At 68.4% G+C, this 111,716-nt stretch carries 104 protein-coding genes, 1 tRNA gene and 1 pseudogene (1 of these 106 running past the window's edge); 70 read left to right on the top strand and 36 right to left on the bottom strand.

The window, feature by feature from the left end:
* Positions 1–32 carry the end of an NAD(P)/FAD-dependent oxidoreductase gene (locus tag AC3WOE_RS11120; protein ID WP_492690464.1) on the top strand. It extends 1,117 nt beyond the left edge of the window, so the window shows 32 of its 1,149 coding nt (coding positions 1,118–1,149); its start codon lies off the left edge, out of view; it ends in the stop codon at positions 30–32.
* Here the strand turns inward: AC3WOE_RS11120 and AC3WOE_RS11115 are convergent.
* The gene (locus AC3WOE_RS11115) at positions 16–723 is read right to left on the bottom strand and encodes a Crp/Fnr family transcriptional regulator (protein WP_492690463.1); all 708 of its coding nucleotides are present in this window, start codon (positions 721–723) and stop codon (positions 16–18) included. The genes AC3WOE_RS11120 and AC3WOE_RS11115 overlap by 17 nt on opposite strands.
* A 123-nt stretch (positions 724–846) precedes the next feature.
* Between AC3WOE_RS11115 and AC3WOE_RS11110 the strand changes: the two genes are divergently transcribed.
* From AC3WOE_RS11110 to AC3WOE_RS11070, 9 genes are all read left to right on the top strand, one after another.
* Positions 847–2,793 (top strand): AMP-dependent synthetase/ligase, encoded by a 1,947-nt coding sequence (locus tag AC3WOE_RS11110; RefSeq protein WP_492690462.1) that lies wholly within the window; start codon positions 847–849, stop codon positions 2,791–2,793.
* On the top strand, positions 2,790–3,575 hold the full coding sequence (locus AC3WOE_RS11105; protein ID WP_492690461.1) for an ABC transporter ATP-binding protein: 786 nt from the start codon (positions 2,790–2,792) through the stop codon (positions 3,573–3,575). Before AC3WOE_RS11110 ends, AC3WOE_RS11105 begins: the two co-directional genes overlap by 4 nt.
* Before the next feature lie 114 nt (positions 3,576–3,689).
* Positions 3,690–4,619, top strand: a complete 930-nt coding sequence (locus AC3WOE_RS11100; protein ID WP_492690460.1) for a branched-chain amino acid ABC transporter permease — start codon at positions 3,690–3,692, stop codon at positions 4,617–4,619.
* 3 nt (positions 4,620–4,622) lie between these two features.
* Positions 4,623–5,687 carry a branched-chain amino acid ABC transporter permease gene (locus AC3WOE_RS11095; RefSeq protein WP_492690459.1) on the top strand — a complete coding sequence of 355 codons (1,065 nt, stop codon included), beginning with the start codon at positions 4,623–4,625 and terminating at the stop codon, positions 5,685–5,687.
* 29 nt (positions 5,688–5,716) lie between these two features.
* Positions 5,717–7,033 (top strand): ABC transporter substrate-binding protein, encoded by a 1,317-nt coding sequence (locus tag AC3WOE_RS11090; RefSeq protein ID WP_492690458.1) that lies wholly within the window; start codon positions 5,717–5,719, stop codon positions 7,031–7,033.
* 90 nt (positions 7,034–7,123) lie between these two features.
* Positions 7,124–7,930 (top strand): ABC transporter ATP-binding protein, encoded by an 807-nt coding sequence (locus AC3WOE_RS11085; RefSeq protein WP_492690457.1) that lies wholly within the window; start codon positions 7,124–7,126, stop codon positions 7,928–7,930.
* Positions 7,927–8,226, top strand: coding sequence for a hypothetical protein (locus AC3WOE_RS11080; protein WP_492690456.1), 300 nt, complete (start codon positions 7,927–7,929; stop codon positions 8,224–8,226). The genes AC3WOE_RS11085 and AC3WOE_RS11080 overlap by 4 nt, the downstream gene beginning before the upstream one ends.
* A complete protein-coding gene (locus tag AC3WOE_RS11075) occupies positions 8,223–9,458 on the top strand; it encodes a phenylacetate--CoA ligase family protein (RefSeq protein ID WP_492690455.1) in 1,236 nt (411 codons plus the stop codon). Before AC3WOE_RS11080 ends, AC3WOE_RS11075 begins: the two co-directional genes overlap by 4 nt.
* 139 nt (positions 9,459–9,597) lie before the next feature.
* Positions 9,598–12,003 (top strand): CehA/McbA family metallohydrolase, encoded by a 2,406-nt coding sequence (locus AC3WOE_RS11070; protein WP_492690454.1) that lies wholly within the window; start codon positions 9,598–9,600, stop codon positions 12,001–12,003.
* 55 nt (positions 12,004–12,058) lie between these two features.
* Here AC3WOE_RS11070 and AC3WOE_RS11065 read toward each other — a convergent pair whose 3' ends face one another.
* Together AC3WOE_RS11065 and AC3WOE_RS11060 are read right to left on the bottom strand one after the other, a co-directional pair.
* Positions 12,059–12,262, bottom strand: a complete 204-nt coding sequence (locus AC3WOE_RS11065) for a DUF1737 domain-containing protein (protein WP_492690453.1) — start codon at positions 12,260–12,262, stop codon at positions 12,059–12,061.
* Positions 12,259–12,657: a hypothetical protein gene (locus AC3WOE_RS11060; RefSeq protein ID WP_492690452.1), complete on the bottom strand. Its 399-nt coding sequence runs from the start codon at positions 12,655–12,657 to the stop codon at positions 12,259–12,261. The genes AC3WOE_RS11065 and AC3WOE_RS11060 overlap by 4 nt, the downstream gene beginning before the upstream one ends.
* A 204-nt stretch (positions 12,658–12,861) precedes the next feature.
* Here AC3WOE_RS11060 and AC3WOE_RS11055 point away from each other — a divergent pair, with 204 nt between their 5' ends.
* The 12 genes from AC3WOE_RS11055 to AC3WOE_RS11000 all read left to right on the top strand — a co-directional run bounded on the left by AC3WOE_RS11055 (position 12,862) and on the right by AC3WOE_RS11000 (position 34,400).
* The gene (locus AC3WOE_RS11055; protein ID WP_492690451.1) at positions 12,862–14,214 is read left to right on the top strand and encodes a GH1 family beta-glucosidase; all 1,353 of its coding nucleotides are present in this window, start codon (positions 12,862–12,864) and stop codon (positions 14,212–14,214) included.
* On the top strand, positions 14,211–15,221 hold the full coding sequence (locus AC3WOE_RS11050; protein WP_492690450.1) for a LacI family DNA-binding transcriptional regulator: 1,011 nt from the start codon (positions 14,211–14,213) through the stop codon (positions 15,219–15,221). The genes AC3WOE_RS11055 and AC3WOE_RS11050 overlap by 4 nt, the downstream gene beginning before the upstream one ends.
* A 43-nt stretch (positions 15,222–15,264) precedes the next feature.
* Positions 15,265–18,198 carry a TonB-dependent receptor gene (locus AC3WOE_RS11045; RefSeq protein ID WP_492690449.1) on the top strand — a complete coding sequence of 978 codons (2,934 nt, stop codon included), beginning with the start codon at positions 15,265–15,267 and terminating at the stop codon, positions 18,196–18,198.
* Between the two features lie 55 nt (positions 18,199–18,253).
* Positions 18,254–19,687: a glucoamylase family protein gene (locus AC3WOE_RS11040; RefSeq protein WP_492690448.1), complete on the top strand. Its 1,434-nt coding sequence runs from the start codon at positions 18,254–18,256 to the stop codon at positions 19,685–19,687.
* A gap of 109 nt (positions 19,688–19,796) precedes the next feature.
* Positions 19,797–21,065: a sugar ABC transporter substrate-binding protein gene (locus AC3WOE_RS11035; protein WP_492690447.1), complete on the top strand. Its 1,269-nt coding sequence runs from the start codon at positions 19,797–19,799 to the stop codon at positions 21,063–21,065.
* Entirely contained in the window at positions 21,062–21,958 is an 897-nt protein-coding gene (locus tag AC3WOE_RS11030) for a carbohydrate ABC transporter permease (protein ID WP_492690446.1), read from the top strand. Before AC3WOE_RS11035 ends, AC3WOE_RS11030 begins: the two co-directional genes overlap by 4 nt.
* Positions 21,955–22,767 carry a carbohydrate ABC transporter permease gene (locus AC3WOE_RS11025; RefSeq protein ID WP_492690445.1) on the top strand — a complete coding sequence of 271 codons (813 nt, stop codon included), beginning with the start codon at positions 21,955–21,957 and terminating at the stop codon, positions 22,765–22,767. The genes AC3WOE_RS11030 and AC3WOE_RS11025 overlap by 4 nt, the downstream gene beginning before the upstream one ends.
* Positions 22,764–25,718, top strand: a complete 2,955-nt coding sequence (locus AC3WOE_RS11020) for a glucosidase family protein (RefSeq protein WP_492690444.1) — start codon at positions 22,764–22,766, stop codon at positions 25,716–25,718. The genes AC3WOE_RS11025 and AC3WOE_RS11020 overlap by 4 nt, the downstream gene beginning before the upstream one ends.
* Entirely contained in the window at positions 25,715–26,449 is a 735-nt protein-coding gene (locus tag AC3WOE_RS11015; RefSeq protein ID WP_492690443.1) for a carboxylesterase family protein, read from the top strand. Before AC3WOE_RS11020 ends, AC3WOE_RS11015 begins: the two co-directional genes overlap by 4 nt.
* Positions 26,450–26,451: 2 nt before the next feature.
* Entirely contained in the window at positions 26,452–29,748 is a 3,297-nt protein-coding gene (locus AC3WOE_RS11010; RefSeq protein WP_492690442.1) for a hypothetical protein, read from the top strand.
* A 123-nt stretch (positions 29,749–29,871) separates the two neighbouring features.
* On the top strand, positions 29,872–32,088 hold the full coding sequence (locus tag AC3WOE_RS11005; protein ID WP_492690441.1) for a KAP family P-loop NTPase fold protein: 2,217 nt from the start codon (positions 29,872–29,874) through the stop codon (positions 32,086–32,088).
* Positions 32,085–34,400 (top strand): hypothetical protein, encoded by a 2,316-nt coding sequence (locus AC3WOE_RS11000; protein ID WP_492690440.1) that lies wholly within the window; start codon positions 32,085–32,087, stop codon positions 34,398–34,400. Before AC3WOE_RS11005 ends, AC3WOE_RS11000 begins: the two co-directional genes overlap by 4 nt.
* 200 nt (positions 34,401–34,600) lie before the next feature.
* Here the strand turns inward: AC3WOE_RS11000 and AC3WOE_RS10995 are convergent.
* From AC3WOE_RS10995 to AC3WOE_RS10985, 3 genes and pseudogenes are all read right to left on the bottom strand, one after another.
* Positions 34,601–34,660 (bottom strand): annotated as a pseudogene (locus AC3WOE_RS10995) (hypothetical protein); the annotation flags it as partial.
* 128 nt (positions 34,661–34,788) lie between these two features.
* Positions 34,789–35,229, bottom strand: a complete 441-nt coding sequence (gene dtd / locus AC3WOE_RS10990; RefSeq protein WP_492690439.1) for a D-aminoacyl-tRNA deacylase — start codon at positions 35,227–35,229, stop codon at positions 34,789–34,791.
* Positions 35,230–35,276: 47 nt separating this feature from the next.
* Positions 35,277–35,924 (bottom strand): PEP-CTERM sorting domain-containing protein, encoded by a 648-nt coding sequence (locus AC3WOE_RS10985; protein ID WP_492690438.1) that lies wholly within the window; start codon positions 35,922–35,924, stop codon positions 35,277–35,279.
* Positions 35,925–36,140: 216 nt separating this feature from the next.
* On the opposite strand from AC3WOE_RS10985, the gene AC3WOE_RS10980 reads away from it, so the two are divergent.
* Entirely contained in the window at positions 36,141–37,955 is a 1,815-nt protein-coding gene (locus AC3WOE_RS10980; RefSeq protein ID WP_492690437.1) for an ATP-binding response regulator, read from the top strand.
* A gap of 1 nt (position 37,956) precedes the next feature.
* Here the strand turns inward: AC3WOE_RS10980 and AC3WOE_RS10975 are convergent, their stop codons facing one another.
* Both AC3WOE_RS10975 and AC3WOE_RS10970 read right to left on the bottom strand, forming a co-directional pair.
* Entirely contained in the window at positions 37,957–38,592 is a 636-nt protein-coding gene (locus AC3WOE_RS10975; protein WP_492690436.1) for a response regulator, read from the bottom strand.
* 87 nt (positions 38,593–38,679) lie between these two features.
* Positions 38,680–39,573 carry a cation diffusion facilitator family transporter gene (locus AC3WOE_RS10970; protein WP_492690435.1) on the bottom strand — a complete coding sequence of 298 codons (894 nt, stop codon included), beginning with the start codon at positions 39,571–39,573 and terminating at the stop codon, positions 38,680–38,682.
* A gap of 55 nt (positions 39,574–39,628) precedes the next feature.
* On the opposite strand from AC3WOE_RS10970, the gene argB reads away from it, so the two are divergent.
* The 12 genes from argB to tatC all read left to right on the top strand — a co-directional run bounded on the left by argB (position 39,629) and on the right by tatC (position 46,858).
* Positions 39,629–40,534: an acetylglutamate kinase gene (argB, locus tag AC3WOE_RS10965; RefSeq protein ID WP_492690434.1), complete on the top strand. Its 906-nt coding sequence runs from the start codon at positions 39,629–39,631 to the stop codon at positions 40,532–40,534.
* A gap of 148 nt (positions 40,535–40,682) precedes the next feature.
* A complete protein-coding gene (locus AC3WOE_RS10960; protein ID WP_492690433.1) occupies positions 40,683–41,363 on the top strand; it encodes a pyrimidine 5'-nucleotidase in 681 nt (226 codons plus the stop codon).
* Positions 41,364–41,442: 79 nt separating this feature from the next.
* A complete protein-coding gene (locus tag AC3WOE_RS10955; RefSeq protein WP_477933534.1) occupies positions 41,443–42,129 on the top strand; it encodes a response regulator in 687 nt (228 codons plus the stop codon).
* Between the two features lie 10 nt (positions 42,130–42,139).
* Complete coding sequence (gene slmA, locus AC3WOE_RS10950) at positions 42,140–42,769, top strand: nucleoid occlusion factor SlmA (RefSeq protein ID WP_492690432.1); 630 nt, start codon at positions 42,140–42,142, stop codon at positions 42,767–42,769.
* Between the two features lie 13 nt (positions 42,770–42,782).
* Positions 42,783–43,649, top strand: a complete 867-nt coding sequence (locus AC3WOE_RS10945) for an ATP-binding protein (protein WP_492690431.1) — start codon at positions 42,783–42,785, stop codon at positions 43,647–43,649.
* Complete coding sequence (locus tag AC3WOE_RS10940; protein ID WP_492690430.1) at positions 43,646–44,074, top strand: NUDIX domain-containing protein; 429 nt, start codon at positions 43,646–43,648, stop codon at positions 44,072–44,074. The genes AC3WOE_RS10945 and AC3WOE_RS10940 overlap by 4 nt, the downstream gene beginning before the upstream one ends.
* A 4-nt stretch (positions 44,075–44,078) precedes the next feature.
* The gene (gene hisI / locus AC3WOE_RS10935; RefSeq protein ID WP_492690429.1) at positions 44,079–44,471 is read left to right on the top strand and encodes a phosphoribosyl-AMP cyclohydrolase; all 393 of its coding nucleotides are present in this window, start codon (positions 44,079–44,081) and stop codon (positions 44,469–44,471) included.
* Entirely contained in the window at positions 44,464–44,793 is a 330-nt protein-coding gene (locus tag AC3WOE_RS10930) for a phosphoribosyl-ATP diphosphatase (RefSeq protein WP_492690428.1), read from the top strand. Before hisI ends, AC3WOE_RS10930 begins: the two co-directional genes overlap by 8 nt.
* Entirely contained in the window at positions 44,790–45,149 is a 360-nt protein-coding gene (locus AC3WOE_RS10925; protein WP_492690427.1) for a histidine triad nucleotide-binding protein, read from the top strand. The genes AC3WOE_RS10930 and AC3WOE_RS10925 overlap by 4 nt, the downstream gene beginning before the upstream one ends.
* Before the next feature lie 195 nt (positions 45,150–45,344).
* Positions 45,345–45,578 (top strand): Sec-independent protein translocase subunit TatA, encoded by a 234-nt coding sequence (tatA, locus tag AC3WOE_RS10920; RefSeq protein ID WP_492690426.1) that lies wholly within the window; start codon positions 45,345–45,347, stop codon positions 45,576–45,578.
* The gene (gene tatB, locus AC3WOE_RS10915; RefSeq protein WP_492690425.1) at positions 45,579–46,055 is read left to right on the top strand and encodes a Sec-independent protein translocase protein TatB; all 477 of its coding nucleotides are present in this window, start codon (positions 45,579–45,581) and stop codon (positions 46,053–46,055) included.
* The gene (tatC, locus tag AC3WOE_RS10910) at positions 46,055–46,858 is read left to right on the top strand and encodes a twin-arginine translocase subunit TatC (protein ID WP_492690424.1); all 804 of its coding nucleotides are present in this window, start codon (positions 46,055–46,057) and stop codon (positions 46,856–46,858) included. The genes tatB and tatC overlap by 1 nt, the downstream gene beginning before the upstream one ends.
* Here tatC and AC3WOE_RS10905 read toward each other — a convergent pair.
* The gene (locus tag AC3WOE_RS10905) at positions 46,834–48,012 is read right to left on the bottom strand and encodes a S1C family serine protease (protein ID WP_492690423.1); all 1,179 of its coding nucleotides are present in this window, start codon (positions 48,010–48,012) and stop codon (positions 46,834–46,836) included. The genes tatC and AC3WOE_RS10905 overlap by 25 nt on opposite strands.
* A gap of 21 nt (positions 48,013–48,033) precedes the next feature.
* Between AC3WOE_RS10905 and AC3WOE_RS10900 the strand changes: the two genes are divergently transcribed.
* A complete protein-coding gene (locus AC3WOE_RS10900; protein WP_492690422.1) occupies positions 48,034–48,780 on the top strand; it encodes a Nif3-like dinuclear metal center hexameric protein in 747 nt (248 codons plus the stop codon).
* On the opposite strand, the gene AC3WOE_RS10895 is transcribed toward AC3WOE_RS10900, so the two are convergent.
* Both AC3WOE_RS10895 and AC3WOE_RS10890 read right to left on the bottom strand, forming a co-directional pair.
* Positions 48,777–49,694, bottom strand: a complete 918-nt coding sequence (locus AC3WOE_RS10895) for a M14 family metallopeptidase (protein WP_492690421.1) — start codon at positions 49,692–49,694, stop codon at positions 48,777–48,779. The two genes, AC3WOE_RS10900 and AC3WOE_RS10895, sit on opposite strands and share 4 nt — an antisense overlap.
* Entirely contained in the window at positions 49,691–51,502 is a 1,812-nt protein-coding gene (locus AC3WOE_RS10890) for a DUF885 domain-containing protein (protein ID WP_492690420.1), read from the bottom strand. The genes AC3WOE_RS10895 and AC3WOE_RS10890 overlap by 4 nt, the downstream gene beginning before the upstream one ends.
* Positions 51,503–51,576: 74 nt before the next feature.
* Here AC3WOE_RS10890 and pdxA point away from each other — a divergent pair, with 74 nt between their 5' ends.
* Positions 51,577–52,599, top strand: a complete 1,023-nt coding sequence (gene pdxA, locus AC3WOE_RS10885) for a 4-hydroxythreonine-4-phosphate dehydrogenase PdxA (RefSeq protein WP_492690419.1) — start codon at positions 51,577–51,579, stop codon at positions 52,597–52,599.
* Positions 52,600–52,621: 22 nt separating this feature from the next.
* Positions 52,622–53,299, top strand: a complete 678-nt coding sequence (locus AC3WOE_RS10880) for an energy transducer TonB (RefSeq protein WP_492690418.1) — start codon at positions 52,622–52,624, stop codon at positions 53,297–53,299.
* Between the two features lie 12 nt (positions 53,300–53,311).
* Here AC3WOE_RS10880 and AC3WOE_RS10875 read toward each other — a convergent pair whose 3' ends face one another.
* Positions 53,312–55,717, bottom strand: a complete 2,406-nt coding sequence (locus tag AC3WOE_RS10875; RefSeq protein ID WP_492690416.1) for a DUF1631 family protein — start codon at positions 55,715–55,717, stop codon at positions 53,312–53,314.
* 130 nt (positions 55,718–55,847) lie between these two features.
* On the bottom strand, positions 55,848–56,270 hold the full coding sequence (mscL, locus tag AC3WOE_RS10870) for a large conductance mechanosensitive channel protein MscL (protein ID WP_492690415.1): 423 nt from the start codon (positions 56,268–56,270) through the stop codon (positions 55,848–55,850).
* Positions 56,271–56,434: 164 nt separating this feature from the next.
* On the opposite strand from mscL, the gene petA reads away from it, so the two are divergent.
* The 6 genes from petA to AC3WOE_RS10840 all read left to right on the top strand — a co-directional run bounded on the left by petA (position 56,435) and on the right by AC3WOE_RS10840 (position 60,610).
* Complete coding sequence (petA, locus tag AC3WOE_RS10865; RefSeq protein WP_492690414.1) at positions 56,435–57,031, top strand: ubiquinol-cytochrome c reductase iron-sulfur subunit; 597 nt, start codon at positions 56,435–56,437, stop codon at positions 57,029–57,031.
* A 21-nt stretch (positions 57,032–57,052) separates the two neighbouring features.
* A complete protein-coding gene (locus AC3WOE_RS10860; protein WP_492690413.1) occupies positions 57,053–58,459 on the top strand; it encodes a cytochrome b in 1,407 nt (468 codons plus the stop codon).
* Positions 58,460–58,478: 19 nt separating this feature from the next.
* Positions 58,479–59,252: a cytochrome c1 gene (locus tag AC3WOE_RS10855; protein ID WP_492690412.1), complete on the top strand. Its 774-nt coding sequence runs from the start codon at positions 58,479–58,481 to the stop codon at positions 59,250–59,252.
* A 137-nt stretch (positions 59,253–59,389) separates the two neighbouring features.
* The gene (locus AC3WOE_RS10850; protein WP_056192820.1) at positions 59,390–60,007 is read left to right on the top strand and encodes a glutathione S-transferase N-terminal domain-containing protein; all 618 of its coding nucleotides are present in this window, start codon (positions 59,390–59,392) and stop codon (positions 60,005–60,007) included.
* Positions 60,007–60,513 carry a ClpXP protease specificity-enhancing factor gene (locus tag AC3WOE_RS10845; RefSeq protein ID WP_492690410.1) on the top strand — a complete coding sequence of 169 codons (507 nt, stop codon included), beginning with the start codon at positions 60,007–60,009 and terminating at the stop codon, positions 60,511–60,513. The genes AC3WOE_RS10850 and AC3WOE_RS10845 overlap by 1 nt, the downstream gene beginning before the upstream one ends.
* Before the next feature lie 21 nt (positions 60,514–60,534).
* Positions 60,535–60,610: transfer RNA gene (locus AC3WOE_RS10840), tRNA-Thr, on the top strand.
* A gap of 34 nt (positions 60,611–60,644) precedes the next feature.
* Here the strand turns inward: AC3WOE_RS10840 and AC3WOE_RS10835 are convergent.
* Entirely contained in the window at positions 60,645–60,983 is a 339-nt protein-coding gene (locus AC3WOE_RS10835) for a hypothetical protein (RefSeq protein WP_492690408.1), read from the bottom strand.
* Positions 60,984–61,141: 158 nt separating this feature from the next.
* Between AC3WOE_RS10835 and secA the strand changes: the two genes are divergently transcribed.
* From secA to AC3WOE_RS10805, 6 genes are all read left to right on the top strand, one after another.
* A complete protein-coding gene (gene secA, locus AC3WOE_RS10830) occupies positions 61,142–63,886 on the top strand; it encodes a preprotein translocase subunit SecA (protein WP_492690407.1) in 2,745 nt (914 codons plus the stop codon).
* A 247-nt stretch (positions 63,887–64,133) separates the two neighbouring features.
* A complete protein-coding gene (locus tag AC3WOE_RS10825; RefSeq protein ID WP_492690405.1) occupies positions 64,134–64,652 on the top strand; it encodes an FxDxF family PEP-CTERM protein in 519 nt (172 codons plus the stop codon).
* 31 nt (positions 64,653–64,683) lie between these two features.
* The gene (locus AC3WOE_RS10820; RefSeq protein ID WP_492690404.1) at positions 64,684–65,352 is read left to right on the top strand and encodes a PEP-CTERM sorting domain-containing protein; all 669 of its coding nucleotides are present in this window, start codon (positions 64,684–64,686) and stop codon (positions 65,350–65,352) included.
* Between the two features lie 90 nt (positions 65,353–65,442).
* Positions 65,443–66,672 (top strand): bifunctional glutamate N-acetyltransferase/amino-acid acetyltransferase ArgJ, encoded by a 1,230-nt coding sequence (gene argJ / locus AC3WOE_RS10815; protein ID WP_492690402.1) that lies wholly within the window; start codon positions 65,443–65,445, stop codon positions 66,670–66,672.
* A gap of 178 nt (positions 66,673–66,850) precedes the next feature.
* Positions 66,851–68,983, top strand: a complete 2,133-nt coding sequence (locus AC3WOE_RS10810) for a prolyl oligopeptidase family serine peptidase (RefSeq protein WP_492690400.1) — start codon at positions 66,851–66,853, stop codon at positions 68,981–68,983.
* 503 nt (positions 68,984–69,486) lie between these two features.
* On the top strand, positions 69,487–70,170 hold the full coding sequence (locus AC3WOE_RS10805) for a PEP-CTERM sorting domain-containing protein (protein ID WP_492690398.1): 684 nt from the start codon (positions 69,487–69,489) through the stop codon (positions 70,168–70,170).
* 336 nt (positions 70,171–70,506) lie between these two features.
* On the opposite strand, the gene AC3WOE_RS10800 is transcribed toward AC3WOE_RS10805, so the two are convergent.
* Genes AC3WOE_RS10800 through AC3WOE_RS10790 form a run of 3 tightly spaced genes read right to left on the bottom strand, consistent with a single transcriptional unit; the run spans position 70,507 to position 72,875 of the window.
* Positions 70,507–71,715 carry a hypothetical protein gene (locus AC3WOE_RS10800; protein ID WP_492690396.1) on the bottom strand — a complete coding sequence of 403 codons (1,209 nt, stop codon included), beginning with the start codon at positions 71,713–71,715 and terminating at the stop codon, positions 70,507–70,509.
* Between the two features lie 58 nt (positions 71,716–71,773).
* Entirely contained in the window at positions 71,774–72,433 is a 660-nt protein-coding gene (locus AC3WOE_RS10795) for an alpha/beta hydrolase (RefSeq protein WP_492690394.1), read from the bottom strand.
* On the bottom strand, positions 72,426–72,875 hold the full coding sequence (locus tag AC3WOE_RS10790; protein WP_492690392.1) for a GNAT family N-acetyltransferase: 450 nt from the start codon (positions 72,873–72,875) through the stop codon (positions 72,426–72,428). Before AC3WOE_RS10790 ends, AC3WOE_RS10795 begins: the two co-directional genes overlap by 8 nt.
* A gap of 52 nt (positions 72,876–72,927) precedes the next feature.
* Here AC3WOE_RS10790 and AC3WOE_RS10785 point away from each other — a divergent pair, with 52 nt between their 5' ends.
* From AC3WOE_RS10785 to AC3WOE_RS10775, 3 genes are read left to right on the top strand one after another with little or no spacing between them, the layout of a single operon-like run.
* Positions 72,928–73,599 carry a histidine phosphatase family protein gene (locus AC3WOE_RS10785; RefSeq protein WP_492690390.1) on the top strand — a complete coding sequence of 224 codons (672 nt, stop codon included), beginning with the start codon at positions 72,928–72,930 and terminating at the stop codon, positions 73,597–73,599.
* Positions 73,600–73,651: 52 nt separating this feature from the next.
* Entirely contained in the window at positions 73,652–74,047 is a 396-nt protein-coding gene (locus AC3WOE_RS10780) for a hypothetical protein (protein ID WP_492690389.1), read from the top strand.
* A 45-nt stretch (positions 74,048–74,092) separates the two neighbouring features.
* Positions 74,093–75,331, top strand: coding sequence for a class I SAM-dependent methyltransferase (locus AC3WOE_RS10775; RefSeq protein ID WP_492690388.1), 1,239 nt, complete (start codon positions 74,093–74,095; stop codon positions 75,329–75,331).
* A 6-nt stretch (positions 75,332–75,337) separates the two neighbouring features.
* Here the strand turns inward: AC3WOE_RS10775 and AC3WOE_RS10770 are convergent, their stop codons facing one another.
* From AC3WOE_RS10770 to puuE, 14 genes are all read right to left on the bottom strand, one after another.
* Entirely contained in the window at positions 75,338–75,586 is a 249-nt protein-coding gene (locus AC3WOE_RS10770) for a hypothetical protein (RefSeq protein WP_492690387.1), read from the bottom strand.
* A gap of 44 nt (positions 75,587–75,630) precedes the next feature.
* The gene (locus AC3WOE_RS10765; RefSeq protein WP_492690385.1) at positions 75,631–77,202 is read right to left on the bottom strand and encodes a cation:proton antiporter; all 1,572 of its coding nucleotides are present in this window, start codon (positions 77,200–77,202) and stop codon (positions 75,631–75,633) included.
* 58 nt (positions 77,203–77,260) lie between these two features.
* Entirely contained in the window at positions 77,261–77,836 is a 576-nt protein-coding gene (locus AC3WOE_RS10760) for a DVUA0089 family protein (protein WP_492690384.1), read from the bottom strand.
* 20 nt (positions 77,837–77,856) lie between these two features.
* Positions 77,857–79,536: an alkaline phosphatase D family protein gene (locus AC3WOE_RS10755; RefSeq protein WP_492690383.1), complete on the bottom strand. Its 1,680-nt coding sequence runs from the start codon at positions 79,534–79,536 to the stop codon at positions 77,857–77,859.
* A 104-nt stretch (positions 79,537–79,640) separates the two neighbouring features.
* A complete protein-coding gene (locus tag AC3WOE_RS10750; protein ID WP_492690382.1) occupies positions 79,641–80,489 on the bottom strand; it encodes a PEP-CTERM sorting domain-containing protein in 849 nt (282 codons plus the stop codon).
* Positions 80,490–80,902: 413 nt separating this feature from the next.
* Positions 80,903–81,439, bottom strand: a complete 537-nt coding sequence (locus AC3WOE_RS10745) for a YcnI family copper-binding membrane protein (protein WP_492690380.1) — start codon at positions 81,437–81,439, stop codon at positions 80,903–80,905.
* A complete protein-coding gene (locus AC3WOE_RS10740; RefSeq protein ID WP_492690379.1) occupies positions 81,436–83,814 on the bottom strand; it encodes a TonB-dependent receptor in 2,379 nt (792 codons plus the stop codon). The genes AC3WOE_RS10745 and AC3WOE_RS10740 overlap by 4 nt, the downstream gene beginning before the upstream one ends.
* Before the next feature lie 82 nt (positions 83,815–83,896).
* The gene (locus AC3WOE_RS10735) at positions 83,897–84,295 is read right to left on the bottom strand and encodes a DUF2946 family protein (RefSeq protein ID WP_492690378.1); all 399 of its coding nucleotides are present in this window, start codon (positions 84,293–84,295) and stop codon (positions 83,897–83,899) included.
* Entirely contained in the window at positions 84,292–85,014 is a 723-nt protein-coding gene (locus tag AC3WOE_RS10730; protein ID WP_492690376.1) for an RNA polymerase sigma factor, read from the bottom strand. Before AC3WOE_RS10730 ends, AC3WOE_RS10735 begins: the two co-directional genes overlap by 4 nt.
* Before the next feature lie 9 nt (positions 85,015–85,023).
* A complete protein-coding gene (locus tag AC3WOE_RS10725; RefSeq protein WP_492690374.1) occupies positions 85,024–85,320 on the bottom strand; it encodes a plastocyanin/azurin family copper-binding protein in 297 nt (98 codons plus the stop codon).
* Between the two features lies 1 nt (position 85,321).
* Positions 85,322–85,852, bottom strand: coding sequence for a DUF4142 domain-containing protein (locus AC3WOE_RS10720; protein ID WP_492690372.1), 531 nt, complete (start codon positions 85,850–85,852; stop codon positions 85,322–85,324).
* A 104-nt stretch (positions 85,853–85,956) separates the two neighbouring features.
* Positions 85,957–87,183: an ArgE/DapE family deacylase gene (locus AC3WOE_RS10715; protein WP_492690370.1), complete on the bottom strand. Its 1,227-nt coding sequence runs from the start codon at positions 87,181–87,183 to the stop codon at positions 85,957–85,959.
* The gene (gene uraD, locus AC3WOE_RS10710; RefSeq protein WP_492690369.1) at positions 87,180–88,931 is read right to left on the bottom strand and encodes a 2-oxo-4-hydroxy-4-carboxy-5-ureidoimidazoline decarboxylase; all 1,752 of its coding nucleotides are present in this window, start codon (positions 88,929–88,931) and stop codon (positions 87,180–87,182) included. The genes AC3WOE_RS10715 and uraD overlap by 4 nt, the downstream gene beginning before the upstream one ends.
* Complete coding sequence (gene puuE, locus AC3WOE_RS10705; RefSeq protein ID WP_492690367.1) at positions 88,928–89,884, bottom strand: allantoinase PuuE; 957 nt, start codon at positions 89,882–89,884, stop codon at positions 88,928–88,930. Before puuE ends, uraD begins: the two co-directional genes overlap by 4 nt.
* 32 nt (positions 89,885–89,916) lie before the next feature.
* Here puuE and uraH point away from each other — a divergent pair, with 32 nt between their 5' ends.
* The 3 genes from uraH to xdhC are packed head-to-tail and all read left to right on the top strand — an operon-like array spanning position 89,917 to position 91,256.
* A complete protein-coding gene (uraH, locus tag AC3WOE_RS10700; protein ID WP_439466898.1) occupies positions 89,917–90,270 on the top strand; it encodes a hydroxyisourate hydrolase in 354 nt (117 codons plus the stop codon).
* Complete coding sequence (locus AC3WOE_RS10695) at positions 90,260–90,487, top strand: hypothetical protein (protein ID WP_492690366.1); 228 nt, start codon at positions 90,260–90,262, stop codon at positions 90,485–90,487. The genes uraH and AC3WOE_RS10695 overlap by 11 nt, the downstream gene beginning before the upstream one ends.
* A complete protein-coding gene (gene xdhC, locus AC3WOE_RS10690; RefSeq protein WP_492690364.1) occupies positions 90,477–91,256 on the top strand; it encodes a xanthine dehydrogenase accessory protein XdhC in 780 nt (259 codons plus the stop codon). The genes AC3WOE_RS10695 and xdhC overlap by 11 nt, the downstream gene beginning before the upstream one ends.
* On the opposite strand, the gene AC3WOE_RS10685 is transcribed toward xdhC, so the two are convergent.
* Positions 91,201–92,025, bottom strand: coding sequence for a substrate-binding periplasmic protein (locus AC3WOE_RS10685; protein ID WP_492690362.1), 825 nt, complete (start codon positions 92,023–92,025; stop codon positions 91,201–91,203). The two genes, xdhC and AC3WOE_RS10685, sit on opposite strands and share 56 nt — an antisense overlap.
* 181 nt (positions 92,026–92,206) lie before the next feature.
* Here AC3WOE_RS10685 and AC3WOE_RS10680 point away from each other — a divergent pair, with 181 nt between their 5' ends.
* The 4 genes from AC3WOE_RS10680 (at position 92,207) to AC3WOE_RS10665 (ending at position 98,455) form a co-directional block, all read left to right on the top strand.
* Positions 92,207–93,391, top strand: coding sequence for a urate hydroxylase PuuD (locus tag AC3WOE_RS10680; RefSeq protein WP_492690361.1), 1,185 nt, complete (start codon positions 92,207–92,209; stop codon positions 93,389–93,391).
* A complete protein-coding gene (locus AC3WOE_RS10675; RefSeq protein ID WP_492690359.1) occupies positions 93,388–94,674 on the top strand; it encodes a glycerate kinase type-2 family protein in 1,287 nt (428 codons plus the stop codon). The genes AC3WOE_RS10680 and AC3WOE_RS10675 overlap by 4 nt, the downstream gene beginning before the upstream one ends.
* A gap of 75 nt (positions 94,675–94,749) precedes the next feature.
* Positions 94,750–95,589 (top strand): HDOD domain-containing protein, encoded by an 840-nt coding sequence (locus AC3WOE_RS10670; protein WP_492690358.1) that lies wholly within the window; start codon positions 94,750–94,752, stop codon positions 95,587–95,589.
* Between the two features lie 52 nt (positions 95,590–95,641).
* Positions 95,642–98,455, top strand: coding sequence for a DUF3857 domain-containing protein (locus tag AC3WOE_RS10665; RefSeq protein ID WP_492690357.1), 2,814 nt, complete (start codon positions 95,642–95,644; stop codon positions 98,453–98,455).
* Here the strand turns inward: AC3WOE_RS10665 and AC3WOE_RS10660 are convergent.
* Positions 98,452–98,988: a phosphoglycerate mutase family protein gene (locus AC3WOE_RS10660; protein ID WP_492690355.1), complete on the bottom strand. Its 537-nt coding sequence runs from the start codon at positions 98,986–98,988 to the stop codon at positions 98,452–98,454. The genes AC3WOE_RS10665 and AC3WOE_RS10660 overlap by 4 nt on opposite strands.
* 89 nt (positions 98,989–99,077) lie before the next feature.
* Between AC3WOE_RS10660 and AC3WOE_RS10655 the strand changes: the two genes are divergently transcribed.
* Genes AC3WOE_RS10655 through AC3WOE_RS10640 form a run of 4 tightly spaced genes read left to right on the top strand, consistent with a single transcriptional unit; the run spans position 99,078 to position 102,683 of the window.
* The gene (locus AC3WOE_RS10655) at positions 99,078–100,334 is read left to right on the top strand and encodes a lipoprotein-releasing ABC transporter permease subunit (protein WP_492690354.1); all 1,257 of its coding nucleotides are present in this window, start codon (positions 99,078–99,080) and stop codon (positions 100,332–100,334) included.
* A complete protein-coding gene (gene lolD / locus AC3WOE_RS10650) occupies positions 100,327–101,007 on the top strand; it encodes a lipoprotein-releasing ABC transporter ATP-binding protein LolD (RefSeq protein ID WP_492690352.1) in 681 nt (226 codons plus the stop codon). The genes AC3WOE_RS10655 and lolD overlap by 8 nt, the downstream gene beginning before the upstream one ends.
* Positions 101,004–101,858: a formyltetrahydrofolate deformylase gene (purU, locus tag AC3WOE_RS10645; protein ID WP_492690351.1), complete on the top strand. Its 855-nt coding sequence runs from the start codon at positions 101,004–101,006 to the stop codon at positions 101,856–101,858. The genes lolD and purU overlap by 4 nt, the downstream gene beginning before the upstream one ends.
* Positions 101,859–101,873: 15 nt before the next feature.
* The gene (locus AC3WOE_RS10640) at positions 101,874–102,683 is read left to right on the top strand and encodes a TatD family hydrolase (protein WP_492690350.1); all 810 of its coding nucleotides are present in this window, start codon (positions 101,874–101,876) and stop codon (positions 102,681–102,683) included.
* On the opposite strand, the gene AC3WOE_RS10635 is transcribed toward AC3WOE_RS10640, so the two are convergent.
* Positions 102,684–103,505, bottom strand: coding sequence for an MOSC domain-containing protein (locus tag AC3WOE_RS10635; protein WP_492690349.1), 822 nt, complete (start codon positions 103,503–103,505; stop codon positions 102,684–102,686).
* Between the two features lie 9 nt (positions 103,506–103,514).
* Positions 103,515–104,324 carry a mechanosensitive ion channel family protein gene (locus tag AC3WOE_RS10630; RefSeq protein WP_492690840.1) on the bottom strand — a complete coding sequence of 270 codons (810 nt, stop codon included), beginning with the start codon at positions 104,322–104,324 and terminating at the stop codon, positions 103,515–103,517.
* Between the two features lie 18 nt (positions 104,325–104,342).
* Here AC3WOE_RS10630 and AC3WOE_RS10625 point away from each other — a divergent pair, with 18 nt between their 5' ends.
* The 6 genes from AC3WOE_RS10625 to AC3WOE_RS10600 all read left to right on the top strand — a co-directional run bounded on the left by AC3WOE_RS10625 (position 104,343) and on the right by AC3WOE_RS10600 (position 111,077).
* A complete protein-coding gene (locus AC3WOE_RS10625; RefSeq protein ID WP_492690348.1) occupies positions 104,343–104,903 on the top strand; it encodes a DNA-deoxyinosine glycosylase in 561 nt (186 codons plus the stop codon).
* Between the two features lie 9 nt (positions 104,904–104,912).
* Positions 104,913–106,340 (top strand): amidohydrolase family protein, encoded by a 1,428-nt coding sequence (locus AC3WOE_RS10620; RefSeq protein ID WP_492690346.1) that lies wholly within the window; start codon positions 104,913–104,915, stop codon positions 106,338–106,340.
* Positions 106,337–107,110, top strand: a complete 774-nt coding sequence (locus AC3WOE_RS10615; protein ID WP_492690344.1) for a spermine/spermidine synthase domain-containing protein — start codon at positions 106,337–106,339, stop codon at positions 107,108–107,110. The genes AC3WOE_RS10620 and AC3WOE_RS10615 overlap by 4 nt, the downstream gene beginning before the upstream one ends.
* Before the next feature lie 15 nt (positions 107,111–107,125).
* Positions 107,126–108,907, top strand: coding sequence for a type IV pilus assembly ATPase TfpB (tfpB, locus tag AC3WOE_RS10610; RefSeq protein WP_492690342.1), 1,782 nt, complete (start codon positions 107,126–107,128; stop codon positions 108,905–108,907).
* Positions 108,908–109,093: 186 nt separating this feature from the next.
* A complete protein-coding gene (locus tag AC3WOE_RS10605) occupies positions 109,094–109,558 on the top strand; it encodes a tripartite tricarboxylate transporter TctB family protein (RefSeq protein ID WP_492690340.1) in 465 nt (154 codons plus the stop codon).
* A 7-nt stretch (positions 109,559–109,565) separates the two neighbouring features.
* On the top strand, positions 109,566–111,077 hold the full coding sequence (locus tag AC3WOE_RS10600; protein ID WP_492690338.1) for a tripartite tricarboxylate transporter permease: 1,512 nt from the start codon (positions 109,566–109,568) through the stop codon (positions 111,075–111,077).
* A gap of 147 nt (positions 111,078–111,224) precedes the next feature.
* Here the strand turns inward: AC3WOE_RS10600 and AC3WOE_RS10595 are convergent.
* A partial coding sequence (locus AC3WOE_RS10595; RefSeq protein WP_492690336.1) for a hypothetical protein occupies positions 111,225–111,716 on the bottom strand: 492 nt, incomplete at its 5' end.

Genomic DNA, 111,716 nt, shown 5'->3' with positions numbered 1-111,716 from the left:
TGTCGCCGCAGCGCTTCAGGAAAAGCGCCTGAGTCCCTGCAAGTCCAGCACCCTCAAGCCCCCGTACTCGATGCGGATCAGCCCCGCGCCGCCGAGGCGGTTGAGCGCCTGGTTCACGCGCTGGCGCGACAGGCCCACCAGATAGCCCAGTTCCTGCTGCGTGATGCGCAGCCAGTTGCCGACGCCCGGATAGAGGGTCGGGTGGAAGAGGGCGGCCAGGTTGCGGGCCACGCGCACGTCGGGGTCATGGATGCGGTCGGTCTCGCGCGCGGCGATGAACTGCCCCAACCGCTCGTTCAACTGATCCAGCACGAAGCGGTTGAAGGCGATGCTGCCGTCCAGCAGTGCATGGAAGCTGTCGATGGGCAGGCCGGCGACCACGCTGGGCCGCAGGGCCTGGATGTTGTAGCGGTAGACCTCGCGCTTGAGCAGGGTGCCCTCGCCGAACCAGCCACCAGGCGGGATGCCGGTGAAGGTGACGGCCTGGCCCAGCGAGTCGTCGTTGTTCATCTTCAAGAGGCCGTCGACGACGCCGAACCACAGCGTGGCGGGGCGGCCGATGCGGCACAGGCGCTCGCCGGGTTCGGCGTCGCCGACCTCGAGGGTGGAGATGGCGCGTTCTCGCAGCGGGCCGGCCAGCAACTTCAACCAGGGGATGGCATCCAGCTCCGCCGACGTGGGGCGGCGGGCGCGTTGTCGCAGCGGCAGGGGCGTGTCGACCATGTGCGGGAAAGTCTGGGCCGTGAAAGCCCCTAAATTGTCGTCGTACCGACAGATGGGCGTCAAAGTCATGACCAGAATGCGCTCACAGACGGGGGCCTGAGCCGCCGCAACGGAGACAGTTCGGTGGACACCTTCCCTCGGCTCCTGCTAGACCACGCCGCTCGCCGGCCGGATGCGCCGGCGCTGCGCGAGAAGGCCTTTGGCGTCTGGCAGACGCTGAGCTGGAGCCAGCTTGCGGCCCTGGTGCAAGACCTGGCCCTGGGCCTGGCGGCGGCCGGCCTGCGCCGCGGCGACCACCTCGTCGTCGTCGGCGAGAACCGGCCGCGCCTCTACGCCACCATGCTGGCCGCCCAGTCCCTCGGCGCCGTGCCAGTGCCGCTGTATCAGGACGCCGTGGCCGCCGAATTCGTCTTCCCGCTGAACAACGCCGAGATCGCCTTCGCCGTCGTGGAGGACCAGGAGCAGGTCGACAAGCTGCTGGAGCTGCGCGAGCAATGCACCCAGCTCAAGCGCATCTGGTTCGACGACCCGCGCGGCCTGCGCAACTACGACGAGCCGGGCCTGGCCTCACTGGACGAGCTGATAGCGCAAGGCCATGCCGCGAGTGCCCAGCGGCCGGATTTCTTCGCTGCCGAGGTGGCCGCGGGCCAGCCGGGCGATGTGGCGGCGCTCTTCTTCACCTCCGGCACGACGGGCAATCCCAAGGGCGTCATCCACACGCATGCGACGCTGATCGACCGCGCCTCGGCCGGCCAGCGCTTCGACAAGCTGACGCCCGACGAGGAGGTGCTGGCCTATCTGCCGCCGGCCTGGATCGGCCAGAACATCTTCAGCTTCTCGCAGTGGCTGGCGGTGGGCTATGTCGTCAACTGCCCGGAGTCGGCCTCGACGGTGAGCATCGACCTGAAGGAGATAGGTCCCACCTACTATTTCGCGCCGCCGCGCGTCTTCGAAGGCCTGCTGACGACGGTGATGATCCGCATGGAGGACGCGTCGGCGGTCAAGCGCTGGCTGTTCGACCGCTGCATGAAGCTGGCCCGCCGCGTCGGTCCGCGGCTGATGGACAAGCAGCCCGTGGGTGCGATGGACCGCTTGGCCTATGCCCTGGGCGATGTGCTGATCTACGGCCCGCTGCGCAACACGCTGGGTTTCTCGCGTGTGCGTGTCGCCTACACGGCCGGCGAGGCCATCGGGCCGGACCTGTTCAGCTTCTACCGTGCCATCGGCATCAATCTGAAGCAGCTCTACGGCTCGACCGAGACGGCCGTCTTCGTCTGCCTGCAGCCCGACCACGAGGCGCGCTCCGACACGGTGGGCGTACCCATCGATGGCGTGGAAATCAAGCTGACCGACAGCGGCGAACTGCTGGTGCGTTCACCCGGCTTGCTCAAGGGCTATTACAAGAACGACGCCGCGACGGCCGAGGCACTGACGGCCGATGGCTGGTTCCACACCGGCGACGCCGGCTTCCTGACGCCGGGCGGTCACCTGAAGATCATCGACCGCGCCAAGGACGTGGGCCGGCTGATGGGCGGCGCCTTCGACGGCGCGATGTTTGCGCCCAAATACGTCGAGAACAAGCTGAAGTTCTTCCCCCACATCAAGGAGGCGGTCTGCTTCGGCGACAAGCGCGAGAAGGTCTGCGCCTTCATCAACATCGACTTCGAAGCCGTCGGCAACTGGGCCGAGCGCCGCAACCTGGCCTATGCCGGCTACACCGACCTGGCCGGCCGCGCCGAGGTGTACGAGTTGATCCTCGACTGCGTGGAGAAGGTCAACGCCGACCTGGCCCAGGACGAGTTGCTGGCCGGCAGCCAGATCAGCCGCTTCCTGGTGCTGCACAAGGAGCTCGACGCTGACGACGGCGAGCTGACCCGCACGCGCAAGGTGCGCCGCGGCGCCATCGCCGAGAAGTACGGTGTGCTGATTGATGCGCTCTACGAAGGCAAGGTCTCGCAGTTCATCGAGACGCAGGTCAAGTTCGAGGACGGCCGCACGTCGATGATCTCGGCCGACCTGCGCATCGTCGAAGCCAAGACCTTCCCAGCGGTGAAAGGGCAGGCCGCATGACCGGGAAAAAGATCGGCGACGTCATCCTCGAGGTGAAGAACATCTCGCTGGCCTTCGGCGGCGTGAAGGCGTTGACCGACATCAGCTTCGACGTCCGCGAGCACGAGATCCGCGCCATCATCGGCCCCAACGGTGCCGGCAAGAGTTCGATGCTGAACTGCATCAACGGCGTCTACCAGCCCCAGCAGGGTGCGGTGACGCTGCGCGGCAAGACCTACCGCGGCATGAGCCCGCGCCAGGTGGCCGAGATGGGCGTGGCCCGCACCTTCCAGAACCTGGCCCTGTTCAAGGGCATGAGCGTGCTGGACAACATCATGACCGGCCGCAATCTGCGCATGAAGCGCGGCCTGTTCTGGCAGGCGCTTCACCTCGGCCCCGCGCGGCGCGAGGAGACCGAGCAGCGTGAGGCGGTCGAACGCATCATCGACTTCCTCGAGATCCAGGCGCACCGCAAGACGCCGGTGGGCCGTCTGCCCTACGGCCTGCAAAAGCGCGTCGACCTCGGCCGTGCCCTGGCCATGGAGCCCAGCCTCTTGCTGCTGGACGAACCCATGGCCGGCATGAATGTGGAAGAGAAGCAGGACATGTGCCGCTTCATCCTCGACGTCAACGACGAGTTCGGCACCACCATCGTGCTGATCGAGCACGACATGGGCGTTGTCATGGACATCTCCGACCGCGTCGTCGTGCTGGACTACGGCAAGAAGATCGGCGACGGCGCGCCGGATGAAGTCCGCGGGAACGAAGACGTGATTCGTGCTTATCTCGGAGCAGGGCACTGAAATGAAATTCAAACAAAGCCACAGAGGCACAGAGGCACAGAGGCAGTGGGATGAAGGTCTCTCCGTGTCTCTGTGCCTCTGTGGCTGTGTTACTTGCGTCGAGGCAGGCTGACGATGGGACCGTTTCTCGAAACCCTGATCGGCGGCCTGATGGCCGGCATGCTGTATTCGCTGATTGCGCTGGGCTTCGTGCTGATCTTCAAGGCCAGCGGCGTCTTCAACTTCGCCCAGGGCGCCATGGTGCTGTTCGCGGCGCTCGCGATGGCGCGCTTTGCCGAGTGGATCCAGAAGTTCACGGGCCTGGATGGCAAGATCGTCGTCAACCTGCTGGCCTTTGGCGGCGCGCTCGCGGTGATGGTCGTGGTCGCCTGGCTGGTGGAGCGGTTGGCCCTGTCCAAGCTGGTCAACCAGGAAGGCATCACGCTGCTGATGGCCACGCTGGGCATTGCCTATCTGCTCGAAGGCGCCGGTCAGATGCTGTTCGGCAACGACATCTACAAGATCGACATCGGCCTGCCCAAGGACCCGATGTTTTTGTTCGAGCAGACCTTCGAGGGCGGCATCCTCGTCAGCAAGGAAGACCTCTATGCCGCCCTGATCGCCGCGGCTTTGGTCGCCGGCCTGTCGCTGTTCTTCCAGAAGACCGCCACGGGCCGCGCCCTGCGCGCCGTCGCCGACGACCACCAGGCCGCGCAGAGCATCGGCATCCCGCTGTCGCGTATCTGGGTCATCGTCTGGAGCGTGGCCGGCTTTGTCGCCCTGGTCGCCGGGATGATCTGGGGCAGCAAGCTGGGGGTGCAGTTCTCGCTGTCGCTGGTGGCACTGAAGGCGCTGCCGGTGGTGATCCTGGGTGGGCTGACCAGCGTGCCGGGCGCCATCGTCGGAGGGCTGTTGATCGGCGTGGGGGAGAAGCTGTCGGAGGCCTATCTGGGGCCGATGCTGGGTGGTGGCATCGAATACTGGTTTGGGTATGTGCTTGTGCTTGTCGTCTTGCTGGTGAGGCCCCAGGGGCTGTTCGGCGAGAAGATCATTGATCGGGTTTGAACCATGCTGTACAGAGAGAACGGCCAGTTCAAGACGTCCTACGCGGCAGACAGCCAGATCCTGCCCATCCGGCAAGATCGCATCGCGATGGCGCTGATGCTGGCCGTGGCTTTTGTCGTCATCCCCATGGTCTCCAGCGAATACCTGCTGCGCGCCATCTTCATTCCCTTCCTGATCCTGTCGCTGGCTGCACTTGGGCTGAACGTCCTCGTCGGCTATTGCGGCCAGATCTCGCTGGGCTCCGGCGCCTTCATGGCCGTCGGGGCCTACGTCGCCTACAACTGCCAGGCAAGGGTCGAAGGCATGTCGCTGGTCGTGTCCCTGCTGGCCGGCGGCCTGGGGGCGACGGTGCTGGGCGTGGCCTTCGGCCTGCCGTCGCTACGCATCAAGGGCCTCTACCTCGCCGTCGCGACGCTGGCGGCGCAGTTCTTCGTCGACTGGGCCTGCCTGCGGCTGAAGTGGGTCACCAACGACTCGACCTCGGGATCGGTCAGCGTCGCCAATCTGAACCTCTTCGGCTTCAGCGTCGAGTCGCCGCAGGCGCGCTATCTGCTGTGCCTCGCCTTCGTCGTCGTTTTTGCGCTGGCGACCAAGAACATCGTGCGTGGCCATGTCGGCCGCTCGTGGATGGCCATGCGCGACATGGACGTGGCGGCGGCCGTCATCGGCATCCGGCCCATGCAGGCCAAGCTCAGCGCCTTTGCCGTCAGCAGCTTCATCATCGGCGTGGCCGGCGCGCTGTGGGGCTTCGTGCACCTGGGTTCCTGGGAGCCGGCGGCCTTCGGCATCAATCGTTCCTTCGACCTGCTCTTCATGGTCATCATCGGCGGCCTGGGCTCCATCTCCGGCGCCTTCTTCGGCGCGGCCTTCATCGTCGTGCTGCCGCTGCTGCTGGACAAGCTGCCCTACTGGACCGGCCTGCCCATGGACACGGCCACGGCCTCGCATCTGGCGCTGATGATCTTCGGCGCCCTCATCGTGTTCTTCCTCATCAAGGAACCGCACGGCCTGGCACGGCTCTGGGCTACGACTAAGGAAAAGCTCAGACTCTGGCCCTTCCCTCACTGACTCACATAACGACAGGAGACATCGGCATCATGAAGACTCTCATCACCTGCGCGGCCCTGGCCGCACTGCAGCTCTTCGCAGCGCCCGCCGCGGTCGCCCAGGCCAAGGAGCAGTTCTTCCCGCTGCTGGTCTACCGCACCGGTCCCTATTCGCCCAACGGCACGCCCTGGGCCAATGGCAAGCAGGACTACATCAAGCTCATCAATGCGCGTGACGGCGGCGTCAACGGCGTCAAGCTGACCTTCGAGGAATGCGAGACGGGCTACGCCACCGACAAGGGCGTGGAGTGCTACGAGCGCCTGAAAGGCAAGAACGCGACGCTGTTCGACCCGCAGGCCACCGGCATCACCTTCGCGCTGACCGACAAGGTGCCGCACGACAAGATCCCGCTGATCACCCTGGGCTATGGCCTGTCGGCCTCGGCCGATGGAGGCGTGTTCGCCTGGAACTTCCCGCTGATGGGCAGCTACTGGACGGCCGCCGACGCGCTGATCCAGCACCTGGGCAAGAAGGAAGGCGGCCTGGACAAGCTCAAGGGCAAGAAGATCGCCCTGGTCTATCACGACAGCCCCTTCGGCAAGGAGCCCATCCCCATGCTGGAGGAGCGCCAGAAGATGCATGGCTTCGAGCTCATCAAGATCCCGGTGACGGCGCCGGGCGTCGAGCAGAAGTCGGCCTGGCTGCAGGTTCGCCAGGCGCGGCCCGACTATGTGCTGCTGTGGGGCTGGGGTGTCATGAACTCCACCGCACTGAAGGAGGCACAGGCCACCGGCTACCCGCGCGAGAAGATGTACGGCGTCTGGTGGTCGGGTGCCGAGCCGGACGTGAAGGACGTGGGCGACGGCGCCAAGGGCTACAACGCGCTCAACCTGAACACCTCCGGCACGTCACCCAAGGTCATCCAGGACATCCTCAAGCTCGTGCACGACAAGGGCCAGGGCACCGGCCCGAAGGACGAGGTGGGATCGGTGCTCTACACCCGCGGCCTTGTCATTCAGGCGCTGGCCGTCGAAGGCGTGCGGCGCGCGCAGGAGCGCTTCGGCAAGGGCAAGGTCATGACCGGCGAGCAGGTGCGCTGGGGCCTGGAGAACCTGGCCCTGGACGACAAGAAGCTGGCGGCCCTGGGCCTGACCGGCGTCATCCGTCCCATCAGCACCAGCTGCTTCGACCACCAGGGCTCCACCTCGGTGCGCGTGCACACCTGGGACGGTGCCAAGTGGAACTTCAGCAGCGACTGGTACCAGGCCGACGAGCAGATCATCAAGCCCATGGTCAAGGCCGCTGCCGACAAGTACGCCGGAGAGAAGAAGCTGACCCGCCGCACTTCGCAAGACTGCCAAAGCTGACCCGCTGCGCGTGTCAGCCCTGGCCTTGCCAAGCCTATTGAGCACCCACCCCTTCCCCTCCCGCCAGGCGGGAGGGGTTCGAAGACCGACATGACAGACCTTCTACTCAACGTCAACGGCATCGAGGTCATCTACAACCACGTGATCCTGGTCCTGAAGGGCGTGTCCCTTCAGGTGAAGGAAGGCAGCGTCGTGGCCCTGCTCGGCGGCAATGGCGCCGGCAAGACGACGACGCTGCGTGCCGTGTCCAATCTGCTGGAGGGCGAGCGCGGCGAAGTCACCAAGGGCAGCATCGAGCTGCGCGGCGAGCGCATCGAGAAGCTGTCGACGGCCGCCATGGTGGAGCGGGGCGTGGTGCAGGTCATGGAAGGCCGGCACTGCTTCGCCCACCTGACCATCGAAGAGAACCTGATGACCGGTGCCTACACGCGCAAGGACGGCCGCGCCGCCGTGGCGGCCACGCTGGACAAGGTCTACAACTATTTCCCGCGCCTGAAGACGCGCCGCGGCAGCCAGGCGGCCTATACCTCGGGCGGCGAGCAGCAGATGTGCGCCATCGGCCGCGCGCTGATGGCGAATCCGAAGATGGTGCTGCTGGACGAGCCGTCGATGGGCCTGGCGCCGCAGATCGTCGAGGAGGTGTTCGAGATCGTTCGCGACTTGAACACCAAGGAGGGTACGACCTTTCTGCTCGCCGAGCAGAACACCAGCATGGCCCTGCGCTATGCCGACTACGGTTACATCCTCGAGAACGGCCGCGTCGTCATGGACGGCGCCGCCGCCGAGCTGCGCGAGAACGAGGACGTCAAGGAGTTCTATCTCGGCGTCGGCGGGGAAGGGCGGCGCAGCTTCAAGGACGTCAAGTCCTACAAGCGCAGAAAGAGATGGCTCGCATGAGTGACGACAGCTGGGATATCGCCCCCCCGCCGTTCAACGCGGACTCGGCCCTGCAGACCCTGAAGCGCTGGCTGCGCGACCAGCGTGTGCTGGCCGAGCGCAGCGAGGGCTGGCTGATGGGGGCGGACCTGGTGATGAAGATGGCCCTCGACGGCGCGACGGTCAAGGTCCAGCTCGCCAAGCGCCCGGCGCGCACGCCCGAGTGGGACAGCTTCACGCTGAAGGCGGCCACCGATTCGCGCAAGCTGCAGGACGAGATCAAGCGACGCCTCACGCGCTGGAAGGATGACGAGTGAGCGATTTCTTTGACGCGCTGGAGACCCGCGATCCCGCGCGGCGCGAAGCGGCGCTGATGGCGGCGTTGCCGGCGCAGATTGAGCATGCCCAATCCAGCAGCCCGGCCTATACCGAGCTGCTGGCCGGCATCGAGGCGGCCGGCATCACGTCGCGCACGGCGCTTGCCCAACTGCCGCTGACGCGCAAAAGCAGCCTCGCCGCCGCCCAGGCCGCGCGTCGCGCATTGCGTCTCGGTGGCTATGCGGCCGGCATGCCGCGCCGCATCTTCCAGTCGCCCGGGCCGCTCTATGAACCCGAGCCCGATGCCGATGGCATCGACCCCTGGCGCTCCGCCCGCGCATTGCACGCCGCCGGCATCCGCGCCGGCCAACTGGCGCATGTGAGCTTCAGCTACCACCTGACGCCAGCGGGGGCCATGATGGAAGCCGGCCTGCGCGCCCTGGGTGCCGTCAGCTTCCCCGGCGGCGTCGGCAATACCGAGCTGCAGCTTCAGGCCTTGCTGGACCTGCAACCCGAGGCCTATGCCGGCACGCCCAGCTTTCTGCGCATCCTGCTGGAGAAGGCCGCCGAGGGCGGGCATGCCTTGCCCTATCTGCAGCGCGCCCTGGTCAGCGGCGAGGCCTGCCCGCCGGCCCTGGTCGCCTGGTTCGCCGAGCGCGGCGTCGAGGCCTACCAGTGCTATGCCACGGCCGATCTCGGCCTGATCGCCTACCAGACCTCGGCCCGCGAGGGGCTGATTGTCGACGAGGGCGTCATCGTCGAGATCGTGCGCCCGGGCACGGGCGATCCGCTGCCGGAAGGCGAAGTGGGCGAGGTCGTCGTGACGACGCTCAGCCCCGCCTATCCGCTGATCCGCTTCGCCACCGGCGACCTGTCCGCCGTGCTGCCGGGGGTGAGCCCTTGCGGCCGCAGCAACCAGCGCCTGCGCGGCTGGCTGGGCCGGGCCGACCAGTCGGCCAAGGTGCGCGGCATGTTCGTGCACGCCGGCCAGGTGGCCGAGGTGCTGGCCCGCTGTGGCCAGCGGGGGCGGGCGCGCCTGGTCGTCGATGGCGAACTGGCCAATGACCGCATGTGTCTGCAGCTCGAGGTCGAAGGCCGGCCGGTCGGCCTCGTCGAGCAATTGCAGGCGGCGCTGCGCGACATCACCAAGCTGCGCGGCGAGGTCGAGCTCTGCGCGCCGGGCGGCCTGCCCAATGACGGCCGCGTCATCGAGGACCGTCGAGCGGTATGACGGGCTTTTGAAAAATCGGGGCTGACCTGAACCTGAATCGGTGACAGGAAGCCCCGCATGGACCGCGCGGCGGGCCGCCACCACAGTCCGCCCCTTCGCCAGCCCGCCGGTTACCGCCGGCACCGCCGAAGGACGCGCCATGAACCTCGCCCGCCATCTTCCGCCCGCCCTGCTGTTGTCGCTGCTCGCCGCCTGCGGTGGCGGCAACAACGGCAATGATCCCCTGGTCACCCCTCAGGCGGAGGCCGACATGGCCAAGGCCGCGGCTGCCCGCCCGCGGGCCAAGGACCCCGACCACCACGAGTTCTCGGCCACCTTGTCCGCGCCCTTCGCGGTCACCGCCGCCAGCGGCGAGCGCGTGTTCACGGTGCAGATGGACCACCCCGGCATCGTCGACGGCCAGGTCTTCGCCTGGACGCTGAGCCTGGTCGACACCCAGGGCCAGGTGCTGCAGCGCTGGAGCGGCGAGTCCCGCTACGCCGGCGCGCCGGTGACGGCCAGCGTGCGCTGGGCCGGGCGCGGCACTGGCGGCGCGGCCCTCGCCGACGGCCTCTACCAGCTCAAGCTCGAGGCCGCGAGCCTGGACGCCGCCACGGCCCTGAAGCAGGGCGCCACGACCGGCCGCGCCGAGCGCCTGCTGGCCGCGGCCGCGCCGCTCGACCATGCCGAGCAGCGCTGGCCCGTCGCTCTCGGCCAGCCGGCCAGCATCGAGCTGCCGCCCTTTGCGCCGATGGCGACGGCGGCCGGCCGTGGTCTGGTCAAGGCGCAGTCGGCGCCGGCCATCAACAGCCTGCCCTACACCGTCTACTACGCCAATCTGCACAGCCAGACCAACGACTCCGACGGCGGCGGCGCCATCGGCAGCTGCTCCTCGTCGCAGCCCGCGCAGACGGGTGCCTACGGCCCGGCCGATGCCTTCGCCTATGGCAAGACCGCCGGCCTGGACATCCTGATGTCCTCCGAGCACAACCACTACTTCGACGGTTCCTCCAGCACCAACGCCAGCGGCAGTGCCGCCACGGCCAAGAGCCGCTACCAGGCCGGCCTGTCGGCCGCCACCGCCGCGACGACCGCCAGCTACCTCGCCCTCTACGGCATGGAGTGGGGGGTCATCAGCAATGGTGGCCACATGAACATCTTCAACAGCAACGAGCTGTTCTCCTGGGAATACAACAGCAGCAACCAGCTCTTCGGCGACCGCTTCACGGCCAAGAGCGACTACGCAGCCCTGTACGCCACCATGCGTCAGCTCGGTCTCATCGGCCAGTTCAACCATCCGGACCCGACGGGCCAGTTCCTCGTCGGCGGCACCGACCTCGGCTACAGCGCCGACGGTGACGAGGTCATGGTGCTGAGCGAGATTCTGAACAGCTCGGCCTTCTCGTCCAACACGACGGAGACCGAGACGGGCCTGTCCAACTTCGAGGACGCCTTCAACAAGCTGCTGGAGCGCGGCTATCACGTGGCCCCCGCCAGCAACCAGGACAACCACTGCGCCAACTGGGGCAAGTCCTATACCAACCGCACCGGCGTCCTCATCCCCAACGGCACGGCGCTGAGCAAGACCAGCTTCCTCGATGCCATCAAGGCGCGCCGCGTCTTCGCGACCATGGACAAGACGGCCCAGATCGCGCTGACCGCCAACGGCCACGTGATGGGCGAGCGCTTTGCCAACAGCGGCGCGCTCAACTTCAGCGTGGGTTACGCCAGCAGCAGCGGCAAGACGGCCAGCAGCGTGCAGATCTACGAGGGCGTGCCCCAGCGCAACGGCAGCGTCACGCTGCTCGCCAGCAGCGGCACGGCCAGCACGACGCCGGCCCTCGGCGAGCATTTCTACTACGCCAAGATCACGCAGAACGACGGCAAGATGCTGTGGAGCGCGCCGGTCTGGGTCACGCAGTCCAACAGCCAGGTCGACACGACGCCGCCCACCGCGACGGCCAGCGAGACCGGCACGGCCGGCACCATCACGCTGGCGGCCACGGCCAGCGACAACGTCGGCGTGGCGCGCGTGGACTTCGTCGTCGACGGTGTCATGAAGGGCAGCGACACGACCTCGCCCTATTCGGTGACGCTGGACTCGACGCTGCTTGCCAATGGCAGCCACAGCCTGGTGGCCCGCGCCTACGACGCGGCCGGCAACTCCGGCGCCTCGACGGCCGTCAACTTCAGCATCAACAACGCCAGCGCGACGTTGAACGAGACCGAGTCCAACGGCACCATCGCCACGGCCAACGTCGTCACCACCGAGACGACCATCAGCGGCACCATGGCCACGACGACCGACAAGGACTACTTCAAGGTCACGCTGGCCGCCGGCAAGACGCTGCGTGTCGACATGAGCTGCCCGGCCGCCTTCGACTACGACCTCTATCTGCACAACAGCAGCGGCACGACGCTGACCTCGTCGGAGAGCGCCACCTGCACCGAGTCGCTGAGCTACAAGAACACCGGCAGCTCGGCCCTGGCCGTCTACATCCGCGTGGGGGCCTATTCGGGCAGCAGCAGCACCCAGCGCTACACGCTGACGCTGAGCTACCCGTGACGCAAAGGCCTGCCCGTCCGGGCGCGCGTGCCAGCCACGTCGCGACCGCTGTGGGTCAGGGCCTGGGCACGGCGATGTCGACCGAGGGCCAGACCAGGGCCTGGGCAACGATGACCCGCTCGCCGTTGAAGGTCGCGGCGGGCGAGCCGTAGAGGCGGTAGCCCAGGGCCAGGGCCTCGCTGACGCGATGGCAGAAGCTGGCGTCGTCGGGGCCGGTCAGCAGGCGGTAGGCCGGCAGCCCGTCGGGCGGCGTGCTCATGCGGCGGTCGGCGTGCTCGCCAGCTCGCGCAGGCGCATCATGCCCTTGGCGATGAAGAAGCCGGCCAGCACATGAAAGCCCACGGGCATCCAGTCCTCGAAGCGGGCGTAGATCAGCGCGTCCACGGCGTAGACCGCCAGGCCCGCATAGAAGGCCCACGACTTGCCGCGCTGGGCCTGCAGGCCCATGAAGAAGTAGAAGCCGACGGTGATGGCGATGAGGGTCACCGCGACGGGCAGCTGGTCCGCGAAGGCCGCGCCGGCGAAGGTGGTCATGGCCAGGCCGATGACGAAATTGGTGTTGCTGCCGGACAGCAGCAACACCGCATTGAGCAGCGACATGCCGGCGATCCACCAGAACCAGCGCGCACCCGAACGAACGATGGGGTCTTCCATGTTTTCAATCCTCCCTTGTTGGCGGGCGCGACGATAGCAGCGCGGTACGGCGCCCGAACTGCGTGATTGCGAGCACCCCGACGCTGCGGCCGGCCCAGGGGTAAACGCGCTGTTGACTCGGAAGGCCGGTTTGGAAAGAATGCATGTAAACGTTTACATGACAAATCAACAAACCGGCCCGCGCAAGCGGCGCAGGTGCCACGGATGAGACAACCGTTCCCGCCCGGCTTCCTCTGGGGCTGCGCGACTTCCGCCTATCAGATCGAAGGCTCGCCGCTGGCCGATGGCGCCGGCGTCAGCAACTGGCATCGCTTCGTGCGCACGCCCGGTCGGGTGCATGGCGGCGAGACGGGTGATGTCGCCTGCGACCACTACCGCCGCATGGAGGACGACGTCGCGCTGATGCGCGAGCTCGGCCTGACGACCTACCGCTTCAGCATCGCCTGGAACCGCGTGCTGCCCGAAGGACGGGGCCGTGTGAACGCCGCCGGCCTGGGCTTCTACGAGCGGCTGGTCGACCGGCTGCTGGCCGCCGGCATCCAGCCCATGGTCACCCTGCATCACTGGGACCTGCCGGCCGCCCTGGACGACCGCGGCGGCTGGCTCAACCCCGACATGCCGGACTGGTTTGCCGACTACGCGCAAGTCTGCTTCAAGGCCCTGGACGACCGCGTGACCATGTGGGTCACGCTGAACGAGCCCTGGGTGGTGGCCGACGGCGGCTTCATGCATGGCACGCTGGCGCCCGGGCACAAGAGCGCCTTCGAGGCGGCCATCGCGGCGCATCGGCTGATGCAGTCCCACGCCAAGGCCGTGCAGGCCTATCGCGCGGTGGGCAGGAACCGCATCGGCCTGGTGGTCAACATCGAGCCCAAGCATCTGCCCACCGATGCCACCGACGCCGATCGCCACGCGGCCCGCCTGGCCGACGCCTACATGAACCGGCAGTACCTCGACCCGGCCTTGCTCGGCCGCTACCCCGAGGAGCTGCGTGAGGTCTTCGGCGAAGCCTGGCCCGACTGGCCAGCGGCGGAGGTCGAGGCGCTGAAGCAGCCCGTCGATTTCCTGGGCCTGAACTACTACACCCGCGCCGTCGTCCGCCACGATGCGAAGGCCTGGCCGGTACCCGCCACGCCACAGCGCCAGCCCGGCGCCATCCATACCGAGATGGGCTGGGAGCTGCATCCGCAGAGCCTCGCCGACACCCTGGTCTGGATGCACGAACGCTACGGCGGCCTGCCGCTCTACGTGACCGAGAACGGCGCGGCCTTCTACGACCCGCCGTCCGCCATCGAAGGCCGCATCGACGATCCGCTGCGGGTGCACTATCTGCGCAACCATATTGCGGCGGTGCAGGACGCGATCGCCCGCGGCGCCGACGTGCGCGGCTACTGCGCCTGGTCGCTGTTCGACAACCTCGAGTGGGCCCTGGGCTTCGCCAAGCGTTTCGGCCTGGTGCATGTGGACTTTCAGACACAGACCCGCACGCCCAAAGCGAGCGCGCGCTTCTATGCTGAGGTCATCGCCTCCCACGGCGCCAATCTGGAGCCGCGATGACCGTCACCCCCGCCACGATCAAGGATGTCGCCCGCGTCGCAGGCGTCTCGGTGGCCACCGTGTCCCGTGCGCTGAATGGCGCCGAGAACGTGCTGCCCCACACCCGCCAGCGCATCGTGGAAGTCGCGCGGGAGCTGCGCTATTCGCCCTCGGGCGCCGCGCGCAGCCTCATCACGCGGCGCACCGACACCGTCGGCGCCCTGCTGCCCGACCTGCACGGCGAGTTTTTCTCCGAACTCATCCGCGGCATCGATCAGGCGGCGCGCTCGCGCGGCCTGCACCTGCTGCTGTCCAGCTCGCATGACGACGCCAACGAGGCGGCGGCCGCGCTGCGCGCCATGAACGGCCGCGTCGACGGCCTGCTCGTCATGTCGCCCCATGCCGACGACGACTTCCTGTCGCAGAACCTGCCACTCAACCTGCCAGCCGTGCTGCTGAATTCCGGCGTGCGTTCGCCGACCCAGCCCGTCTTCGCCGTCGACAACTTCGGCGGCGCCAGGGCCATGACCGAGCACCTCGTCGGCATCGGCCGCCGGCGCATCGCCTTTCTCGGCGGCCCGGCCGCCAACTTCGAGGCCCGCGAGCGCGAACGCGGCTACCGCGCCGGCCTGCCCCCGTCCATGCAGCCCTGGCTGCTGGAAGGCGACTTCTCCGAAGGCGGCGGCCAGCGCGCCGGCGCGGCCCTGCTGGCCCTGCCGGCCAACGAGCGCCCCGACGCCGTCTTCGCCGCCAACGACATCATGGCCATCGGCCTGCTCGGCACGCTGCTGGCCGGCGGCGTGCGCATTCCCGAGGACATCGCCTTGGCCGGCTTCGACGACATTCCCATCGCGCGCTACGTGGCGCCCGCGCTGACCACCATGCACGTTCCCATCGCGGCCCTCGGTAGCCAGGCACTCGACGCACTGGCCGATGCCGTCGACACGCCGCGCAGCGGTGCCGCCGAAGCCACCGTCATGCCCGTGGAACTCATCGTGCGCCGCTCCTGCGGCGGCACGCCCACCTGATCCCGTCCGAACCACAGCACACACAACAGGAGACAAGGACATCATGAGCAACGCATCCACCCGCAAGCCCTGGCGCCGCCACGCACTGGCCACGGCCGTCTGCTTCGCGCTGGCCGGCGCCGCCTCGGCACAGAGTTCCAACGCCACCGTGCGCGGCACCATCAGCGCGGCGGGCGCCGCGGCGCCCGCGGGCACCGACGTCATCGCCATCAACAAGGCCAACGGCAACATCTACCGCACCAAGACGCTGGCCGACGGCAGCTATGTGTTGCTCGGCCTCGCTCCCGGCAGCTACGAGATCCGCGTTGGCGGCGCCTCCAGTGGCAGCGAGGTCACTCTGTCGGTCGGCCAGAGCGCCACGCTGGACCTCGGCAGCACGGACGCCAAGCTCGGCACCGTCGTCATCCAGGGCAGCGCTCAGCGCCAGGGCGTCATCGACTCCCAGGTCGGCACCACCGTCTCCAACAAGATGATCGAGGCCATTCCGCAGGCAACGCGCAATTTCCTGTCGGCCGCCGACTTCGCGCCGGGCGTGCGCTTCGACACCGACCCGAGCGGCAATACGCGTCTGCGCGGGGGCTCGCAAAACATTGACGCTGTAAACGTTTTCATCGACGGCGTCGGCCACAAGAACAACATCCTGCGCGGCGGCCTGACCGGCCAGGACACCAGCCAGGGCAACCCCTTCCCGCAGACGGCCATCGCCGAGTACCGCGTGCTGACGCAGAACTACAAGGCCGAGTTCGACCAGGTCTCCAGCGTCGCCATCACAGCCGTCACCAAGTCTGGCGGCAACGAGACGCATGGCAACGTCTACGTGAACCGCACGGGCAGCAACTGGACCTCGCTGAGCCCCGTGCAGAAGCAGGACGAGGCCAACGGTGTGCCGGCGCCGTCCAACCGCCAGATCGAGGGCGGCTTCAGCATCGGCGGCGCCATCAAGCCCGACGCGCTGCACTACTTCGTCGCCTACGACGGCAAGTCCATCGACAAGCCGCGCCAGCTGACGGCGACCAACCTGGACAAATACCCGAGCAACCCCGGCGTCGTGCCGGCCATCGCCGGCCAGCAGGGTGCGTTCAAGGGCCAGTTCAAGGAGCATCTGCTGTTCGGCAAGCTGTCTGCCGAGATCGACGACCGCCAGCGCCTGGACCTGTCCACGACGCTGCGCAAGGAGACCAGCTATGCCGTCGACGGCGACCGCTTCGCGCCGAGCACGGCCATCAACAACAACAACAACGAGTACCGCGTCGACCTGACGCATGAGTACACCGGCGACCGCTGGCTCAACGAAGCCCGCATCGGCTGGGAAAGCTCCAAGTGGAACCCGGAGTCCGACTCCACCGATCCGCAGGTCCGCTACAAGTACTCGCCCACCAACAAGATCGACAACGTCCAGGACATCTTCTTCGTCGGCGGTTCGCCCAATTCCCAGGACCGCCGCCAGAAGGGCATCTACCTGAAGGACGACCTCAGCTACACGGGCCTGGCCGGCCACGTCATCAAGGGCGGCGTGCAGTTCAAGGCCATGAAGTACGAGCTCAGCGGCACGGCCTTCCGCGTGCCGACCATCGATACGGTGCTGAACACGACAACCGGCCAGGGCTACTTCAACGGACTGACCTGCACCGGCACCAACGTCAGCAGCAGCGGCCTGTCCAGCGATCAGTGCAACATCCGCCTGGCCATCCCGAGCGCATCGGCCAACTTCAAGAACAATCAGTACGGCATCTATCTGCAGGACGACTGGAAGGTCACGAAGCAGCTCGAGCTGAACCTCGGCGCGCGCTGGGACTATGAAGACAACATGCTGAACAACAGCTATGTGACGCCGGCCGACCGCATCGCCGCGCTGAACGCGCTGGACGGCCGCACCGTCGACGGCATCACCGCGCCCGCCGGCCAGACCTATGCCCAGTCCCTGGCCAAGGGCGGCATCAACATCTCCGACTACATCTCCACCGGTGATTCGCGCAAGCCCTTCAAGGGCGCCTTCGCGCCGCGCCTGGGTGCGTCCTACGACGTCTTCAGCAACAAGGAAACGGTTGTCTACGGCGGCTGGGGCCGCAGTTACGACCGCCGCATGGCCAACAACGCGCTGGACGAGCTGCAGAAGAATGCCGCGCCCAACGGTGAGATCTGGTTGATCCGCAACAAGTTCAAGATGCCCTTCGCCGACCAGATGAGCCTGGGCCTGCGCCAGGCCTTGGGGCAATGGAACATGGACGTCGCCGTGTCCAACATACATGCCAAGAACCAGTTCTTCTGGTCCAACGGCAACCGTGACCCCAATGGCGGCTTCGGCAACTCCAACAATGTCGACCCGCTGTGGGGCGGCGCGCCGCGCAACTACGGCACCATCGTGCTGGGCGACTTCTCGGGCGAGAACAAGGCCACCAGCATCTTCCTGTCGCTGGAGAAGCCCTATACCCAGGCCAGCGGCTGGAGCATGACGGTGGCCTACACCCACACCGACGCCAAGACCACCAACAACGAGTGGTCGGACGACATCTTCGACTGGACCTATGGCAAGGCCAACCACGGCTTCCACCCGAGCAAGGACGCCGAGAAAAACCGCCTCGTCGTCGGCGGTTTCTACGACAGGATGCCCTGGGGCATGCAGTTGTCCGGCAAGCTGACCGTGGGTGACGGCCAGCCTCGCCGTGTGGTGGACTGCCACACCGGCTTCAGCGGTCCCACCGGCTGCACGGCCGTCGCGCGCGGCTCCGACAGCTTCAAGCAGCTGGACATGGCCCTGGCCAAGAGCTTCAAGGTCTATGGCGGCGACCTGCAGATCCGCGCCGACGTGCTCAACCTCTTGAACACCGCCAACTGGGGCTATTACGACGACTGGGTCGGCGGTCCCTCCACGCCGCCGCAAAACGTGCTGGGCGGCGACAACGGCCATTTCGACACCAAGACCGGCGTGCGCGGCACCATGCGCCAATTCAAGCTGGGCGTGAGCTATACGTTCTGATCCTGGCCTTGAGAAAGGGGAGCCGGTGACCGCCGGCTCCCACAATCACACCATCATGGAATCACTGACCCGACGCGCCCTGCTCGCCGGAAGTGCGAAGCTGGGTGCCGGCCTCGCGCTGGCCACCTCCCTGCCGGCCTGGGCCCTCAAGCCCAGGCTCGAGGCCGACGCCTTCCTCGCCGACCTCGAACGTCGCACCTTCGACTTCTTCTGGGAGACGACCGACGCCAAGACGGGCCTGGCGCCCGACCGCTGGCCGACGCCGTCCTTTGCCAGCATCGCCGCCATCGGCTTCGCGCTCAGCGCCTATCCCATCGGCGCCGAGCGCGGCTACGTCACGCGCAACCAGGCGCGCGACCGCGCGCTGACGACGCTGCGCTTCCTGGCCCAACTGCCGCAAGGCCCCGGCAAGACCGGCGTGGCCGGCCACAAGGGCTTTTTCTATCACTTCCTCGACATGAAGGAGGGGCTGCGCTTCGCGCAGTGCGAGCTCTCCACCGTCGACACGGCCCTGCTGCTGATGGGCGCCCTGCATGCCCAGAGCTATTTCGACGGCGAGCAGCCCGAGGAAGCCAGCATCCGCAGCCTCGTGGACGAGCTCTACGGCCGCGTCGACTGGGCATGGGCCCAGGTGCGGCCCCCCTCCATCAGCCACGGCTGGACGCCCGAGCATGGCTTCATCCCGAGCGACTGGAAGGGCTACAACGAGGCCATGATGGTCTATCTGCTGGCCCTGGGTTCGCCCACGCGGCCGGTCAAACCCGAGGCCTATGACGCCTGGATCAGCACCTACGACCAGCACAGCTGGGGCGAGAGCTACGGCCAGACCTTCCTGCGCTTCCCGCCACTGTTCGGTCACCAGTTCACCCATTGCTGGGTGGACTTTCGCGGCATTCGCGACGTCTACATGCAGCAGCGCGGCCTTGACTATTTCGAGAACTCGCGCCGCGCCACCTATGTGCAGCAGGCCTACGCCAAGGCCAACCCGCTGGGGTGGCAGGGCTACGGCTCGGAGGTCTGGGGTGTCAGCGCCAGCGACGGCCCGGCCGACATCACGCTGGCCTACGCGACGACCACCGGCAAGACCGAGAAGCGCCGCTTCATCAGCTACGCCGGCCGTGGCATGGGCCAGTACGACGACGGCACGCTGGCGCCCTATGCGGCGGGCGCGTCCATTGCCTTCGCGCCCGAGATCGTCGTGCCGGCGCTGATGGCCATCAAGGAGCGCTACCCGCACACCTGGGGCCGCTACGGTTTCTGGGATGCCTTCAACCCCAGCTTCAACTACCCCGACGTCAGGCTCACGCATGGCCGCGTCGAGCCCGGCAAGGGCTGGGTCGACACCGACATGCTGGGCATCGACCAGGGCCCGCTGCTGGCCATGATGGGCAACCATCGCGGCGAGCTGATCTGGAGCCTCATGCGCAAGAACCCGCATCTGGTGCGCGGCTTGAAGCGCGCCGGCTTTACAGGCGGCTGGCTGGGTTGACGATGAAATTCAAACAAAGCCACAGAGGCACAGAGGCACAGAGGTCGACGGTTGAAGCCCTCTCTGTGTCTCTGTGCCTCTGTGGCTGTGTTGCATGGGTCGAATGATCATGAAGCGCCGCGACTTGCTCGCCGCTTCGACGTTGGCGATAACCGGCTGTGCGCGTGACAACGGGACAACCACGTTGCGCTTCTGGGCCATGGGCCGCGAGAGCGAGGTCGTGGCCGAGCTGATGCCGGGCTTCGAGCGCGAGCACCCCGGCGTGCGCGTCAAGGTCGAGCAACTGCCCTGGACGGCCGCGCACGAGAAGCTGCTGACCGCCTTCGCCGGCGACGCCACGCCCGACCTGGCCCAGGTCGGCAACACCTGGCTGCCCGAAATGCAGGCCCTGGGCGCGCTCGAACCGCTGGAGCCCTGGCTGGCGCGCACGCCGGCCCTGGCCCCGGGCGACTACTTCGACGGCATCTGGGCCACCAATGCACCCGGTGGCCAGCGCGTGGGCCTGCCCTGGTATGTCGACACGCGGCTGCTGTTCGTGCGCCAAGACCTGCTCGCGCGCGCCGGCATCCGGTCCATGCCGGTGAGTTGGGACGACTGGCGTGCGACGCTGGCCCGGCTGCGGCAGAACGGCATGGACAAACCCATCCTGCTGCCCACCAACGAGTCGGCGCCGCTGCTGGCCCTGGCCCTGCAGCAGCCGGACGAGGTGCTGCGCGAGGGCGGCCGCTATGGCAACTTCTCGGGCCCGGGCTTTCGCAAGGCGCTGTCCTTCTACCTGGAGCGCTTCCAGCGCGGCGAGGCGCCCGGCGTCAGCGAGGTGCAGATCGGCAACCTCTGGCAGGAGTTCGGCCGCGGCAGCTTCGCCTTCTACCTGTCGGGCCCCTGGGACATCGGCGAGTTCAAGCGCCGTCTGCCGCCCGAACTGGCCCAGGCCTGGATCACCGCCGAGCTCCCGGGTCCGAGCGGCCTCGGTGCGTCCCTGGCCGGCGGCGCCAGCGTGGCCATGTTCAAGCGCTCGCGCCACAAACCCGAGGCCTGGGCCTTGATCAGCTATCTGAGCCGGCCCGACGTGCAGCTCGAGTTCTACCGCCTGACCGGCGACCTGCCGGCGCGGCGCAGCGCCTGGGCCTTGCCGTTGAATGGCGCGACCCTGGCCGAGGACCGCCACGCCGCCGCCTTCCACCGCCAGCTGCAGCGTGTGCGCGCCGCGCCAGCCGTGCCCGAGTGGGAGCGCATCGAGAAGGAGATGCAGCTCGCCGCCACGCGCGCCGTGCACGGCGTGACCGACCTGGATGCGACGGTGCGCGGCTTGGATGCCCTCGTCGACGGCATCCTGGAAAAGCGCCGCTGGATGCTGGACCGGAAGGCCGGCGCATGAAGCACAGCGGTCGCGAATCCCTCGCCGCCTGGGCCTTTGCCGCCCCGGCGCTGATCGTCATCGCGCTCTTCTTCGGCGTGCCCGTCTTCGCCGGCCTGGTGCTGAGCCTGACCGATTTCGACATCTACGCCCTGGCCGATTGGCGCAATCTGCGCTGGCAGGGCCTGGACAACTATCTGCACGTGCTGAGCCTGCCACTGTTCTGGAAGGCTCTGGGCAACACCCTCTACTTCGTCGTGCTCGGCGTGCCGCTGTCGATTGGTGTGTCGCTGGCTGCGGCCGTGTTGCTGCAGTCCAAGCTGGTTCGCTTCAAGCCGTTGCTGCGCACGGCCCTGTTCGCGCCGGTGGTGACCACGCTGGTGGCGGTGGCCGTCATCTGGCGCTATCTCTTCCACGTCAAGTACGGTCTGGTGAACTACACCCTGCAGTCGCTGGGCCTGGATCCCGTCGACTGGCTGGGCGACCCGCACTGGTCCATGCCCACCATCATCCTGTTCGCCGCCTGGAAGAACTTCGGCGGCAACATGATCATCTTCATCGCCGCCCTGCAGGCCGTGCCTCACGACCTGTACGAAGCCGCGCGCCTGGACGGTGCGCGCAGCTGGGCGCAGTTCCGCTACATCACGCTGGCCAGCATCGCGCCGACGCTGCTGATGGTCACCATCCTGACGACGGCCGGCTATTTCCAGCTCTTTGCCGAGCCCTATGTGATGACCCAGGGCGGGCCGCTGCAGAGCACCGTCAGCGTGCTCTATCTGATGTACGAAGAAGGCTTCAAGTGGTGGAACCTGGGTCTGGCCTCGGCCGTGGCCTTCGTGCTCTTCGTCATCATCGTGGCGGTCAGCAAGGGCCTGATCGCGCTGCAGCGCCGGCTGACGGGGGAGGGCGCGTGAAGCTCAAGCCCTTTGTCGTCAACGGGCTGCTGTGGGCCTTCGCCGCGCTGGCGGTGTTCCCGCTGCTGTGGATGGTCAGCGTGTCGCTGATGCCGGCGGGCAGCGCCCTGTCCATGCCGCCGCCGCTGATCCCTCAGCATCCGACGCTCTCGCACTACCAACAACTGCTGGGTGACGGCGGCCTCAAGCGCGCCTTCGTCAACAGCCTGGGGCTGGCCGTGGTCAGCACGCTGATCTCGGTGAGCTTCAACACGCTGGCCGGCTATTCCTTTGCCAAGCTGCGCTTCCGTCACCGGGAGCGCGTCTTCGGCCTGCTGATCGCGGCCCTGGTCATCCCGGGCCAGGTGGCCATGCTGCCCCTCTTCCTGATGCTCAAGGGCATGGGCCTGGTGAACACCTGGATGGGTGTGCTCATCCCCAGCATGGCCGGCATCTTCGGCATCTTCCTCGTGCGCCAGTACACGCGCGGCGTGCCGGACGAGCTGCTGGAAGCCGCGCGGCTGGACGGTGCCAGCGAGTGGCGCATCTTCTGGAGCGTCGTGCTGCCGACGCTCAAGCCCGTGCTGGTCACCCTGGCCGTGTTCGCCTTCCTCGGCAGCTGGAACGATTTCATGTGGCCGCTGATCGTGCTGACCGACGGCGAGATGCACACCCTGCCCGTCGCGCTGGCGGCGCTGTCGCGGGAGCATGTGAACGACAGCGAGCTGATGATGGCCGGCGCCGTCATCACGGTGCTGCCGGTGCTGGCCCTGTTCGTCGCCCTGCAGCGCTACTACATGCAGGGTTTGCTGATGGGGAGTGTGAAGTGATCCGGAGCCTTGCCGCCATCCTGCTGCTGTTGGTCCAGGCGGCGAATGCCGCTGTGCTCGACGACATGAAGGACGCCGCGCTCTGGAAGGCCACGGCCTCCGACCAGGTCAAGGCCCGCCTGCGCCGCGACGCCCAGGACGACAGCCTCTGCCTGGATTACGACTTCGCCGGCGTTTCCGGCTACGCCGTCATGCGCCGCGAACTGCCGCTGGACTGGCCGGCCGACTTCGCGCTGACCGCCCAGCTCAAGGGCAAGGGCGGCCGCAACGACGTGCAGATCAAGCTTGTCGACGCGAGCGGCGACAACGTCTGGTGGATCAACCGCCCGGCGCTGGCCCTGCCCGAAACGCTGACCGAGATGCGCTTCAAGCGCCGCCACGTCGCCTTCGCCTGGGGGCCGACCGAGGACCGCGTGCTCCACCGCAGCCAGTTCGTCGAGTTCGTCGTCGTCGCCGGCCAGCAGGATGGCGGCGGGACAGGGAGCCTGTGCGTTGGCGCCCTGAGCCGCGAACCGCGCGAGCCCGCGCCCAAGGCCTGGCCCGAGCCGCGGCGCAAGCCGGGGGCCGGCGAGGTGACGCTGGACTTCCAGCAGCTGCGCGAATTCAACGGCCTGTGGTTCGCCAGCGGCGTGCCGCTGCGTGTCGAGGTGTCCGACGACAACCGGCGCTGGAAGCTGCTGTCGGCCCGCCCGGGCCGGGCTCTCTTTGTCGGCGAGCAGGAATGGCGCTGGGTGCGGGTTCGCTACGACGGCAAGAAGCCGCCCGAGGTCGAGCTGCGCGATGCCGCCCAATGGCCGGACCGCAATGCGGCGATCGCCGAACTGGCCCAGGCCCTGCCGCGGGGCGACCTGCCGCGCGCCTTCCTCTGCGAGCAGAACTACTGGACCGTCGTCGGCGTGGACGGCGGCGCGCAGCGCTCGGGCCTGGTCAGCGAGGATGGCGCCATCGAGCTGACGCGTGGCGGCCCCAGCATCGAGCCGGCCGTGCGCCTGGAAGACGGCCGCCTCGTCACCTGGGCCCAGGTGCGCAGCGAGCAAAGCCTGGTTGAACACGCGATGCCCGTCGTGCAGTGGCGGCATGCCGACGTGGAGTTGCGTGTCGAAGCCGCTGCCGATGGTCCGGCCAAGACGCCCACGCTGTTGGCCCGCTACACGCTGCGCAACCCGACAGCCAAGCCCCAGCACTACTCGCTGCTGCTGGCGCTTCGGCCCTGGCAGGTCAATCCGCCGCAGCAGTTCCTGTCGACGCAGGGCGGCGTCAGCCCGCTGGCTTCGCTGGCCTGGGCCGATGGCCAGCTGACTGCAGCGGGCCTGAGCATCAAGCCGCGCGAGACACCTGCCGAGGTTCGCGCCGCGCCCTGGGGCGGCGGGTCTGCCCTGGCGACGCTGCTGCAGGCGCCTGTGCTGACCCAGCTCACCGATGCCGACAGCCTGGCCTCGGCGCTGATGCGCTTCGATGTCCAGCTCGCTCCCGGCGAAGCGCACAGCTTCGCTTGGGTCACGGGCGGCGATGTCGCGACCGTCGACACCCGCATGGCTGTCGCGGCCGCTCAATGGCGCGACAGACTCGGCGTGCTGGAACTCAATCTGCCGCCGCTGGCCGAGCCGGTGGCCGACACCCTGCGCAGCGCGCTGGCGCAGATCCTGATGTCGCGCGACGGCCCGGCCCTGCGGCCCGGCACGCGCTCCTACGCCCGCTCCTGGGTGCGCGACGGCGCCATGATGGTGGCCGGCCTGGTGCGCATGGGCGAGACCCGGGCGGCGCGGGAGTTCGTCGACTGGTTTGGCGGCTACATCTTCGAATCCGGCAAGGTGCCCTGCTGCGTGGACCAGCGCGGCGCCGATCCCGTCGTCGAGAACGACAGCCACGGCCAATACCTGTTTGCCGTCGCCGAGCTGTGGCGCCACACCCAGGACCGCGCCCTGCTCGAGCGCCACTGGCCCAAGGTGCAGCGTGTCGTCGCCTGGATGGAAGGTCTGCGCCAGAGCGAGCGCAAGCCCGGTGCCGACCCGCGCTTCAAGGGATTGATGCCGCCTTCCATCAGCCACGAGGGCTATTCCGACAAGCCGGCCTACTCGTACTGGGACGACTTCTGGGTCCTGCGCGGCTACAAGGATGCGGTGCAGATCGCCCAGGCCCTGGGCGACACGGGGCAGGCGGTGCGCTGGGCCGTGTCGCGCGACGAGTTCGCGGCCGACCTCGCCGCCTCCATCGCCGCGACCGCGAAGCACTACAACATAGCCCACATCGCCGGCGCCGCCGACCGCGGCGATTTCGATGCGACGTCCACCACCATGGCGCTGAACCCGGCCCAGGCCGGCAACCTCGTGCCCGAGCTGCTGCGTGCCACGTTTGAGCGCTACTGGGCCGAGGCCCTGGCCCGCATCGAGGGCCGCAAGGCCTGGGCTGACTACACACCTTACGAACTGCGCAATATCAGCGCCCTGGTGAGGCTGGGTCGCGTCGACGAGGCCCACCGGCTGCTGGCCTGGTTCTTCAGCCACCAGCGCCCGGCGGGGTGGCACCAGTGGGCCGAGGTGGTGAGGCCGGACGCACGCAAGCCCGGCTTCCTCGGCGACATGCCCCATGCCTGGGTCTCGTCCGACTATCTGCGCTCGGCCCTGGACCTTTTCGCCTACGAGACCGAGGCCGGCCTGGTGCTGGGTGCCGGTCTGCCCGCCAGCTGGCGCGAGGCGGGCGACATCGGCGTGGCAGGCCTGTCCACGGCGTGGGGCCGGCTGGACTACCGGCTGGTGCGCCGGGCCGAAGGCGGCTGGACGCTCTACATCGACCGTCGTCCCGAGCGGCTGAGCGGTGAATTGCGGCTGGCCTGGCCGGGTACGGAGCGGTTACCTCGCGCTAACGTCGAGAGTCAGGGGCTGGCCTGGCAGGGCCGCGAACTGCCCCTGCCCGCCAACGCCACCATCATCCAACTGGAGCCCACGCCATGACGATCTCCCGCCGCCAGCTGTTGTTGACGACGCCAGCCTTCTCGTCGTTGTTCTTGTCCGCCTGCGCCGCCGTGCCCCCCACGCCGCCGGCCGGCCTGGCCGCCGGCGAGCAGCGATCCTGGGAGCTGGAAGGCCAGCGCTTCTGGATCTGGCTGCCGCGCGAGTACAGCCAGCGCACCGAGGCCTGGCCGCTGATCGTCTTCCTGCACGGCTCCGGCGAGCGCGGCACCGACCTGGAGAAGGTCAAGGTCCATGGACCGCCCAAGCTGGTGGCTGCCGGCGCCACCTGGCCCGCCATCCTCGTCAGCCCGCAGCTGGAGGAGAACCAGCGCTGGGACCCCGAGCGCCTGCACCGGTTGCTCGGTGCCCTGAAGTCCAAACTCAACATCGACCCGCAACGCTGCGTCGGCACCGGCCTGTCCATGGGCGGCTTCGGCATGTGGCAGTGGGCGACGGCCTACCCGCGCGACCTCGCCGCCATTGCCCCCGTCTGCGGCTTCGGCGACCCCGTCAAGGTGGCGTCCATGCGCAATGTGCCGGTGCGTGCCTATCACGGCGACCTGGACCCCGTCGTGCCGCTGGCGCCCCACGTCGCCTGCGTCGAAGCCCTGCGCGCCGCCGGTGGCAAGGCGACGCTGACCATCTACCCCGGCGTCGGCCACGACTCGTGGACGCCGGCCTACAACGACCCCGACTTGCTTCCCTGGCTGCTGTCTCAACGCCAGACCTGACGATGAATGCGCACCTGATCCGCAACCGCGCCGGCCTCGAGGCCGAACTGCTGTCCCATGGTGGCCTGCGCCGCCTGATGTTCGGCCCGGCGCTGATGGTCAACCTCTTCCCCGGCAACGAGCTGGAAGGCGGCCCGGCCAATGTCTGGCTGCGCCGGCGCGATGCGGGTGGACCGTGGCGCGCGGCGCCGCTGCTCGGCCCGCTGTCGCCGCTGAGCCTGCATGCGGAAGAAGGTGCCTTCGAGATGCGCGGGGCCTGGGAAGGCCTGGCCCTGCGCCTGCAACTGCGGCTGGCGGACGGCGAGCCCACCCTGTTCTGGCATCTGCAGGTGCGCAACGACTCGAGCACCGCCTGCGAGGTCGCGCCCGTGATCGTGCACGACGTCGGCCTGGCCGACTACGGCGCGGTGCGCACCAACGAGTTCTACGTCAGCCACTACATCGACCTGCAGCCTCTGCGCGATGCCGACCGCGGCGTGCTGCTGGCGGCGCGCCAGAACCAGGCCCAGGGCGGCAAGCACCCCTGGCTGCTGGCGGGCTCGCTGCGCCGGGCCGAGTCCTTCGCTACCGATGCGTTCCAGGTCTGGGGCCATGCGGCGCGCGAAGGTGGCATGCCGCCGGCGCTGCTCGCCGGCCTGCCAGGTACGCGCCTGCAGCAGGAGCATTCGGTCGTCGCCCTGCAGGACGAGAGCGCCACGCTGGCGGCCGGTGAGTCGTTGCAAGCCGGCTTCTTCCTGAGCCTTCAGGCTCATCATCCCGAGGCGAGCGGCGCCGCCGATCTCGCACGCCTGCCTGCATTGCTCGCGTTGCCGCAAGCCCGGCCTTCAGAACCGCTGGACGAACCCGGCCGTGCCCCCGCGCCCAGCCTGTTCGCCACGGCGCCGCCACTGGCCAGCCTGGACCTCGGCGCCGAAGCCCGCCGCCAGCTCTTCGGTGCCGACCGTCGCCACGAGGAATGGCAGGACGGCCAGTTGCTGAGCTTCTTCGCCAACGATGCCACCCACGTCGTGCTGCGCGCCAAGGAGCTGATCGTGCAGCGCCCGCACGGCCACATCCTGCGCAGCGGCGCCCACCTGGTGCCCGACGAGACGGCGCTGACATCCACCTGCTGGATGGGCGGCGTCTTCCATTCCATGCTGACCCAGGGGCACGTCAGCATCAACCGCCTGCTGTCGACACAACGCAGCCTGCTCGGCCTCTTCAACACGGCCGGGCTGAGACTCTTCGTACAGACGGAAGAAGAGGGCGTGAACTGGCAGCTGCTCGGGCTGCCGTCCGCTTTCGAGATGCAGCCCCAGCGCTGCCGCTGGCTCTATGCCCATGCCGGCGGCCTCATCGAGGTCATCGCCCTCGCCGGCGCGGCGCCCGATGTGATGGACCTGGCCGTGCAGGTGTTGGAAGGCGGCCCGCTGCGCGTGCGCGCCAGCCTCAACCTCGCCCTGGGCGGCGATGACGGCGCAGACGAGTTGCGCCCGCAATGGACCCACAGCGGCGACCGCATCGTCATCATGCCGCCCGCCGGCAGCGGCCTGGCCGAACGTTTCCCTGGCGGCGAGTTCAGATTGATCGCGCCGGGCCTGGCCATCGTCGGCGATGACGGACGCCTTTTCGACGATGGCGTCAGCCGCGGCGAGCCCTTGCTTTGCCTGGACTTCGCGCCGGCCACGTCCATCACCTTGAGCTTGAGCGTCGCCCTGGTGCAGGCCGTGCCGCCGGCGCCGCAGGCCGTGGCATTGCCGCAGTGGCAGCTGGCTCACCCCGCGCTGGCCCAGCTGCGCGACATCCTGCCCTGGTATGCCCACAACGCCCTGGTGCACTACCTGTCGCCGCGCGGCCTGGAGCAGTACTCGGGTGGCGGCTGGGGCACGCGCGACGTCTGCCAGGGGCCGCTGGAAATGCTGCTGGCCCTCGGGCAGACAGCGCCCGTGCGCGACCTGCTGCTGCGCGTCTTCGCGGCCCAGAACATCGACGGCGACTGGCCGCAGTGGTTCATGTTCTTCGAGCGCGAGGCCCATATCCGCGCCGGCGATTCGCATGGCGACATCGTCTTCTGGCCGCTGCTGGGCCTGGCCCAGTACCTGATCGCCTCGGGCGACGCCGGCCTGCTCGACGAGGTGCTGCCCTTCCATGGCGGCGCGGCGGTGACGCTGGCGGCCCATGTCGAACAGGCGCTGAAGCTGATCCGCCACCGCGTCGTGCCCGGCACGGGCCTGGCGGCCTACTGGCATGGCGACTGGAACGACTCGCTCCAGCCGGCCGACCCGGCCCTGCGCGAGCGCCTGTGCAGCGCCTGGACGGTGACCCTGCACCACCAGATGCTGCACACGCTGGCGGCGGCCTATGCGCGCATCGGTCGCGTCGACGAAGCGGCCCGCCTCGTCGCCGAAGCCGCCGGCGTGAAGGCTGAGTTTCAGCGCCTGCTGGTGCAGGACGATGTCGTCGCCGGCTATGCCCTGTTCCCGGAGCAGGGCGGCGAGCGCGAGCTGTGGATCCACCCGCGCGACACCCGCACCGGCCTGCGCTACAGCCTGCTGCCGATGATGCACGCCGTCATCGACGAGCTCTTCACGCCCGAGCAGGCGGCAAAGCAGGCGGCGCTGATCGAGCAGCATCTGAAGGGCCCCGACGGTGCGCGCCTCTTCGACGCGCCTCTGCCTTATCGCGGCGGCCCATCGCGCCTGTTCCAGCGCGCCGAGACCAGCACCTTCTTCGGCCGCGAGATCGGCATCATGTATATGCATGCCCATCTGCGCTATGCCCAGATGCTGGCCCATCTCGGCCACGCCGAGGCCTTCCTGCAGGCGCTGACCCTGGCCCACCCGATCGCGCTGACCGACCGCGTGCCCAGCGCCAGCCGGCGCCAGGCCAATTGCTATTACTCCAGCTCCGACGCCGCCTTCCCCGACCGCTACGAGGCCCAGACCCACTACGGCCGCGCCCTGTCCGGCGAGGTGGCCCTGGACGGCGGCTGGCGCATCTACTCCAGCGGCCCGGGGATTGCGCTGGGGCTGGTCATCAACTCGCTGCTGGGCCTGCGCCTGGAGCACGACGCCCTGGTCGTCGACCCCGTCATGCCGCAGCTGCTGGACGGCTTGACGGTGCAACTGGTGCTGGCCGACCTGCGCTTCGAGCTGAGCTATCGCGTCGGCCCGCGCGGCCATGGCGTCGAACGCGTGCGGGACGAGGCCGGCCGGGAGATCGTGGCGCAGCGTCGCCCGCACGCCTACCGCCTGGGCGCGCTGGCCCTGCCGCGGCCGCAGCCAGGCTCGGTCCATCGCTGGACCCTCGAGCTGGGCTGATCCGGCGGGGCGGCTTGCCCCGCAACGCAGGGGAGGCCCGCATCCGCAATCTGGGGGGCGAGACGGGTGACGGGCTGGCCCCTGCTGCCGCTATGCTCGGCGCGCGAAACGGAGGATGGCTGCATGTCCGAAGCCCCGAGCGCGAGCCCAGTCCCCGGCGGCGGTGCAGCCCCCTTGGCGCAGCCGCCCTACGGCATTGCGCCCTATGTCGACCGTGCGGTCAACCGCATCGAGCGCTATTTCCGTGAAGGCTCGGACGGCGAGGCCTTTGTCGTCGGCGTGTTCGGCGAATGGGGCAGCGGCAAGTCGACCGTGCTGCGTGCCATCGGTGAGCGCTTCAACCCGCCTGCCCCGCCACCACCACCGCCCGCGCCTCCCAACCCCGCGGACCTGGTCGACAAGGGCAAGGGCTGGCTGTCGTGGGTGTTCACCGGCCAGACGCACGAACCGCCACCGCCGGCGCCGCCGGTCGAAGCGTCGCTGACGCTGCGGGTCGAGTTCAACGCCTGGCGCTACGAGCGCGAGGAGCATCTGCTGGTGCCGCTGCTCAAGACCATCCAGCGCGTGCTGGACGCGCGCGTGGCGGTCCTCGACGGTCCGGCGGGCCCGGTGCGGGACTGGCGCTGGCTGGCCGACCGCGCCCAGTTGCTGGGCGCCTGCGCCATCGCGCTGACGCGGGTCGTCAAGGTCAAGGCCGGACTGCCTGGCTTCGGCGAGGTCGAACTCAACCCCGCCGAGGCGCTGAAGGCCGCGCAGGAGCAGATCGACCGTGTCGACAAGCTGAATGCGGCCGCGGCCACGCCGAAGGCGGCCAGCTCGCGGCCGCTGGAATCCCTCTACTACGACTTGAATGCCGAGCTGCTGCGCATCACGCGCGGCAGCGGGGCGCCCGACCAGCCCGCGCTGAACCTGGTGATCCTCGTCGACGACCTCGACCGCTGCCTGCCCGAGAAGGCCGTCGAGATGCTGGAGGCGATCAAGCTCTTCCTCGACGTGCAGGGTTGTGCCTTCGTGCTGGCGCTGGACGACGAGGTGATCGAGCGCGGTGTCGCCTACCGTTATCGCGACTACCTCAAGGCCCCCACGGGCGACGCCACGGCGCAGCCGGTGCCGCCGATCACCGGGCACGAATACCTCGAGAAGATCGTCCAGCTGCCGTTTCGCCTGCCGCGCTGGAGCAAGCGCGAGGTGCGCGACTTCCTGCAGACCCGCCACGCGCAAAGGCTGGCGTTGTGGGCGGGCCTGCCGTCCGACACGCTGGACCAGGCCGCCATGCCCACGTCGGCGCCCAACGCCTGGCTCGTCGACCTGCTGGTCGATGGCGTGCCGCCGGTGCCGCGCAATCTGGTGCGCTCGCTGGAGCTGCTGGACTTCATCCGCGAGGTGGCGCTCAAGCGCAATCTGGGCCAACGCCTGCAGGCCTACCCGGTGGCTCAGCTGGTGCTGCTGCAGCTCTTCGCGCCACAGGCCTTCCGCTTCCTGCGCCGCGGCCATGCCGAGGGCTGGAAGACCTTCGAGCGGCGGCTGCGCGACGAGCGGCAGGAGTTCCTGCCCGGCCAGTCGGCCGACGTGGACCAGCAGCTGGCCGACCGGCCCGATCGTTTTGCCGAGGAGTTCTTCGACTGGTGGATCGAGCTCAGCAAGCGGCGCATTGCCCACGAGAAACCGTCCAATCCCTATTTGAGCCGCACCGAGCTGCCGCTGGCCCGGCAGCTGGATGAGGCTTGCAACAACCGCAACGGTTTCGACCCGCGCAATCTGTTCCTGCTGGGGCGGGACGAGGTGCAGGTCGATGCGCAGCTGGACCCGTATTTCTCGCTGTTCGAGGAGGTGCCGGCGGGCATGGCCCCGCTCGCCGCCGCCGTGCCGCCGCCGGCCGTGGTGCCGATGCCGACGCCCTTGGCCCCGACCCCGGTCGTCGACCTGACAGCGGTCGCCGACCCGGTGGCGCCGCAAAGCGCCGTGCCCGCTGCGGTGGTCGAGCCGCCCGCCTCCGCACCGGTCAGCAGCGCGCCGGCCACGCCGGCCGTGCCTGCGCGCGTGGCGCCGCGTGACCGCCAGGCCTTTGTGCGGCAGCTGTTGAGCCGCTCGGCCGACGCCTGGCGCAATGCGATCTCGCGTGAAGAGCAGCTGAAGGGGCAGCGCCTGGACGAACGCAGCTTCGAACTGCTGCTGCAGGAGGTCGGCGAGTCGCCACGCGAAGCGGCTTGGCTGGAAGTCGTGTTGCCGCTGCTCGACGACGCCCAGGTGCGCCAACTCGTGCGGCGCACCGGCAGCCTGGCGCGGCTGGCCCGGCAAGCAGGCCTGCTCGAAGAACCCGACCACGGAGACCGCGCATGAACCCCGAGAGCATCGAGTTCGCCCGCGCGCTGGAAGCCGTCTGCCGGCAGCTCAACCCGCCGCATTTGCCGCTGCCCCCTGCGGTGGCGCTGGCCGAGTTGGGCTTGGAGAGCCTGAAGCTTGCTGCTGACGACCCGCTGCTGGCCTATCGCTATCTGCGCGGGCTGGACCTGCCGGGGGCGGCCACGGCAGCGTCGGCCACCACGCGGCTGTGGGCGATGGAGCCCGGCCTGGTCGGCAAGCCGCAGGTGCTGGCCGAGCTGGCGCCGGGCGTGCTGGTCGTGGGCGATCAGGCAGGCTTCCTGCGCCTGTTCTCGCGCCGCGGGCGGGGCCGCTGGGAGGCGGCCGAGGTGCTGGCGGCGCACAGCCGTGGCGTCAGCGCGCTGCTGGTCCTGTCGCCCACGGAACTGATCAGTGCGGGCGAGGATGGAAACCTGATCTGCTGGAGCCGCGACCGCAAGGGCCGCTGGCAGATGGCGGATCTCAACCATCCGCAACGTCGGGGGAATGTGAGGTTGCTGTGCCGGCTGCACAGCGGCGATGTGGTCGCGGTCGCTGAAGACATGAGCCAGCTGCAGCGACAGCCGTCCGGTGAGTGGGTGCTCGGGCTGCCGCTCGCATTGCCTCAGCGCGTCGAAGCGATGGCCGCCTATGGGCCGGATGGGTTGCTGGCCGCAAATGCCCACGAACTGCGCTATTGGCGCTTTGGCGGCCTGGGTGGCGCAAGCGGGAGTGAAGTGGCTCCCTGGCCCTTGCCGAGCCGCGTCGGGTGTCTGCTGGCCTGGCCCGACGGCAGCGTGTTGATGGGCGGCGTCAATGGCGAGCTGACGCGGGCGCCGCCCCTGAAGTCACTGGCCGCCGGTCAGGCACTGCCCGACGCCGACCTTCATCAGCAGTTGACGGCCTCGCCGCTCCGGGCGCTGCTGCGCTTCGGCGACGACGGCCTGATGAGCTGGAACGAGGGTGGCCAGCTGCGGCTGTGGCAATGGCGCGACCGGAAGTTCGAGCGCCTGACCGAGCTCGACGTCGAGGCCGGGCCAGAAGGCCCGTGCGTGGCGGCGATGTGCGACGGCCGGATCGCGCTGGCCGAGCGCCGGACGCTGGTCGTTGCGGCGCCCGACAGCAGCGGTGTCTGGCACACCCAAGAAGCCATTGCCGCCATGGAGCCCGGCGTCAGCGCCGTGGCCGCCTTGCGCCCGGACCGCATCGCCTATGTCGACGGCGGCAACCGCCTGATCGTGCTGCGGATCATGGCCGAGGACGTCGAAGTCCTGACCACGCGCAACGAGTCGGCGCCGATCACGGCCCTGGTGGCCGTCAATGCACGTACCGTCGTGTACCAGCGCAGCGACGGCATGCTGCAGACCCTGGTTGAAGCCGACGAGGACAAGGGCTGGCAGCGCGAGGTCTTGCGCGACGCCCGCTCCGGGCCGCTTCCCCTGCTGGCGGGCGACGGCGGGCGGCTGCTGATCGCGGGACCGGGGCCCGAACTGGAGATCCATGACCGCGTCGACGGCGGCTGGGTCTTGCTGCCGCCGATGGCCGGCCAGCCCTCGGATCTCAACGGCGTGGCTGCCGCAGCCGTTTCGCCGACGCAGCGTCGTGTCGCGATGGCCATCGGCAGCCAGCTCTACGTCAGCGACAGCGGGCAGAAGTCCTGGGCCGCTGCGACGACCGCCTCCGTCGGGCAGACCATGGCTGGGCTGGTGTGGGAGGACGAATCGCATCTGCTGGCCATCGGTCTGTCGGGCAAGGTGGCGCGGATCCGGGTCGAGCCCTGGACCGAGATGCCCCAGCCCACCGTCGAACGGTCACTCGACGCGGCGCTGCCCTTCGCGCGGGTGAACGGCCATGGCCTGCTGATCGGTGTGGAGGGGGGGCTGGCCCGGCCGGACTCACCCTACGGTCTGATGGGCTGCTATCGCTCGCGATTGCGCCAGCTCAGCGCGGCCGGCGGCAGCGTGTTCGCGGCCGGGGAGGCGCTGTATCTGTTCGACCTGCCGCCCGGCGGCGCGCTGGAGCAGGCGACGCTGCGCCGCATCGTCGTCACGCCCGACGTGGCCCTGATGGCCTGGCTCGATCCGCTGCCCGGCCTCATGCCCGGCCGGATCACCCGGCTGGTGCTGCGGCGTCGCGGCAATTTCGCCTGGAATGTCAGCGGTCGGGGCGGCAATCTGCTGCCCGAAGACCCGTTGCTGCAATCCTGCCTCGGCCTGCTGGCCGTCGACGGCACCTTGACCGAGCTTGCCGACGGGGCCGACTTCGACTTCAACGACAGGCGCACCATCCTGCGCGCCCGCGACCCGGGCTGAGCAAGCTCGGCTGCCAGCCCCTGGCCGGGCTCAGGCCGCGACGTCGACGAAGACGAAGTGCTTGCGCACCGCCTCCAGCACTTCGAACTCGCCCTCGAAGCCCGGCGGGATGACGCCCCCTGGCCGGGACCGATGTCGACGGCGCCGTCGGGCCCGTGCAGGCGCACCCGGCCCTCGAGCACATGGAAATACTCCTGCCGATGGGCCGGGAAGAGGATGCGCCAGCGGCCCACCTCGCAGGCCCAGACGCCGGCGCTCATGGGCCCGGCTTCGTGCAGAGTCCAGGTCTGGCGCTGCGGCGCGCCTTGCACGCGGCGGTCCTCGCGCGGCTGATCGTGGACGGGCTCGAGGCCGTCGGTCGAATCGATGAGGGTGATCTTCATCATCATCAGCCCATCCGCATCGGAATGGTGACGGGTCCGTCGTTGATCAGATGGACCTGCATGTCGGCACCGAACTCGCCGCTGGCGACAACGGGGTGCTGGCTGCGCGCGAACGCCAGCGTGTGCTCGTAGAGCCTGCGGCCCAGCTCGGCCGGCGCCGCGCCCGAGAAGCTCGGCCGGTTGCCGCCGTTCGTGTCGGCCGCCAGCGTGAACTGGCTGACGATGAGCAGGCCGCCGCCGACGTCCTGCAGGCTGCGGTTCATCTTGCCGGCTTCGTCGCTGAAGACGCGCAGCTTCAGCACCTTGGCGACGAGTTTCTCCGCGGTGGCCTCGCTGTCCGTCGGCTCGGCGCAGACCAGCATCAGCAGGCCGGCGCCGATCTCGCCGGTGAGGCGGCCGCCCACCTCCACGCGCGCCTGGCGGACGCGCTGCAGCAGAGCTATCAATGGAATCTCCCAGGCCGTGATGTCGGCCGGGATTGCAGCACAAACGGTCAGCGCTGCTGGCGGCGGCGCGCCACGCCCAGGCCCGCCAGGGCGACGCCGGCGAGGGCCAGGCTGGCCGGCTCGGGCAGGCTGACGCTGACGTTGTCGATGGTGGGCGAGGCCTCGCTGCCGGCGTAGGTGTATTCGCTGAATTTCAGCATCGCGGTGCTGCCCTTGGCCGTGAAGAGCACGTGTTCCATGGTGCCTGCGCTGCTGCCGTTCGGGCCTTCCACGTGGCCTTCGGCGAACACCAGGTCGGTGTCGATCCAGGCGTACAGGCCGTATTTCTGGCCGGGCCGGTTGTCGCCGGAGAACAGGAAGTCCAGTGCGTAGGTCCGGCCGGCGATCAGGCCGGTGAGGATGTGCGAGGCGCTGTTGTCGGCCCCGCCGGTCTCGTTCAAGGTGATGGAACCATTGGGGCTGTGAGCGTCTCGAGCGTAGTACACGTCGCCGTGGAAGTCCCAGCCGTTGGTGCCCTGGGTGGCGCTCGACAAGTCGGTGTTGATCCAGCGTTCGCTGGTGTTGTGCGAGACCTTGCCGTGGCCGAAGGTCGTGCTGTCGAAGTTCTCGCTGAAGACGACGTCGGCGTGTGCGACGCCGGTGGCGAGCGCGACGATGGCCGCGATGGCGGTCAGGCGGGGTAGGGCGTTGGTCATGGTGATCCTCACTGATGGTTGGTCTGGTGGTGGTCCCGCAGCAAGCGCGCTGTCAGAACGGGGTCGACTATTTCGGCTGCGGCAGCACTGCACAATCGGACCAAGGACCTGGGCCCGGGTCTCGGGCCTGGTCTCATGCCGCCGGTTCGGGCTTGTGCGGCCCACCCCTCCATTCCCCTCCATTCCCCTCTGTTCAGGGCTGCCATGACCTTGTCGATGCCTTTGCAGACGCCTTTGCGCCGGCACGACGATCCGGCCATGGCCGGCACAGCGCCCCCCGACCTGGGGGGGCGCGTGGTGGCCGATCTCGCGGGTCAACTCAAGCGCGGCGCGCCGTGGCGGCTGCTGGGCAACGCCGTGGTGGCCGTGGTGGTGTTGGCGCTCGGGCGGGACGGCGGTCCCGCGCCCTGGCTGCTGTTGTGGTTGGCCGTGATGCTGTCCCACCTGGCGCTGGGCGCGTGGGGCCCCTGGGGCTGGTGGTCGAAGGGGGGCGCCACTCTCGGCGCGACCCGCCGACTGCAGTGGGTGACGCTCACCGAGACGCTGACCGGCCTGCTGTGGGCGGCCGCCGAACTGTTGATGCTGCCCGCAGCCGACTACACGCACCGGGCCCTGCTGATGGTGCTGTTGAGCGGGCTGGCTGCCGGCGTGGTGCAGTCGCTCAGCGCCCACCTGCCGGCGCTGTACGGCTATGTCGTCCCGGCCGTGCTGGGCTTCTTCCTGGCCGGCTTGCTGAGCCACGGTCCCTATATCTGGGTCGCGTTGCCGCTTCTGCTGGTGTGGCTGGCGATCAATCTCAACATTGCCCGCCTCATGAACCGCGCCTTGGTCGAGGCGTCGCGCAACCGGCACCTGGCGGCCGTGCTGGCCGCCGACATGGCCCTGCAGCGCGACCGCGCGGTGGAACTCGGCCATTCGCGCAGCCGCTTTCTGGCCGCGGCCAGCCATGACCTGCGCCAGCCGGTGCATGCCCTGTCCATGCTGGTGGCGGCCCTGCAGCAGGGCCTGCCGCCGGCCCAGTCGCGCGTCATCCTCGGCCATGTCGACAGCGCCGTGGCGGCCATGGGGGGCATGTTCAATGCGCTGCTCGACCTGTCCCGGCTGGACGCCAGCCTGGTGCAGCCCCAGTGGCAGCTGACCGACCTGCAGGCCTTGCTGGAGCGGCTGGCCGCGGGCCAGGCCGGTGTGGCGGCGGCCAAGGGCCTGCGCTTCGAATGCCGGCTGCCCAACTGCGCGCTTTGGGTGCGTACCGACCCGGCGCTGCTGGAGCGGGTGCTCGGCAATCTGCTGTCCAACGCGTTGCGCTACACGGCCGAGGGCCGGGTGCGCCTGCTGGCGCGCCGGCGTGGCGGCCGCGTCGAGCTGGTGGTGGCGGACACCGGCGTGGGCATCCCGCCCGAGCAGCGGGAGGCGGTCTTCCATGAGTTCGTGCAGCTGCGGGGCAGCCAAGCGCAGAGCGATGCCGGCCTCGGCCTGGGCCTGTCCATCGTCAGGCGCCTGGCCGACCTGCTGCAGATCCGGTTGAGGCTGCGCTCCCGCCCCGGGCGCGGCACGGTGTTCAGCCTGCATCTGCCGCTGGCGTCGCCCGCGGTGGCGCCGCTGCCGGCGGAGAGCGTTGCCGCGACGGGTGCTGCGTCCGGCGGCCTGGGCCGGGGTGACGTGGTCATCGTCGTCGACGACAGCGCCGAGGTGCGCACGGCCATGCAGGCCCTGCTGTCGGCCTGGGGCTGCGAGGTGGTCACGGCCGCCTCGGTGGCCGCGCTGATGCCGCAGCTGATGGGCCTGAGTGTCGCGCCGCGCCTGCTGCTGTGCGACTACCGCCTGGGCGACGGCGGCGACGGCATGCAGGCGATCGCCGAGCTGCGCGAGGCCTTCAACGACGACCTGCCTGCAGTGCTGGTCACCGGCGACACCTCGCCGGCACGCCTGCGCGAGGCCACGGCCAGCGGCCTGCCGCTGCTGCACAAGCCGGTGACGCTGCCGCAGCTGCGCGCCGCCATCGACAGCGCGCTCGCCCCCGCCGCCGGCTGATTCAGCCGGGCGCCGCGGTGCTCACCAGGCCCGCGGCGCGCGCCGCCTCCACGGCCTGCAGCCGGTGCACGACGTTGAGGCAGCGGAAGATCGCCGACACATGGCCCTTGACGGTCTTCTCCTGCATGCCGAGGGCATTGGCGATCTGCTTGTTGGAACGGCCCAGGCAGAGCTCCTGCAGCACTTCGCGCTGGCGCGGCGTGAGGCCGCTGGCGTCTCCATCGACAGGCGCGGGTTCGGCGGCCATGGCCATGAATGGCGGCACATAGACCTCGCCGCTGAGCACCAGCCGCAGCGCGGCGAGCAGGGTGCCGGGGTGGGCCGACTTGGGGCAATAGCCGCGCGCGCCGGCCTTGAGGGCGCGACGCACGTCCTCGGGGTCTTCGGAGGAAGACAGCACCAGCGCCGGCAGGCCCGGGTGCTGGCGCCTCAGCTGCTCCAGCAGGGCCAGACCCGCCATGCCGGCCATGCGCAGGTCCAGCACCACGGCGGCGACGTCGCCCTGCAGTTCCAGGCAGGCCATGGCTTCGACGCCGTCGCCCGCTTGCAGCACCTCGGGTGGCGGCGCCAGCGCCTGCAGCGCAGCGACCACGCCGGCGCGTACCAACGGATGGTCATCGACAACCAGAAGCTTCATGAAATCACTCTAGCAGCGGGTCCGCCGGACGCCCATCCGGCTGAAGTCCCAGGCCCCGGGCTCGAGACCTGTCGCACCACGGGTCGATCAGATCAGATCCTTGGGATCGTCGAAATGGGCCTCGACATCCATGGGCAGCAGCTGGATGCTGGCGCGCAGCCCCGGAACGGCACTCATCAGCGCCTGCTCGACCGAGCCGCGCAGCGCCGCGGCGCGCCCCAGTGTCCAGCTCGACGGCATGTGCATGTGCAGGTCGACGAAGCGGCGCTGCCCGGCGACGCGGCTGGTGACGTGGTCGAAGCGGATGGTGTGGGGGTGACGGAACTCGTCCAGCACCGCCTGGACCTTGGCCTGGCTGTCGGCGTCCAGCGCCTCGTCCATCAGGCCGCGGGTGGACTCGCGCATCAGGTGGACGCCCTCGCGCAGGATGTTCAGCGCCACCATGGCGGCGAGCAGCGGGTCCAGCCATTGCCAGCCGGTGGCCATGACGCCGAGCAGGCCGACGACGACGCCGGCCGACGTCCAGACGTCGGTGAACAGGTGGCGGGCGTCGCCTTCCAGCGCGACGGAGCGCACCTCGCGCGCCTTGCGCAGCATGGCCCAGGCCAGGCCGCCGTTGATGGCCGAGCTGACGATGGCCAGCGCCACACCCAGGCCCACCGACTGCAGGGGCTCCGGATGGCGCCAGCGGTCGAGGGCACCCCACAGGATGCCCAGCGCCGCCGCGATGATGAGGATGCCCTCGAAACCGCTGGAGAAGTACTCGGCCTTGTGATGGCCATAGGGGTGTTCGGCGTCGGGCGGCTGGGCGGCCCAGGTGACCATGCCCAGGGCGAACATCGCGCCGGCGAGGTTGACCAGGGACTCGAGGGCGTCGGCCGCCAGGCTGACGGAGCCTGTCCACCACCAGGCGGCCGTCTTCAGCACGATGGTGACAAGAGCCGTGGCGACGGAAAGCTTGAGGTAGGCGCTGGCTTGCATGTCCCCATTGTCGCCAGCCTTCCTAGAATGCCCGCCATTCCCCGGAGCCCGACGCATGACCACCTCCCACACCACCGACGTCTCCCACATCGCGCCGCGCGAGAAGGCCGAGATCCTGTCCCAGGCCCTGCCTTACATCCGCAAGTTCCACGGCAAGACCATCGTCATCAAATACGGCGGCAACGCCATGACCGACCCGGAGCTGCAGCAGGACTTCGCCGAGGACGTGGTGCTGCTCAAGCTCGTCGGCCTGAACCCGGTCGTCGTGCACGGCGGCGGCCCGCAGATCGAGGACGCGCTGAACAAGCTGGGCAAGAAGGGCCACTTCATCCAGGGCATGCGCGTCACCGACGCCGAGACCATGGGCGTCGTCGAGTGGGTGCTGGCGGGCGAGGTGCAGCAGGACATCGTCGGCCTCATCAACGCCGCCGGCGGCAAGGCCGTGGGCCTGACGGGCCGTGACGGCGGCATGATCCGCGCCAAGCAGCTCAAGCTGCTCGACAAGGACGACCCGAGCAAGGAACACGACATCGGCCAGGTCGGCGACATCGTCTCCATCGACCCCAGCGTCGTGAAGGCCCTGCAGGACGACCAGTTCATTCCCGTCGTCAGCCCCATCGGCTTCGGCGAGAAGAACGAGAGCTACAACATCAACGCCGACGTCGTGGCCGCCAAGCTGGCCACGGTGCTGCAGGCCGAGAAGCTGCTGATGCTGACGAACATCCGCGGCGTGCTGGACAAGGCAGGCGAGCTGCTGACCGAGCTGACGCCGCGCCGCATCGACGAACTGGTCGAGGACGGCACCATCAGCGGCGGCATGATCCCCAAGATCGCCGGCGCCATCGACGCGGCCAAGAGCGGCGTCAATGCCGTCCACATCATCGACGGCCGGGTGCCGCATGCCATGCTGCTGGAGGTGCTGACGGATCAAGCGTACGGAACGATGATTTCGTCTCGGTGATTGTGAGCCCCTCGTCCAAGGAGTACCTTGGCCGGTGCCCCGAGGGGACGGTGATGCTCGCAGCGTCGAGCCGCGAGCACATCACCAGAGCGGGCCGGCTAGGGAGCGGCCCGGCGCTCGGCCCGCGCAAATCAATGGAACCGTTGACATGAACCCCCGCGACCGCGTCTGGCTGTTCGACCTCGACGACACCCTGCACAACGCCTCACATCGCGCGTTCACCGAGCTGAACGCGTCGATGACGGCCTATATCGTCACCCACCTCGGGTTGGCGGAGGAGGAGGCTGTCGCCCTGCGCCACCGCTACTGGCTGCGCTACGGCGCGACGCTGAGCGGGCTGGAGCGCCACAACGGGGTCAAGGCGTCCCACTTCCTGCATGAAACCCACCAGCTGCCGGGGCTGGACGAGCATCTGCACGGCCATGCCCATGACCTGGCAGCCCTGCGCCGCCTGCCGGGCCGCAAGTTCCTGATGACCAATGCGCCGCGCGCCTATGCCGAGCGCGTGCTGGCGGTCATCGGGCTGCGCAGCGTCTTCGAAGGCCTCATCTGCATCGAGGACATGGCCTGCTTCGGCCAGTCGCGGCCCAAGCCGGACGCGCGCATGTTCCGCATGGTGCTGGCGCGCCTGGGCGTGCCGGCGCGGCGCTGCATCCTCGTCGAGGACACCCTGGTGCACCAGAAGACGGCCCGCGGCCTGGGATTGCAGACTGTCTGGATGCAGCGCTGGCTGCGCCGGGCGGGTGCCGCCCGCCTGCACCGCCGGCCGGTTTACGTGAGCCAGCGCGTGCGTTCCCTGGCGACCTTGTTACGCTACCCCCAGGTCTGAAGGGAAGACGCGCATGGGCGAGGGGCCGTCCTGGTCCGACAATGCGGCTTCCCTGCCTGTTGGAAAGTCCGAAGAGTCCATGTCCCCGTTCTCGGTCCTGATCGTCGAAGACCAAGCCCGCTTCCGCGAGGCCTTCACGCATGCCCTGGGCAGCGTGCCCGACATCGAGCTGCTGGGCATCGCGCCCGACCTGCCCCAGGGCCGGCGCATGTTCGACCAGCTGCAGCCCGACGTCCTGCTCGTCGACCTGGACCTGCCCGGTGGTAGCGGTATCGAGCTGATCCGTCATGCCGCCCAGACCCGGCCGCAGTGCGAAGTCATGGTGATTTCCGTGTTCGGCGACGAGCAGCATGTGGTCGCCAGCATCGAAGCCGGCGCCACCGGCTATCTGCTGAAGGACAGTCTGGCCCTGGACCTGCCCGGCCAGCTGCGCTCGCTGCGCGCGGGCGGCAGCCCCATCAGCCCCGTCATCGCCCGGCGTCTGCTGGTGCGTCTGGCGCCCGGGTCCCAGGGCTCCACCGGCCCGTCGCCCGAGGCCATGGCCGCCACGATGGCCGACGAAGAGGTGGTCGCCCTGTCGGAACAGGAATCGCGCGTGCTGCACCTGGCGGCCAAGGGCTTCACCTTCGACGAGATCGCCCAGTTCATGCAGGTCTCGCCGCATACGGTGATGACCTATGTCAAGCGGGTCTACCGCAAGCTGCACGTCCGTTCGAAGGTGGAAGCCATCTACGAAGCTCGCCGCCTGGGCTGGCTCCGCGATTAGCATCGCCGGCATGGACGCCGACCAGCCCGCCGCCGACAGCCCCAGCTCCACCCCCAGGAAGCGCCCCAAGCCCGGCGAGCGCCGCACGCAGATCCTGCAGGTGCTGGCCGGCATGCTGGAGCAGCCGGGGGCCGACCGCATCACGACGGCGGCCCTGGCGGCCAAGCTCGACGTCAGCGAGGCGGCCCTCTACCGCCACTTCGCCAGCAAGGCGCAGATGTTCGAGGCGCTGATCGACTTCATCGAGAACAGCGTCTTCGGCCTGGTCAACCAGATCGCCGACAACCCTCACCCCCTGCCGCCGCCGGCCAAGGCCGCGCGCATCGCCAGCGTCATCCTGCAGTTCGGCGAGAAGAACCCCGGCATGACCCGCGTGATGGTGGGTGACGCCCTGGTCTACGAGAACGAGCGCCTGGTGGCGCGCATGAACCAGTTCTTCGACCGCATCGAGTCCTCGCTGCGCCAGGTGCTGCGCGCCGCGGCCGAGGCGCAGGGCTCGATGACGCCCACCGTGCAGGCCAATGCCCAGGCCTCGGTCTGGGTCAGCTTCCTCATCGGGCGCCTGCAGCGCTATGCCCGCTCGGGCTTCAAGCGCATGCCGACCGAGCAGATGGAAGCCTCGCTCAAGGCGATCGGCTAACTACACTGGCGGCATGTCCGCCGCCTTGGAATCCTTTCTCGCTCGCGCCGAGGGTCTTCTGACCCGGCTCGAGGCCGTCCTGCCGCATCCGGCAACGCCCCCCGACTGGGCTGCCTCCACGGCCTTCCGCGCCCGCCGCCGCCATGGCGCGCTGTGCCTTGAGCCGGTGCGTGCCGTCAGCCGCATCGCCTTGTCGGACCTGAAGGAAGTCGATCCGCAGAAGGAAAGGCTGCTGCGCAACACGGCCCAGTTCGTCGCCGGCAAGCCGGCCAACAACGTGCTGCTGACAGGCGCCAAGGGCACGGGCAAGAGCTCGCTGATCAAGGCTGTGCTGAACGAGTTCTCGGCCCAGGGCCTGCGCCTCATCGAGGTCGACAAGGCCGACCTCGTCGACCTGCCTGACCTCGTCGAACAGGTGGCAGCCCGCGCGGAGCGCTTCGTGGTTTTCTGCGACGACTTGAGCTTCGACGAAGGCGAGGCCAGCTACAAGGCGCTGAAGAGCGTGCTCGACGGTTCGGTCGCGGCGGCCAGCGACAACGTGCTGATCTACGCCACCAGCAACCGCCGCCACCTGCTGCCCGAGAAGATGGTGGACAACCTCTCCGGCACCCATGGCGAGCATGGCGAGATCCACCCCGGCGAGGCGGTGGAGGAAAAGATCTCCCTGTCCGAGCGCTTCGGCCTGTGGATCAGCTTCTATCCCTTCAGCCAGAACGAATACCTGGCCATCGTGGCCCAGTGGCTGCGCCATTTCGGCCTGGACGAGGCGGCCATCGAGGCGGCGCGCCAGCCTTCGCTGGTCTGGGCGCTGGAGCGCGGCTCGCGTTCGGGCCGCGTGGCCTACCAGTTCGCGCGCGACATGGCGGGGCGCACTGAATGAGCGAGCAGCGCCCCATCACCGAGGTCGCCGTCGGCGTTCTCGTCGCCCCTGACGGCCAGTTCCTGCTGACCTCGCGGCCCGAAGGCAAGGTCTACGCCGGCTACTGGGAATTCCCGGGCGGCAAGGTCGAGGCCGGCGAGACCATCGAGCAGGCCCTGGCGCGCGAGCTGAAGGAAGAAATCGGCATCGAGATCGGTACGGCCCACCCGTGGAAGACCGAGATGTTCGACTACCCCCATGCGCTGGTGCGCCTGAACTTCTGCAAGGTCTTCGAGTGGACGGGTGAGTTCCAGATGCTGGAGAACCAGCAGATGGCCTGGGCCAGCCTGCCGGTGCAGGTGAAGCCCGTGCTGCCGGGCACCTTCCCCGTGCTGGACTGGTTTGCCGAGGAGCGCGGCCACGTCGGGCCGACTCACCTAGACTGAAAGCATGAGCAGTTGGCTTGACGAAGTGAAATGGGACGACAAGGGCCTGGTGCCCGTCATCGCCCAGGAGCAGGGCACGGGCGACGTGCTGATGTTCGCGTGGATGAACCGCGAGGCCCTGGCCCTGACGGCCGAGCGCGGCCAAGCGGTCTATTTCAGCCGCTCGCGCAACAAGCTCTGGCACAAGGGCGAGGAGAGCGGCCATTTCCAGCAGGTGCACGCCATCCGCATGGACTGCGACAACGACGTCGTGCTGCTGACCATCACCCAGCTCGGCCACGAACCCGGCATCGCCTGCCACACCGGCCGCCACAGCTGCTTCTTCCAGAAGCTCGAGAAGGGCGTCTGGAGCGCAGTGGAACCCGTGCTGAAAGACCCCGCCAAGATCTATGAGTGACGACATCCTCCGCCGCGTCGGCGCGGTCATCGAATCGCGCAAGGGCGCCGACCCCAGCACCAGCTATGTCGCCAAGCTCTTCGACAAGGGCCTGGACGCCATCCTGAAGAAGGTCGGCGAGGAGGCCACCGAGACCGTCATGGCCGCCAAGGACGGCGACGCCCAGAAGGTGGTCTACGAGGTGGCCGACCTGTGGTTCCACAGCATGGTGGCTCTGGCCCACTTCGGCTTGCGGCCCGAGGATGTGCTGGCCGAACTGGCCCGGCGCGAGGGCCTGTCGGGCCTGACCGAATTCGCTCAACGAGGACAAGACAAGCCATGAGCACTGCCCAGCACAGCGACCCGAACTGCCTGTTCTGCAAGATCGTCGCCGGCCAGATCCCGAGCAAGAAGGCCTATGAGGACGAAGACATCCTCGCCTTCCACGACATCCATCCCTGGGCGCCCGTCCACGTCCTCATCATCCCCAAGCGCCACATCGCCTCCATGGCCGACGTGACCGAGGCCGAGGCAGCCCTGCTGGGCAAGATGACGGCCCTGGGGCCGAAGCTGATGAAGGAGCTGGGCGTCAGCAACGGTTTCCGGCATGTCATCAACACGGGGCCTGACGGCGGCCAGGAGGTCTATCACCTGCATCTGCATGTGATGGGCGGGCCGCGCCCCTGGTTGAAAGGCTGAATTCGGGCCTCACATCAGGCTTGCGGCCTTTGGGCAGCCGGCCGAAGTCACATGGCCGTGCAAGGATGCGGGATTTGCAACCAAACCCAACGCCCGAGCACGATCGCACCGGAAGCCGCTTGGCCGCGAAATGACCCCTAAGGCTAGGGTCATCCCTCACCTAGAATTTGAGCCAGTCCACAAGGAGTCAACATCATGGGTTCATTCAGCATCTGGCACTGGCTGATCGTCCTCGTCGTCGTCATCGCCATCTTCGGCACCAAGAAGCTGCGCAATGTCGGTTCCGACCTCGGCGCCGCCGTCAAGGGTTTCAAGGACGGCATGAAGGACGGTTCGTCCGACACGCCGGGGGCCCCGCCTCAGCAGGTCACGGCCAACAAGGTCAATGACCCGAACACGGTCGACGTCGACGCCAAGACCAAGTCCTAAGTGCTCGACTTCGGCTTTGACAAGATCGCGCTGATCGGCGCGGTGGCGTTGATCGTCATCGGTCCCGAGAAACTGCCTCGCGTGGCGCGCACGGTGGGCACCTTGCTGGGCAAGGCGCAGCGCTATGTCGCGGACGTCAAGGCCGAGGTCAACCGCTCGATCGAGCTGGAAGAGCTTCAGAAGATGAAGACCCAGTTCGAGACGGCGGCGCGTGATGTCGAGCAGAGCGTGCGCCAGGAGGTCGATTCCGCGACCGAGGCCTTGAACCAGACCTGGAGCGACGTGACCAGCGACTCGTCCTATGAGGCGAGTTCGACCATCGCCCCACCGCCGCCCGAGTACCGCCATCCCAAGAAGAACTGGCGGCTCAAGCGCGGGGCCACGCCGATGTGGTTCAAGCAGAAGGCCGGCGTGCGTCGCCATACACAGTCAGGCGCGGCTCGCGTCGCGCGCTTCCGGCCTCCAGGCATCCGCTGATGAGCTCCTTCCAAAAGCCCGATCACGACGAACTGGCCGGCACCGAGCAGCCCTTCGTCAGCCACCTGATGGAGTTGCGCGACCGGCTGCTGCGCGCGGTCCTCGCCATCGCCATCTGCTTCGGCGTGCTGTGTTTCTATCCCGGCCCCAGCCAGCTCTACGACTGGCTGGCCGCGCCGCTGGTGGCCAATCTGCCCGAAGGCACCAAGATGATCGCGACCAACGTCATCGCGCCCTTCTTCGTGCCCATCAAGATCACGATGCTGGCCGGCTTCATGCTGGCCCTGCCCATCGTGCTCTACCAGGCCTGGGCCTTCATCGCGCCCGGCCTGTACTCGCACGAGAAGCGCCTGGTGATGCCGCTGGTCGTGTCCAGCACGCTGCTCTTCTTCGGCGGCGTGGCCTTCTGCTACTTCTTCGTCTTCAAGAAGGTCTTCGCCTTCATCCAGAGCTTCGCGCCCAAGAGCATCACGGCGGCGCCCGACATCGAGGCCTATCTCGGCTTCGTGATGAATATGTTCATCGCCTTCGGTGCGGCCTTCGAGGTGCCCATCGTCGTCGTCGTGCTGGTGCGCATGGGCATCGTGTCGGTCGACAAGCTGCGCGAATGGCGCGGCTATTTCATCGTCGTCGCCTTCATCATCGCGGCCGTCATCACGCCGCCCGACATCGTCTCGCAGCTGGCCCTGGCCATCCCGATGTGCCTGCTCTACGAAGTGGGGCTGTTCGCGGCGACCTACTTCGTGCGCCACACCAAGGCGCCGGACGACGGCGAGGATCAGTCGTCTTCGGAAGTGCGCTGAGGCTGCTGGGGCCGCTGGCCCACGCCGAGTGAAAAGCTCATGGCCTTGCCGGCACGCTGCACGCCGACCTCGACCTGACTGCGGGGCTTGAGGGCCGCTACGCTGGCCAGCAGCTCGGCCGGTGTCGCGACGGCGCGGTTGCCGATGCGGGTCAGCACGTCGCCCGGCTTGATGCCGGCCTTGGCCGCCGGCGCATCGTTGACGACGCCACCGACCAGCACCCCCTTGGCATCACCGAGCTTCAAGGCCTCGGCCAGTTCGGGCGTCAGCTCGCGCGTCTGCACGCCTATCCAGCCACGCGCGACCATGCCGTCCTGCAGCAGCGCCGCCGCCACCTGGCGGGCCACGTCCACGGGGATGGCGAAGCCTATGCCCAGGGACCCGCCGCTGCGCGAGAAGATGGCCGTGTTGATGCCCACCAGCCGGCCGTCGCCGTCCACCAGGGCGCCGCCCGAATTGCCCGGGTTGATGGCCGCATCGGTCTGGATGAAGTTCTCGAAGGTGTTGATGCCCAGCTGGCTGCGGCCCAGCGCCGACACGATGCCCGAGGTGACCGTCTGGCCGACGTTGAAAGGGTTGCCGATGGCCAGCACCGCGTCGCCGACCTGCAGATTGGCGGCATCGCCCAGCGGGATGACGGGCAGGCCGGTCAGCTCGATCTTCAGCACCGCCAGGTCGGTCTCGGGATCGGTGCCGATCAGCCGGGCCTGGGCCTGGCGGCCGTCGCTGAGCTGCACCTCGATGTCCGAGGCGCCTTCGACGACATGGTTGTTGGTCAGCAGCACGCCATCGGCCGAGATGATGACGCCCGAGCCCAGGCCGAGCTGGGGATTGCCGCGCGGCTGGCGCAGGCCGAAGGGCAGGCCGGGGAAGCCGAACAGCTGCTCGTGGCCGCGGCCGGCGCGGGGCGGCGCCTTGCTGGCCGTGATGCTGACGACGGCCGGCGCGGCGACGCGGGCGGCCTGGGCAAAGCCGGCGCGCACCACGGAAGCGGGCGGGGAGGGCGGCAGGGCGATCTGGCGGGCCGTCTGCGCGATGGGTGCCTCACGCCAGCGCGCCTGCTGCAGCCACTGCGGCTTCAGCGTGCCGACGACGAAGAGCAGGGCCAGGGCGATGGTGACCGCCTGCGCGAAAATCAGCCAGAGCCGTTTCAACACCCAAATCCTCTTCAAGCCATGACCGACCGCGCCGCGCTGGAACGCCGACTGAACGAACTGCTCGAGCCTGCGCGCTTCAAGGATTATGGGCCGAACGGTCTGCAGGTCGAGGGCCGGGACACCGTGGGGCATCTCGTCTGCGGCGTCACCGCCAGCCTGGCCCTGATCGAGGCGGCAGTAGCCGCCAAGGCCGATGCCATCCTGGTCCATCACGGACTGTTCTGGCGCGGCCAGGACGGTCGCGTGACGGGCTGGATGAAGCAGCGCCTGGCCCGGCTGATCCAGCACGACATCAACCTCTTCGCCTACCACCTGCCGCTGGACGCCCACCCGACATTGGGCAACAACGCCCAGCTCGGCGCGCAGTTCGGCTGGACGGCGGACCGGCGCTTCGGCGAGCAGGACCTGGGTTTCTGCGCCGCCATCGACGCGACCGATCTCAGCGCGTTGACGACGCAGCTGAGTGCCACCCTGGGCCGCAGCGTGACCGCCGTGCCCGGTGACGGTCGCCCGCTGCGCCGCGTGGCCTGGTGCACCGGCGGCGCGCAAGGCTATTTCGAGCCGGCCATCGCGGCGGGCGCCGACGTCTTCATCACCGGCGAGATCTCAGAACCCCAGGCTCACTATGCCCGCGAAACGGGCGTCGCCTTCGTCGCCGCCGGCCACCACGCCACCGAGCGCTATGGCGTGCAGGGCGTGGGCGCCCAGGTGGCGCAGGACCTGGGCCTCACCTGGCAGTTCATCGACGTCGACAACCCGGCCTAGGCGGCCAAGGCGTAGGCGATGGCCGCGCGCACGGCCACCACCTGGGCCTGGTTGCACTGCGCGGGCGTGGCGCGCGGGCTGTCTGGATAGACCTCGGTCGTCGTCGCAAAGCGCGCGCCGGTGATGGCCGCGCACAGCCCCCACTGGCTGACCGGGAAGTTGATGACGCCGGCGGACTGCAGCTCCGACTCGTTGATCTGGCCGTTGCCGTCGGGCGGCGCGATATGGGTGACCTGTGCTACCGCGTCGATGACGGCACGCTGGAAGGCCGGCTGGGGCTGGGCGATGTCGTCCACCAGATAGAAGCCGTCGGGGATGGTGCCCGGCACGAAATCCTTGCCATCGCGTGCCGACAAGGCCGGTCGAAACTCCGACTCGTCGGTGTCGGTCGTCTCATGCAGGTCGATGTGCATCAGCACGCGGCCGCGCAGGGGTGCCAGCAGCGCGACCAGGGCCGTCGATTCGCCTGCCGGGCTGCCCGCGCGGAAATTGCGATTGGGGTCCAGCGCGTCGAAATTCCAGCGCTGCTCGCGTTCGTAGGCCCAGGGGCTGACGCAGGGCACCACGAGCAGATTGGCGTGGCCGGCGACTTCCTGCCCATGCTCGCTCAGGTACTGCAGGGCGCCGTGCACGCCGCTGGTCTCATAGCCATGCACGCCGCCGGTGACGACGAGGACGGGCAGGTCGTCGCGCCAGCCGCGGCTGCGGATGGCCAGCAGCGGGAAGCGTTCGCCGTCGTATGTGACTGCGCCGTACTCGCTGACGTCGAAGTCCTGCTTCAGCGGCTCGATGGCGGCGAGAACGTCGTCCTTGTAGCTGCGCTGCTTGACGAGGTGTGCACGCCAGGCCTGGACTTCCGCCGGGCCCCAGGGCTGGCCGGGGGTGCCGATGGGATAGAAGCGTTTGCCGCTCATGGGCGCGCCTTTTCGGCCTGGATCCAGGCATTGATGCGCTGCTCCAGCAGCGGCAGCGGCATGGCGCCCTGGTCGATGACGGCCATGTGGAAGCGGCGCTGGTCGAACTTGGCGCCCAGCACCTGTTCCGAGCGGGCGCGCAGCTCCTTGATCTTCAGCTCGCCCATCATGTAGCTCAGGGCCTGGCCGGGCTGGGACAGGTAGCGGTCGACCTCGGCCGTCATGAAGGTGGCGTCGTGGCCGGTCTGCTCGATCATGTAGGCGATGGCCTTGTCGCGGCTCCAGCCGAGCGCATGCAGGCCGGTGTCGGTGACGAGGCGGGCAGCGCGGAACATCTGCGCCTGCAGGTGGCCGAAGCGCGTGTAGGGATCGCGGTAGAGGCCCATCTGCGGTCCCAGGGTCTCGGCATAGAGGGCCCAGCCTTCGCTGAAGACCGAGTACTGCGACTGGCGGCGGAAGTTGGGCAACTCGCCGAGCTCCACCTGCCGCGAGATCTGCAGATGGTGGCCGGGCACGGTCTCGTGAGCCACCAGGGTCTCCATGGCCCACTTGGGGCGGCGCTTGAAGGCGATGGCGTTGGCGTTGAACCAGCCCGGCGTCGTGCCGTCCAGCGACGGGCCGTTGTAGTTGTCGGCCGCGCCTTCGCCCGTGTAGGGCGGCATGCCGCGGATGCCATAGGGCGAGCGCGGCAGCTGGGCGAAGAGCTTGGGCAGTTCGGGGTCGATGCGCTTGGCGATGGCGCGGTAGCCGTCCAGCAGTTCCTCGGCGCTGTGGCTGAAGAACTTGGGGTCGCTGTAGAGGAATTTCTTGAAGGCCGCCAGGTCGCCGTCGAAGCCGGCTTCGGCCTTGACCTTCTCCATCTCGGCGCGGATGCGCGCAGCCTCGCGCAGGCCGGTGGTGTGGATGTCGCCCGCCGCCAGCGGCAGCGTCACATGGCGCAGGATCAGCGCCTCGTAGACCTTGTCGCCGCCCGGGTAGCTGGACAGCGAACCGCTGTCGGGAGCCTTCGGGCTGAGCTCGTCCTTCAGCACGGCCAGCAGCTTGCGCTGGGCCGGATAGAAGATGTCGCGCATCGCCGCCTGGCCCTGGGCCTGGTAGTTGGCCTTGACGCCGGCGTCCACCGTCATGCGCTGGAAGGGCTCGTAGACCGGGCTCTTGGTGACGTCTTCGGGCAGCTGGCCCTCGACCTGGGCGATGGCGCGGGCCAGCACCGGCTTGGACGTGACCCAGCCGAGCGCCAGGCCGTGGCGCAGGATGGCGATCTCCTGGTCGACGCGCGCCGGGTAGGCGGCCAGGCGGGCCAGCCACTGCTTGACCTGGGCCTCGTTGTTGACCGGCACATTGCGCGCAAAGCCGGCCAGGGCCGACTGGGCGCCGTAGAGCGTGCCCAGGGTCAGCGTGCGCCAGCCGGCAAAGCCCTGCATGGCGACGTCCTGCTGGTAGCGGTTGATGAAGAGGGCCAGCGACACGCGGTCGGTGTCGTTGAGCTGGGCGGCGTCCACGGCGCGGGCGCGGGCCAGCATGTCGCGGGCGAAGGCGTCACGGGCCGCCAGGCCGGCTTCGGAGCGGTCGCTCAGCTTGTCGTTGAAACGCAGGTCGCCGCGCAGCGTGGCCCATTCGGGCGCGGCGCGGGCCTCGGATTCCCAGGCCTCGTCGAACAGGGCTTGGAGGGCCTGGTGGGCCTTGGTGGCGGCGTCGGTCGCGGTGGCGGCGGGCCTGGCGGGAGCCGTCTGGGCGAGGGCGGGGGCGGTCAGATGCAGGCCGGTCGAAACTGACAGGACAGCCGCTGCAACAAGGGCGAGGCGCAAGGGAATCTCCACATCATGTATGGGCTGCGGGGCAGTCTGCCAGCCTGACCCCGGGCGTGATGAAAGAATGAGGCATGACTCCGGAAAACTCCCTAGGCGCGCCCCTCGTCATCAGCATGGGCGATGCCTGCGGCATCGGCCCAGAGATCATCGCCAGGCTGTGGCAACGCCAGGCGCCGCGCGATGCGCTGGTGGTGGGCGATGCGACCGTCATGCGGCGGGCCGTTGCTGCCATCGGCGGTGGCCTGGCCGTGGCCGAGTTGCATGGACCTGGAGAGTTAGACCTTGTGCCGCCGAACTGCCTGCCCGTGTGGCAGCCTGCGGGCCTGCCGGCCGACCTGGCGCAGGCGCCGATGGGCCAGGTCGATGCGCGCGCCGGCGCGGCCGCGGCCCTGTGCATCGAGGCCGCCGTCGCGTTGATCCAGTCGGGCCGGGCGCGGGCCCTGGTCACGGCGCCCATCCACAAGGAGGCCCTGCACGCGGCCGGCTCGCCCTATCCGGGCCATACCGAGATGCTGCAGGCCCTGGCCGGCAAGGACGGGGCAACACCGCCGGTGCGCATGATGCTGGCCAACGAGGAGCTGCGCACGGTGCTGGTCACCATCCATTGCTCGCTGCGCGAGGCCATCGAACGTGTCACCCGGGACAGCGTGCTTGAGACATTGCGCATCACGGGTGAGGCCATGCGCCGCATGGGCTTTGCCGCGCCGCGCATCGCCGTCGCCGGGCTGAACCCGCATGCCGGCGAGGGCGGCCTGTTCGGCAACGAGGAGATCCGGCACATTGCGCCTGCCATCGCCGACGCGCGTGCCGAGGGCTGGGATGCCAGCGGCCCCTATGCGCCCGACACCATCTTCATGCGCGCCCGTCGCGGCGAGTTCGACGTCGTCGTCGCCATGGTGCACGACCACGGCCTGATCCCGGTCAAGTACCTCGGCGTGGAGCAGGGCGTCAACGTGACCTTGGGCCTGCCCTTCGTGCGCACCAGCCCCGACCACGGCACGGCCTTCGACATCGCCGGGCGGGGCGTGGCCGATCCGGCCAGCCTGTGGGCTGCGCTGACGATGGCGCGGTGGCTAATATCCGCCGCCATATGAACCCGAGCCCAGGGAGGGCTGCATGCCGATCAAGATCCGTTGGGCCTGGATGGCCCTGGCTGCTGCGTCCAGCCTGGCTGTTGCCGCCGGCCGCGGCGAGTTGAAGGCTGATTCCGACAGCTATCGCGTCACCGCCGCGTTCGATGCGCTGTTCGACGTCGAGGGGCGCGTGGTCGAGCTGCGCCCGCACGACGAGGCCGAGCATCCCGCCGCGTTCTGGGACGGACTGAAGAAGAAGTTCGCCAACCTCAAGATCGCGCCGCCGCAGGACGCCTCGGGGCGGCCCGCCACGCTGCGCACAGGCCTGTACATCAACCTGGAGATCACACCAGGCGCGCAAGGCGGGCAGGTCAAGATCGCCGGGATGGACGTGCAGCCGCTGGTGATCAGGCGTGAGTACGCTGGCTATCCCAAGGACATCGCGCAGTCTGCCGGCTGGACGGGCGATGTCGATGCGGAATGTGTCGTCGGCACGGACGGGCATTGCGGCGAGGTCAAGGTGAAGGCGTTGCCAGGCATGCCGCCTTCGGTGCTGCGCTGGGCCAGCGTGACGTTGGGGCTGTGGGAGTTCCGGCCGCCGCAGATCAACGGCGTGCCTTTTGCGGTGCCCATCCACCAGGGCTTCAAACTCAATACCACCGACGACGCGCCGGTGGAGTTTCGTCAACGTGGCAGCGGCAACGCGCCTTTTCGCTGGTAGGGGGCGGTCGCCCTAGCGTCCGCCGCCCAGGGCTGCGAGCTGGGCACGGGCGCGGGCGGTGGCGCGCTCCAGCAGCAGGGCGGGCTCGAAGGCGCGCATGCGATCGGCCTCGCAGAGCTTGCGCAGCATGCGGGCCGTCATCGTCACCGTCTCCTGATGGCGGCTGCCATGCGTGAAGATGAAGAAGCTGCGGCCGGCGCTGACATGGGCCAGGCGCACCTTCTGCCACTCGGTGCCGGTGTGCATCTGGTAGGCGAAGCCCAGCTGCATGTTGTCGATCAGCAGCGCACCGCTGGCGGGTTCGGCGGCGCTCTCGGCGGCGGGCAGGCCGTCGATGGAGATGTCCACGGCCTGCAGCGGTTCGGCGGCGGCCACGGCATCGTTGCCAGACAGGTCCAGGTCCAGTTCGCCATTCCAGTCGACGCTGGCTTCTTCGACCAGGCCCAGGCTCTTGGCCTCGGCCGGCGTCAGGCGCTGGCTGGCATCGAGATCGCCGGGCGCGCTCTCGCCGGCGATGGGCCTGGCGAGGTCGGCCTCGCCCGGCGGCGCGACGCCGAAGATCTGGTCGAGCTGCTTGATCAGCAGGTTGGTGTCCAGGGCGCTGGGGGCCTGGCCCTTCAGCGACTCGGCGTGGGCGGGCAGCAGCACGCCGAAGAAGTCCTTGCGCGGGCCGTCCGGCCAGCGGATCAGGTCCATGCCCTCGTTGAGGGTGCGCATCAGATTGGGCAGCTCGCGCAGGAAATCGGCGCGGGCGGCCGTGCCGCCCTTGGGCTGCACGCTCATGACCAGGGTGCGGCCGAGGGTGCGCAGGCGCAAGGCCCGCTCCGGCGCGCCTTCGCGCGAGGCCAGCACGATGGCCTGGCTCCAGACCTGGGCCAGGAAGCTGCGCAGGAAATCCTGCATCGGCACGCGGGCCAGTTGCTGCTGCAGCTGCAGGGCATAGCGCTGCTGCAGGCGCAGATCGGTCTCGCGCCGCTCGACGACCGCGGCGGCGTCGCCGGCGGCCTTCAGCGTGTTGCGGGTCTGCTCGGCGATGAAGGCTTCGAGGGCGTCCAGCTTGGCCGTGTAGACGTCCATGCGGTCGAAGTCGCCTTGGGCGACGTCCTGCACGAGGTCGCGGACATGGGACAGGAAGGAGCGGCCGGGATCGTCGCTGAAGTCGTCGAAGGCGCAGGCCAGCGACGCCATGCGGTTGACGAACACCCGCACCGGATGGCGGCGCGAGGAGAAGAAGGTTTCGTCACCCAGGGCCACGCGCAGCACGGGCAGCTGCAGGCGGGCCAGCAGGCGCGCCATCTGCGGCGGCACCTTGGGGTCGGACAGGATCTGGTCGAACAGGCTGCCGACGACGTCGATGACCATGTGGTCCAGCCGGCCGTTGGCGAGCTGGCGCAGCTCGTCGCGATGCTGGTGGATCAGGTTGGTCGGCAGGGGCAGTTGGCCCCAGGCGCTGGGGCTCTCGCCGCCAAGAGTGTCCAGGCCCACGCGGCCGGAATTGCCGTGGCTGTCGAAGGCGGCCTCGTAGGGCGCGGGCGTCTGCGCGAGGCGACGCATCAGGTCCATCATCTGCGGCTCGACCCGGCCGAAGCCGCCGCCGCCGCGTCCGCCGTAGCCTGCGCCGCCGCCGCCCAGGCCGCCGAAGCCGGTGTTGCGGCCGCCGCCGGGGTTCAGGCCGCCGTGGCCCGAGCCGCCGTAGCCGCCGCGCGTGGACATGCTGCCGTGGCTGGAGTCGAGATCGCCGGGCTGGGTGGCGCCGCCCAGGCCGCCCAGGCGGGAGTTGCCGTCCGGCGTCGCGCGCACGCGCAGGTCCTGAGGGCGCAGGCCGCGCGAGCGCAGCAGCTCGGCGATGTCGGCATAGCAGGCGCGCATCTCCTGGGCCAGGGCCCGGGTCAGCTCGTCGGTCAGGGTCTGGCGGGTGACGGGGTCGTCGGTGATGGCCTGGATGGCGTCGAGCAGGCCCTGGCCGATGAGTTCGGGCCGCAGGGGGTTGCGCTCGCCGACCTGGATGCCCGCCACATAGGACTCGACCTCGCGCAGCTCCCACTCGCAGTGGTGGCCGATGGCCAGGCCGATGCGGTCGGCCGCCACCAGGTTGTTGACCTGGTCGTCGTCCATCAGCGACAGCTCGCCCCAGTCCTTCTTCTTGGCGGTGGGGGCCGCGGCGGGCGACGTGTCGGATTGTTCTGCCGCCACCTGCTTGCGCAGGCTCTGCACGAATCGCTGGGAGAACACCCCCTGCTGCTGGCGGAACACGAACTGAGCCGCGAGCAGGGCATCGCGCTTCTTGACCTGGCCGGCCGACAGGGCCGACAGCCCCAGACCTTCCGCGCAGCGCTCGGCCGCCTGCTCTCCCGCCAGACGGATGCGGGTCAGCGAGGCTTCAAGGTGCGGATTCAGGCGGATCTCTGGCGCGTTCATCAACAAATTGGCAAGCGGCGTCGAAAGTATCGCGCCTGCAACAAGCCTGGGTTTTCAGCCGGTTGCCAAATCCGTGGCACAAAAAAGCCCGGTAACCATTGCTTACCGGGCGGCGGAGCGGGATGAGAGCTTAGCGCTTCAGCGAATCGCGGATCTCGCGCAGCAGCTGAATATCTTCCGGCGTGGCCGGCGGCGCTGCCGGCGCCGCGGGGGCTTCCGGCTCGCGCTTGAGGCGGTTGATCTGCTGGATCATCAGGAAAATGATCAAGGCCAGGATGATGAAGTTCAGCGAAACGGTCAGAAAGCTGCCGTAGGCCAGCACCGCGCCGGTCTTCTTGGCTTCGGCCAGCGTGGTGGCCGTCTGGCCGGCCAGCGGGATGAAGTAGTTGCTGAAGTCCAGGCCGCCGAAGATCTTGCTGACGACCGGCATGATGACGTCGCCGACCAGGGAGTCGACGATCTTGCCGAAGGCGCCGCCGATGATCACGCCGACCGCCAGGTCGATGACATTGCCTTTGACGGCGAACTCCTTGAACTCGGAGAAGAAACTCATGCGGGACTCCTGGTAGGGGGGAGTTTGGATGTTGGCGCCAAGTGCGGGAGGCCAGAAGCCGGGTAAACCTCGGGTCGGCAGGTCCGTGCAAGCCCGGGAGGGGCTGTGAGCGTCCGTTAGAATCCTGAGTTGCCCCTGATCAGAAGTCTCTTTAGAGGACCCTCATGAGTGACCAGCAAGTGGACCAAGGCAAGCGGACCTGGTTGATTGCAACCGGTTGCGCCGGCGCCGCCGGCGGTATCGCGACTGCCGTGCCCTTCGTCAGCACTTTCGCGCCCAGCGAGCGCGCCAAGGCCGCCGGTGCCCCCGTCGAGGCCGACATCTCCGGCATCAAGCCCGGCGAGAAGCTCACCGTCGAGTGGCGCGGCAAGCCGGTCTGGATCGTGCGCCGCACGCCGGAGCAGCTCGCGGGCCTGAAGAAGAACGACGCCCAGCTGGCCGACCCGAATTCGGAGCGCAAGGCCTTCCCGTTGCCCGAGGGCGTCAACAAGGAAACCCGTGCGATCAAGGACGAATTCCTGGTCGTCGTGGGCATCTGCTCGCATCTGGGCTGCTCGCCGAGCGACAAGTTCGTCGCCGGTGCCCAACCCTCGCTGCCGGACGACTGGAACGGCGGCTTCCTGTGCCCCTGCCACGGCTCGACCTTCGACATGGCTGGTCGCGTCTTCAAGAACAAGCCTGCGCCGGACAACCTCGAGGTGCCGCCGTACATGTTCCTGTCGGACAGCCGCGTGCTGATCGGCGAGAGCAAGAAGGCCTAAACAGGAAACACGGGACGAGACATGGCTGAATTCAAAGAAGCTCCCGCAGGCGCCTCGGTTGGCGTGAAGACCATGACCTGGCTGGAGAACCGGTTCCCGACCGCGTTCGACGCCTACAAGGTCCACATGTCGGAGTACTACGCGCCGAAGAACTTCAACTGGTGGTACATCTTCGGCTCGCTGGCCCTGTTGGTGCTGGTGATCCAGATCGTCACCGGCATCTTCCTGGTGATGCACTACAAGCCCGATGCCGGCCTGGCCTTCGCGTCGGTCGAGTACATCATGCGCGACGTGCCCTGGGGCTGGCTGATCCGCTACATGCACAGCACGGGTGCCTCGGCCTTCTTCGTGGTCGTCTACCTGCACATGTTCCGCGGCCTGATCTACGGCAGCTACCGCAAGCCGCGCGAGCTGGTCTGGATCTTCGGCTGCGCGATCTTCCTGTGCCTGATGGCCGAAGCCTTCATGGGCTATCTGCTCCCCTGGGGCCAGATGTCCTACTGGGGCGCCCAGGTGATCGTGAACCTGTTCGCCGCCGTGCCCTTCGTCGGCCCGGACCTGGCCCTGATGATCCGCGGCGACTACGTCGTCGGCGACGCCACCCTGAACCGCTTCTTCAGCTTCCATGTCATCGCCGTGCCGCTGGTGCTGCTGGGCCTGGTGGTGGCCCACCTGCTGGCCCTGCACGACGTCGGTTCCAACAACCCCGACGGCGTCGAGATCAAGAAGCACAAGGACCCCAAGACCGGCATCCCGCTGGACGGCATCGCCTTCCACCCGTTCTACACGGTGCACGACATCTACGGCGTCTGCATCTTCCTGATGGTCTTCACCGCCATCCTCTTCTTCGCGCCTGAGCTGGGCGGCTACTTCCTGGAGTACAACAACTTCATCCCGGCCGACCCGCTGAAGACGCCCGCCCACATCGCCCCGGTCTGGTACTTCACGCCGTTCTACTCGATGCTGCGCGCCACCACCGACACCATGGTCAACGTGCTGTGCGGCGTGGTTGGCATCGCGGCCATCGTGAGCTTCCTGAAGGGCAAGTTCGGCGGCACCGCCAAGGTCGCCCTGCTGGTCGCCGCGGCCGTGTTGATCTTCCTGCTCAAAGTCTTCGACGCCAAGTTCTGGGGCGTCGTCGTCATGGGCGGCGCGGTCATCATCCTGTTCTTCCTGCCCTGGCTGGACCACAGCCCGGTCAAGTCGATCCGTTATCGCCCGAGCTGGCACAAGTATGTGTACGCGGTCTTCGTCGTCTTCTTCCTGTGGCTGGGCTATCTCGGCATCCAGCCGCCGAGCGACATGGGCACCCTGGTGGCCCAGGCCGGCACGCTGTTCTATTTCGGCTTCTTCCTGTTGATGCCGTGGTGGAGCCGCCTGGGAACGCCCAAGCCCGAGCCCGACCGTGTGACCTTCCACGCCCACTGAGCCGCGGAGCAAAAACACAATGAAAAAGCTGATCGCGATCCTGATGGCCACGCTGGGCCTGGCCGGCGCCGCCCAAGCCAACACCGGTGGCATCGAGTGGGACAAGTTCCCCAAGGAGAAGATGTCGGACATGGCCGCGCTGCAGCACGGCGCCAAGCTGTTCGTCAACTACTGCCTGAACTGCCACGGTGCCGCCTACATGCGCTACAACCGCATGCGCGACCTGGGCCTGACCGAAGCCGACATCAAGAACAACCTGCTGTTCGCGGCCGACAAGGTCGGTGAGACCATGAAGGTCAGCATCGATCCCAAGGAAGCCAAGGCCTGGTTCGGCGCCAACCCGCCCGACCTGTCGGTCATCGCCCGCTCGCGCGCCGACGGCGCCAAGGGTTCGGGTGCGGACTATCTCTACACCTATATGCGGAGCTTCTACCGCGACGACACCAAGGCGACGGGCTGGAACAACATGGCCTTCCCCAGCGTCGCGATGCCGCACGTGATGTGGGAACTGCAGGGCCAGCGTGCCGCCAAGTTCGAGGAAATCGCCGATCCGCACGACCACGAGAAGACGACCCATGTCTTCACCGGCAAGTACGAGCAACTGACGCCCGGCACCCTGACCGAGCGCCAGTACGACGACGCGGTGGCCGACCTGGTCGCCTATCTGCAGTGGATGGGTGAACCGGCCCAGGGCCAGCGCTTCCAGCTGGGTGTCATCGTGCTGATCTTCCTCAGCTTCCTGACCGTGTTCGCCTGGCGTCTGAATGCCTCGTACTGGAAGGACGTGAAGTAAGCCATTGAGTCCCGGCGCATCCCGAACGGGGGCGCCAAACACGCAGTGGGGAGGGCTTCCAGCCACCCACTGCGTTTGCTTTTTGCGCGGCGGCCTGCCGCGTGTTTTGATTGACTGACCCCTCGGGAGCCCAAGCCATGATGGTCCTCTACTCCGGTACCACCGACCCCTACTCGCACCGCTGCCGTTTCGTGCTGTTCGAGAAAGGCATGGACTTCGAAATCCGTGACGTTGACCTGTTCGCGAAACCCGAAGACATCGCGTTGATGAATCCGTACAACGAGGTGCCCATCCTCGTCGAGCGCGATCTCATCCTGTACGAATCGCACATCATCAACGAGTACATCGACGAGCGCTTCCCGCATCCGCAGCTGATGCCCGGCGACCCGGTCGCCCGCGCCCGCGTGCGCCTGTTCCTGCTGAACTTCGAAAAGGAGCTGTTCGCCCACGTGAACATCCTCGAAGGCCGCGGCACGACGACCAAGGCGACGGACAAGCAGCTCGAGAAGGCCCGTTCGCAGATCCGCGACCGCCTGACCCAGCTGGCCCCGATCTTCCTGAAGAACAAGTACATGCTGGGCGACGACTTCTCGATGCTCGACGTGGCCATCGCCCCGCTGCTGTGGCGCCTGGACTACTACGGCATCGACATGTCCAAGAACGCGCTGCCGCTGCTGAAGTACGCCGAGCGCATCTTCAGCCGCCCGGCCTACATCGAGGCGCTGACGCCGTCCGAAAAGGTGATGCGCCGCTGATGGACCAGACCCCCGCTTCGACAGGCGCAGGTGGGGGCACGTCCACCCGCCCGTACCTGATCCGCGCCCTGCACGACTGGTGCACGGACAACGGCTTCACGCCCTATATCGCGGTCCATGTCGACCGTTCGGTGCAGGTGCCCATGGAGTACGTGTCCAACAACGAGATCGTGCTGAACATCGGCTTCGATGCGACCAGCGGCCTGGACCTGGGCAACGAGTTCATCCAGTTCAAGGCCCGCTTCGGCGGCGTGGCGCGCGAGATCATCGTGCCGGTGGACCATGTCGTGGCCATCTACGCCCGCGAGAACGGCCAGGGCATGGCCTTCCCGGCGCCCGAGCCGCTGGCTGAAGGCGCTGCTGCGCCGGCGGCCGTGCCCGCCGCCGAACCGCGCCGCAGCGGCCTGCGGCTGGCGAGCGAGGCCAGCGACGATGAGGGCGACGACACGCCGCCGCCGGATGCACCCAGCGGCGGTCCGCGGCCTTCGCTGAAACGCGTCAAGTGAGCGCCTAGAATCCCGACTTTCGCCGGCTTAGCTCAGTTGGTAGAGCAACCGCCTTGTAAGCGGTAGGTCATCAGTTCGAATCCGATAGCCGGCACCAATCAAGAACCCACTGTCTCGCGACAGTGGGTTTTTCATTTCTGGATCAGCTTGACGCGGATATGGCCAGGCAGGCCGGCTTGGGCCAGCAGGGCTTCCAGGCGGGGCAGCAGATGGCGCAGCTTGGCGGCAACGGCAGCGTTGGCGGCCAGCAGGCTCCAGCCGTCCTCGTCCAGCGGCCCGGGCTGCAGGCTGGCCAGCAGGGCGCCGGGCAGGGCGGGCGCGATGATGCGCAGGCGCCGCCGCGACGCCTCCAGCCTTGCGTGGAGCTGGCTCAGGCCCTCATGGGCGCGCAGGGCCTCGGCCACCGGCGTCGGCGACGGGACGGAGGCGCGCACGCTCTTGGGGCCGAGGTAGCGGGGCGTGGAGGACATGACGGCAGTGTAGTGAGGCGGCCAGGCCGTCATGGCCCCACTGCTAAACTGCGACGTTTTGCGCGGCCAGGCAAACCCTTCTTGCATTGGCCCGGCTCGCCCCCAGATTCGCGCGTTCCGTCGGCCTCGCCGGCGCCCGCCAGCACTCAAGTCGCAGCATGTTGCCCAAGCTTCTCACCTCGATTTTCGGTAGCCGCAACGAGCGTCTGCTCAAGCAGTACCGCCGTACCGTGGCCCAGATCAATGCGCTGGAGCCGAAGTACGAGGCCTTGAGCGACGACGAACTGCGCGCCCAGACGGCCGAGTTCAAGCAGCGCATCGCTGGCGGCGCGACCGTCCACGACATCCTGCCCGAGGCCTTCGCCGTCTGCCGCGAAGGCAGCAAGCGCGCGCTGAAGATGCGCCACTTCGACGTGCAGCTGATCGGCGGCATGGTGCTCAACGACGGCAAGATCGCCGAAATGCGCACCGGCGAAGGCAAGACGCTGATGGCGACGCTGCCGGTCTACCTGAATGCGCTGACGGGCAAGGGCGTCCACGTCGTCACGGTCAACGACTACCTCGCGCGCCGCGACGCCGAGTGGATGGGCAAGCTCTACAACTTCCTGGGCCTGTCGGTCGGCATCAACCTGCCGCAGATGCCGCGCGAGCAGAAGCAGACGGCCTACGCCGCCGACGTCACCTACGGCACCAACAACGAGTACGGCTTCGACTATCTGCGCGACAACATGGTCTACGAGACGGCCGACCGCGTGCAGCGCGGCCTGTCCTACGCCATCGTCGACGAGGTCGACTCCATCCTCATCGACGAGGCGCGCACGCCGCTGATCATCTCGGGCCAGGCCGACGACCATACGGACGTCTACCTGAAGATCAATTCGGTCGTTCCGAGCCTGAAGAAGCAGATCGGCGAGCTGGACCCGCGCACCGGCGAAGGCGTCATCGAGCCGGGCGACTTCACGGTGGACGAAAAGTCGCACCAGATCCACCTGACGGAAGACGGCCACGAGACCGCCGAGCGGCTGCTCGCCCAGGCCGGCCTGATCGCCGAGGGCGCCAGCCTCTACGACGCGGCCAACATCACGCTGATGCATCACCTGAATGCGGCGCTGCGGGCTCGCCACGTCTATCACCGCGACCAGCACTACGTCGTGCAGAACGGCGAAGTCGTCATCGTCGACGAGTTCACCGGCCGCCTGATGAGCGGCCGCCGCTGGAGCGACGGCCTGCACCAGGCCGTCGAGGCCAAGGAAGGCGTGCAGATCCAGGCCGAGAACCAGACCCTGGCCTCCATCACCTTCCAGAACTACTTCCGCATGTACGGCAAGCTGTCCGGCATGACGGGCACGGCCGACACCGAGGCCTATGAGTTCCAGGAGATCTACGGCCTCGAGACCGTCGTCATCCCGCCGAACCGCCCGACCATCCGCAAGGACGAACTGGACCTGGTCTACAAGACCGACAAGGAAAAGTACAACGCCGTCATCGAGGACATCCGCGCCTGCCACACGCGTGGCCAGCCGGTGCTGGTGGGCACGACGTCCATCGAGAACTCGGAGCTGATCTCCAACCTGCTGAACCAGGCCAAGCTGCCGCACAACGTGCTGAACGCCAAGCAGCACGAGAAGGAAGCCCAGATCGTCGCCCAGGCCGGTCGCCCGGGTGTCATCACCATCGCCACCAACATGGCCGGCCGCGGCACCGACATCGTGCTGGGCGGCAACGTCGAGAACCAGGTCAAGTTCCTCGAGGCCGACGAGGCGATTCCCGCCGACGAGAAGGCGCGCCGCATCCAGCAGTTGAAGGACGAGTGGCAGGGCCTGCACGACAAGGTGCGCGCCGAGGGCGGCCTGCGCATCATCGCGACCGAGCGCCACGAGAGCCGCCGCATCGACAACCAGCTGCGTGGCCGTGCCGGCCGCCAGGGCGACCCCGGCTCCTCGCGCTTCTACCTGTCGCTGGACGACCAGCTGATGCGCATCTTCGCCGGCGAGCGCGTGCGCGCCATCATGGACCGCCTCAAGATGCCCGAGGGCGAGGCCATCGAGGCCGGCATCGTCACGCGCAGCATCGAAGGCGCCCAGCGCAAGGTCGAGGCCCGCAACTTCGACATCCGCAAGCAGCTGCTCGAGTACGACGACGTGTCGAACGACCAGCGCAAGGTCATCTACCAGCAGCGCAACGACATCCTCGAGGCCGAGAGCCTGATCGCCCAGATCGCCTCGCTGCGCGAATCCACGCTGACCGACGTGGTGCGCACCTATGTGCCCGCCGAGAGCGTCGAGGAGCAGTGGGACCTGGCCGGCCTGGACCAGGTGCTGCAGGGCGAATGGCAGATCGACCAGTCGCTGGCCGAGCTCGTCAAGAAGAGCGACTCCATCACCGACGAGGACCTGCTCGAGGCCGTCATCAAGGCGGGCGACACGCTGTTCCAGGACAAGCTCGACCGCGTCGGCATCGAGCAGTTCAATCCCTTCATGCGCATGGTGCTGCTGCAGAGCATCGACCAGCGCTGGCGCGAGCACCTGGCGGCCCTGGACTATCTGCGCCAGGGCATCCACCTGCGCGGCTACGCCCAGAAGAACCCCAAGCAGGAATACAAGCGCGAGGCCTTCGAGCTGTTCTCGCAGCTGCTGGACCTGGTGAAGATGGAAGTCACCCGCACGCTGATGAATGTGCGCATCCAGAGCCAGGAAGAGGCCAACCAGGCCGCCGAGGCCATGGAGCGCCGCGCCGAGGCCGTGTCCAACGTGACCTACCAGCATCCCAACGAGGACGGCTCCATCAGCCAGGACGTCGACCCCGCGACGCTGCTGGCCGAGTACGGCCACATCGGTCGCAACGATCCCTGCCCCTGCGGCAGCGGCAAGAAGTTCAAGCTCTGCCACGGCAAGCTGGCCTGATCCAGGTCCTTCGGCACCCGGGCATCCGCGCCCGAATCCCTCACGGGCCGGCTCTGCCGGCCCGTTTGCATTGGTTTGCAAACGGCCGGCGGCCCACCCAAGTGGGGGGAAAACCGTGCGTTTGAGCACATAGAAGACCCCAGGCCACCGGCATGAGGGGTGCTCGCCCAAGGCGCACCCCCCTAGAGTGCAGGCCATGCCCCGGAAAACCCCGGGTAGACCCGAATAGAGAACCTGAAAGCGCGTCATGAAATCGTTGTCTACAGCCCTCGCCGCCCTGAGCCTGGCCTTCGCCGCCGGTAGCGCCGCCGCTGCGCCGGTGTCGTTCACCTTCGGCAACAACAACATCATGTCCAACGGCCAGGACGCTGCCGCTTTCGACAACATCTTCAACTTCACGTTGACCAGCCAGACCCTGCTGGGTGCCTCCCTCGTCACCCTGTCGCCGGAGCCGAGCGCCTCCGTGAACATCACGTCGGCCTTCCTGAAGCTGGGCGGCGCCACCTTCGCCCTGACTGAAACCCATGGCGTGGATTGGGATGCCGACGAGTCCGGCACGGAAACCTGGAGCCTGAGCCCGCTGTGGCTGTCGGCCGGCAACTGGGAACTGCACGTCGTCGGCGAAGGCTACGGCGTCAAGTCGCCCGAAGGCTACGAAGCCAAACTGAACGGCCGCGGCGTCGACCTGCCCGAGCCCACCGCCCTGGCCCTTGTCGCCGTCGCCCTGGCTGGCCTGAGCCTGTCGCGCCGCCGCCGCGCCGGCTGAGCGCCTGACCGCAATTCACGAGCAGTCCACCATGATCAAGTCTTTCGCTCTCGCCGCAGCCCTGCTGTCCAGCGCTTCGGCCTTTGCCGACGTCAGCATCCGGTTCGACAGCCGCGATGCCGGCGACCCGGCACTGACGACCTCGCTCACGGCCAACTACATCACCGGTGGCCTCAATTACACGAACGCGGCCACCGGCAGCTTCCTGGCCTACTGCATTGAACCCGACCAGTCGTTCGCGATCACCAGCCGGGGCTTCAAGACCTACACGGTCGGCAGCTTCAGCGGTGCGCAGGGCGCCTTGCTGCAGGCGCTGTACTCCAGCAGCTTCGCCTCGGTGCATGACGGCGTGCAGCAGGCAGGCTTCCAGCTCGCCGTGTGGGAAATCATGCGCGAGAACAGCGGCACGTTCAGCCTGAGCGAGAACAACGGCACCTTCTTCCTGAAGACGGCCGGCCTGACGGGCGCCCAGCTCACCACCGCCACCGACGCCCAGACCTTTGCCGACAACTATCTGGCCGCCGCCCAGAGCTACAGCGGTGCATCGCTGTACAGCCTGACCAAGCTGACCAACGGGACCTACCAGGATCTGGTTGTCGCCACGCCGGCGGCTGTCGTTCCCGAGCCCGAGAGCTATGCCCTGCTGCTGGCCGGCCTGGGCGCTATCGGCCTGCTGGCCCGCCGCCGTCTGCCGCGCTGATTCTTTTCGGCATCTTGCAAAGGCTCCTTCGGGAGCCTTTTTGCTTTCCTAGAATCCGCGGGTTTTTCTGACTCTTTCACCGAGCGCGCCATGCCCGTCAATCTCACCGCCCCCGATCCCGCCTCCCTGTTGCCCGTGCCGGGCGTGCGCCTCGGCGTGACCATGGCCGGCGTGCGCAAGGCCAACCGGCGCGACCTCAGCGTCATCGCGCTGGACGAGGGCGCGGCCGTCGCCGGCGTGTTCACCACCAACCGCTTCTGCGCCGCCCCGGTGCAGGTCTGTCGCGAGCATCTGGCCGGCGGCTCGGCCATCCGCGCCCTCTTGATCAACACCGGCAATGCCAACGCCGGTACCGGCGCCGATGGCCTGGCGCGCGCGCGCGCGACCTGCAAGGCCCTGGCCGGCCTGATCGGCTGCGCGCCCGAGCAGATCCTGCCCTTCTCGACCGGCGTCATCATGGAGACGCTCCCCGTCGACCGCATCACCGCCGGCCTGCCCGCCGCCCTGGCGGCGCTGAAGGCCGACAACTGGGCCGAGGCCGCCGCCGGCATCATGACGACGGACACCCTGCCCAAGGCCGCCTCGCGCCGCATCAGCATCGGCGGCGTGCCGGTCACGCTGTCGGGCATCTCCAAGGGCGCCGGCATGATCCGCCCCAACATGGCCACCATGCTGGGCTTCGTCGCCACCGACGCCAACATCGCCCCGGCCCTGTTGCAGCCGCTGGTGAAGGAAGCGGCCGACGCCTCGTTCAACCGCATCACCATCGACGGCGACACGTCGACCAACGACTGTTTCATGCTGATCGCCAGCCGCCAGGCCCGGCATGCCGAGATCACCTCGCTGGACAGTGCCGACGCCAAGACCCTGCGCGAGGCGCTGATCGCCCTGGCCCAGGAACTGGCTCAGGCCATCGTGCGCGACGGCGAGGGCGCCACCAAGTTCATCGCCATCACCATCGAGGGCGGCCGCGACGAGGCCGAATGCAAGCTGGCCGCCTATGCCATCGCCCACTCGCCCCTGGTCAAGACGGCATTCTTCGCCAGCGACCCGAATCTGGGGCGCATCCTGGCGGCGGTCGGCTATGCCGGCATCGGTGACCTCGACCAAGGGCTCATCGACCTGGACCTGGACGACGTCGCCGTCGTGCGCCAGGGCGGGCGCCTGGCGACCTATCGCGAGGAAGACGGCCAGCGCGTCATGAAGCAGAGCGAGATCACCATCCGCGTCGGCCTGAACCGCGGCCAGGCCAGCGCCACGGTCTGGACCTGCGACTTGAGCCACGACTACGTCAGCATCAACGCCGACTACCGGAGCTGAGTCCGGACCGAGGACAGGCCCTGCGGCCTGTCCGACGCCTGACGAAGGACCACCGGCCTGCCAGCCGGTGGGCATGATCCTTCGGGTTTTCGCTGTCAGGGCTTCATCGCATGACCATCGGCGCTGGCGCGGACCGGCGTCGAGAATCGGCGCCTTCCCGAATCCAGGACTCCGCCTGATGAAGCTCACCCTGTCTGCCCTCGCGATTGCCGCCGCCATGCTCGCTACCAGTGCCCAGGCCCAGTCGCTGACCTACCCGGTCACCCGCAAGGCCGACCAGATCGACGCCTATCACGACACCGCCGTCGCCGATCCCTACCGCTGGCTGGAGGACGACAACAGCGCCGAGACCAAGGCCTGGGTCATCGCCCAGAACCAGGTCACCGACAAGTTCCTGGAAGCCATGCCGCAGCGCCTGCCGGCGCGCCGCATCTACACCGAGCTCTACAACTTCGAGCGCTTCGGCATTCCTTTCCACGAAGGCGGCCGCTATTTCTGGACCCGCAACGACGGCCTGCAGCAGCAGAACGTGCTCTACACGGCCAAGGCGCTGGGCGATACGCCCGCGGTGGCCCTGGACCCCAACCTGCTGTCCAAGGACGGCACCGTGGCCCTCTCCGGCATCGTGCCCTCGCGTGACGGCAAGCTGCTGGCCTATGGCATCGCCGGCGCCGGCTCCGACTGGCAGACCTGGAAGGTGCGCGACCTGGCCACCGGCCAGGACCTCGCCGACACCATCGAATGGGTCAAGTTCAGCAGCGCCTCCTGGACGGCCGACGGCAAGGGCTTCTTCTACGCCCGCTATGACGCCCCCAAGGAAGGCGAGAAGCTCAAGGGCGCCAACTACTTCCAGAAGCTCTACTACCACCGCCTCGGCACCGCCCAGGGCGAGGATGTCCTGGTTGCCGAGAACCGCGAGGACAAGGAATGGGGCTTCGGCACCGAGGTGTCGGACGATGGCGAACTGCTCATCATCAGCGTCTGGAAGAGCGCCGGCAGCAAGAATGGCGTGATGGTGCTGCCCCTGCCCAAGGGCGGTTTCGCCGGTGGCAAGCCCCAGCCCATCACGCTGGACTTCGACGCCCAGTACTCCACCATCGCGGCCATCGGCGGCAAGCTCATCGTCAAGACCGACAAGGGCGCGCCGCGCGGCAAGCTGGTCGCCATCGACCTGAAGAATCCCGCGCCGGCCGGCTGGAAGACGCTGGTGGCCGAAGGCCCTGACGCGATGACCGGCGCCTCCGCCGTCGGCGGCCGCTTCCTGCTGAGCTATCTGCATGACGCCGCGACGCTGGTGCGCGTCCACGGCGCCGACGGCAAGCAGCTGAGCGAGGTCAAGCTGCCCGGCGTCGGCACCGCCGGCGGCTTCGGCGGCCGCTGGGGCGACAAGGAAACCTTCTTCAGCTACACCAGCCTGACCACGCCGGCCGAGATCCATCGCTACGACATCAAGACCGGCAAGGTCAGCCTGTTCAAGAAGCCCAAGACGGCCTTCAACGCCGACGAGTTCGAGACCCGCCGCGAGTTCGTCACCAGCAAGGACGGCACGCGCTTCCCCATCTTCATCGCCGCGAAGAAGGGCCTGAAGTTCGACGGTACGAACCCGACCCTGCTCTATGGCTATGGCGGCTTCGACATCTCCATCACGCCGGGCTACGGCGTGACGGCGGCGACGTGGATGAAGATGGGCGGCGTCTACGTCATCGCCTCCATCCGCGGCGGCGGCGAATATGGCTCGGCCTGGCATGAGGCCGGCACCAAGCTGAAGAAGCAGAACGTCTTCGACGACTTCATCGCCGCCGGCGAATGGCTGGTCAACAACAAGGTGGCCAGCCCCGCCACGCTGGCCATCAATGGCGGCAGCAATGGCGGCCTGCTGGTGGGTGCGGTCACCAACCAGCGCCCCGACCTGTTCGCCGCGGCTGTGCCCCAGGTCGGCGTGATGGACATGCTGCGCTACCAGAACTTCACCATCGGCTGGGCCTGGGCGACCGACTACGGCACCAGCAACGACAGCCCCGAGATGTTCCGCGCGCTGTATGCCTACTCGCCGGTGCACACCATCAAGAGCGGCGCCAAGTACCCGGCGGTGTTGATCACCACCGGCGATCACGACGACCGCGTCGTGCCGGCCCACAGCTTCAAGTACGCCGCCACGCTGCAGGCCGCAGACACGGGTGCCGCGCCCAAGCTGATCCGCATCGAGACCAATGCCGGCCATGGCGCCGGCAAGCCCACCTCCAAGATCATCGAGGAGCGCAGCGACATCCTGGCCTTCATCGCCAACACGATGAAGCTCGAGGTGAAGTAGCTGCCTCTACCGGTTGTGCGGGCCCTCACTGTCTAAGGGCAGTGAGGTGACTTGATACTTGAGGCTTGGCCCAGAGTCCTCTGCGTCAGCAGATCTACCTGGGCGGTGAGGACTTTGTTCAGCGCATGCAGGCACAGGCAGGGTCGCCGCAGTTGCGCGCAGCGGCCGTGCCGCGCGAACAGCGCGCCACGCGACCGACTGGCTGGCCGAAGTGCCGACGCGTGAAGAGGGCTTGTGCCGGGCGTATCGGCTGGGCGGCATGACCATGATCTGCAGAGCGGAACTGCAGCGGGCCGGGGAGGCTGACCCTCGCGCGTGTCAACGCCTATGCGCTGGTGGCGACCCAGGCGCGGCGCCGAGGCGATCGAGCGGGCGATGCAGCGCTTGTCGGCGCGCTGGCCGGCCGATCCGCAACATAGTGGATGCGTCGCGTCGTGAAGTCTTGCGCTCGAGCCGGCATCGGCGCAGCATCTTTGCCAACCTATCGCCGTCTGGAGGTCACCATGCAGCACCACACCTACAAATGGCTGCGGTTCCTCGCGAGCGCTGTCGCTCTGGCTGCGGCCGGATCTGCGGCGGCCTTCCCGGTTGGGATATCGGACTACGTGCGGATCGATTTTCGCGGCGCCAATGTGGTCGACGCCAAGGTGACCGAGGACGACGAGGCGGCGGGTACGATCGAGCTGGCAGGGGCCCCCTCGGTTTCCCTGCACCTGGCCCAGGAAGGATCGATGTTCTTCCAGCTAGGCTTTTTGGAGGCCGACGGCTCGTTAAGCGATGTTTTCTCCTTGAACCTCACGGCGGCTTGCCTCGACAACATCATCGGCACCAACGGCGAGCGCACGCACCGCTGCGTCGGGGGTGACGATCTGCAGTCCGAAAACGGTACGTTGAAGGTCGGCTACCGCTTGGTCAGCGACGCGGCAGGTGGCTTGCCGGGCATCGATCAGATCAATCGCTTCGTCAAGGAAGACGCGCGCAACGGCATCGAGTTGATCTTCCCCGACGACCCGACGAATGTGCTCACCGCGGGAGAACAGGGTTTCCTGCGCGCGGTGGGGCTCACGGTGGCCGTCGGCTCGGATGGCGACGTGCCTGAGCCCGCCACGCTCTGGTTGCTGGCCGCCGCCAGCTTCGCCGCCCTGGCGTCCGCGCGCTGCCGCAAGGCTGGCCTGCAGCGGAGCTGAATCGCCGCGGCTTCGTCGGGCCGCAACGGTGCGCGGGAGCGAGGAGGGCGAGGATCGGGGGGGGCGCCAGAGTCAGGTCATCCATTTGCCATCCCCAGCCCGCAGCAGTTCGGCGCTGCGGATCAGCCGGCTCACGTGGGTCACCGACAGGCCGGCCCAAGATGAACATGGCGAGTTTGTGCATGCAGGCCCCCACGACGGCCTCACCCCAGGGTTCGGCGGGTTCGGGGCCAGGCCTCAAGTTTTAAGTCCGCAGGTCTGCAGGTCCGGGGTAACAACCATGACCTGCCTATCTTCCTCTGCGCTCTCGCGATCGGCTGGCTGACTTGGGCCATGTCAGAAGTTCACGGCCTTGGTCTTGAGTCCGCGCGCCACCAGCGTCGCGTTGATCAGCTGAGCCTGCTCGCGGCTCGGGAAGGGCCAGACCGTGGCGCGCCAGCCTTCGGGCGTCTGGATGACGTCGGCCTGCAGGGCATTGGGATCGCTGTGCACGCCGACAAGGCCGGCCTTCATCTTGGCCAGCAGGGCCTCGGCCTCGGCTTTGCTGCCCGGCGGGCCGACGAGGGCGACGACGATCTTGTCAGGTGATTGCGCCAGCCTGGTCAGGCGCGGGTCGGCGGGCTCGGGTTTGCCGGGCGCCGAAGCGGCCGCCGGCTCGGACGCTTTTTCCGCGACGGCCTCGGCCGGCTTTTCCGAGCGCAAGATCGGCGGCCTCTTGATGCCGTCGCTGCGCTCCACCAGGCGAGGGCGGATATCGGGCTGAGACGCCTCGCCCGCCGGCTCGCTGGCCATGGTTTGCGGGGCCGAAGCGGCCATGGCGCCCGACGCTGCAGCAGTGGCTGCCGAGGTGGGCGCCGCAAGCGCCGGCACCGATGCGGCCGAAGCCGCCGCCGGGGGCGGCGCCACGACCGGTTCGGCAGTGCGCTTGGGCCACAGCATCCAGGTGGCCACTGTGATCAGGACGGCCAGCAAGCCGCCGGCGGCGCCCAGCCGTATCGGGTCCCAGAGCCGGCGGCCGGCGATCTCCGACGGGATGCCGCGACCGGCCAGCACGCGGGTGCGGGCGCTGCCGACGTCGATGCCCGCCGTCATCAGATACAGCTCGAAAGGCCAGCCGCCGTGGCTGCCGGCCAGGGCCTCGTCGATGACGATGACGCGCCAGGGCTGGCTCTCGGGTGTGGCCGGCGCCTCGGCAAAGCCGTGGGCCAGCGCAAAGCGCTCGACCTGGGCGGGACTCAGGCCGGGGACGAATCTTTCGCTGAAGGCGCGCCACTGTGTGCGCGGACGCCGCCTCAACAGCCGGGGCAGCTGTTTCAGGCGCAGCTGCCAGGCTGCCCAGCGCGACAGCGGCGGCGAGCCATGCAGTTCGTCGAAGGTGCTGACGACATCGGTCAGCACGGGCTCGACGACGGCGCCCGCCTCGGCCGAGGCACGCACAAAGGGCAGGGCCACCACGCCCACGGTATGCACGTCGCCCACGGCGATGCGCCGCGCAAGCGGGTGGCGGTTGTGCCAGTCAACGATCTGTTCGGCCAGGCGCTCCATGACTCATCGATCTTCGCCGAGCCTGCGGGGCGACAGCGCCGGGATCAGGCGGGTGAACTCAGGCCAAATGCTTCAGCAGCCAGGCGTTCAGGTCTTCGATCTCTTCCATGCAGACCGAATGCGGCATGGGGTAGTCATGCCATTCGACCTGGTGGCCCAGGGCGACCAGGGCGTCACGGCTGGCTGTGCCGCGGGCCGGCACGACGACCGGGTCCTGCATGCCGTGGGCCATGAAGATGGGCAGATCGGCATTCGCGGCCGAGCGCTCGGCAGCCGTCGTGCCGGCCAGCGGCAGATAACCCGACAGGCCGACGGCGCCGCCCAGACGCTCGGGATAGCGCAGGGCCGTCATCAAGGCCATGGCGCAGCCCTGCGAGAAGCCCACCAGCACGATGCGCCCGGCCGCCACGCCGCGCTGGCGCTCGGCATCGACGAGTTCGGCGATCTGGCGTTGCGACTCGCGCAGGCCGGCTTCGTCCTCGCGCCTGACGAGGTCGGTGCCGAGGATGTCGTACCAGGCCCGCATCACATAGCCGCCGTTGATGGTGACGGGCCGCTCTGGCGCATGCGGCAGGATGAAGCGCACAGCGCCCAGGCGTCGCAGGTCCAGCTCGCCACAGATGGGCACGAAGCCGTGGCCGCTGTCGCCCAGTCCGTGCAGCACGATGATCGTCGTGCCGGGGTTGGGGCCGGTCTCGATGACCTCGGTTTCAAGCATGGGGATTCCAATCCTGTTTCAGCAGTTCAAAGCGCTTGTCGCCATAGGCGTCCAGGCCTTCGTCGGTCGGCATCCAGCCGGCGCGGCGGTAGAAGGCTTCGGCGCGGGAGTCGGGCATGGTGCCGAGGTCCAGGCGCCGGTGGCCCTGGGCGAACAGCCAGTTCACCATCACATCGTGCAGCATCCGCCCGAAGCCCATGCCATGCAGTGGCGGGTCGACGAACATGGCCCAGATGTGGCCATCGCGGGCGTCGCCGATCGAGAAGCCGGCAATGCGACCCGGCTCCAGCTCGACGACCCAGCCGCGGCCATAGTCCTCGAGGTAGGCATGCAACTCGGCGTCGGAGATGCGGCCCGGCGTCAAGGTGTTTTCGGTGACGGCATAGCGCACGCGCCAGATCTCGGCGGTGTCGTCGCGGGTGGCTTGTCGGAGGTGTGACATGGCGTCATTGTCGCGACAGCCGCAGGCGTTTTCGCGGTCCATGATGCCGGCCATGGGAAGCCTCTATCTCGTCCGCCACGGCCAGGCCAGTTTCGGCGCGGCCGACTACGACCAGCTCAGCGCCAAGGGCCATCAGCAATGCCGCCACCTCGGCGCCTACTGGCGCGAGCGCGGCCAGCGCTTCGACGCTGTCTTCACCGGCACGCTGCGCCGCCATGCCCAGTCGCTGGCCGGCATCGTCGAGGGTTATGGCGAAGACCTGCCGGCCATCGCCCTGCCCGGCCTGAACGAATACGACAGCGAGGCCGTCGTGCGCGCCGTCCACCCCGGCCCCATCGATCCACCGACCAACCCCGAGGCCGTCAAGCAGCATTTCCGCCTGCTGCGCCAGGGCCTGCTGGCCTGGATGAATGGCGAGACGGTGCCCGTGGGCATGCCCAGCCACGCCGATTTCGCCGCGGGCGTGGCCGATGCGCTGAACCGCGTGCTGGCCCTGGGCGTTGGCAAGCAGGTCCTTGTCGTCTCCAGCGGCGGCCCGATCTCGACAGCGGTCGCCCAGGTGCTGAGCGCGCCGGCCGAGACCTGCGTCGAGCTCAATCTGCGCATCCGCAACTCAGCCGTCACCGAGTTCGCCTTCAACCCCAAGCGCCACCACCTCGTCACCTTCAATACCCTGCCGCACCTGGACACGGCCGAGACGCGTGCGCTAGCCACGCATGCCTGACGCGCCTGGCCAACTCCCCGGAGCATTTCAGTGGCGAGTGGAGAATCACTGCATGAGTGCAGAGTCTGCCCTGGGGCTGTTGGGCTTCGTCGGCGTGGTCGGGCTCGGGGTAAGCCTGGCCGTTGCCAACCAGCGTCGCTACACGCAGGAGATCGAGCGCAGGCGGGCCAGCGCGAGGGCCCAGGTGCGCGAATACCGCGCCTCGTCGGCCGACGCCCGCTATGCCTTCGATGGTCAGACGGCCACCATCGTCCTGGAGCAGGAATCGATTCAGGGAGGCCGCTCGACGGCCGAGCATTTCTCTCTCACCTGCTACGCCAGCAATGAAGCGGGCGAATACTTCATGTTCGTCTCGGATGGCGTGTCCAAACCCTTCTTCAAGCATGTGGAGCCGCGCATCGCCCGGTTGGTGCTGAAGGACAAGTTCCGCGAGCCGCGCTCGGATTGACCTGGCGCGCTGAGAGGCAGCAGCGATCTTGGACAATGGCCCTTGATGTCCTCGCCGCTTTTCACCTCGCTGATCACCCCGCCTCCCGCCGCTGCGGCGCCGGCTCACGAACGCTTCCTGCACCTCATCCGCCTGGCCCTGGCCGGCGGCCAGTTCGGCAAGCTGCTGTTGTCCGGCCCGGTGGGCGACGACGCGGATGTCGAGCGGCTGACGGTGCGCCTGGTCGAACTGCGCGGCGAGCCGACCCTGAGCTTTCTGTGGCGGCACCGCACCAAGGACATCACCAAGAACCATGGGCTGGAGGCCGGACTGGCCGAGATCGCCACGCTGCTGGGCGCGCGCTTTCGCAATGCCCATCTGCACACGGCGGCCGAGGAAGTCCAGTTCGCCGTCAGCCGCAAGGGTCGCGAGACGCTGCGCGTGACGCGCGTCGACGGGGACGAGACGTCGGCACCGGCAGCCCATGACAAGGCCAAGCAGCGCCCGCTGGAGATGACCCACCCGGTCTGGTCGGCCCTGGGCCTGACCCATCTCGTCAAGGGCGAGCCGGCCCTGGTACCGGCCATGGCCCGCAAGTGGAAGCAGATCAACCGCTTCGTCGAGATCCTGTCGTCGGCCGTCGACGAGGCCGGCCTGGCCGGGCCGGTGCGGGTGGCGGATTTCGGTTCAGGCAAGGGTTATCTGACCTTTGCCGTGCATGACTGGCTGCAGGCCCACGGCCTGCAGCCGCGGGTGACGGGCATCGAGCTGCGTGACGACATGGTGAAGCTGTGCAATGCCGTCATCGAAGGCGAGCAGCTTGCCGGTATCCGCTTCGACCAGGGCGATGTGAGAACGCAGGCGGTGCAGCCCCTGGACGTGATGATCGCCCTGCATGCCTGCGACATCGCCACCGACCATGCCCTGCACGTCGGCCTGCAGTCGGGCGCCCGCATCATCATGAGCTCGCCCTGCTGCCACAAGGAGCTGCGCCCGCAGATGACGCTGCCGGCCGTGCTGCGGCCGATGCTGCAGCACGGCATCCACCTCGGTCAGGAAGCCGAGATGGTGACCGACTCGCTGCGTGCCCTGCTGCTGGAAAGCCAGGGTTACCGCACCCAGGTGTTCGAGTTCATCGCGCTGGAACACACCAGCAAGAACAAGATGATCCTGGCCGTGAAGGCCCAGGGTGCCGCCGCCGAGGCCCTGGCCGCGCGCCGGCCGGAGCTGCTGGCGCAGATCGCCGAGATCAAGCGCTTCTACGGGCTGCGCGAGCAGCGCCTGGAGCAGCTGCTGGCCGCCTGAGCCGCGTCAGTTCACGAGCGCGAAGGTCACATAGCCGGCACCCACCTCGGCCAGGTGCTTGATGCCCGAGGTGCCGGCACTGAGGGCCGTGAAGCGCAGGTGCCGCCCCGTTTCACTGGCGTGCTGGGCCAGGTCCAGCGCCACGGTCATCCGCTCATTGGCATGCGGTGCCAGGTCGTTGTACTGGAGCTCGAGGTCCGCCCCGGCGGTCATCAGCGACTTCAGGAAGGCCGGTTGAAGGGTGTTTTGATGCATGCGATCTCTCCGTCAGGTCAAGGCAGCAAGGTGCTGGTGTGCCACTACTGCGTCGCGTCCGCATTCGCGGCGCGCAGCGGGTCCGACACCTCCAGCCAGTCCAGGTCGTTCTCCAGCGTGTGGAAGGCGTCGTCGCCGATGTCGCCGGCGTCCCGCAGCGCGAGCAGCACCTGGCGGGCGGCCTGCAGGGCGGCGCGGTAGCGCTCGTCGTATTCGGCCCCGAAGGACGCGAAGGGGCTGCCGCTTTCGTGCAGCGGCCGGCCCAGATGCATCTTCAGGTTCTTGCGCACCAGGTTGACGGCGGCGGAACCGTCGGCGGGCAGCTGCGCGAAGGCGGCTTCCAGCATGCGATGGCGGGCGGCGTGCTCCTCGTGCCCAACCGGGTCGCCGTCGTGCAGCTTCAGGGCGCGCAGCAGCGGCTTCAGCGTCAGGCCCTGGATCAGCAGCGTGCCGAGCACGACGAGGAAGGCCGTCAGCACGATCAGGTCGCGGCCCGGGAAGCCTTCGGGCAGGGCCAGGGCCGCCGCCAGCGTGACGATGCCGCGCATGCCGGCCCAGGAGATCACCAGGCCGCTGCCCACCGTCGGCCTCAGCATGGGCCGAGGCGGGTTGAAGCCATGGCGGGCATCGCGCCAGCGGATGGCGGCGTTGAAGACCATATGCCAGGCGATACGCACGAGGATCACCGTCACCAGCACCGCCGCAGCCACGCCGAGGTATTGCTCGCGCACCGGTGCATCCAGCCCCAGCAGGATGGGCCGCAGCTGCAGCCCGATGAAGATGAAGGCGAAGATGTTCAGCGCGAACACCACCGTGGCCCAGACCGCGTTGGTGGGGATGCGGATGCGGGCGGGGATGCGCGCCGGCGCCATGCGGGCCAGCGTCATGGCGAAGCAGACCGTGGTCAGCACGCCCGACAGGCCCACGTGTTCCGCCACCTGCCAGACCGTGAAGGTGCCGATGAACTGCAGGATGATGGCCGTGGGAATGTGCTGCACGCGCTCGAACAGGCGCTGCGCGATGAAGCCCAGGGCCGGCCCGGCGATCAGGCTGCCCAGCACGGCCAGCAAAAAGGTCGGCGCCACGGCCTGCAGCGAGAAACCCCCGGCCGCCACGGCGCCCACGGCCAGGCGGTAGATCAGCAGGGCGCTGGCGTCATTGAGCAGGCTCTCGCCTTCGAGGATGCCGAGGATGCGCTGGGGCGGTCGAAGCGGGCGCAGCACGGCGGTGGCGGCCACCGCGTCGGGCGGCGCGACGATGGCGCCGAGGGCGATCGCCGCGGCCCAGGGCAGCCCGGGGACGAGGGCATGGGCCACCGCGGCCACCGCCGCCGTCGTCAGGACCACCGCGACAACCACCAGGCTGACCAGCGGCGCCCAGTTGTCCTTCAGGTCGCGCAGCGAGGCGTCGTAGCCGGCATCGACCAGGATGGGCGCCACGAACAGGGCCAGCACGAGGTCGGGCGGCAGGCTGAGGCTGGGGGCGCCGGGAATCAGGGCCAGCAGCGCGCCGCCGATGGCGAGGAAGACGGGGTAGGGCGCGCCGGCCCGCCTTGCGACGGCGGCCAGCACCACGGCCGCCACGAAGAGGATCAGGATCTGTTCGAGTGCCTGCACCGGGCGGAGTATGGCCGCCCGGCCCGGGCAAAGGAAGGCGGGCTGCCGCCTTCGGGACTCAGTGCCGGCGGCGGCCGATCAGGCCCAGCGCCAGCAGCCCCGGCAGCAGCAAGGCCCAGGCCGCCGGCTCGGGCACGACGGCGGCCTGCTCGACGCCGTCCAGGTGCACGCGCCAGAAACCGCCCTTCTGGTCGTTGGCGTTGACGTCGTAGCCCGGCTGGTTCCAGTCGGCGAGCTTGATGGGCGTGTCGGCGTCGTAGGCGAAGCCCTGGCGCAGCGTCGTGCCGAGCGCATCGTTGGAGCTTGTGTTCAGCACCAGGCGATAGCTGCCGGCCGTGGCGGCGGTGAACTGCAGCCCTGCATCGAAGTAGCCGGCGGCGGTGTTCAAGAGGCTGCCGCTGTCGTTGTCCTGCGCGACGATGGCGCCGGCGCTGGCGAGGAAGAGCTGTGGGTCGAAGTTCAGGCCCGATTGCCAGGAGTCGGTCCACAGGCTGACCGTGCTGCCGGCGGCGACGCTGAAGTCGATGACGATCTTGTCGTTGTGGTTGACGGCCTGGCCGGAGAAGCTCAGGTCGGCGGCCTGGGTGCTCAGCGACAGGGCTGCCAGGGCGAGCGAGAGGAAATGCTGCTTCATGTTGCTTCCTTGTCTTCGGATCAGGGCGCCAGGACCGGCGCGTTGGCGCGCGGCGTCGTCTGGGCCGAGGGGCGCAGATGGTTCTCGCCGGCGCGCACTTCAAACGCCGCCGCGAAGGTCTCGATATTGCTGGGGCTGGCCACCGTGTCCACGTACCACCACTCGCCGACAACACGGTCGCGGTTGACGTCCATCAGCATGTAGCCGCGGCGGGTCAGCTGCACATATTTGAAGTGCGGGTTGTAGAGCTTGATGGCGCCGGCAATCGCGCCGGTCGTGTCGGTGTCGATGCCGGGTGAGGTGACCGAGGTGCCGACGAACTCGACGGCCAGCGAGCCGGCGCCGGTCGCCTTGTCGTAGGACGCTGCGCTGTAGGGATTGGGGTTGAGGTCGGCCGCCCAGCTGCTGTGGATGTCACCGGTCAGCACGACGACGTTGTTGACCTGCGGATTCGTGGCGTCACCCTTGATGCCGGCGAGGACGCGGTTGCGCGCCGGCTCGTAGCCGTCCCACTGGTCGCTGTTGATGAAGTACAGGCCTGGATCGGTGGTCTGGTTGCTGCCCGGCGCCTTGAGCTGGGCAAACATCACACCCTGGCCGAGCAGCTTCCACTGCGCCGGCGTCGTGCGCAGACGGTTGACGAGCCAGGCCTCCTGGGCGTCGCCCAGCAGCGTGCGGCTGGCGTCGCCATAGCCGGGGTCGGTGGTCGCAAAGCCGGCGCCGAAGGGCGTGGCGTGGACGGCGGTGGTGAGCTGCTCGGAGCGGGCGTTGATGCGCTCCTCCAGCATCAGCAGGTCGGCCAGGTCGCCATAGGCAAAGCCGCGGTGGTTGTCGCGCGGCTTGTTGACGTCCACCGGACGCACCGGCATCCACTCGTAGTAGGCCTGCAGGGCGGCAGCCACGCGCGCGGCCCAGTCGCCTTCGGTGGCAGGCTGGTGGTTCTCGGCGCCGCCCTTCCAGCTGTTGTTGGCGGTCTCGTGATCGTCCCAGATGGCGACCAGCGGATGCTGGCGGTGCAGGGCCTGCAGGTCGGCGTCGCGTTTGTACTGGGCGTGGCGCAGGCGGTAGTCGGCCAGCGACACCATCTCGGTCGGCGGCTCGGGTGTGCGCACGCTGCCGTACTGGCCGGCGCCGTATTCGTAGAGGTAGTCGCCCAGGTGCATGACCAGGTCGAGATCGGCGCGTGCGGCGATGCGGGCGTAGGCGTTGAAGTAGCCGTAGGCATGGTTGGAGCAGCTCACCACGGCGAAGCGCAGGCTGTCCACGCCTGTGGTCGGCAGCGTCTTGGTGCGGCCGACCGGGCTGTCCACGCCTTCGCAGCTGAAGCGGTAGTAGTAGGTCGTGCCGGGCAGCAGGCCGAGGGCGTCGACCTTGACGGTGTAGTCGCGGCCTGGGTTGGTCTTGGCGGAGCCGCGCTGCACGACCTGCGTCAGCGCCGGGTCGGTGGCAACGACGTAGCTCAGCGTCAGCGCCGGCCGTGGCGTGGCGGGCGTGATGCGTGTCCACAGGATGACGCGGTCGGCCAGCGGATCGCCACTGGCGACGCCGTGGTCGAAGCGCAGGGCCGCGATGGCGGCCTGGGCCTTGCTCAGCAGCGGAGCGCTGGCGATGAGGGTTGCTGCGCCGGCGCCGGAGCGCTGGAAGAACTCGCGGCGGTTGCCGCCCGGCCGCGCCGGTTGGACTTTGAGGGGACGACCCATGCTGGACCTCGCGCTGAGTGCCGCGGCGACGGCCCCGGCGAAGCGCCAAGCATGGACGGCGACTGTGACCGGGCTGAGACGCCCGGCGGCCCTAACGGATCACGTCACTGCGCGCGGCGCCGCCGCGCGATCAGGCCCAGGCAGGCCAGGCCCGCCAGGATCATGGCCCAGCTGCCCGGCTCGGGCACCGGGGCCGGTGCACCCCACTGGATGGTCTGGCCGTCGGTGGCCAGGCCGTTGCCGGCCGTGAAGCCGTAGTGCACCGGCTGCCCCGCCAGGCCCAGGGCCGCGAAGTCCACCTGGGCCTGCACGCTGAAGCTGCCAAGCAGCAGGTTGGAGATGGTGCCGGTCAGCATGCCGGCGTTGTCGCCGTTGCCTGACGGGGCGTAGCTCAGCTCGCCGAGGAAGGCGTAGCTGGCGTTGCGGATGCTGTCGCCCAGGCCGGTCTCGGTGTAGGCCACGGGTGTATTGCTGCCGCCGGTGAGGAGCTGCACGCTGGGCGAGACCGGCTCACCGTTGAAGTGGAAGGTGTCCACGGCGAAGGCCACGCTGGCCGACGAGAGGCCGCCGTAGCCGAGGTCGGAGCCGCCGTTGCCAACGCCGGTCGCGTCGGCCAGCACCAGGGTCAGGCCATCGCCGCGCAGCTGGCTGGGGTCGTTCTGGAGGTTGAAGTAGAAGCGAAAGCCGAAGGCGGCGTTGAAGTCCAGCGCCAGGGCCTGCGGCGCCCAGCCCGCGCCCGCCTGCCCGCCGATGCCCGACTGGGTCAGGTTCAGCACGCTGTAGGTGAAGCCGTTGCCGGGCGTGAAGCTCTGCGCCTGCGCGCTGCCGTACAGCGTCCAGCTCGGGAAGTCGGGGCTGTGGCTCTGGTCGGTCAGGTCCACGCCCTGCTGGGCCTGGGCGGTGAAGACCTGGGCCGCGAAGGCGGCGCACGACATCAGACGGGCGAGTTTCATGGGGGCTCCCGGTGGTGGATGGCCGGAAGTGTTGAAAGCGTCCGTTAGGCAATCGTTAGCTGCGCTGGCCGCGCTGCCCCCTCAATCGGGTGGCCTGAAGAAAGGAAAGCCCCGTCTGACCGGAGCCAGTCGGGGCGCAAAGGCGCTTCACGCCGCCCGGGACACACCCGAGGGTGCGTGGGGCTGCGGCGTTCACACAGCGCAAACGGCCTGCCATGAGCGACACCGTGAACGGTGACGCGGGCGGGGCCCGGATCTCGTGCTTTCATGGTCGCGGGCGGATCGCGATGTTCCGCCTCGCCAGGGGCCGCAGCGTTGCCGGGGGCCGTGCACTGGTGACGGGCTGAATCATCGGCGCAGCCGGCCGTGAACGAAGCCGCGATCAGCCGGGGTCGGCCCGGCTTTTTTCAGCTTCAGTGCACGTGGCCTTCGGCGCGCGCGGGTGTCACCTTCAGTCGCACGGCCGGCGCCCGCGGCTTGGGATTGGCCGCGGTCGGCAGCTCGGCCCAGTTCCATTCGCCCTGGGTGCAGACCTGGCGCACGGCGAAGGCCAGCTCGCCCGCGGCTGCCGGCAGGGTGGCGCGCAGGATGAACTCGTCGTACCAGGCGTCCGGCAGGACGTTGGCCTCGCCGTTGGCCGTCCAGCGGATCTCGGCCAGCTCATCGGTGACGGGCTTGCCGTGGCTCTCGTAGGGCGTTTTCAGCGGTCGGCGTTGCGTCGTCAGCGTCCAGCCCGGCTTGGGCATGGGCTTGGCGCCCCCCAGGCCCTCGGGCAGGGTGATGACGATCTCCTTCGTCGCCGCGCCGCCTTCACAGCCATGGCCGACCTTGAAGACGGCGCGGTAGCTGCTGCCGGCCGCGGCCTCGGGCTGGTCCAGCGTGATGTGGGCGTGGGCGGCGCCGGCGCAAAGGGCCAGCAGCGCGAGGGTGGCGGGGGTGGTCTTGTTCATAGATCGACTTTCAGCTCGGCCGAATAGCTGCGTTGCGGATAGGGGTGGAAGTTCCAGTAACGATAGTTGTTCAGGTTGTCGATGCCGACCGCGGCGCTCCACTGGCGGTCAATCTTCCACAGCAGCCGCACATCGGCCGTGGCGTATTTGCTGACGCCCATGTAGGCGAAGCCGTTCACGTCGGCATTGTTCAGCGTGCGGTACTGGCGGCCGCTGTAGCGGGCGGCCAGGCTGGCGCTCCAGTGCTCGTCGACGCGCCAGGTGGCCAGGCCGGTGGCGCGCCAGCGCGGGATGTTGGGCTGCCGCTTGCCCACGGTGTCGCCCGGCACGGCGACGAAGCCGCTGTTGGCCTTGATCTTGGAGTCGGCATAGGTGGCGCTGGCGGTCAGGTCCAGTCCCTTCACCAGCCAGTCCGTCGTGCCCAGCGTCGCCTCGAGGCCGGCCGTGCCTATCCTGTCGACGTTCTGCACCCGGCTGATGTTCTTGTTCGCCGCCGCGTCGAAGACGGTTTGCGAGTACAGCGAGTCGCGCGTCGTCTCGGCGAAGAGGGTGAGGCGGGACTGCAGCAGGCCCCAGGCGGATTCGGCGCTCAGCTCGGCCGTCCAGGACTTCTCGGGCTTCAGATCCGGATCGTTGATGTACTGCGAGTTCGTCGTCGACGTGGCGCCATACAGCTCGGCGACGGTGGGCATGCGCACCGCGCGCCCCAGCGAGGCCTTGAGCGTGGTGTCGGCCGTGGCCTGCCACGACAGGGCCGCCTTGGGTGACAGGAAGCTCGCGCTGCGCGCGGCGTAGCTCTGGCCGGCCGTGGCCGAGAAATCGGTGCGGCCGTTGCGAGCCTGCCAGTGTTCGGCGCGCAGGCCGAGCACGGCCTTCCAGTCCTCGGCGGGCAGCCAGGCATACTGCACATAGGCCGCCTGCAGGCGGGTGTTGCCACTCACGTTGGCGCTCATCGTGCCGGGGCCGTCGGCGAGATAGTTGCCGGCGATATTGGAGGTCAGATAGCGCAGCTGGTAGCTGTCCTGCTGCAGGCCCAGGTCCACGACATGGCCGGTGCCGGCGGGGCGCCAGATGCCCTTGAGCGCCAGCGTGTTCCAGCCGGTGCCGCTGCCGTCGGCCAGGGTGCCGGCGCCGCCGGCCTGGGCCGCGGGCTGCGGATTGCCGGCCGCGTTCTGGCGCTTGTCGTCCTTGCGGTAGTCGTAGCGGCTGGCGGCCAGCTCCCAGTCCCATTCGCCACCGCCGCGACTCTTCAACGAGACGCCCTGCATCACGTGCAGCAGCTGCTCGCGCGTCAACGCGAAATCGCCGCCGGTCAACGCGGCGAACTGCCTGCCGTCGATGACGATGGCGCCCGAATGGACGGGTTTGCCGGCGGCGTCGCGCAGCCAGCTCTCGGAGTTGCCGTCGGCGTCGTTGCGCCAGGCGCCCATCACATAGCTGGCGCGCAGCGTGGGGCCGAGGTCGTAGGCCAGCTTGATCTTGAGGTGGTCCTGGTGCGTGCTGTAGGTCGTTGCCGAGCCGAGCAGATACCAGGGCTGGCCATTGCTGTTGGGCACCAGCACCGCGCCCGTCACCGGCGTGCCGTTCGTGATCGGGGTTCCGGTGCTGGCCAGTCGGTTGGCGAAGGTCAGCGGCTGGCCGTCGCTGTCGGTGTGATTGAGGTTGAGCCACCAGCTGAAGCCTCCCGCGCGGTCGCCGAGCGTGGCGCTGGCCTGCCAGGCACGGTAGTTCGTCTTCGTGCCGTACAGCTCGAAGGGCTGGCTCACAAAGCCCAGCTTGGCATGGGCTTCGAAGCGGGTCGGCATGCGGGTCTGGTAGTCCACCACGGCGCCGGCCGAGTTGCCGGGGTAGGCGGCCGAGAAGGGGCCGTACATGACGTCGACACGTTCGATTTCCTCGGGCGTCACCAGGCCCCAGCGCGGCGGGAAGCTTAGGCCGCCGACGCCGTTGCCCAGGTAGTTGGACAGCAGGATGCCGTCGGCATAGACGGCCGAGCGGGCGCTGTTGCCCGTGCCCGAGGCGCGGCTCGAGAGGATGGCGTGGTTGTAGTCGCCGACATAGCGCTTGCGCACCAGCAGGCTGGGCAGGTACTTGAGCGCATCTTCCGCATCGGTCGCGTTGACGCTGCGCTCGATGTCCTCGCGCGAGACCGACTCGCGGGTCGTCGGGATGTTGGTGGGCAGGGAGGTCAGCGAGGCGACCTGCACGCGCACGATGTCGAGCTTGACGCGGGGGGGCGGCGTGTCGGCCTGGGCGGCCGCCTGGGGCGGTGGCGGCGCGTCGTCGCAGTCACAGTCGTCGCAGGCCTGGGCCTGGAGGGCGAGCAGGGTGGCGCAGGCGGCGGCCGCGCGCGCAAGGGCAGTCTTGGAGTTCATGACGAGTTGATCGGAGTCGGGCCGCCGCCACGGTCGGGCGAAGGCAGGCGCCGGGCCTGGAGGCCTCAGCGAGGGATGGGACTCAGATCAGCCCGGGTGGGGCGCGGGCGCTGGCGGGGCGCCAGGCATGGGCGGTGACGGGGCCGGTCCAGAAGCGCTCGGGGGCTTCGAAGCCCAGCTCCGTGCTCAACATCGGCGTTTGCACGACCGGCGGTGGTGCGAGGTCGGCCGCCGTGATGTGGCAGGCCGCGCAATGGCCATGGGCCAGCAGGTCCAGGGCCTTCTCGATGGGCTTCGGCTCAGCCGCCTTGCCGACCGTGGTGGTGGGCGTGCGGCAGATGTCCTGCCAGGCCGAGAAATCGCCCCGCGCATGGGCCAGCGCCGCGCTGATGCCCGGTGCAAGCAGGCCCAGCACCAGCACGGCCAGCAGCCACGCGGCGAAGGCGCGGGGATGGCGGCGTGAGTGACGGACGGGGCTCATGGGGAGGGCGGTGAGGCGTTGGCCGGATTGTGCAACCTCTGCCTCTGCAACAGCGTGGCGACGATGCGATCGCAGCGGTTTCCGTCGAAGGCGAAGGCGTTCTTTTGCGCCAGATCAAGGTCGTGGGCCAGTGCGGCCCGAAGCAGCCCCCGGGCGCGGAAGTAGCGGCTGCGCACCGTCGCTTCCGGGATGCCGAGGGACTGCGCCGTCTCCTCCACGCTGAGCTCCTCGATGCCGCGCAGCACGAAGACGCTGGCGAAGCTGTCCGGCAGTTCGTCGAGCTTGGTTTCGATGAGGTGGCGCAGCTGGGCGCGCGCCAGCGTGTCTTCGGGCCGTTCGGCCAGGGGGCTGTCCATGGCTTCGGTCTCCTGCGTGCCGTCGACGGCCTCGTCCGGCACCATCGGCGCGATGCCGTCGCGGCGGGCCTGCTTGCGCAGGCGGTTCAGGCATTCGCGCATCACCAGCTGCGACAGCCACGTGCCCAGGGACGACTCGCCGCGGAACTGCGCCATGGCGCGGTAGGCCTGCCAATAGGCTTCCTGCAGGGCATCCTCGGCGTCGCTGTCGTTCTTCAGCGTGACGCGGGCCAGGCGGTAGAGGCGGCGGTTGTACTGCCGCATCAGCCGCTCGAAGGCGACGGCGTCGCCTGTGGCGATGCGCCGCGCCAACTCGCGGTCCTCATCGCGAGTGTCTCGGTCCAGGGAGGGCTCGGCGTTCATCGTCGACATCTATTGGACGACCAGGCGGGCCTTCATCGTCGGATGCAGGGTACAGACATAGTCGAGCCGGTCGGTCCTTTTCAGCGTGGTGGTCCACGAGGCGCCGGGCTTGATGGCGGGCGAGCTGAAGGCCCGTTGCGCCATCACCGTGTGCGGCACCACGTCGCGGTTGACCCAGACGATGCGGTCGCCGCGCTTGACCGTCAGCACCGCGGGCTGGAACTGCATGCCCTCGATGGTGACGGTATGGGTGGCGGCCGAGGCCGTCGCGGCGCCAAAGCAAAGCGCCAGGGCGATGCTGCGCATGTCAGCCGCCCTTCGTGCCCAGCTCGGCCTGCAGGTGCCTGGCATGCTGCAGATGGGCGTCGATGGCGGGCCGCACCTTGACCAGCAGGGCCTTGAGCTCGGCATTGGCGGCGCTGGGGATCAGCACCTTGTCGATCGCCTCCAGCACGGCCACGTGGTAGTCGACCTCATGGTCGACATAGGCCTTGTCGAAGGCGGCGCCCTTGAGCGGGCGCAGCTTGGCGAGGTTGTCGTCGCCACCCTTCTGCAGGCCTTGCGCCGTGGGGTTGTCCTCGGGCTTGACCTTGAGCCGGGTGACCAGGTCCACGGCCATCTTGTTGACGCCGCCGTGGTCGGTGACCATCTGCTGGGCGAAGGCCTTGACGTCCTTGGATCGGGTCTTGCCCTCGGCCAGCTTGCCGGCGTCGATGTCCACCTGGTTGGCGGTGACGACGATGGCGGCGATCTGGGCGTCGTTGGGGGTCTGGGCCTGGGCTGGCAGCGACAGGGCGGCAGCGAAGGCCAGGGCGGCGAGGCGGAAGGAATGGGTCATGGTGGCTGGAGCTGAGTTGCGGGAGCCGCCAATTGAGTGGCAATTGGCCGGCAAGGGGATAGACGCCGTGACCCGGTCGCGCGTTCCCGTTCCCGCAACTTTCTTCAGCCGGCCAGCATTTCCGCCAGCGCGCCAGCGACGACCCGGGTCGCGCGCTTCAGGTCTTCGAGCACCAGATGCTCGTCGGCCCGCTTGGCATTGCTTTCCAGCACCGTGCGCGGGCCGGCGCCGTAGATGGCGGCCGGGATGCCGTGGGCCGTGTAGAGGCGCACATCGGTGTAGAGGGGCGTGCCGGAGGTGGGAATGGCTTCGCCGAACACCGCCTGGCCGTGCTTCTGCAACGCCGCCACCAGCGGCGCGGCGCCCGGCAGCGGCTTCATGGAGTTGGCCAGCAGCAGGCGCTTGATGTCGAGCTTGATGCCGGGGCATTGCGCGACCGTGGTCTCGATCAGCGCGCGTACCTCGGCCTCGACGCTCGCCGGGTCTTCCTCGGGAATCATGCGGCGGTCCAGCTTCAGGGTGACCTTGCCGGGCACGACATTGGTGTTGCTGCCGCCTTCGATGCGGCCGACGTTCAGATAAGGGTGGGTGATGCCGGGCACCTGCGACAGCCGGGTCTTGAGCACCTCGTTGTGGGCGTAGAGGGCCGTCAGCAGCTTGTTGGCGGCCTGCAGGGCGTCGATGCCCGTGCTCGGGTAGGCCGCATGCGAGGCCAGGCCGTGCAGGGTCACTTCCATCTGCAGGCAGCCGTTGTGGGCCGTGACGACCTGGTAGCTGAAGCCGGCGGCGATCAGGTAGTCGGGTTTCGTCAGGCCTTGCTTGAGCAGCCAGCCCGGGCCGAGTTCGCCGCCGAATTCCTCGTCGTAGGTGAAATGCAGCTCGACCGCGCCCTTCAGCGGCAAGCCCGAGTTCTTCAGCGCCAGCAGGGCGAAGGTGTAGGTCGCGAAGTCGCTCTTGCTGACGGCCGACGCACGGCCATAGAGCTTGCCGTCGGCGATCTCGGCGCCATAGGGTTCATGGGTCCAGCCTTCGCCGGGCGGCACCACGTCGCCATGCGCATTGAGAGCGATGGTGGGGCCGCCTGCCGAGAAGCGGTGGCGGACGATCAGGTTGGTGATGGACTGCATGCCGGCGGCCTGCACGTCGGCGGCCGGCACGGCGTGCTTCTCGACCTCGAAGCCGAGTTGGGCCAGCAGCTCGGCCGTGCGCTCGGCATGCGGCGCGTTGTTGCCGGGAGGGGTGTCGGTGGGGATGCGGACGAGGGTTTGGAGGAAGCGGACTTCGTCGGTGAAATGTTCACCGATCCAGGCGTCAATGCGGTTCTGCGTCATAGGGTGTCGAGCAAGCGTTCGAAGGCGCGGATGGACAGGTCGGCGTCATCCACCGTCACCGACTCCAGCGGGTTGTGGCTGATGCCGCCATTGCCGCCGCGCACGAATAGCATGGCCTGCGGCAGCAGCTCGTGGATCTTCATCGCGTCATGGCCGGCGCCCGAAGGCAGGCGATGCAGCGGCAAGCCCAACTCGCCGACCGCGGCCTCCCAGCGTGATTGCCAGGCCGCGTCGCTGGGCGCGGCATTGGCTGCCAGCGTGGGCTGCAGCGTGTAGCTGAGGCCGCGGCGCTGGCAGATCTCGTCGAGCTTGGCGCGCACATCGGCGTCCAGCGCATCGCGGGCTTCGTCGGTCGTTGCGCGCAGGTCCAGGCTGAAGCGGCAGCGGCCGGGGATGACGTTGATGGAGCCCGACGGCACTTCCAGCATGCCGACCGTGCCGACGATATCGGGCACGGCGGCGGCCCGCTGTTCGGTGAACAGGATGAGCTCGGCCACGCCGGCCGCCGCGTCACGACGCTGGCCCATGGGCGTGGTGCCGGCATGGCTGGCCAGGCCGACGATCTCGCCGGTGTAGCGGCGGCTGCCATTGATGCTGGTGACGATGCCCAGCGGCAGGTCCAGGCTGTCCAGCACCGGGCCCTGCTCGATATGGACTTCGACAAAGCCGAGATAGCGCGACGCATCGCGCTTGGCGGTCTGGATGCTCTCCATCGTGCCGGCCAGGCCTGCAGCCTGCATGGCGTCGCGCAGGGTGATGCCTGCTGCGTCGGTCTGGTCCAGCCAGACCGGCTGGAAGGCGCCGATCAGGGCGCTCGAGCCGAGGAAGTCGGCCGGATAGCGTTGGCCCTCCTCCTCGGAGAAACCGACGACCTCCAAGCCGAAGGGCAGGCGTTTGCCTTGGGCGTGCAGCTCACGCACGACCAGCATGGGCACAAAGATGCCCAGCCGCCCGTCGAAGCGGCCGGCGCGGCGCACGGTGTCGTAATGGCTGCCGGTCAGCAGGCGCTTCTTGCCTTCGCCCGTGCCCTTGTAGACGCCGACGACATTGCCCACCGCATCGCGGCTGACCTCGTCGAAGCCGCAGTCGCGCATCCAGGCCATCAGCTGCTCGGCGACGGCCGTGTGGGCGGGTGTCGCGTAGGTGCAGGTCAGGAAATCCTCGGTGTCGCTGTGCGCGGCCAGGGCCGCGGCCCAGTCCCACAGCTGCTCACCCAGCTCGGGCCTGGCGCCGAACTTGTCGTTCAGCCGGATCTCCGCGATGCGATGGATCTGACGCAGGCATTCGGCGCGCTCGACATCCGGGTGGGCGCGCAGCCGGCGCTCGAAGGTGGCGATGATCTCGGCCCGCGTGAAGCCCGTGCCGCGCGGGCCGCGCACGGCGAGGATGAAGGGAAAGCCGAAGCGGGCGTTGTAGTCGGCGTTGAGCTTCTGCAGCTTCGCGAACTCCTCAGGCGTGCAAGCCGTCAGTCCGGCCTTCTGCTGCTCGTGGGTCGACTCTGCTGTCAGTTCACCGGCGACGGCAGCCTTGCCAGCCAGCTCCGGGTGGGCGCGGATCAGGCCGAGCTGCTCGTCCACGCTGGCCTCGCGCACCACGCGGGCCAGGGCTACCTTCAACGCGGCGAGCGACTTGAAGGGCCGCGCCGCCGCGGCGCGCTCGGCGATCCAGGGCGAATGTTCATAGGTGCCGTCCAGCAGCGCGACAAAGTCGACGGTGCTGGCTTGATTGAGTTGGTCGAGCGTCATCATTCCCACACGAAAGCCGTGCGCGCATCAAAGGGGTGAACGGTTTTCCAGTGCCGCGCGATGTCCAGGCGCCGGCAGACCCAGACGCGGTCATGCGCCTCGATGTGGTCCAGGAACTTCTGCAGCGCGCGCATCCGCCCCGGGCGGCCGAGCAGGCGGCAGTGCATGCCGATGCTCATCATCTTCGGGCTGTCGGCGCCTTCGGCATACAGCACGTCGAAGCTGTCCTTCAGGTATTCGAAGAAGGGTTCGCCGTGGCTGAAGCCCTGGGGCAGGGCGAAGCGCATGTCATTGCAGTCCAGGGTGTAGGGCACGACGAGATGGGGCGCCAGCTCCCCATTGGTCTTGCGCACCTGCAGCCAGAAGGGCAGGTCGTCGCCGTAATAGTCGCTGTCGTACTCGAAGCCGCCGAAGTCGGCCACCAGGCGGCGGGTGTTGGGGCTGTCGCGGCCGGTGTACCAGCCCAGGCCGTGCGGGTCGCGGCCCAGGGTCAGGCGCTTCAGGCTGGCCATGGCCTGGGCCAGGTGGGCGCGCTCGGTGTCCTCTTCCATGCTCTGGTAATGGATCCAGCGCCAGCCGTGGGAGGCAATCTCATGGTCGAGTTCGACAAAGGCCTGGGTCACGTCCGGATGGCGTTCCAGCGCCATGCCGACGCCGAAGACGGTCAGCGGCAAGGCGCGCTGCTCGAATTCCTTCAAGAGCCGCCACACGCCGACGCGCGAGCCGTATTCGTAAATGCCTTCCATGCTCAGGTGTCGCGCCGGATAGCTCGCCGGGTTGAACATTTCGGACAGGAACTGCTCGCTGCCGGCATCGCCGTGCAGCACCGAGTTCTCGCCGCCTTCCTCGTAGTTCAAAACGAACTGCACGGCCACGCGGGCGCCCCCCGGCCATTGCGCGTGGGGCGGGTTTTCGCCGTAGCCGATCAGGTCGCGGGGGTAACGGGCATTGCTCATCCCTACACTTTGCATCAATCAACGGAGATTCCATGGGCAAGCTCACAACACATGTGCTGGACACCGCCAATGGCTGCCCGGCCGCCGGCATGGCCGTGCGCCTCTACCGCTTCGATGCGGAAGGTCCCAAATGGCTGCGCAGCCTGCATCTGAACGCGGATGGCCGCGCCGACGGGCCGCTGCTGGAGGGGCCGGACTTCCTGGCCGGCCGTTACCGCCTCGTTTTCGAGGTGGCCAGTTATTTCAATGCCCGGGGGGCGAATCTGCCGCAGCCGGCCTTCCTGGACGAGGTGCCGCTGGACTTCGGCATTGCCGACGAGAACTCGCACTACCACGTGCCCCTGCTGGCCTCGCCCTGGAGCTATTCGACCTACCGTGGCAGCTGAAGCCTCTGGTAAACGTTCGCGCTGGGGTGACGGCCTCGGCGACGGCGCCCTGGCCCTCGTCGAGGGCCTGGCCAACCTCGGCGTCTGGGGGAGTGCGGGCATCGCGGTTGCGACGGGCAAATTCATGCTGGGTGGCGTGCTGTCCGTGCTGGGTCTGGGCGTGTTCCTGCGCTTCAAGCGGCTGCGCATGAAGAGAAAGGCCCAACGTGCCGGATAGCGCCTGCATTCTTGTCACCGTCTCCCGCACCACCGGCAGCGTGCCGCGCGAGGTCGGGGCCTGGATGGCCGTGGGCGCGGACGGCATCCGCGGCACGGTCGGTGGAGGCCATCTGGAGTTCGACGCCATTGCCCGTGCCCGCGCGGCGCTGGCGGGTGGCGAGCTGGAAGACGAGGTGCGCTACCCGCTGGGCGCCAGCCTGGGCCAGTGCTGCGGCGGTGTCGTCTGGCTGAGCTTCGAGCGCATCGCGGCGGGTGAAGACTTGGCGCTGCGCCTGCCCCAGGCGCCACAGCGGCCTCTGGCCCTCTTCGGCGCCGGCCATGTCGGCGTGGCGATCGCCCATATCGCCCGTGACCTGCCGCTCGCCCTGCACTGGATCGACAGCCGCGAGAACCAGTTCCCGGCCCAGCCGCCCGAGCGGGGCTGGCGCCAGGAGGTCTGTGATCCGGCGGCCGATGCGGTGGACGACCTGGCGCCCGGCTCGGCCGTCCTCATCATGAGCCACAACCATGCCGAGGACTTCGATCTCGTCGCGGCCTGCCTGAAGCGCCAGCGCGAACGCGGCGACCTGGCCTTCATCGGCATGATCGGCAGCCGCACCAAATGGGCGAGCTTCCGTCAGCGCCTGCAGGCGCGGGGCTTCACCGACGCCGAGCGCGCCCAGGTGGCCTGTCCCATTGGCGTGCCAGGCGTCAATGGCAAGCAGCCCGCCGTCATCGCGGTGGCCGTACTGGCACAGATCCTGTCGTTGGCGCCGGCGTCAGCGTGAGGCTGCGACCCGGCTCGGCCTGGAAGCGATTGCTGGCCGTGCCGACCTCGCGCTCGTAGGCGGTCCAGGCCTGCTGGATCTCGCCGCTGGCACGCATGGCGCCCAGGGCCTTCTCCAGCGGCGCCACCCAGGCGGCATGCGACTCGTGAACGCCATGGAAGAGCACCGAGCGGGCCAGCGGCGTGGCGATGCGGCACAGCGTGCCCTGGCGCGTGTCCACCGGCATCTCGGCCATCCATGGCGTGGTCAGGGTCAGGGCGTAGTCGGCGGCACCCGTGCTGAGGTTGAGGAAGGCGTCGCTGGGTGTGTTGGCGGCCAGCCGGGAGGATTCCGGGATCAGGTTTTCGGCCGCGACCATGCCGCGCTGGTAGCTGACCCGGTATTTGGCCAGGTCTTCGACCGGCAGCGCGGCCGGGCAAGGTGGCCGGCCGTAGGCGTAGACGAAGAGGTTCAGCAGCGGTACATCCACCTTGCGCACGAACGGCGTCTGCTCGAAATAACTCCCGACGCGCATCGCGACGGCATCGACGCGGCCGGTCTGCAGCTCCAGCTGGGTGCGCGGCAGCGGCCAGGGGACGAATTCCACCTGCAGCCCGATGGCCGCATAGGCCTTGCGCAGCAGCGCCTCGGCCGGCGGGAAGTAGGTGCGCTCGACATTGGTGGCGATGCGCACGATGGCGGGCTCCTGGGCCTGGACCGTCATGCCGGCACAGGCGGCGGCCAGGGCCACCAGCAGGCGGCACGGCGTCCGGGAGAGGCGGTCGAGCATGGCCGGATTGTGGGAGGTGCTTCTTGCGTGGCGATGACGCCGCAGCCGGGCGACGTGAAGCCGGTCACGTCTGCATACACTCCGGGGCCTGTCGCAGCGGTGTCGGGCCCGGCAGGGCCCGCGGACGCGACCCAAGAGGCTTCACAGCACCCGCCGTGGTGGAGCCGCGGAGATTCGCGACTTGGACATCTATCTGTTCGACTGGGCCAACCTGCTGATTCGCTGGCTGCACGTCATCACCGTCATCGCCTGGATCGGCGCCTCCTTCTACTTCGTCTGGCTGGACAACCACCTCGTCAAGCCGACGGCCGACGACCTCAAGGCCAAGGGCGTGGATGGCGAACTCTGGGCCGTGCATGGCGGCGGCTTCTACAACCCCCAGAAGTACATGGTGGCGCCCGGCAACCTGCCCCAGGATCTGCATTGGTTCTACTGGGAGAGCTACTGGACGTGGATGAGCGGCTTCGCCCTCTTCGTCGTCCTCTATCTGTGCAACGCCAGCCAGATGCTGATCGACCCACGCGTTCACGCCTGGGGCGCGCCCTGGCAGGCCGTGGCGGCGGCGCTGGGCTTCCTCGTCGTCGGCACGGCCGTCTACGACTTCGCCTGTTCTGTTTTGGGTCGCACCAAGGACGGCAATATCGGCAACGACGGCCGCGTGATGGCCGTGGTGGTGGTCTTTGTCGCGCTGGAGAGCTGGCTGGCCTGCCATCTCTTCGCGGGCCGCGCGGCCTTCCTCATCGTCGGCGCCACGCTGGCCACCATGATGACGGCCAACGTCGCCCACTGGATCATCCCGGGCCAGAAGAAGGTCATCGCCCAGATGCGCGCCGGCCAGAAGCCCGATCCCATCTACGGCCAGCGCGGCAAGCAGCGCAGCGTCCACAACACCTATTTCGGCCTGCCGGTGCTGATTGCCATGCTCAGCAACCACTACGGCATGCTGTACCAGCACGCCCAGAACTGGATCGTGCTCTGCGTGCTGATGGCCGCGGGCGTGGCCATCCGCATCTTCTTCGTCAAGCGCCACAAGGGCGTGAACAGCTGGGGCGCCGTCGCTCTGGCGCTGGCCTTGCTGGCCGGGCTCATCATCTGGATGGCGCCCAAGGCCCAGCCGGCCGCGGCCGCGGTGGCGCCGGTCACGCTGGAGCAGGTGCAGGCCGTCGTCGCGCAGCGCTGCGCCATGTGCCACACCGGCGATGTGGCGCAGAAGGGTGTGCGTCTGGACAGCGCCGAAGGCCTGGCCGCCCACAAGGCCCAGATGCTGCAGCAGGTGGTGGTGCAGCGCGCCATGCCGCTGAACAACGCCACCGGCATGACCGACGAAGAGCGTGCCCTCATCGGCCGCTGGGCATCGCAACCATGATCGTCGACCCGCGCGCCTTGCTGCGTCAGCTCTACGACGTCGCCGTCGCGCGGGCCTTGCCAGGCCGCATGCTGGCCGCGCATCTGCCGCCACCGCCGCAAGGTCGAACGCTGGTGCTGGGCGCCGGCAAGGCGGGTGGCGCCATGGCCCAGGCGCTGGAAGCCGCGTGGCCGGCCGACGCCCCGCTGTCCGGTCTCGTCATCACGCGCTACGGCCATCTGCCGCCGGGCTACAAGCCGCGCCGGCTGCAGGTCGTCGAGGCCGCCCACCCGGTGCCGGATGCCGCCGGCCTGGCCGCCAGCGAGAGGTTGCTGGCCATGACGCAAGGCCTGACAGCGGACGACCTCGTCATCTGCCTGATCTCCGGCGGCGGTTCGGCGCTGATGAGCCTGCCGGCGCCCGGCCTCACGCTGGCCGACAAGCAGGCCGTCAACCGCGCGCTGCTGAACAGCGGTGCGGCCATCGCCGAGATGAACTGCGTGCGCAAGCATCTGTCGGCCATCAAGGGCGGTCGCCTGGCCGCGGCCTGCGCGCCGGCGCGCGTGCTGACGCTGGCCATCAGCGATGTGCCGGGCGACGATCCCGCGGTGATCGCCTCCGGTCCAACGGTGGCGGACGCGACGACTTGCGCCGAGGCCCTGGCCATCTGCCGCCGCTATCGCATCCCTCTGCCCGACGCGGCCCGCGCCGGCCTGGAATCGGGCGCCTTCGAGACCCCCAAGCTCGGCGACGCGCGCCTGGCTGGCCATGAACTCGTCATGCTGGCCACGCCGCAGATGAGCCTGGACGCTGCGGCGGCTTTGGCGCGCGAGCAGGGCGTCACCGCCCACGTCCTCAGCGACGAGATGGAGGGCGAGTCCCGCGTCGTCGGCGGGGTGCACGCAGCCCTGGCCCGCGCCGTTGCGCGTCGCGGCGAGCCCTTCGCCAAGCCCTGCCTCATCCTGTCCGGCGGCGAGACGACGGTGACGGTTGACGCATCCAAGCCCGCTGGCAAGGGCGGCCGGGCCACCGAATTCCTGCTCGGTTGCGCGCTGGCCCTGCAAGGCGAGCCCGGCGTGTTCGCGCTGGCGGCCGACACGGACGGCATCGACGGCGTCGGGCCGCACGCCGGCGCGCTGTTGACGCCCACCAGCCTGAGCCGCGCCCGGGCCCTGGGCCTGAACCCGCAGGCCCTGCTGGACGCCCACGACAGCGCCAGCTTCTTCGCGCCGCTGGGCGATCTGCTGGTGCCCGGCCCCAGCTTCACCAATGTCAACGACTTCCGTGCATTGCTGATCGTTTAAGGCTTGTGAAGGCCGTGGCGCGGCCGAATTCTTCGTCCTAGACTGGCCCGACCCTATCTCCCCGGGAGGTCAAAGATGAGTGCAGCTGCGGAACGGTTCTTCGTCAAGCACAACGCCCTGCCGACCATGCCCGAGGTGGCGTCGCGATTGCTGAAAAGCTTCGATGACGACAACGTCGGCCTTTCGCAGATCGCCGCGCTGATCGAGAAGGACGCGGCATTGACCGCCAAGGTGCTGCGCCTGGCCAACACCGCCCACTACAGCCCCGCGCACCAGATCGCCACCGTCATCGACGCCGCCCATGCCCTGGGCCTGGAGACGCTGCGCAATCTCGCCATGGCGGCCTGCCTGAGCGGTGCCTTTCCCAAGGTGCAGGGCCTGGATCGCGCAACCTTCTGGCGCCACAGCGTGGCCACGGCCAACTATTCGCGCGTGTTGGCGCGCATGCTGGGCGCCGACGCGGCCATGACCGATACCGCCTATCTGGCCGGCCTGATGCTGCGCACCGGTCAGTTGCTGATGGCCCTGGACGAGCCGCATCTGGTGGCCGACGTCGAGACCCATGCCGCCGAGCCCGGCAGCCGCTTTTCGCTGGAGGAGCACCGCTTCGGCTGCACCCATGCCGACGTGACGGCCTCGCTGGCCGCCCACTGGCATTTCCCGCATGCCATGGTCGAAGCCTTCAAGGACGCCAACGCGCCGCTGGAGATCCGGCCCTTCTCGCTGATCGCCGCCGTGCTGCATGTGGCCGAAGTGCTGGCCGATGCGTCCGAGCACCATGACGAGCCGGTGCATGCGCTGAAGGTCGCCGTGCCCGAGCTCATCGAGCATCTGCACCTCGACCTGGAACTGCTCGCCGCCAAGATCGCCGCCACCGGTGATCCGGCTGCCGAGGTGGAGCAGATGCTCCATTGAGCTTGCTGTCCGGCCTGCCGCCACAATCGGGCGGTTCGCCGGGAGGAAGTGGATGAAGTCGAAGTTCTGGCCAGCGCTGTTGCTGGCCTTGTCGCTGGGGGCCGTGGCGCAGACGGCGCCGCCCAAGGTTGCGCCCAAGCCGGCTGCCTCTGCGGCCGCCGCTGTCGGCTACCGCTTCGGCCCAGCGCCGGCCTGGGTCAAGGCGCTGCCGCCGGCGCAGGAGCGCCCGGCCGTCACCGCCGGCGCCAAGGCGCGCCGCGAACCCCTGGTCGATGTGCAGGTGCAGCTGCTGCCCAAGTCGGCCACCGCCACCTACGTCCATCTGCAGCATGAGGCGCTGGACACCTCGACCCTGCGCGAGGTGTCGGAGCCCCAGATCAGCTTCAACCCGGCCTACCAGCAGCTCGTCATCCACCAGGCCGCCGTCATCCGCGATGGCCAGCGCCTGGACCGGCTCAAGGGGGCCCGCATCGAGATGATGCGGCGTGAGCAGCAGCTCGAACGCCAGCTCATCGACGGCGTGCGCACGGCCCTGGTCGTGCTGAGCGACGTGCGCGTCGGCGACATCGTCGACCTGGCCTACACGCTGGAGGGCCAGAACCCCATCTTCGACGGTCGCTACTCGGCGCTGATGCAGCTGGCTTCGGACGCGCCGGTCGAGCGCCTGCACCTGCGCATCGAGGCGCCGCCGGAGCGCAAGCTCGCCGTCAAGGCGCTGGCCAGCGACGTCGTGCCCGAGCGTTTCGAGGAGGGCGGGCGCCAGGTCATCCGCGTGCTGCGCGAGCGCGTGCCGGCCGTGCAGGACGAGGCGGCCACGCCGCCGTGGTTCAAGGTCTATCCGGCCCTGCATGTCAGCGAATACGCCAGCTGGGCCGAGGTGGACCAATGGGCGCAGCGACTGTTCGCCATCGAGCCGCCCGCCGCCGGCGTGGCCGAGAAGGCGGCCGAGCTCAAGGCGCAAGGCGGCAAGCCCGAGGAGCAGGTGGCCGCGGCCCTGCGCTTCGTGCAGGACGAGGTGCGCTATTTCTCGGCGTCGCTGGGCGAGAGCTCGCACCGGCCCAAGCCGGCTGCCCGCACGCTCGCCGAGCGCCTGGGCGACTGCAAGGACAAGACCCTGCTGCTGAACAGCCTGCTGACGGCCATGGGCTTCGACGCCAAGCCGGCGCTGATTTCGATGGCGCGCAACCGCGGCGTCGTCAACTACCTGCCCTCGCACGACCAGTTCGACCACGTGATCAGCCGCGTGCAGTTGGGCAAGGAGGTCTATTTCCTGGATCCGACCATGAACGGCCAGGGCTATTCGCTGGAAAAGCGCGGCTACTACCGTTATGGCGCGGCCCTGGTCGTCGGCCAGGGCGAGGCGGGGCCCCAGCCCGTCGTGCCGCCCGCCTTTGCCCAGGACAGTCTGAGCTTTCGCCAGCACTGGGACTTCAGTCAGCTGTCGCGGCCCGTGCGCCTGACGACGACCTTCAAGGCCACCGGCCTGGCGGCCGAGCGCTGGCGCAGCAGCTTGGCCACGGCCGGCCTGGAGCGCCTGGCCGAGGCCATGGGCGGCGCCTATGTGCGGGTGCTGCCGGGCCTGGTGAGCGTCGGCCAACCCCATGTCGAGGACGACCGCGACAGCAATGAATGGGTGCTGAAGCTGTATTTCGAACACCCCAGCATCGGCCGCTACCAGCGCGGCTGGCTGGACCTGGACTTTCCCGCCGCCGAGCTGGTGGACGCGCTGCCGGTGCCGCCCGAGGCACGTCGCCGCCTGCCCTACCACCTCGACGGCGCGCGGGCTTCCGAGCTGCGCCTCAGCGTGGTGGGGGCGCGCCCCTTCAACGCCCAACCCCCGGCGCCGCAGCAACTGATCGACAAGCACTTCGCCTTCAACAGCCGGGTGGAAGTGTCCGGTGCCACCGTGCAGTTCATCAGCCGCGTCGAGCGCCGCAGCGACGAGGTGCTGCCGGGCGATGTGGACAGCTACCGCGAGCACGTCGGCCGCACGCGCCAGATGCTGAACGCCCAGCGCCTGCGTCTGAACCTGGTGGATCGCAAGGCCCTGGAGGCGCCCTTCGCCGAGGTTGCCGAGCGCATGGCGCGCTTTCGCAATGGGGCGCAGCCCGATGCACTGTGGGAGCTGATGCTCACCAACGAGATCAACCGCCTCATCGACGCCGACCTGCTGAACCAGGTGGCGCCCACCAGCCGCCTGGCGGCCTGGGTGCGCATCGAGCGCGCCCAGTCGCACAACCAGCTCGGCGACTTCGCGGCGGCCCTGGCCGACGCCGAAGCCGCCCTGGCCATCCGCGCCGAGGGCGAGGAGGGCAGCACGGCGCTGGAGGCCAAGGGTGTCGCCCTGGTCGGCCTGGGGCGCCCGGCCGATGCGCTGGCCGCCTTCAGCCAGCAGGCCCAACTGGCCGGCACCGGCGGCAGCTGGCTGGGCACGGCCCACTACATGCTGGGCGACTATGCCCGGGCCGAGGCGGCACTGCGCGACAGCGCCGCCAATGCCAGCGGCGAGGCGCGCCAGTTCACGATGCTGTGGCTCTACCTCGCCGCCGAGCGCCAGGGCGGCCGGGGCAAGGCGGCCATCGCCGACGAACTGGCCGCGGCCGACGCCAGCAAATGGAGCGGCGCCCTGTTGAGCTATCTGGGCGGCAGCCTGGACCGCGAGGCCCTGCTCAAGCGCGCCCGCGAAAAGCCCGAGACCGAGAGGTTGCGGCTGGCCGAGGCCTATTTCTTCATCGGCCAGCAGCTGGTGGCGCGCGGCCGGCGCGATGAGGCCCGGCCCTGGTTCGAGCGCACGCTGACCACGCAAGCGGTGCCCTACCGCGAGTTCACGCTCGCGCAGTGGGAATTGAAGCGCGGCGCGAACTAGAGGCAGCCTGCAGCGGGAGGCTCGCTCGGCGCGCCATAGCTGAGCCGTGCCCAGCGCGGTGGCTCGGTGCCGAGTTGCAGCAGGAAGGCATGGTGGAAGCTGGTCTCGCACAGATCGGCCAGCTTCGGTCCGCCCAGGGCCGCGATGACGGCCGGCACCGTGTTGCTGTGGCCGACCACGAGCACGACGCCGGTCTGGGCGCGCACGACTTCCGCCACCGCGGGGGCATGGGCGGCGCCGCGGGCCTCGACGATCTGGGGCGTCAGGCCCAGGGCCTTGGCGAGAGGGGCGGCGGTGTCGCGCGCCCGGCGCAGTGGCGTCGTCACGATGGCGTTCACCCGCAGTCCGGCCAGGGCCTGGGCCAGGGCCTGGGCGCGCTGTTCGCCGGCGGGCGTCAGGCCGGGGTCGCCGGCGGGCTCGGCGGCGCGTTCGGCATGGCGCACGAGGATGACGAGATCGGGCATGGCGGCGGCGGGGGCGGTGAGGGCGCCTGTCAGAAGACAGGCCGCCAGCAGGACGGACAAGGGCTTCATCGTGATTCCGGAAGGGATCTTGCGCCATTCTCCCCGCGGCCCGCCAGTTACCATCCCGGCCCCATGCCGTACGCCTTTCGCATCGCCCCATGACCCTGCCGTTTGAACTCCAGGTCGGCTGGCGCTACGTCCGCGCCGGCCGCGGCGGGCGTCGCAACCGCTTCATCAGCTTCATCTCCGGCGCGTCCATGGTGGGCATCGCTCTGGGCGTGATGGCCTTGATCGTCGTGCTGTCGGTCATGAACGGCTTCCAAAAGGAAGTGCGCGACCGCATGCTCAATGTCATCGCCCACGTCGAGCTGCTGGACGCCGGCGGCCAGGCCCTGCCGGACTGGCAGGCCACGGCGACCAAGGCGCGCCGGAACCCCGAGGTGATCGGCGCCGCCCCCTTCATCGCCAGCCAGAGCCTGATCGCCCGCGGCGAGGACATGCGCGGCGCCGTCATCCGCGGCGTCTCGCCGGCCGAGGAGGCCACCGTCACCGTGTTGGGCGCCCAGCTCAAGGACACGGCCTTCGCCAAGCTCTTGCCCGGCACCTGGAATATCGTGCTGGGCGCCGAGCTGGCCCGCCAACTGGGTGTGGGCGAGGGCGACAAGATCACGGTCGTTGCGCCCGGCGGCCAGGTCACGCCGGCCGGCGTCGTGCCGCGGCTCAAGAGCTTCAATGTCGTTGGCACCTTCAGCTCCGGCCACTACGAGTACGACTCGAGCCTGGCCGTGGTGCATGTGGACGATGCGGCCAAGCTGTTCCGCACCGGTGGCCCCACCGGCGTGCAGCTCAGGCTGCGCGATGTGAACGAAGCCCGCCAGGTGGCCGGCGAGCTGGCCGCCAGCATGGGCCCGGAGATCCGCGTGCGCGACTGGACGCGCTCCAATGCGGTGTGGTTTGACGCCGTGCAGATCGAGAAACGCATGATGAGCATCGTGCTGACGCTGATCGTCGCGGTCGCCGCCTTCAACCTGCTGTCGACGCTGATCATGACGGTGACCGACAAGCAGAGCGACATCGCCATCCTGCGCACGCTGGGCGCCAGCCCGCGTTCCATCATGGGCATCTTCATCGTGCAGGGCGCGGTCTCGGGCGTCATCGGCACCCTGGCCGGCGTGGTGGTGGGCCTGTTGATCGCCTTCAACATCGACGTCATCGTGCCGGCCATCGAGCACCTGCTGAACACCAGCTTCCTGCCGGGCAGCATCTATCTCATCAGCCAGATGCCCAGCGACCCGCAGTGGGGCGACATCGCGCCCATCGTGGCGGTGGCGCTCATCCTGTCCCTGGTGTTCACGCTCTACCCGAGCTGGCGCGCCAGCCGCGTGCAACCCGCGGAGGCCCTGCGCTATGAGTGAGCTGATCCTGCAGGCCACGGGGCTGACCCGCCGCTTCAAGGAAGGCGGCCTGGACGTGACGGTGCTGCGCGGCGTCGACCTCGCTGTGAAGAAGGGCGAGACCCTGGCCATTATCGGCGCCTCGGGTTCGGGCAAGTCCACGCTGCTGCATCTGCTGGGCGGCCTGGACACGCCGACCTCGGGCGGCGTCATGCTGATGGGCCGCAGCTTCGCGTCCATGGACGAGGCCGAGCGCGGCCGCTGGCGCAACCAGCAGCTGGGCTTCGTCTACCAGTTCCACCACCTGCTGCCCGAGTTCTCGGCCCTGGACAACGTCGCCATGCCGCTGCGCATCCGCGGCCAGGTGCCGGCCCAGGCCCGCGAGACCGCGGCCGAGATGCTGGCCCGCGTCGGCCTGAAGGACCGCGTGCAGCACCGTCCGGCCGAGCTGTCGGGCGGTGAGCGCCAGCGCGTGGCCATCGCCCGCGCCCTGGTCACGCGGCCGGCCTGCGTGCTGGCCGATGAACCCACCGGCAACCTCGACCGCGACACCGCTGCGGCCGTCTTCGAACTGATGCTGGAGCGCGCCCGCGAGCTCGGCACGGCCTTCGTCCTCGTCACCCACGACCGCGACCTGGCGGCACGCTGCGACCGGCAGCTGCGCCTGGTGGCGGGGCAATTCCAGACATCATGAATCCGCGTTTCGTCCTCAAGCTTTCCTGTCCTGACCGCGCCGGCATCGTGCACGCCGTCACCGGTGTGCTGCTGCAGCAGGGCGGCAACATCATCACGTCGCACCAGCATGGGGACGCCGACCATGCGCGCTTCTTCATGCGCATCGAGTTCGAGGCCCAGGCCGAGGAAGCCGCCCTGCAGGCCGCCTTCCAGCCGTTGGCCGACGAGTTCGGCATGGACTGGGAACTGGTGGCACGGGCGCGCAAGACCCGCGTGCTGCTGCTGGTGTCCAAGCTGGGCCATTGCCTGAACGACCTGCTGTTCCGCGTGCAGACGGGGCATCTGCCCATCGAGATCCCGGCCATCGTGTCCAACCACCGCGACTTCTACCAGCTCGCGGCTTCGCACAATATTCCGTTCCACCACTTCCCGCTGCTGGGCGCCACCGATGCGCAGAAGCAAGCCCAGGAAGCCAAGATCCTCGAAGTCGTCAGCGACAACAAGATCGACCTCGTCGTGCTGGCGCGCTACATGCAGATCCTGAGCCCCGAGCTGTGCCGTGAGTTGAGTGGCCGGGCCATCAACATCCACCACAGCTTCCTGCCCAGCTTCAAGGGCGCCAAGCCTTACCACCAGGCCTATGAGCGCGGCGTCAAGCTGATCGGCGCGACGGCCCATTACGTGACCAGCGACCTCGACGAGGGCCCCATCATCGAGCAGGAGGTGGCCCGCATCGACCACAGCATGCCGCCCGAGCAGCTCGTCGGCATCGGTCGCGACATGGAGTGCGTGGCCCTGGCGCGGGCCATCCAGTGGCATGCCGAGCATCGCGTGCTGCTGAACGGCAACCGCACGGTGGTGTTCCGCTGAGGTAGAAGGGCAGGCATGTGGATAGACACCCACTGCCACCTTGACGCGGCCGAGTTCGACGCCGACCGCGATGCGGTCGTGGCGCGCGCCAGGGCCGCCGGTGTCACGCAGATCGTCATCCCCGCCGTCGATGCGCACAACCTCGAGCGGGTGCGCGAGCTGGCCCATGAACATGGATTCGCCTACGCGCTGGGCATCCACCCGCTGTGCGTGATGCGCGCCGGACCGCACGACCTGGAGCGGGTGGCCGAGGCGCTGGCGAAGCATGCGGACGACGAGCGCCTGGTCGCCCTGGGCGAGATCGGCCTGGACTTTTTCGTCGAAGGACTCGACCCCGAGGTCCAGCAGCAGTTCTACGTCGAGCAGCTCAAGCTCGCCAGGCGTGCCGGCCTGCCGGTGCTGCTGCATGTGCGCCGCAGCGCCGACAAGCTGCTGGCCGGCCTGCGCCGCGTCGACTTCCCGCACGGCGGCATTGCCCATGCCTTCAACGGCAGCGAGCAGCAGGCGCAGGCCTTCATAGCCCTGGGCTTCAAGCTCGGGTTCGGCGGCACGCTGACCTTCGACCGCTCACTGCAGATCCGCCGCATTGCGGCGACCGTGCCCGAGACGGCCCTGGTCATGGAGACCGACGCGCCCGACATCCCGCCGCACTGGCTCTACAGGACGGCCGCCGAGCGCGCAGCCGAGCCGGGGCAGGAGCGCAACGAGTCGAGCGAACTGCCGCGCATTGCCCAGAGCCTGGCGGAGTTGCGCGGCTGGACGCTGGAGCAGACGGCGGCCGTCACGACCGCCAACGCCCACGCCGCCCTGCCGCGGCTGCGCTGATCAGGCTTCGCCGAAAGCCAGCGTCAGCTCGACCCGATCGCCCAGGCTGAGCCGGCCGGCGCCACTGCCGCGCGCATAGATGCCGAACTGCACCGGCGCGCCCGGCGCGCGCTCGGCGCTGAGCTGGGTCAGGGCTTCCAGGGCCAGCGGCTGGGGCTCGCCCCTGGCCGGGTCCACGGTCGGCACGACGCAGCGCACGCAGACCGAGCTGCGGCTCAGCGTGACGCCGCCGATGCGGGCCTCGGTCAGGATGTCTTCAATGAACGGCGGCAGTTCGGAGCCGTCATCGCCGCGCAGCAGCAGATTGGGCCGGGCGCGCTGGGCCAGGCCGGTCAGTGGTTGGGCGAGGGCGGTTTGCCAGGCCTGCAGCGAGCCATCGCCGACGATGTGCAGGGCGTTCAGGATGGGTCGGCGCTGGGCTTCCTTGCTCAGGCGCACCAGGCGCAGGCGTTCGCCCGTCGTCGCGCGCAGCAGGGCGGCCGCGTCATCGCCGGCATCCCAGGCCGGCAGCAGGTCGAAGTCCTGGCGTTCGCCATTCCAGCCGCGCAGGGTGGTGGACTCGCCGCCCTGCAGCGCGACGGTCAGCGCGCGGCCCTGGGCCTTGAGCTCCAGGCCGTCCGCCGTCAGCGCCGTGCTGACCAGGGCCAGGCGCGGATGGGCGCCCATCCAGGTCAGCTCGCCGGCCGCATCCGCAATGCCCCAGCCGCGATCCCCCTCGGGCCAGCCGTCATCGTCCAGTTGCAGGCTGTCAACGGCCTCGCCGGCGCAGGATTTCACCGGGTAGCGCCACAGCGCGGCGATGCGGGCAATCAGGTCAGCCATGGCTGTCTTTCAGCGGTTGCGCGGCGCGAGCGGGGTCTCCGGCACCGGATAGCCGGCAGCGCCAAAGGTGGTGCTGATGGCCTTGTGGGTGTCGAAATAGACCTGCCAGTAGTGGTCGGTGTGGCAATAGGGCCGCACGCACAGCAGCGGGCCTTCGGGCGTGAACTGCAGGATCTCGATGTCCGGCGGCGGGCTGTTCAACACGTTGGGAATGGCCGCGATGACCGGGCGCAGCCGGGCGATGGCGTCCTGCGGGTCCACGCTGTTGGCGACCTTGGCGGTGCAGTCGACGCGGCGGTGGGGCAGGGCCGAGTAGTTCTGGATGGCGCCGCTGAAGATGGTGTTGTTGCCGACGATGGTGTGCACGTTGTCGGGCGTCGTGATGGTGGTGCCGAACAGGCCGATCTCGGTGACGGTGCCGGTGACGCCGCCGGCCTGCACGAAGTCGCCGACCTTGAAGGGCCGCAGCACCTGCATGAAGACGCCGGCGGCGAAGTGGGTCAGCAGCCCGCCCCAGGCGGTGCCGATGGCCAGGCCCGCGCCGGCCAGCAGGGCGGCGAAGGAGGTGGTCTTGACGCCGAAGATGTCCAGGATGGACAGGATGAGGACGATGTTCAGCAGTACGCTGAGGATGGAGCGCAGATAGGTGACCAGCGTCGAATCGATGTGCTTGCCACGCAGCAGGGCCGCCGAGAACAGCCGCAACGCCAGTGAGATGAGCCACCGGCCCACGACCCAGGCAGCAATGGCCGCGAGCACCTTGAGGCCGAAGTCCAGGCCTTGAGTGCTGAGAAACTGCCAGATGGCTTCGGTATTCAACATCGCTTGTCCCTTCCCTTGAAGACGCCCGCATCCTCTCAGCCGCCGACCCTCGGCGCCAGCCCCGCAAACCCCGAAACCGAGCGGCGCCTGGTCGGACTCGCGCCGGTGTTCGATGCCCGGGCACGCTTGCTGGTGCTCGGCAGCTTTCCCGGCGCGGCCTCGCTGCAGGCTGCACAGTACTATGCCCATCCGCGCAACGCTTTCTGGCCGCTGATGGGGGTGCTGCTGGGTGACGCCGGATTGGCGGGACTGCCCTACGCCGAGCGGCTGGACGCGCTGCGCCGCCACCGCGTCGCGCTGTGGGACGCCGTGGCCGCCTGCCGCCGCGAGGGCAGCCTGGACACGGCCATCGAGGAGGCCGAGCCCAGCGATCTGCCCCATCTCGTCGCCCGCCTGCCCCAGCTGCGCGCCATTGCCTGCAACGGATCGCTGGCCCACAAGCAGACACTGCTGGCCCTGGGCGACCCGAAGGTGCCGGTGTTGCGCCTGCCGTCCACCAGCCCCGCCCATGCCGGCCGCAGCCTGGCCGACAAAGTCGCGGCCTGGCAGGCTGAGCTGGCGCCGTATCTGGCCTAGGATGCCCGGATGAAAAGAATGTTGACGGCCGCGCTGGCGGCTTGGGCGGGCTGGGCCGCCGCCGTGACTCCCGTCATTCCGGCCGACCTGATCCTGCGCGACGCCACCGTCGTCGACGTGGCCGCGGGCCGCCTCATCAAGGGCCAGGCCGTCATCACGCGCGGCGAGCGCATCCTGGCCGTCGTCGACGAGAAGCAGCTCGGCCAGTACAAGGCGAGCAGGACGCTGAGCCTCAAGGGCCGCTACCTGATTCCCGGCCTGTGGGACAGCCACGTCCACTTCGGCGGTGGCGAGGCGCTGATCGAAGAAAACCGCCATCTGCTGCCGCTGTATCTGGCCCACGGCATCACGACGGTGCGCGACTGCGCCGGCGACTTGAGCGACACGGTGCTGCAGTGGCGCGATGAGATTGGTACGAAGAAATTGCTGGGCCCGACCATCTTCGCGTCCGGCGCCAAGCTGGAGGGTTACAAGCCGCTATGGAAGGGCACTCAGGAGGTTGGCACGCCGGAGGAGGTGACCCAGGCCCTGGACAAGCTGCGCAACGACCGCGCCGACTTCGTCAAGATCACCGAGAACACCATGCGCGCCGACATCTATCTGGAGGCGCTGCGCCAGGCCAAGGCGCGCAGCCTCCCCAGCTCGGCCCATCTGCATGGCCAGGTGACGCTGGACCAGGCCTCGGAAGCGGGCCTGGGCACGCTGGAACACCTGAACTATCTGCTGCGCGCTGCCACGCCCAAGGAGGCCGAGCTGACGGCCCAGGTGGCTGCCGGCACCCTCACGGCGCGTTCGGCCGCGGAGCAGAGCCTGGCCAGCTATGACGAGGCCACGGCCCGCGCTGCGTTCAAGCGCTTGGCCGTGCGCGGCACGGCCGTCGTGCCGACGCTGTCCGTCATCCGCATCACGGCCTATCTGGACCAGGACGATCACGCCAAGGACGACTATCTGCAATACATCGGCCCCAAGCTGCGCCAGACCTATGACTGGCGCGTCAAGCGGGCGGCCCTCGACAGCCCGGATGCCATCGCCTACCGCCATGCCAGCTACGAGAAGACGGCGCGCCTGCTGCCGCTGCTGGCCGAGGCCGGTGTCGAGATCGTGGCGGGCACGGACGCCGGTTTCCTGAACAGCTTCGACTACCCCGGCCAGGCCCTGCATGACGAGATGGCCGTCTATGTGCGCTCCGGCCTGACGCCGGCCCAGGCCCTGCGCTCGGCGGTCGTCGCCGGCCCGCGCTTCCTCGGCAAGCTGGAGCGCTACGGCGCGTTGGCCGAAGGCAAGACGGCGGACATCGTCGTGCTGAAGGCCAACCCGCTGCAGGACATCGCCGCGACGCGCCAGATCGACGCCGTCATCACGCGTGGCCGCCTGCTGGACCGCAAGCGCCTGGATGCCATGCTGGCCGAAGTGCGCGACTGGGTGGGCGCGCAATGAAGGCCAAGGCGCAAACCTGGGGCCCGGCGACGTTGAGCGAATTCGACGGCGTACGTTTCCTGCATCTTGATTCGATCTGGGTGCAGGGGGCGATGCGCATCCGCAAGCCCGACCAGCTGGAGCTGGAGTACATCCAGCGCATGTGTGCCTGGATGCTGTGGCGCGATTCGGCTCTGCTGAGCGAGGGCCACGCCGTGCAACTGGGACTGGGGGCTGCGGCGCTGACGCGCTTCTGCCATGGCCAGCTGAAGATGAAGACGACGGCGGTCGAGATCAACCCCGAGGTCATTGCCGCCTGCCGGCAGTGGTTCCGCCTGCCGACCAACGATGCGAGGCTCGACGTCGTCAACGAGGATGCGGCGCGCTGGGTGGTGGACGACGCGCATCTGCAAACGGTCGACGTGCTCAACGTCGACCTCTACGACCACGATGCCGCCGCGCCGGTGCTGGACGACGACGCCTTCTACGCCGCCTGCCGCGGCGTGCTGGCCGACGGCGGCCTGATGACGGTCAACCTCTTCGGCCGCAGCGCCAGCTTTGCGCGCAGCGCCTTGCGCATCGCCCGCGCCTTCGGCTCGGATCAGGTCTGGAGCCTGGCGCCCACCAAGGAGGGCAACACCATCGTCGTGGCGGCCCGCGGGGTGCCGGTGCCGCACCGTGAAGTTCTCGAGCAACGCGCAGCTAATATCGAATCGCGCTTCAAGCTGCCGGCCCGCAAATGGCTTAGGCTGGTGCGGCCGCTGCCGATGAGCATCCTCAACGCCCTCTGAGAAGCCGAGCCCTCGATGTCGACCAAGTCCAAGCCCGCGACCGCTCCCGCGAAGCCCGAAGGTCGCCTGGAATGGCGCCAGCTGCTGCACTGGCTGCAGGAGGACGGCCTCATCGACGAGACGCAGGTGCAGCGGACCGAGCAGCGCTTCGCGGCCGGTGACAGCGCCCTGCACCCGCTGGTGCGCCTGGGGCATGCCGCCCTGGTACGCCTCAGCACGGGCAAGCCGCTGGACGTGGACGCCTTGTCCGAATGGCTGGCCGTGCGCGCCAAGCTGCCCTATCTGCGCATCGATCCGCTGAAGGTCGACGTCGGCCGCGTCGGCGACGTGATGTCCATCGGCTATGCCGAGGCCAAGCGCTGCCTGCCGGTGCAGTTCGGCCTCAACGACGTGACGATCGCGACGTCCGAGCCTTTCGACATCGGCTGGGTGGCGCAGATCGAGTCGCATGTGCGCAAGCCCATCAAGCTTGTCATTGCCAACCCGCTGGAGATTGCGCGCTTCACGACCGAGTTCTTCACGCTGGCCCGCTCGGTACGCGCCGCGGCCAAGGCCGGTGAGCAGAGCCAGGTGGCCAGCTTCGAGCAGCTGGTCGAGCTGGGCAAGAGCAACAAGCAGCTCGACGCCAACGACCAGGGTGTCGTTCAGGTCGTCGACTGGCTGTGGCAATACGCCTTCGACCAGCGCGCCTCCGACATCCACCTCGAGCCGCGCCGCGAGATGGGCGTCATCCGCTTCCGCATCGACGGTGTGCTGCACACGGTCTACCAGCTGCCGCCGACGGTGATGAGCGCGATGACCTCGCGCATCAAGCTGCTGGGCCGCATGGACGTCGTCGAGAAGCGTCGCCCGCTGGACGGCCGCATCAAGACGCGCAACCCGGCCGGCGACGAAGTCGAAATGCGCCTGTCGACGCTGCCCACGGCCTTCGGTGAAAAGATGGTCATGCGCATCTTCGACCCCGAGACGGCGGTCAAGGACCTGTCGTCGCTGGGCTTTGGCCAGCACGACTCGGACCGCTGGGAGAGCCTGGTCAAGCAGCCGCACGGCATCATCCTCGTCACCGGCCCGACCGGCAGCGGCAAGACGACGACGCTGTATTCGACCTTGAAGCGCCTGGCCACCGACGAAGTCAACGTCACGACCATCGAAGACCCGATCGAGATGATCGAGCCGGCCTTCAACCAGACCCAGGTGCAGAACGTGCTGGACTTCGGCTTCGCCGAGGGCCTGCGCGCGCTGATGCGCCAGGATCCGGACATCATCATGGTCGGCGAAATCCGCGACCTGGAGACGGCCGAGATGGCCATCCAGGCCGCACTGACGGGTCACCTCGTCTTCAGTACGCTGCACACCAATGACTCGGTCTCGGCCATCACGCGCTTGATGGACCTGGGTGTGCCCAGCTATCTGATCAGCGCGACGGTCATTGGCGTGCTGGCCCAGCGGCTGGTGCGCACGCTTTGCCCGCATTGCAAGCAGCCCGACCCGCTGGTCACCCGCGAGAGCCTCAATGAACTGGTGCGGCATTGGCGACTGGGTGGCGGCGTCAAGCCCTACAAGCCGGTGGGTTGTCTGGAATGCCGCAACACCGGCTTCCGCGGGCGCGCCGGCCTGTACGAACTGCTGACAGTCACCGAGGGCGTCAAGGGCGCGATCGCCGACCTGACCGCGCTGCGCCGCCAGGCCATGCAGGAGGGCCTGCGCCCGCTGAGGCTGGCTGGCGCCATGAAGGTGGCCGAGGGGGTGACGACGGTAGAGGAAGTGCTGCGCAGCACGCCGGCCTGGGAGGGCTGATGTGTGAGCTGATGCAGCGCCTGCGCGCTGTCTGACACGTGTCCGCAGCGCGGTGGTTGCGGTCTGCAGGCGTCATTCGCGAGAGCTTTCGTCTTACGTGTAATCCACAGTCGGGCCCGCCTTGGCCCGCTGACAGAATCGTCAGCGACAAAGCGCGCACCTCTGCGGCGCCGGAGGCGACAGGCGATGAAGATCAAAAGCCAGCGGGACTTCTGGTCCGGGCTGATGTTCCTGGTGGTGGGCGTGGCGTTCGCCTGGGGCGCGACAGAGTATTCCTTCGGCACCTCCGCGCGTCCCGGCCCCGGCTACTTCCCCTTCGGCCTCGGCATCCTGCTGGCCTTGCTGGGCGGCTTCGTGCTGTTCAAGGCGCTGACGCTGGAATCGGAAGGCGGCGACCCCATCGGCGCCATTGCCTGGCGGCCCCTGCTCATCATCATCGTCGCCATCGCCGTCTTCGGCCTCGCACTGCCGCGGCTGGGCCTGGCCGTCACGCTGCCCATCCTGATCGCGCTGTCGGCGCTGGCCGGCGACGAGTTCCACTGGCGCGATGTGCTGATCAGCAGCGCCGTGTTGACGGTGGGCAGCTGGGCCCTGTTCATCCTTGGCCTGAAGCTGACCATCCCGCTTTGGCCCATCTACATCACCGGCTGAGGCGACCATGGATCTGTTGAACAACCTCGGCCTCGGATTCCAGACGGCGCTGAGTTTCCAGAATCTGCTTTACGCCTTCTTCGGTGCCGTGCTGGGCACGCTGATCGGCGTGCTTCCCGGCCTGGGGCCGGTCGCGACCATCGCGATGTTGCTGCCGTCCATCTATACGCTGGACGCGACGCCCGCCCTGATCATGCTGGCCGGCATCTATTACGGCGCGCAGTACGGCGGTTCGACAACGGCCATCCTGATCAACGTGCCGGGTGAGTCCAGTTCGGTCGTCACCGCCATCGATGGCTATCAGATGGCCCGTCGCGGCCGCGCCGGTGCCGCGCTGGCCGCCGCGGGCCTGGGCAGCTTCTTCGCCGGCTGCGTCGGCACCATCATCATTGCCGCCTTCGCGCCGCCGCTGACCGAACTGGCCTTCAAGTTCGGTTCGGCCGAATACTTCTCGCTGATGGTGCTGGGCCTGGTGGGCGCCGTCGTGCTGGCCTCGGGCTCGCTGATCAAGGCCATCGCGATGATCGTGCTCGGCTTGCTGCTGGGCCAGGTCAATACCGACGTCATCACCGGTACGGCGCGCTTCTCCTTCGACATTCCCGAACTGACGGACGGCATCGGCTTCGTCGTCATCGCCATGGGTGTGTTCGGTTTCGGCGAGATCATCGCCAACCTGGGCCAGCCCGAAGAACACCGCGAGGTGTTCACCAAGGAGGTCAAGGGGCTGTGGCCCACCAAGGAGGACTTCAAGGAGGCCTGGCCCTCGGTGCTACGCGGCACGGCCCTGGGTGCCATCCTCGGCGTGCTGCCGGGCGGTGGCGCATTGCTGGCCTCCTTCGCGTCCTACACCCTGGAGAAGAAGGTCGTCCGCAATCCCCGGGTGCCTTTCGGCAAAGGCGCCATCCAGGGCGTGGCCGGCCCCGAGAGCGCCAACAACGCCGGCGCGCAGACCTCCTTCATCCCGATGCTCACGCTCGGCATCCCTCCGAATGCCGTGATGGCACTGATGGTGGGGGCAATGACCATCAAAGGCATCCAGCCGGGCCCGCAGGTGATGACCAGCAATCCCGAGCTGTTCTGGGGCCTGATCGCGTCGATGTGGATCGGCAACCTGATGCTCATCGTGCTCAACCTGCCGCTGATCGGTATCTGGATCAAGCTGCTGACGGTGCCCTACCGCTTCCTCTTCCCGGCCATCGTTGTCTTCTGCTGCATCGGCACCTACTCACTGAACAACAACAGCTTCGACGTCTATATGACGTCGGCCTTCGCGCTGCTCGGCTATGTCTTCTACAAGTTGAGCTGCGAGCCGGCACCGCTGCTGCTGGGCTTCATCCTCGGGCCGATGATGGAAGAGAACCTGCGTCGGGCCCTGCTGCTGGCGCGTGGCGACTGGAGCACCTTCCTGACCCGCCCGCTGTCCGCTGGCCTGTTGATCGCTGCCGCCTTGATGATCGTGGTCGTGATGCTGCCGTCCATCAAGAACAAACGCGAAGAAGCCTTTCAAGAAGAGGGCTGACGACCGCTCTCTAGATATCAGGGGCTGGTGGGTGTTGAGGAGGCACTCCCGGCCCCTTGTGCTTTCAGGCGCTGACGAGCTGGACGCGCCATGGGGGTATCGGAGCCGGGCCGGTGGCCGGAGCCCGAAGATTTCAGAAGAAAACCTTCAAGGGCTTCCACGTACGTAAAAACCTGTGCTACAGTCGTGGGCTTCGCTGATCACAACGCAGCGCTTGTCGGGAACGGCAGCTAGCGGTGGGTGATTGGAGGAGGGTCGGATTGGAGCTTCGGTTTTGATCTGATGGCGAGCTTGAGAGAGTCGCCGAGTGCTTGAGGGGTTCTGAAAAGAATTTTTGAAAAGTACTTGACGATGTTGCGAAAGCGGATCAAAATCTCGCCTCTTTGCTGCTGACGAACAAAACGCGAAAGCGAATTGATCGGAGGTTTGCGAAGAAAGCCAAGTTGGCTGAGTATTGCGAAAAGAAATTTTCAAAAATACTTGACGACGAAGCAAAAAGCAGATTAGAATCTCGCTTCTTTGCTGCTGACAACTAAACGACGTCAGCGACGCAGTCGGATGGAACTGATTGCGATGTTCTTTAAGAATTAACAGCCGATAAGCGTGGGCGTTTGAGGCGAAGTGATGTTGCAAGGTGAC

The sequence above is a fragment of the Roseateles sp. FW305-36 genome, from assembly GCF_058787015.1.
This window is presented reverse-complemented; position numbering and strand designations above follow the sequence as displayed.

What these genes read in the sequence shown, in the direction of transcription:
- AC3WOE_RS11115 (WP_492690463.1), bottom strand. Translation starts at nt 723, where the DNA reads ATGGTCGACACGCCCCTGCCGCTGCGACAACGCGCCCGCCGCCCCACG.
- AC3WOE_RS11105 (WP_492690461.1), top strand. Translation starts at nt 2,790, where the DNA reads ATGACCGGGAAAAAGATCGGCGACGTCATCCTCGAGGTGAAGAACATC.
- AC3WOE_RS11100 (WP_492690460.1), top strand. Translation starts at nt 3,690, where the DNA reads ATGGGACCGTTTCTCGAAACCCTGATCGGCGGCCTGATGGCCGGCATG.
- AC3WOE_RS11095 (WP_492690459.1), top strand. Translation starts at nt 4,623, where the DNA reads ATGCTGTACAGAGAGAACGGCCAGTTCAAGACGTCCTACGCGGCAGAC.
- AC3WOE_RS11090 (WP_492690458.1), top strand. Translation starts at nt 5,717, where the DNA reads ATGAAGACTCTCATCACCTGCGCGGCCCTGGCCGCACTGCAGCTCTTC.
- AC3WOE_RS11085 (WP_492690457.1), top strand. Translation starts at nt 7,124, where the DNA reads ATGACAGACCTTCTACTCAACGTCAACGGCATCGAGGTCATCTACAAC.
- AC3WOE_RS11080 (WP_492690456.1), top strand. Translation starts at nt 7,927, where the DNA reads ATGAGTGACGACAGCTGGGATATCGCCCCCCCGCCGTTCAACGCGGAC.
- AC3WOE_RS11070 (WP_492690454.1), top strand. Translation starts at nt 9,598, where the DNA reads ATGAACCTCGCCCGCCATCTTCCGCCCGCCCTGCTGTTGTCGCTGCTC.
- AC3WOE_RS11065 (WP_492690453.1), bottom strand. Translation starts at nt 12,262, where the DNA reads ATGAGCACGCCGCCCGACGGGCTGCCGGCCTACCGCCTGCTGACCGGC.
- AC3WOE_RS11060 (WP_492690452.1), bottom strand. Translation starts at nt 12,657, where the DNA reads ATGGAAGACCCCATCGTTCGTTCGGGTGCGCGCTGGTTCTGGTGGATC.
- AC3WOE_RS11055 (WP_492690451.1), top strand. Translation starts at nt 12,862, where the DNA reads ATGAGACAACCGTTCCCGCCCGGCTTCCTCTGGGGCTGCGCGACTTCC.
- AC3WOE_RS11050 (WP_492690450.1), top strand. Translation starts at nt 14,211, where the DNA reads ATGACCGTCACCCCCGCCACGATCAAGGATGTCGCCCGCGTCGCAGGC.
- AC3WOE_RS11045 (WP_492690449.1), top strand. Translation starts at nt 15,265, where the DNA reads ATGAGCAACGCATCCACCCGCAAGCCCTGGCGCCGCCACGCACTGGCC.
- AC3WOE_RS11040 (WP_492690448.1), top strand. Translation starts at nt 18,254, where the DNA reads ATGGAATCACTGACCCGACGCGCCCTGCTCGCCGGAAGTGCGAAGCTG.
- AC3WOE_RS11035 (WP_492690447.1), top strand. Translation starts at nt 19,797, where the DNA reads ATGAAGCGCCGCGACTTGCTCGCCGCTTCGACGTTGGCGATAACCGGC.
- AC3WOE_RS11030 (WP_492690446.1), top strand. Translation starts at nt 21,062, where the DNA reads ATGAAGCACAGCGGTCGCGAATCCCTCGCCGCCTGGGCCTTTGCCGCC.
- AC3WOE_RS11015 (WP_492690443.1), top strand. Translation starts at nt 25,715, where the DNA reads ATGACGATCTCCCGCCGCCAGCTGTTGTTGACGACGCCAGCCTTCTCG.
- AC3WOE_RS11010 (WP_492690442.1), top strand. Translation starts at nt 26,452, where the DNA reads ATGAATGCGCACCTGATCCGCAACCGCGCCGGCCTCGAGGCCGAACTG.
- AC3WOE_RS11005 (WP_492690441.1), top strand. Translation starts at nt 29,872, where the DNA reads ATGTCCGAAGCCCCGAGCGCGAGCCCAGTCCCCGGCGGCGGTGCAGCC.
- AC3WOE_RS11000 (WP_492690440.1), top strand. Translation starts at nt 32,085, where the DNA reads ATGAACCCCGAGAGCATCGAGTTCGCCCGCGCGCTGGAAGCCGTCTGC.
- AC3WOE_RS10985 (WP_492690438.1), bottom strand. Translation starts at nt 35,924, where the DNA reads ATGACCAACGCCCTACCCCGCCTGACCGCCATCGCGGCCATCGTCGCG.
- AC3WOE_RS10980 (WP_492690437.1), top strand. Translation starts at nt 36,141, where the DNA reads ATGCCTTTGCAGACGCCTTTGCGCCGGCACGACGATCCGGCCATGGCC.
- AC3WOE_RS10975 (WP_492690436.1), bottom strand. Translation starts at nt 38,592, where the DNA reads ATGAAGCTTCTGGTTGTCGATGACCATCCGTTGGTACGCGCCGGCGTG.
- AC3WOE_RS10970 (WP_492690435.1), bottom strand. Translation starts at nt 39,573, where the DNA reads ATGCAAGCCAGCGCCTACCTCAAGCTTTCCGTCGCCACGGCTCTTGTC.
- argB (WP_492690434.1), top strand. Translation starts at nt 39,629, where the DNA reads ATGACCACCTCCCACACCACCGACGTCTCCCACATCGCGCCGCGCGAG.
- AC3WOE_RS10960 (WP_492690433.1), top strand. Translation starts at nt 40,683, where the DNA reads ATGAACCCCCGCGACCGCGTCTGGCTGTTCGACCTCGACGACACCCTG.
- AC3WOE_RS10955 (WP_477933534.1), top strand. Translation starts at nt 41,443, where the DNA reads ATGTCCCCGTTCTCGGTCCTGATCGTCGAAGACCAAGCCCGCTTCCGC.
- slmA (WP_492690432.1), top strand. Translation starts at nt 42,140, where the DNA reads ATGGACGCCGACCAGCCCGCCGCCGACAGCCCCAGCTCCACCCCCAGG.
- AC3WOE_RS10945 (WP_492690431.1), top strand. Translation starts at nt 42,783, where the DNA reads ATGTCCGCCGCCTTGGAATCCTTTCTCGCTCGCGCCGAGGGTCTTCTG.
- AC3WOE_RS10940 (WP_492690430.1), top strand. Translation starts at nt 43,646, where the DNA reads ATGAGCGAGCAGCGCCCCATCACCGAGGTCGCCGTCGGCGTTCTCGTC.
- hisI (WP_492690429.1), top strand. Translation starts at nt 44,079, where the DNA reads ATGAGCAGTTGGCTTGACGAAGTGAAATGGGACGACAAGGGCCTGGTG.
- AC3WOE_RS10930 (WP_492690428.1), top strand. Translation starts at nt 44,464, where the DNA reads ATGAGTGACGACATCCTCCGCCGCGTCGGCGCGGTCATCGAATCGCGC.
- AC3WOE_RS10925 (WP_492690427.1), top strand. Translation starts at nt 44,790, where the DNA reads ATGAGCACTGCCCAGCACAGCGACCCGAACTGCCTGTTCTGCAAGATC.
- tatA (WP_492690426.1), top strand. Translation starts at nt 45,345, where the DNA reads ATGGGTTCATTCAGCATCTGGCACTGGCTGATCGTCCTCGTCGTCGTC.
- tatC (WP_492690424.1), top strand. Translation starts at nt 46,055, where the DNA reads ATGAGCTCCTTCCAAAAGCCCGATCACGACGAACTGGCCGGCACCGAG.
- AC3WOE_RS10900 (WP_492690422.1), top strand. Translation starts at nt 48,034, where the DNA reads ATGACCGACCGCGCCGCGCTGGAACGCCGACTGAACGAACTGCTCGAG.
- AC3WOE_RS10895 (WP_492690421.1), bottom strand. Translation starts at nt 49,694, where the DNA reads ATGAGCGGCAAACGCTTCTATCCCATCGGCACCCCCGGCCAGCCCTGG.
- pdxA (WP_492690419.1), top strand. Translation starts at nt 51,577, where the DNA reads ATGACTCCGGAAAACTCCCTAGGCGCGCCCCTCGTCATCAGCATGGGC.
- AC3WOE_RS10880 (WP_492690418.1), top strand. Translation starts at nt 52,622, where the DNA reads ATGCCGATCAAGATCCGTTGGGCCTGGATGGCCCTGGCTGCTGCGTCC.
- AC3WOE_RS10875 (WP_492690416.1), bottom strand. Translation starts at nt 55,717, where the DNA reads ATGAACGCGCCAGAGATCCGCCTGAATCCGCACCTTGAAGCCTCGCTG.
- mscL (WP_492690415.1), bottom strand. Translation starts at nt 56,270, where the DNA reads ATGAGTTTCTTCTCCGAGTTCAAGGAGTTCGCCGTCAAAGGCAATGTC.
- petA (WP_492690414.1), top strand. Translation starts at nt 56,435, where the DNA reads ATGAGTGACCAGCAAGTGGACCAAGGCAAGCGGACCTGGTTGATTGCA.
- AC3WOE_RS10860 (WP_492690413.1), top strand. Translation starts at nt 57,053, where the DNA reads ATGGCTGAATTCAAAGAAGCTCCCGCAGGCGCCTCGGTTGGCGTGAAG.
- AC3WOE_RS10855 (WP_492690412.1), top strand. Translation starts at nt 58,479, where the DNA reads ATGAAAAAGCTGATCGCGATCCTGATGGCCACGCTGGGCCTGGCCGGC.
- AC3WOE_RS10850 (WP_056192820.1), top strand. Translation starts at nt 59,390, where the DNA reads ATGATGGTCCTCTACTCCGGTACCACCGACCCCTACTCGCACCGCTGC.
- AC3WOE_RS10845 (WP_492690410.1), top strand. Translation starts at nt 60,007, where the DNA reads ATGGACCAGACCCCCGCTTCGACAGGCGCAGGTGGGGGCACGTCCACC.
- AC3WOE_RS10835 (WP_492690408.1), bottom strand. Translation starts at nt 60,983, where the DNA reads ATGTCCTCCACGCCCCGCTACCTCGGCCCCAAGAGCGTGCGCGCCTCC.
- secA (WP_492690407.1), top strand. Translation starts at nt 61,142, where the DNA reads ATGTTGCCCAAGCTTCTCACCTCGATTTTCGGTAGCCGCAACGAGCGT.
- AC3WOE_RS10825 (WP_492690405.1), top strand. Translation starts at nt 64,134, where the DNA reads ATGAAATCGTTGTCTACAGCCCTCGCCGCCCTGAGCCTGGCCTTCGCC.
- AC3WOE_RS10820 (WP_492690404.1), top strand. Translation starts at nt 64,684, where the DNA reads ATGATCAAGTCTTTCGCTCTCGCCGCAGCCCTGCTGTCCAGCGCTTCG.
- argJ (WP_492690402.1), top strand. Translation starts at nt 65,443, where the DNA reads ATGCCCGTCAATCTCACCGCCCCCGATCCCGCCTCCCTGTTGCCCGTG.
- AC3WOE_RS10810 (WP_492690400.1), top strand. Translation starts at nt 66,851, where the DNA reads ATGAAGCTCACCCTGTCTGCCCTCGCGATTGCCGCCGCCATGCTCGCT.
- AC3WOE_RS10805 (WP_492690398.1), top strand. Translation starts at nt 69,487, where the DNA reads ATGCAGCACCACACCTACAAATGGCTGCGGTTCCTCGCGAGCGCTGTC.
- AC3WOE_RS10800 (WP_492690396.1), bottom strand. Translation starts at nt 71,715, where the DNA reads ATGGAGCGCCTGGCCGAACAGATCGTTGACTGGCACAACCGCCACCCG.
- AC3WOE_RS10795 (WP_492690394.1), bottom strand. Translation starts at nt 72,433, where the DNA reads ATGCTTGAAACCGAGGTCATCGAGACCGGCCCCAACCCCGGCACGACG.
- AC3WOE_RS10790 (WP_492690392.1), bottom strand. Translation starts at nt 72,875, where the DNA reads ATGTCACACCTCCGACAAGCCACCCGCGACGACACCGCCGAGATCTGG.
- AC3WOE_RS10785 (WP_492690390.1), top strand. Translation starts at nt 72,928, where the DNA reads ATGGGAAGCCTCTATCTCGTCCGCCACGGCCAGGCCAGTTTCGGCGCG.
- AC3WOE_RS10780 (WP_492690389.1), top strand. Translation starts at nt 73,652, where the DNA reads ATGAGTGCAGAGTCTGCCCTGGGGCTGTTGGGCTTCGTCGGCGTGGTC.
- AC3WOE_RS10775 (WP_492690388.1), top strand. Translation starts at nt 74,093, where the DNA reads ATGTCCTCGCCGCTTTTCACCTCGCTGATCACCCCGCCTCCCGCCGCT.
- AC3WOE_RS10770 (WP_492690387.1), bottom strand. Translation starts at nt 75,586, where the DNA reads ATGCATCAAAACACCCTTCAACCGGCCTTCCTGAAGTCGCTGATGACC.
- AC3WOE_RS10760 (WP_492690384.1), bottom strand. Translation starts at nt 77,836, where the DNA reads ATGAAGCAGCATTTCCTCTCGCTCGCCCTGGCAGCCCTGTCGCTGAGC.
- AC3WOE_RS10755 (WP_492690383.1), bottom strand. Translation starts at nt 79,536, where the DNA reads ATGGGTCGTCCCCTCAAAGTCCAACCGGCGCGGCCGGGCGGCAACCGC.
- AC3WOE_RS10750 (WP_492690382.1), bottom strand. Translation starts at nt 80,489, where the DNA reads ATGAAACTCGCCCGTCTGATGTCGTGCGCCGCCTTCGCGGCCCAGGTC.
- AC3WOE_RS10745 (WP_492690380.1), bottom strand. Translation starts at nt 81,439, where the DNA reads ATGAACAAGACCACCCCCGCCACCCTCGCGCTGCTGGCCCTTTGCGCC.
- AC3WOE_RS10740 (WP_492690379.1), bottom strand. Translation starts at nt 83,814, where the DNA reads ATGAACTCCAAGACTGCCCTTGCGCGCGCGGCCGCCGCCTGCGCCACC.
- AC3WOE_RS10735 (WP_492690378.1), bottom strand. Translation starts at nt 84,295, where the DNA reads ATGAGCCCCGTCCGTCACTCACGCCGCCATCCCCGCGCCTTCGCCGCG.
- AC3WOE_RS10730 (WP_492690376.1), bottom strand. Translation starts at nt 85,014, where the DNA reads ATGAACGCCGAGCCCTCCCTGGACCGAGACACTCGCGATGAGGACCGC.
- AC3WOE_RS10725 (WP_492690374.1), bottom strand. Translation starts at nt 85,320, where the DNA reads ATGCGCAGCATCGCCCTGGCGCTTTGCTTTGGCGCCGCGACGGCCTCG.
- AC3WOE_RS10720 (WP_492690372.1), bottom strand. Translation starts at nt 85,852, where the DNA reads ATGACCCATTCCTTCCGCCTCGCCGCCCTGGCCTTCGCTGCCGCCCTG.
- AC3WOE_RS10715 (WP_492690370.1), bottom strand. Translation starts at nt 87,183, where the DNA reads ATGACGCAGAACCGCATTGACGCCTGGATCGGTGAACATTTCACCGAC.
- uraD (WP_492690369.1), bottom strand. Translation starts at nt 88,931, where the DNA reads ATGATGACGCTCGACCAACTCAATCAAGCCAGCACCGTCGACTTTGTC.
- puuE (WP_492690367.1), bottom strand. Translation starts at nt 89,884, where the DNA reads ATGAGCAATGCCCGTTACCCCCGCGACCTGATCGGCTACGGCGAAAAC.
- uraH (WP_439466898.1), top strand. Translation starts at nt 89,917, where the DNA reads ATGGGCAAGCTCACAACACATGTGCTGGACACCGCCAATGGCTGCCCG.
- AC3WOE_RS10685 (WP_492690362.1), bottom strand. Translation starts at nt 92,025, where the DNA reads ATGCTCGACCGCCTCTCCCGGACGCCGTGCCGCCTGCTGGTGGCCCTG.
- AC3WOE_RS10675 (WP_492690359.1), top strand. Translation starts at nt 93,388, where the DNA reads ATGATCGTCGACCCGCGCGCCTTGCTGCGTCAGCTCTACGACGTCGCC.
- AC3WOE_RS10670 (WP_492690358.1), top strand. Translation starts at nt 94,750, where the DNA reads ATGAGTGCAGCTGCGGAACGGTTCTTCGTCAAGCACAACGCCCTGCCG.
- AC3WOE_RS10665 (WP_492690357.1), top strand. Translation starts at nt 95,642, where the DNA reads ATGAAGTCGAAGTTCTGGCCAGCGCTGTTGCTGGCCTTGTCGCTGGGG.
- AC3WOE_RS10660 (WP_492690355.1), bottom strand. Translation starts at nt 98,988, where the DNA reads ATGAAGCCCTTGTCCGTCCTGCTGGCGGCCTGTCTTCTGACAGGCGCC.
- AC3WOE_RS10655 (WP_492690354.1), top strand. Translation starts at nt 99,078, where the DNA reads ATGACCCTGCCGTTTGAACTCCAGGTCGGCTGGCGCTACGTCCGCGCC.
- lolD (WP_492690352.1), top strand. Translation starts at nt 100,327, where the DNA reads ATGAGTGAGCTGATCCTGCAGGCCACGGGGCTGACCCGCCGCTTCAAG.
- purU (WP_492690351.1), top strand. Translation starts at nt 101,004, where the DNA reads ATGAATCCGCGTTTCGTCCTCAAGCTTTCCTGTCCTGACCGCGCCGGC.
- AC3WOE_RS10640 (WP_492690350.1), top strand. Translation starts at nt 101,874, where the DNA reads ATGTGGATAGACACCCACTGCCACCTTGACGCGGCCGAGTTCGACGCC.
- AC3WOE_RS10635 (WP_492690349.1), bottom strand. Translation starts at nt 103,505, where the DNA reads ATGGCTGACCTGATTGCCCGCATCGCCGCGCTGTGGCGCTACCCGGTG.
- AC3WOE_RS10620 (WP_492690346.1), top strand. Translation starts at nt 104,913, where the DNA reads ATGAAAAGAATGTTGACGGCCGCGCTGGCGGCTTGGGCGGGCTGGGCC.
- AC3WOE_RS10615 (WP_492690344.1), top strand. Translation starts at nt 106,337, where the DNA reads ATGAAGGCCAAGGCGCAAACCTGGGGCCCGGCGACGTTGAGCGAATTC.
- tfpB (WP_492690342.1), top strand. Translation starts at nt 107,126, where the DNA reads ATGTCGACCAAGTCCAAGCCCGCGACCGCTCCCGCGAAGCCCGAAGGT.
- AC3WOE_RS10605 (WP_492690340.1), top strand. Translation starts at nt 109,094, where the DNA reads ATGAAGATCAAAAGCCAGCGGGACTTCTGGTCCGGGCTGATGTTCCTG.
- AC3WOE_RS10600 (WP_492690338.1), top strand. Translation starts at nt 109,566, where the DNA reads ATGGATCTGTTGAACAACCTCGGCCTCGGATTCCAGACGGCGCTGAGT.